The 115,343-nt window shown below is 69.8% G+C and carries 99 protein-coding genes and 2 pseudogenes (1 of these 101 only partly in view); 50 read left to right on the top strand and 51 right to left on the bottom strand.

Going from position 1 to position 115,343, the window contains the following annotated elements:
• The 7 genes from pntB to KYX17_RS10110 all read right to left on the bottom strand — a co-directional run.
• Positions 1-538, bottom strand: the start of a protein-coding gene (gene pntB, locus KYX17_RS10140; RefSeq protein WP_243226865.1) for a Re/Si-specific NAD(P)(+) transhydrogenase subunit beta. It extends 863 nt beyond the left edge of the window; the window shows 538 of its 1,401 coding nt (coding positions 1-538); its start codon is at positions 536-538; its stop codon lies off the left edge, out of view.
• Positions 535-2,073, bottom strand: a complete 1,539-nt coding sequence (locus tag KYX17_RS10135; RefSeq protein WP_243226864.1) for a Re/Si-specific NAD(P)(+) transhydrogenase subunit alpha — start codon at positions 2,071-2,073, stop codon at positions 535-537. Before KYX17_RS10135 ends, pntB begins: the two co-directional genes overlap by 4 nt.
• Before the next feature lie 114 nt (positions 2,074-2,187).
• Positions 2,188-3,153 carry an arsenic resistance protein gene (locus KYX17_RS10130; protein WP_243226863.1) on the bottom strand — a complete coding sequence of 322 codons (966 nt, stop codon included), beginning with the start codon at positions 3,151-3,153 and terminating at the stop codon, positions 2,188-2,190.
• Positions 3,154-3,220: 67 nt separating this feature from the next.
• A complete protein-coding gene (locus KYX17_RS10125; protein WP_243226862.1) occupies positions 3,221-6,322 on the bottom strand; it encodes a lamin tail domain-containing protein in 3,102 nt (1,033 codons plus the stop codon).
• Positions 6,323-6,441: 119 nt separating this feature from the next.
• The gene (locus KYX17_RS10120) at positions 6,442-7,485 is read right to left on the bottom strand and encodes an ABC transporter permease (RefSeq protein ID WP_243226861.1); all 1,044 of its coding nucleotides are present in this window, start codon (positions 7,483-7,485) and stop codon (positions 6,442-6,444) included.
• Positions 7,482-8,429, bottom strand: coding sequence for an ABC transporter ATP-binding protein (locus KYX17_RS10115; protein WP_243226860.1), 948 nt, complete (start codon positions 8,427-8,429; stop codon positions 7,482-7,484). The genes KYX17_RS10120 and KYX17_RS10115 overlap by 4 nt, the downstream gene beginning before the upstream one ends.
• 40 nt (positions 8,430-8,469) lie before the next feature.
• Complete coding sequence (locus tag KYX17_RS10110) at positions 8,470-9,456, bottom strand: glycerophosphodiester phosphodiesterase family protein (protein WP_243226859.1); 987 nt, start codon at positions 9,454-9,456, stop codon at positions 8,470-8,472.
• 167 nt (positions 9,457-9,623) lie between these two features.
• Between KYX17_RS10110 and KYX17_RS10105 the strand changes: the two genes are divergently transcribed.
• The gene (locus KYX17_RS10105; protein WP_243226858.1) at positions 9,624-10,535 is read left to right on the top strand and encodes a Bax inhibitor-1/YccA family protein; all 912 of its coding nucleotides are present in this window, start codon (positions 9,624-9,626) and stop codon (positions 10,533-10,535) included.
• A gap of 295 nt (positions 10,536-10,830) precedes the next feature.
• On the opposite strand, the gene KYX17_RS32270 is transcribed toward KYX17_RS10105, so the two are convergent.
• The 10 genes from KYX17_RS32270 to guaB form a co-directional block, all read right to left on the bottom strand.
• Positions 10,831-12,165, bottom strand: coding sequence for a glycosyltransferase (locus KYX17_RS32270; RefSeq protein WP_243226857.1), 1,335 nt, complete (start codon positions 12,163-12,165; stop codon positions 10,831-10,833).
• 127 nt (positions 12,166-12,292) lie between these two features.
• Positions 12,293-13,873 (bottom strand): glutamine-hydrolyzing GMP synthase, encoded by a 1,581-nt coding sequence (guaA, locus tag KYX17_RS10095; protein WP_243226856.1) that lies wholly within the window; start codon positions 13,871-13,873, stop codon positions 12,293-12,295.
• A complete protein-coding gene (locus KYX17_RS10090; protein ID WP_243226855.1) occupies positions 13,870-14,355 on the bottom strand; it encodes a DUF3817 domain-containing protein in 486 nt (161 codons plus the stop codon). The genes guaA and KYX17_RS10090 overlap by 4 nt, the downstream gene beginning before the upstream one ends.
• A 93-nt stretch (positions 14,356-14,448) precedes the next feature.
• Positions 14,449-19,467: a metallophosphoesterase gene (locus KYX17_RS10085; RefSeq protein ID WP_243226854.1), complete on the bottom strand. Its 5,019-nt coding sequence runs from the start codon at positions 19,465-19,467 to the stop codon at positions 14,449-14,451.
• Position 19,468: 1 nt separating this feature from the next.
• On the bottom strand, positions 19,469-21,460 hold the full coding sequence (locus KYX17_RS10080; RefSeq protein WP_243226853.1) for a metallophosphoesterase family protein: 1,992 nt from the start codon (positions 21,458-21,460) through the stop codon (positions 19,469-19,471).
• A 255-nt stretch (positions 21,461-21,715) separates the two neighbouring features.
• Positions 21,716-22,474, bottom strand: coding sequence for an SURF1 family protein (locus tag KYX17_RS10075; protein WP_243227290.1), 759 nt, complete (start codon positions 22,472-22,474; stop codon positions 21,716-21,718).
• Positions 22,475-22,550: 76 nt separating this feature from the next.
• On the bottom strand, positions 22,551-23,666 hold the full coding sequence (locus KYX17_RS10070; RefSeq protein ID WP_243227289.1) for a GuaB3 family IMP dehydrogenase-related protein: 1,116 nt from the start codon (positions 23,664-23,666) through the stop codon (positions 22,551-22,553).
• Between the two features lie 34 nt (positions 23,667-23,700).
• Positions 23,701-23,823 carry a hypothetical protein gene (locus KYX17_RS32020; protein WP_283818113.1) on the bottom strand — a complete coding sequence of 41 codons (123 nt, stop codon included), beginning with the start codon at positions 23,821-23,823 and terminating at the stop codon, positions 23,701-23,703.
• Between the two features lie 229 nt (positions 23,824-24,052).
• On the bottom strand, positions 24,053-24,718 hold the full coding sequence (locus tag KYX17_RS10065; protein WP_243226852.1) for a TMEM175 family protein: 666 nt from the start codon (positions 24,716-24,718) through the stop codon (positions 24,053-24,055).
• Between the two features lie 70 nt (positions 24,719-24,788).
• Positions 24,789-26,291 carry an IMP dehydrogenase gene (gene guaB, locus KYX17_RS10060; protein ID WP_137416236.1) on the bottom strand — a complete coding sequence of 501 codons (1,503 nt, stop codon included), beginning with the start codon at positions 26,289-26,291 and terminating at the stop codon, positions 24,789-24,791.
• 396 nt (positions 26,292-26,687) lie between these two features.
• On the opposite strand from guaB, the gene KYX17_RS10055 reads away from it, so the two are divergent.
• The 4 genes and pseudogenes from KYX17_RS10055 to KYX17_RS10040 form a co-directional block, all read left to right on the top strand.
• Entirely contained in the window at positions 26,688-28,049 is a 1,362-nt protein-coding gene (locus tag KYX17_RS10055) for a branched-chain amino acid ABC transporter permease (protein WP_243226851.1), read from the top strand.
• Positions 28,050-28,052: 3 nt separating this feature from the next.
• Positions 28,053-29,036, top strand: a complete 984-nt coding sequence (locus KYX17_RS10050; protein ID WP_243226850.1) for a branched-chain amino acid ABC transporter permease — start codon at positions 28,053-28,055, stop codon at positions 29,034-29,036.
• Positions 29,029-30,039 carry an ABC transporter ATP-binding protein gene (locus KYX17_RS10045; RefSeq protein WP_243226849.1) on the top strand — a complete coding sequence of 337 codons (1,011 nt, stop codon included), beginning with the start codon at positions 29,029-29,031 and terminating at the stop codon, positions 30,037-30,039. The genes KYX17_RS10050 and KYX17_RS10045 overlap by 8 nt, the downstream gene beginning before the upstream one ends.
• Positions 30,036-30,785 (top strand): annotated as a pseudogene (locus KYX17_RS10040) (ABC transporter ATP-binding protein); the annotation flags it as partial. The gene KYX17_RS10045 and the pseudogene KYX17_RS10040, both read left to right, overlap by 4 nt.
• Positions 30,786-31,542: 757 nt before the next feature.
• Here the strand turns inward: KYX17_RS10040 and KYX17_RS10035 are convergent.
• From KYX17_RS10035 to groES, 3 genes are all read right to left on the bottom strand, one after another.
• A complete protein-coding gene (locus tag KYX17_RS10035) occupies positions 31,543-32,856 on the bottom strand; it encodes an ABC transporter substrate-binding protein (protein WP_243226848.1) in 1,314 nt (437 codons plus the stop codon).
• Between the two features lie 159 nt (positions 32,857-33,015).
• Complete coding sequence (gene rarD, locus KYX17_RS10030) at positions 33,016-33,969, bottom strand: EamA family transporter RarD (RefSeq protein WP_243226847.1); 954 nt, start codon at positions 33,967-33,969, stop codon at positions 33,016-33,018.
• A 91-nt stretch (positions 33,970-34,060) separates the two neighbouring features.
• Positions 34,061-34,357 (bottom strand): co-chaperone GroES, encoded by a 297-nt coding sequence (groES, locus tag KYX17_RS10025; RefSeq protein ID WP_047543013.1) that lies wholly within the window; start codon positions 34,355-34,357, stop codon positions 34,061-34,063.
• Positions 34,358-34,498: 141 nt separating this feature from the next.
• Here groES and KYX17_RS10020 point away from each other — a divergent pair, with 141 nt between their 5' ends.
• Positions 34,499-35,686: a class I SAM-dependent methyltransferase gene (locus KYX17_RS10020; protein WP_243226846.1), complete on the top strand. Its 1,188-nt coding sequence runs from the start codon at positions 34,499-34,501 to the stop codon at positions 35,684-35,686.
• Here KYX17_RS10020 and KYX17_RS10015 read toward each other — a convergent pair whose 3' ends face one another.
• The 11 genes from KYX17_RS10015 to coaA all read right to left on the bottom strand — a co-directional run bounded on the left by KYX17_RS10015 (position 35,687) and on the right by coaA (position 44,698).
• Positions 35,687-35,920 carry a hypothetical protein gene (locus KYX17_RS10015; protein ID WP_243226845.1) on the bottom strand — a complete coding sequence of 78 codons (234 nt, stop codon included), beginning with the start codon at positions 35,918-35,920 and terminating at the stop codon, positions 35,687-35,689.
• 57 nt (positions 35,921-35,977) lie between these two features.
• A complete protein-coding gene (locus KYX17_RS10010) occupies positions 35,978-36,556 on the bottom strand; it encodes a hypothetical protein (protein WP_243226844.1) in 579 nt (192 codons plus the stop codon).
• Entirely contained in the window at positions 36,553-37,611 is a 1,059-nt protein-coding gene (tsaD, locus tag KYX17_RS10005) for a tRNA (adenosine(37)-N6)-threonylcarbamoyltransferase complex transferase subunit TsaD (protein WP_243226843.1), read from the bottom strand. Before tsaD ends, KYX17_RS10010 begins: the two co-directional genes overlap by 4 nt.
• Positions 37,599-38,105: a ribosomal protein S18-alanine N-acetyltransferase gene (gene rimI / locus KYX17_RS10000; RefSeq protein WP_308220864.1), complete on the bottom strand. Its 507-nt coding sequence runs from the start codon at positions 38,103-38,105 to the stop codon at positions 37,599-37,601. Before rimI ends, tsaD begins: the two co-directional genes overlap by 13 nt.
• A complete protein-coding gene (tsaB, locus tag KYX17_RS09995; protein ID WP_243226842.1) occupies positions 38,102-38,782 on the bottom strand; it encodes a tRNA (adenosine(37)-N6)-threonylcarbamoyltransferase complex dimerization subunit type 1 TsaB in 681 nt (226 codons plus the stop codon). The genes rimI and tsaB overlap by 4 nt, the downstream gene beginning before the upstream one ends.
• Before the next feature lie 32 nt (positions 38,783-38,814).
• Positions 38,815-39,312, bottom strand: a complete 498-nt coding sequence (gene tsaE, locus KYX17_RS09990; protein WP_243227287.1) for a tRNA (adenosine(37)-N6)-threonylcarbamoyltransferase complex ATPase subunit type 1 TsaE — start codon at positions 39,310-39,312, stop codon at positions 38,815-38,817.
• Between the two features lie 65 nt (positions 39,313-39,377).
• Positions 39,378-40,502, bottom strand: coding sequence for an alanine racemase (gene alr, locus KYX17_RS09985; protein ID WP_243226841.1), 1,125 nt, complete (start codon positions 40,500-40,502; stop codon positions 39,378-39,380).
• Between the two features lie 46 nt (positions 40,503-40,548).
• Positions 40,549-41,118, bottom strand: coding sequence for a TIGR00730 family Rossman fold protein (locus KYX17_RS09980; protein ID WP_243226840.1), 570 nt, complete (start codon positions 41,116-41,118; stop codon positions 40,549-40,551).
• On the bottom strand, positions 41,115-41,474 hold the full coding sequence (locus KYX17_RS09975) for a holo-ACP synthase (protein ID WP_243226839.1): 360 nt from the start codon (positions 41,472-41,474) through the stop codon (positions 41,115-41,117). The genes KYX17_RS09980 and KYX17_RS09975 overlap by 4 nt, the downstream gene beginning before the upstream one ends.
• Before the next feature lie 146 nt (positions 41,475-41,620).
• Positions 41,621-43,471 carry a glutamine--fructose-6-phosphate transaminase (isomerizing) gene (gene glmS, locus KYX17_RS09970; RefSeq protein ID WP_243226838.1) on the bottom strand — a complete coding sequence of 617 codons (1,851 nt, stop codon included), beginning with the start codon at positions 43,469-43,471 and terminating at the stop codon, positions 41,621-41,623.
• Between the two features lie 273 nt (positions 43,472-43,744).
• Positions 43,745-44,698, bottom strand: coding sequence for a type I pantothenate kinase (gene coaA / locus KYX17_RS09965; protein WP_243226837.1), 954 nt, complete (start codon positions 44,696-44,698; stop codon positions 43,745-43,747).
• Positions 44,699-44,780: 82 nt separating this feature from the next.
• On the opposite strand from coaA, the gene KYX17_RS09960 reads away from it, so the two are divergent.
• From KYX17_RS09960 to KYX17_RS09940, 5 genes and pseudogenes are all read left to right on the top strand, one after another.
• Positions 44,781-45,713 (top strand): Ppx/GppA phosphatase family protein, encoded by a 933-nt coding sequence (locus KYX17_RS09960; protein ID WP_243226836.1) that lies wholly within the window; start codon positions 44,781-44,783, stop codon positions 45,711-45,713.
• A gap of 158 nt (positions 45,714-45,871) precedes the next feature.
• On the top strand, positions 45,872-46,714 hold the full coding sequence (locus KYX17_RS09955; protein WP_243226835.1) for a TetR family transcriptional regulator: 843 nt from the start codon (positions 45,872-45,874) through the stop codon (positions 46,712-46,714).
• A gap of 87 nt (positions 46,715-46,801) precedes the next feature.
• Positions 46,802-47,443: a LuxR C-terminal-related transcriptional regulator gene (locus tag KYX17_RS09950; protein WP_243226834.1), complete on the top strand. Its 642-nt coding sequence runs from the start codon at positions 46,802-46,804 to the stop codon at positions 47,441-47,443.
• Positions 47,440-48,552 carry a sensor histidine kinase gene (locus tag KYX17_RS09945; RefSeq protein ID WP_243226833.1) on the top strand — a complete coding sequence of 371 codons (1,113 nt, stop codon included), beginning with the start codon at positions 47,440-47,442 and terminating at the stop codon, positions 48,550-48,552. The genes KYX17_RS09950 and KYX17_RS09945 overlap by 4 nt, the downstream gene beginning before the upstream one ends.
• An 80-nt stretch (positions 48,553-48,632) precedes the next feature.
• A pseudogene (locus KYX17_RS09940) lies at positions 48,633-49,066 on the top strand (Ppx/GppA phosphatase family protein); the annotation flags it as partial.
• A gap of 214 nt (positions 49,067-49,280) precedes the next feature.
• Here KYX17_RS09940 and KYX17_RS09935 read toward each other — a convergent pair.
• Positions 49,281-49,472 carry a hypothetical protein gene (locus KYX17_RS09935; protein WP_243226832.1) on the bottom strand — a complete coding sequence of 64 codons (192 nt, stop codon included), beginning with the start codon at positions 49,470-49,472 and terminating at the stop codon, positions 49,281-49,283.
• Between the two features lie 176 nt (positions 49,473-49,648).
• Here KYX17_RS09935 and KYX17_RS09930 point away from each other — a divergent pair, with 176 nt between their 5' ends.
• From KYX17_RS09930 to KYX17_RS09905, 6 genes are all read left to right on the top strand, one after another.
• Positions 49,649-50,281 (top strand): helix-turn-helix domain-containing protein, encoded by a 633-nt coding sequence (locus tag KYX17_RS09930; protein ID WP_243226831.1) that lies wholly within the window; start codon positions 49,649-49,651, stop codon positions 50,279-50,281.
• A 145-nt stretch (positions 50,282-50,426) separates the two neighbouring features.
• Positions 50,427-51,128, top strand: coding sequence for an ABC transporter ATP-binding protein (locus KYX17_RS09925; RefSeq protein ID WP_243226830.1), 702 nt, complete (start codon positions 50,427-50,429; stop codon positions 51,126-51,128).
• On the top strand, positions 51,125-51,952 hold the full coding sequence (locus tag KYX17_RS09920) for an ABC transporter permease (protein ID WP_243226829.1): 828 nt from the start codon (positions 51,125-51,127) through the stop codon (positions 51,950-51,952). Before KYX17_RS09925 ends, KYX17_RS09920 begins: the two co-directional genes overlap by 4 nt.
• 88 nt (positions 51,953-52,040) lie before the next feature.
• On the top strand, positions 52,041-53,198 hold the full coding sequence (locus KYX17_RS09915) for a hypothetical protein (RefSeq protein ID WP_243226828.1): 1,158 nt from the start codon (positions 52,041-52,043) through the stop codon (positions 53,196-53,198).
• Positions 53,195-54,328, top strand: coding sequence for a mandelate racemase/muconate lactonizing enzyme family protein (locus KYX17_RS09910; RefSeq protein ID WP_243226827.1), 1,134 nt, complete (start codon positions 53,195-53,197; stop codon positions 54,326-54,328). The genes KYX17_RS09915 and KYX17_RS09910 overlap by 4 nt, the downstream gene beginning before the upstream one ends.
• On the top strand, positions 54,316-55,215 hold the full coding sequence (locus tag KYX17_RS09905; RefSeq protein ID WP_243226826.1) for an NAD(P)-dependent oxidoreductase: 900 nt from the start codon (positions 54,316-54,318) through the stop codon (positions 55,213-55,215). The genes KYX17_RS09910 and KYX17_RS09905 overlap by 13 nt, the downstream gene beginning before the upstream one ends.
• A gap of 3 nt (positions 55,216-55,218) precedes the next feature.
• Here the strand turns inward: KYX17_RS09905 and KYX17_RS09900 are convergent, their stop codons facing one another.
• The 4 genes from KYX17_RS09900 to rplM all read right to left on the bottom strand — a co-directional run bounded on the left by KYX17_RS09900 (position 55,219) and on the right by rplM (position 58,563).
• Positions 55,219-56,094 carry an NAD(P)-dependent oxidoreductase gene (locus tag KYX17_RS09900; protein WP_243226825.1) on the bottom strand — a complete coding sequence of 292 codons (876 nt, stop codon included), beginning with the start codon at positions 56,092-56,094 and terminating at the stop codon, positions 55,219-55,221.
• Between the two features lie 158 nt (positions 56,095-56,252).
• A complete protein-coding gene (glmM, locus tag KYX17_RS09895) occupies positions 56,253-57,608 on the bottom strand; it encodes a phosphoglucosamine mutase (protein WP_243226824.1) in 1,356 nt (451 codons plus the stop codon).
• 8 nt (positions 57,609-57,616) lie between these two features.
• Positions 57,617-58,090, bottom strand: a complete 474-nt coding sequence (gene rpsI / locus KYX17_RS09890) for a 30S ribosomal protein S9 (RefSeq protein ID WP_274287389.1) — start codon at positions 58,088-58,090, stop codon at positions 57,617-57,619.
• 26 nt (positions 58,091-58,116) lie between these two features.
• On the bottom strand, positions 58,117-58,563 hold the full coding sequence (rplM, locus tag KYX17_RS09885) for a 50S ribosomal protein L13 (RefSeq protein WP_243226823.1): 447 nt from the start codon (positions 58,561-58,563) through the stop codon (positions 58,117-58,119).
• 238 nt (positions 58,564-58,801) lie between these two features.
• Here rplM and KYX17_RS09880 point away from each other — a divergent pair, with 238 nt between their 5' ends.
• Together KYX17_RS09880 and KYX17_RS09875 are read left to right on the top strand one after the other, a co-directional pair.
• Positions 58,802-59,380, top strand: coding sequence for a helix-turn-helix transcriptional regulator (locus tag KYX17_RS09880; RefSeq protein ID WP_243226822.1), 579 nt, complete (start codon positions 58,802-58,804; stop codon positions 59,378-59,380).
• Positions 59,377-60,609: an MFS transporter gene (locus KYX17_RS09875; protein WP_243226821.1), complete on the top strand. Its 1,233-nt coding sequence runs from the start codon at positions 59,377-59,379 to the stop codon at positions 60,607-60,609. Before KYX17_RS09880 ends, KYX17_RS09875 begins: the two co-directional genes overlap by 4 nt.
• 39 nt (positions 60,610-60,648) lie before the next feature.
• Here KYX17_RS09875 and KYX17_RS32265 read toward each other — a convergent pair whose 3' ends face one another.
• Entirely contained in the window at positions 60,649-61,596 is a 948-nt protein-coding gene (locus KYX17_RS32265) for a CPBP family intramembrane glutamic endopeptidase (RefSeq protein WP_243226820.1), read from the bottom strand.
• A 47-nt stretch (positions 61,597-61,643) separates the two neighbouring features.
• Here KYX17_RS32265 and KYX17_RS09865 point away from each other — a divergent pair, with 47 nt between their 5' ends.
• Both KYX17_RS09865 and KYX17_RS09860 read left to right on the top strand, forming a co-directional pair.
• Positions 61,644-62,240, top strand: a complete 597-nt coding sequence (locus KYX17_RS09865; protein ID WP_243226819.1) for a low molecular weight phosphatase family protein — start codon at positions 61,644-61,646, stop codon at positions 62,238-62,240.
• Between the two features lie 104 nt (positions 62,241-62,344).
• Positions 62,345-62,605, top strand: coding sequence for a hypothetical protein (locus KYX17_RS09860; RefSeq protein ID WP_243226818.1), 261 nt, complete (start codon positions 62,345-62,347; stop codon positions 62,603-62,605).
• Positions 62,606-63,043: 438 nt separating this feature from the next.
• On the opposite strand, the gene KYX17_RS09855 is transcribed toward KYX17_RS09860, so the two are convergent.
• Together KYX17_RS09855 and KYX17_RS09850 are read right to left on the bottom strand one after the other, a co-directional pair.
• Positions 63,044-63,598, bottom strand: coding sequence for a flavin reductase family protein (locus KYX17_RS09855; RefSeq protein ID WP_243226817.1), 555 nt, complete (start codon positions 63,596-63,598; stop codon positions 63,044-63,046).
• Positions 63,599-63,727: 129 nt separating this feature from the next.
• Positions 63,728-65,047: a PAS domain-containing sensor histidine kinase gene (locus KYX17_RS09850; protein WP_243226816.1), complete on the bottom strand. Its 1,320-nt coding sequence runs from the start codon at positions 65,045-65,047 to the stop codon at positions 63,728-63,730.
• Between the two features lie 136 nt (positions 65,048-65,183).
• Here KYX17_RS09850 and KYX17_RS09845 point away from each other — a divergent pair, with 136 nt between their 5' ends.
• Entirely contained in the window at positions 65,184-65,648 is a 465-nt protein-coding gene (locus tag KYX17_RS09845; RefSeq protein WP_243226815.1) for a pyridoxamine 5'-phosphate oxidase family protein, read from the top strand.
• 36 nt (positions 65,649-65,684) lie between these two features.
• Here KYX17_RS09845 and KYX17_RS09840 read toward each other — a convergent pair whose 3' ends face one another.
• The 9 genes from KYX17_RS09840 to KYX17_RS32010 all read right to left on the bottom strand — a co-directional run bounded on the left by KYX17_RS09840 (position 65,685) and on the right by KYX17_RS32010 (position 74,740).
• Positions 65,685-66,983, bottom strand: a complete 1,299-nt coding sequence (locus tag KYX17_RS09840; protein WP_243226814.1) for an amidohydrolase family protein — start codon at positions 66,981-66,983, stop codon at positions 65,685-65,687.
• On the bottom strand, positions 66,980-67,555 hold the full coding sequence (locus tag KYX17_RS09835; RefSeq protein ID WP_243226813.1) for a phosphoribosyltransferase family protein: 576 nt from the start codon (positions 67,553-67,555) through the stop codon (positions 66,980-66,982). The genes KYX17_RS09840 and KYX17_RS09835 overlap by 4 nt, the downstream gene beginning before the upstream one ends.
• A 330-nt stretch (positions 67,556-67,885) precedes the next feature.
• A complete protein-coding gene (locus KYX17_RS09830) occupies positions 67,886-68,692 on the bottom strand; it encodes a hypothetical protein (RefSeq protein WP_243226812.1) in 807 nt (268 codons plus the stop codon).
• Positions 68,689-69,972, bottom strand: coding sequence for an ABC transporter permease (locus KYX17_RS09825; RefSeq protein WP_243226811.1), 1,284 nt, complete (start codon positions 69,970-69,972; stop codon positions 68,689-68,691). The genes KYX17_RS09830 and KYX17_RS09825 overlap by 4 nt, the downstream gene beginning before the upstream one ends.
• Positions 69,969-70,694 (bottom strand): ABC transporter ATP-binding protein, encoded by a 726-nt coding sequence (locus KYX17_RS09820; protein ID WP_243226810.1) that lies wholly within the window; start codon positions 70,692-70,694, stop codon positions 69,969-69,971. Before KYX17_RS09820 ends, KYX17_RS09825 begins: the two co-directional genes overlap by 4 nt.
• A complete protein-coding gene (locus KYX17_RS09815) occupies positions 70,691-72,319 on the bottom strand; it encodes a hypothetical protein (protein WP_243226809.1) in 1,629 nt (542 codons plus the stop codon). The genes KYX17_RS09820 and KYX17_RS09815 overlap by 4 nt, the downstream gene beginning before the upstream one ends.
• A gap of 5 nt (positions 72,320-72,324) precedes the next feature.
• Positions 72,325-73,296, bottom strand: a complete 972-nt coding sequence (locus tag KYX17_RS09810; protein WP_243226808.1) for a hypothetical protein — start codon at positions 73,294-73,296, stop codon at positions 72,325-72,327.
• Positions 73,297-73,424: 128 nt separating this feature from the next.
• Positions 73,425-74,609 (bottom strand): sensor histidine kinase, encoded by a 1,185-nt coding sequence (locus KYX17_RS09805; RefSeq protein ID WP_243226807.1) that lies wholly within the window; start codon positions 74,607-74,609, stop codon positions 73,425-73,427.
• Positions 74,606-74,740 carry a hypothetical protein gene (locus KYX17_RS32010; protein ID WP_283818112.1) on the bottom strand — a complete coding sequence of 45 codons (135 nt, stop codon included), beginning with the start codon at positions 74,738-74,740 and terminating at the stop codon, positions 74,606-74,608. The genes KYX17_RS09805 and KYX17_RS32010 overlap by 4 nt, the downstream gene beginning before the upstream one ends.
• 203 nt (positions 74,741-74,943) lie before the next feature.
• On the opposite strand from KYX17_RS32010, the gene KYX17_RS09800 reads away from it, so the two are divergent.
• Entirely contained in the window at positions 74,944-76,395 is a 1,452-nt protein-coding gene (locus KYX17_RS09800; protein WP_243226806.1) for a polysaccharide biosynthesis tyrosine autokinase, read from the top strand.
• Between the two features lie 176 nt (positions 76,396-76,571).
• Complete coding sequence (locus KYX17_RS09795; RefSeq protein WP_243226805.1) at positions 76,572-76,769, top strand: hypothetical protein; 198 nt, start codon at positions 76,572-76,574, stop codon at positions 76,767-76,769.
• A gap of 58 nt (positions 76,770-76,827) precedes the next feature.
• Here KYX17_RS09795 and KYX17_RS09790 read toward each other — a convergent pair whose 3' ends face one another.
• Entirely contained in the window at positions 76,828-82,737 is a 5,910-nt protein-coding gene (locus KYX17_RS09790) for a fibronectin type III domain-containing protein (RefSeq protein WP_243226804.1), read from the bottom strand.
• A 269-nt stretch (positions 82,738-83,006) separates the two neighbouring features.
• Between KYX17_RS09790 and KYX17_RS09785 the strand changes: the two genes are divergently transcribed.
• Entirely contained in the window at positions 83,007-83,843 is an 837-nt protein-coding gene (locus tag KYX17_RS09785; protein WP_243227305.1) for a hypothetical protein, read from the top strand.
• Between the two features lie 85 nt (positions 83,844-83,928).
• On the opposite strand, the gene KYX17_RS09780 is transcribed toward KYX17_RS09785, so the two are convergent.
• Positions 83,929-84,711 (bottom strand): acetoin reductase, encoded by a 783-nt coding sequence (locus KYX17_RS09780; protein WP_243226803.1) that lies wholly within the window; start codon positions 84,709-84,711, stop codon positions 83,929-83,931.
• Positions 84,712-84,898: 187 nt separating this feature from the next.
• On the opposite strand from KYX17_RS09780, the gene KYX17_RS09775 reads away from it, so the two are divergent.
• The 9 genes from KYX17_RS09775 to KYX17_RS09735 all read left to right on the top strand — a co-directional run bounded on the left by KYX17_RS09775 (position 84,899) and on the right by KYX17_RS09735 (position 95,238).
• On the top strand, positions 84,899-85,270 hold the full coding sequence (locus KYX17_RS09775) for an SdpI family protein (RefSeq protein ID WP_243226802.1): 372 nt from the start codon (positions 84,899-84,901) through the stop codon (positions 85,268-85,270).
• Between the two features lie 555 nt (positions 85,271-85,825).
• Positions 85,826-86,944: an ABC transporter permease gene (locus tag KYX17_RS09770; protein WP_243226801.1), complete on the top strand. Its 1,119-nt coding sequence runs from the start codon at positions 85,826-85,828 to the stop codon at positions 86,942-86,944.
• Positions 86,941-87,990, top strand: a complete 1,050-nt coding sequence (locus KYX17_RS09765; RefSeq protein ID WP_243226800.1) for an ABC transporter permease — start codon at positions 86,941-86,943, stop codon at positions 87,988-87,990. The genes KYX17_RS09770 and KYX17_RS09765 overlap by 4 nt, the downstream gene beginning before the upstream one ends.
• A gap of 44 nt (positions 87,991-88,034) precedes the next feature.
• Positions 88,035-89,129: a BMP family ABC transporter substrate-binding protein gene (locus KYX17_RS09760; protein WP_243226799.1), complete on the top strand. Its 1,095-nt coding sequence runs from the start codon at positions 88,035-88,037 to the stop codon at positions 89,127-89,129.
• 25 nt (positions 89,130-89,154) lie between these two features.
• Positions 89,155-90,741 carry an ABC transporter ATP-binding protein gene (locus KYX17_RS09755; RefSeq protein WP_243226798.1) on the top strand — a complete coding sequence of 529 codons (1,587 nt, stop codon included), beginning with the start codon at positions 89,155-89,157 and terminating at the stop codon, positions 90,739-90,741.
• Positions 90,738-92,090 (top strand): amidohydrolase family protein, encoded by a 1,353-nt coding sequence (locus KYX17_RS09750; RefSeq protein ID WP_243226797.1) that lies wholly within the window; start codon positions 90,738-90,740, stop codon positions 92,088-92,090. Before KYX17_RS09755 ends, KYX17_RS09750 begins: the two co-directional genes overlap by 4 nt.
• Positions 92,081-92,869 carry a DeoR/GlpR family DNA-binding transcription regulator gene (locus tag KYX17_RS09745; RefSeq protein ID WP_243226796.1) on the top strand — a complete coding sequence of 263 codons (789 nt, stop codon included), beginning with the start codon at positions 92,081-92,083 and terminating at the stop codon, positions 92,867-92,869. Before KYX17_RS09750 ends, KYX17_RS09745 begins: the two co-directional genes overlap by 10 nt.
• A 53-nt stretch (positions 92,870-92,922) precedes the next feature.
• Positions 92,923-93,726 (top strand): BtpA/SgcQ family protein, encoded by an 804-nt coding sequence (locus KYX17_RS09740; RefSeq protein WP_243226795.1) that lies wholly within the window; start codon positions 92,923-92,925, stop codon positions 93,724-93,726.
• Between the two features lie 39 nt (positions 93,727-93,765).
• Entirely contained in the window at positions 93,766-95,238 is a 1,473-nt protein-coding gene (locus tag KYX17_RS09735) for an FGGY family carbohydrate kinase (protein WP_243226794.1), read from the top strand.
• Positions 95,239-95,348: 110 nt separating this feature from the next.
• Here KYX17_RS09735 and KYX17_RS09730 read toward each other — a convergent pair whose 3' ends face one another.
• Entirely contained in the window at positions 95,349-96,395 is a 1,047-nt protein-coding gene (locus tag KYX17_RS09730) for a LacI family DNA-binding transcriptional regulator (protein ID WP_243226793.1), read from the bottom strand.
• A 184-nt stretch (positions 96,396-96,579) separates the two neighbouring features.
• Between KYX17_RS09730 and KYX17_RS09725 the strand changes: the two genes are divergently transcribed.
• The 16 genes from KYX17_RS09725 (at position 96,580) to KYX17_RS09650 (ending at position 115,317) form a co-directional block, all read left to right on the top strand.
• Positions 96,580-97,488 (top strand): nucleoside hydrolase, encoded by a 909-nt coding sequence (locus KYX17_RS09725; RefSeq protein WP_243226792.1) that lies wholly within the window; start codon positions 96,580-96,582, stop codon positions 97,486-97,488.
• 85 nt (positions 97,489-97,573) lie between these two features.
• Positions 97,574-98,608 carry an ABC transporter substrate-binding protein gene (locus KYX17_RS09720; protein ID WP_243226791.1) on the top strand — a complete coding sequence of 345 codons (1,035 nt, stop codon included), beginning with the start codon at positions 97,574-97,576 and terminating at the stop codon, positions 98,606-98,608.
• A complete protein-coding gene (locus KYX17_RS09715) occupies positions 98,605-99,381 on the top strand; it encodes an ABC transporter ATP-binding protein (RefSeq protein ID WP_243226790.1) in 777 nt (258 codons plus the stop codon). The genes KYX17_RS09720 and KYX17_RS09715 overlap by 4 nt, the downstream gene beginning before the upstream one ends.
• Positions 99,378-100,997, top strand: a complete 1,620-nt coding sequence (locus KYX17_RS09710; protein WP_243226789.1) for an ABC transporter permease — start codon at positions 99,378-99,380, stop codon at positions 100,995-100,997. The genes KYX17_RS09715 and KYX17_RS09710 overlap by 4 nt, the downstream gene beginning before the upstream one ends.
• Positions 100,998-101,030: 33 nt before the next feature.
• Positions 101,031-102,407, top strand: coding sequence for an amidohydrolase family protein (locus KYX17_RS09705; RefSeq protein WP_243226788.1), 1,377 nt, complete (start codon positions 101,031-101,033; stop codon positions 102,405-102,407).
• A gap of 91 nt (positions 102,408-102,498) precedes the next feature.
• Positions 102,499-103,065 carry a TetR family transcriptional regulator gene (locus tag KYX17_RS09700; RefSeq protein WP_243226787.1) on the top strand — a complete coding sequence of 189 codons (567 nt, stop codon included), beginning with the start codon at positions 102,499-102,501 and terminating at the stop codon, positions 103,063-103,065.
• A 449-nt stretch (positions 103,066-103,514) separates the two neighbouring features.
• Positions 103,515-104,969 (top strand): sugar transferase, encoded by a 1,455-nt coding sequence (locus KYX17_RS09695; protein ID WP_243227285.1) that lies wholly within the window; start codon positions 103,515-103,517, stop codon positions 104,967-104,969.
• 24 nt (positions 104,970-104,993) lie between these two features.
• Complete coding sequence (locus KYX17_RS09690; RefSeq protein ID WP_243226786.1) at positions 104,994-106,346, top strand: UDP-glucose/GDP-mannose dehydrogenase family protein; 1,353 nt, start codon at positions 104,994-104,996, stop codon at positions 106,344-106,346.
• The gene (locus KYX17_RS09685; RefSeq protein WP_243226785.1) at positions 106,343-107,347 is read left to right on the top strand and encodes an NAD-dependent epimerase/dehydratase family protein; all 1,005 of its coding nucleotides are present in this window, start codon (positions 106,343-106,345) and stop codon (positions 107,345-107,347) included. Before KYX17_RS09690 ends, KYX17_RS09685 begins: the two co-directional genes overlap by 4 nt.
• Positions 107,348-107,543: 196 nt before the next feature.
• On the top strand, positions 107,544-108,155 hold the full coding sequence (locus KYX17_RS09680; protein WP_243226784.1) for a WecB/TagA/CpsF family glycosyltransferase: 612 nt from the start codon (positions 107,544-107,546) through the stop codon (positions 108,153-108,155).
• 10 nt (positions 108,156-108,165) lie between these two features.
• Positions 108,166-109,467 (top strand): UDP-N-acetylglucosamine 1-carboxyvinyltransferase, encoded by a 1,302-nt coding sequence (locus tag KYX17_RS09675; RefSeq protein ID WP_243226783.1) that lies wholly within the window; start codon positions 108,166-108,168, stop codon positions 109,465-109,467.
• Positions 109,464-110,486, top strand: coding sequence for a UDP-N-acetylmuramate dehydrogenase (gene murB / locus KYX17_RS09670; RefSeq protein WP_243226782.1), 1,023 nt, complete (start codon positions 109,464-109,466; stop codon positions 110,484-110,486). Before KYX17_RS09675 ends, murB begins: the two co-directional genes overlap by 4 nt.
• Positions 110,487-110,599: 113 nt before the next feature.
• The gene (locus tag KYX17_RS09665) at positions 110,600-111,565 is read left to right on the top strand and encodes a hypothetical protein (protein WP_243226781.1); all 966 of its coding nucleotides are present in this window, start codon (positions 110,600-110,602) and stop codon (positions 111,563-111,565) included.
• Positions 111,566-111,615: 50 nt separating this feature from the next.
• Positions 111,616-112,839, top strand: a complete 1,224-nt coding sequence (locus KYX17_RS09660; protein WP_243226780.1) for a polysaccharide pyruvyl transferase family protein — start codon at positions 111,616-111,618, stop codon at positions 112,837-112,839.
• Complete coding sequence (locus KYX17_RS09655) at positions 112,836-114,320, top strand: lipopolysaccharide biosynthesis protein (protein ID WP_249223385.1); 1,485 nt, start codon at positions 112,836-112,838, stop codon at positions 114,318-114,320. The genes KYX17_RS09660 and KYX17_RS09655 overlap by 4 nt, the downstream gene beginning before the upstream one ends.
• 10 nt (positions 114,321-114,330) lie before the next feature.
• Positions 114,331-115,317, top strand: coding sequence for a glycosyltransferase (locus KYX17_RS09650; RefSeq protein ID WP_243226778.1), 987 nt, complete (start codon positions 114,331-114,333; stop codon positions 115,315-115,317).
• The last annotated feature ends 26 nt before the right edge of the window (positions 115,318-115,343 follow it).

The following is a 115,343-nucleotide window of genomic DNA, read 5'->3' as shown; positions in this document are numbered from 1 at the left end:
ACACGAGCAGCGCGCCGAGGTTGAGCGCGTTGCGGCCCGGCAGCATGAGCGGCTTCGACGGCATCCGGCCCGAGAGCTTGAGGTACGCGACGAGCGACCCGGTGAAGGTCACCCCGCCGATGAACACCCCGACGAACACCTCGCCGTGGTGGATGTCGCGGAGTGCTCCCGTGAGCCCGCCGTCGTGCAGGTGCCCGTTCCAGCCCACGAGCACGGCGGCGAGACCGACGAAGCTGTGCAGCAGCGCGATGAGCTCGGGCATGCCGGTCATCTCCACCGACCGGGCCCGCCAGAGTCCGATCGCCGCTCCCACCGCGACCGCTGCCACCAGCAGGGGAAGCCCGAGGGCTGCGGCGCCGGACGAGAACGCACCCGTGACGGTGACGACGACGGTCGCCACCAGGGCGATCGCCATGCCGGCGATGCCGGATGCGGCGCCGGCGCGCGCGGTCTCGTGCCGGCTCAGCCCCGCCAGGCTGAGGATGAACAGGAGCGCCGCGACGAGGTAGGCGGCGCCGGCGACGGCGGCAGCGGTCATCGGTTCGTCCCCTTCGAGAACATCGCGAGCATGCGACGGGTGACAGCGAAGCCGCCGAAGACGTTGATGCTGGCCAGCAGCACGGCGGCAGCCGCGAGGACCTGCACGACCGGCTCGGGCACCGTGAGCTGCGTGAGCGCGCCGACGACGATGATTCCCGAGATGGCGTTGGTCACGCTCATGAGCGGGGTGTGCAGGGCGTGGTGCACCTTGCCGATCACGTAGTAGCCGACGACGATCGACAGCGCGAGCACGGTCATGTGCTGCGGCAGCGGCGCCGGCGCGAACGTCACGATCGCGAACAGGGCGAGGGCTGCGAGCGCGAGCAGCAGGAGCTTGCGCCCGCGCCGCGGCGGCGGAGGTTCGGCGACGGATGCGGCGGGCGCCGGAGGCGCGGAGGGTGCTGCGGAGACGGCGACAGGCGGCGGCGGCCAGAGCACATCGCCTCCCGCGGCGACGGTCACCGAACGCTGCACGACGTCGTCCAGGTCGAGGACGAGAGCGCCGTCCTTGCCGGGCGTGAGCAGACGCAGCAGGTTGAGCACGTTCGTGCCGTAGAGCTGCGACGACTGCGCGGGCAGGCGCCCCGCCAGGTCGGTGTAACCGAGGATCACGACGCCGTTCTCGGTCACGACGCGCTCGTCGGCGACCGAGCCCTCGACGTTGCCACCGTGGCCCGCCGCCATGTCGACGATCACGCTGCCGGGCCGCATCCCGGCCACATCCGCGGCCGTGATGAGCCGCGGCGCGGCGCGCCCGGGGATGAGCGCCGTGGTGATGACGATGTCCACCTCGGCCGTCTGCGCGCTGTACAGCTCCGCCGCGGCGCGGTCGTACTCTTCGCTCGTCGCTCGCGCGTAGCCGTCGCTCGACACGGTCTCGCTGCTCACTGTCACGGGAAGGTACTCGCCACCGATGGAGCGCACCTGATCGGCGACCTCGGGGCGCGGGTCGGTCGCGCGCACGATGGCGCCGAGGCTGGATGCGGTCCCGATGGCCGCGAGGCCCGCGACACCCGCGCCGGCGACGAGCACTTTGGCCGGCGGCACCTTGCCCGCGGCGGTCACCTGACCGGTGAAGAAGCGACCGAACTCGTTCGCCGCCTCGACCACCGCCCGGTAGCCGGAGATGTTGGCCATAGAGCTGAGCACGTCCATCGACTGGGCCCGCGAGATGCGCGGGATCGCGTCCATCGCGAGCGCCGTCACGCCCTGCGCCGCCAACCGGTCGACCAGGTCGAGGTTCAGCGCGGGGGCGAGCTGGCTGATGAGCACCGCGCCCGAGCGCAGCCTCGCGATCTCGTCCTCTCGGGGCGCGTCGACGCCGAGCACGATATCCGCACCCCAGGCGGCGTCCTCATCCACGATCGCCGCTCCGGCGTCGCGGTAGGCGGCATCCGGGAACGCTGCGCGCGAGCCGGCGTCCGCTTCGACGACGACCTCGTATCCGAGAGCGATCAGCTTGCCGACGGTCTGCGGGGTGGCAGCGACGCGGTTCTCACCGTCGCCCTCCGAGACGATGCCGATGCGGGTCATGGGGCGACTCCTCGTGCGGGGCGGGGCGGTGGGGACGCGGCGGGCCGCTGCTCTCATCCGAGCATGCCGACCCCGGTTCGCACCAGCACGACGACCGTGCGAAATCCGCCGCGGTCAGCGTGTGCGACCCGCGCGCGGTCGGAACAGCGCGACGAGCACGACCATCACGACGAGCTCCACGAGGGTCTGCGTCACGACGACGAGCGGGGCGGGCGAGAGGGATGCGGGCAGCGCCAATGCGAGGGGAAGGACCACGAGGGAGTTGCGGGTCACCCCGCTGAACACCGTCGCGATCCGTTCGGGGCGCCGCATCCGAGCGGCCCTCGCCACGAGCAGCCCCAACACGGCGGCGACCGCGGCGAATGCGGCGAACAGGGGCACGAGGACGGCGAGGCCGGCGAGGCGCTCGCCGACGGCGTGAACCTGCGAGCCCACGACGACCGCGAGCACGAGCATCATCAGCGGCACCATCGCCCCGAGCACCCCGGTCTCGAGGACGCGGACGGGGCGGAGGGTGCGCGCGAGCAGCTGGGTGACGGCGGCGAGCGCGAGCGGCAGGACGATGAGCAGCCCGAACGCCTCGACGAACGGACCGGGGTCGATGGCGTCGACCAGCTCGGGTCCCGCCATGATCCAGAGATAGCCCGGCAGCAGCACGAGCTGGGCGAGCATGAGCAGCGGCGTCGCCGCGAGCAGGCGTTCCCGCGCACCGCCGGCCAGGTGGGCGAACACGATGACGTAGTCGACGCACGGGGTCAGCAGCACGAGCAACACCCCCGCGAGCAGGGCCGCATCGTGCGCGACGACGCGCGACAGAGGGAACACGACGATCGGCACGAGCACGAAGTTCAGGACGAGGACCGCCGCGAGAAAACGTCCGTCGCGCAACGCCTGCCCGATGCGGGCGAAGGGCACCGCGAGGAACGTGGCGTACAGGAGCACCGCGAGGGTGGGAGTGATCGCCGCTTCGAGCACCGGCGCGCTCGCGGGCGCCGTCAGCCCGACGACGACGCCGAGCGCGATCGCCGCGAGATAGAGCACGACCTGGTGCCGTTCCCCCCACGCCCGGACCGTCGCCATCCCCCTAGCCTGCCGCACGCCGACGGTCGCCCCGCTCCCCGATCCACCGGGGCGACCGTGCCGAGACTCAGCTCACGCGGCGACGGGGGCGCGCCAGAACTGCTCCCGCACCCAGCAGCGTGAGCAGCATCCCGGCGGCGAGCGCGCCGTACGGCATCTCGGTTCCGGTGACGGCGAGCGTGTTCTCGGCCACGACGCGCACGGGAGCCCAGCCGATGAGCGTCCCGTCTGCCGCGTACACGACGATCCGGTGATCGCCCAGCGGCGCGTCGGCGGGGATGCGCGCACGCACGGCGCCCGCCGCATCCACCGTGCCCGCGGCGATCCGCTGCGGCGTGGAGTACAGCCAGACCTCGACCGCAGCGCCCGCATGCTGAGTGCCCACCGACACGGTCACCATCGCGCCGCGCTCGACGCGCTCGGGGGCGCTCACGCCGCCACGGTTGGCGGGCGAAAGCGCGTCGCCGGGGAGAGGCGTGACGCCGACGCTCGGCGAGCCGCCACCCGTTCCCGGCAGACCCGGCTGCGTGCCCGCGCCGCCCGGCTCGGTCGGTTCGGTACCACCCGGGAGCGAACCCATGCGCAGCGCCTCGGCCGCGAATCCGTCGGCGAACCAGTACGCCGGACGCATGCCGCCTACGGTGAGCGATGCCGGGGCGGTCGCGAAGCCCTCGTTGTTCAGGTCGGGCATGCCGGCCGGCCGAGCCACGTGCGCCACCTGCGGCGACGCGGTCCCGTTGAGCGTGATCTGCGCGGCGGTGCCGCCGCATCCGTTGTCGCAGACGGCCCACAGCGCGCCGAGCACGGTGTCGTAGTCGAGCGCCATGACACCGGGCAGGCCGGGGTCGATCGTCGCCACGAGGCGGGCTTCACCCCCGGGCAGCAGCGCGAGCGCGTGCACGAGCCCGGTGTCCTCGACCGCCACGAAGAAGAGCCCGTCGCCGTGGCCCGGGTAGAGAGCGGGGTCGTAGGCGGCACCTGTCGTGCTGACCAGCGCACCCACGAGCTCCTCGTCCGACACCCACTCCACGGCCTCGAGCCCGACGTTCGCGGCCACGGCGGCCAGGCCCGGCACCACGTCGTTCAGTTCCCACTGCGCGGTCGCGACCACATCCGGCCCGGGAGAGGCCGGATCGACCTCGAGGATCGTGTTGCGGTTCACGCCCTTGGCGGCGTTGTCGCGCTCGGAGGCGAGGAAGACCCGCCCCGACCCGTCGACCGTGATGCCCTCGGCATCGGGTCCTGCCTTCTCGGGCGAGCCTGCGTCCGCGATGAATCGCGCCCGCTTGCCGCGCTCCCAGCCGGGAGCGAACGACGTGGTGCCGTCGGCCGCGATCGCGAGCTTCCAGAACGTGCCGGTGCCGTTGTCGACGGCCCAGAGGTACGCGCCGTCCGGAGTGTCCTGGACGTCCAGGCCGGAGCTGTCCTCGAGGAAGGTCGGTTCGGGATCCAGCACGCGGACCTCGGCGGAGCCGGGCCATGCCCCGACAGGGAGCGCACCCGGGCAGAGGTTCGCCGCACCCTTCGTGGCCTCGGATGTGGTCGCGAAGGCACCCGTCGCATCGGGGCAGCGTCCCCAGGTCGTCGCGGCGTGCCCTGCTCCCCAGCTCGTCTCGTCGATGAGCGCTGCGCCGTCGAACAGGCGCACCCGGTCGCCGCTGCCCAGGCCGAAGCCGAGCTGATCGCGGTCGATCACCAGATAGCCGCCCGGGGCGATCGTGCTCCCTCCGGGCAGAGCGTAGGCGTGCGCGTCATCGTCGTCCTTCACGACGATCCCGCTCACGTCGAGCGTCGCGCCCGTCGGGTTGACGAGCTCGATCCAGTCGTCGGGTGCGCCGCCGTCCGACTCGACCTCGTTGATGCGCACGGGGTTGCCGCACGCGTTGGGCAGGCCCTTCGTGGAGGTTGCGACGTCGGTGAAGTCGCCGGTGGCCTCGGGGCAGCGGGCGAGCACACCGTCCGCGTGCGCGGCGTAGACGTGCTCGTCGACGGTGAGCCCGGCCGCGTCGCGCAGCGTCACCGTGTCGCCGTTGCCGAGTCCGAAGACGAAGTCACGACCGCCGTCGAAGACGAACCGTGCGCCCGCGGCGAGCACCGTCCCCGCCGGCAGCGGCGTCGCCTCACCGGCGTGACCCACGGGGTCGTTGTCCATGACGCTCCAGCCCGAGATGTCGACCGGCGTCTGCGCGTGGTTGATGACCTCGACCCAGTCGGTCGCGTCACCGTTCGACTCGATCTCGTTGATGGCGACATCCGGCATGACGCAGGAGTTGGCCGCACCTCGGGTCGGGTGCGCGAGCACGAAGTCGGCGTCACCGCCGGCGCAGCGAGCGAGGGTCGCATCCGCCTCCGAGCCGTTCAGTGCCGCGTGGCCCTGCCAGGCGCCGGTGCGGTCGATGAGTGAGCCGGCGGGGTCGAACAGGCGGATCTCGTCGGTGCTGCCGATCCCGATCGCTGCGGCGAAGGCCGCGGCGACGCCGCCCACCACACCGACGGTGTCTGCATCCACCACGACGAACTGTCCGGCCGCGATCACGGTTCCGGGCGCGAAACGCCAGCTGTGATCGTCGGAGTTGTCACGCAGCTCATACCCCGAGATGTCGAGGGCCGTCTCCCCGGGGTTGACGAGCTCCACCCAGTCGGCGGGCGAGGAGTCCACCTCGCTCAGTCGCACAGAGCCGGGGGTCACCGGCACCTCGACGTCGTTGGCGGCGCCCTTCGTCGGCTGCGCCGTGACGCCCCACCCCGACGAGAGGACACCGTAGGTGGTGGGCGCGTGGCTCGTCCATGCGCGTTCGTCGACGAGAGCACCCGTCGCGTCGAACAGACGCACGGCGTCGTCCTTTCCGAGTCCGAAGTCGAACTGGCCGGCACCTCCCTTGAGCTCGTCGATGACGAGGAACCCTCCCGGCGCGAGGCTCGTCCCCGCCGGGACCACCCAGACGTTCTCGTCCTTGTTGTCCTTCACGCTCCAGCCGTCGAGCTGGACGGCCGTCGAGCCGGCGTTGAAGAACTCGATCCAGTCGCCCGGCGTTCCGCCGTCGGACTCGACCTCGTTGATGCGGATGCCGGCGTCAGCTGCGAGGGCGGCGGACGGCGCGGCGATCAGGGCGGTCGCGGCGAGCGCGCAGACCGCGGCGACGGCGAGGGGCGGGGACAGGCGGGACATGGCTCTCCTGGGGCAGGGTGCGGGTCACCCCAGGTCATCGAGAGCGGATGGCGCCGGGGCGCACGGTCGGCGACGGGCCGGTGAACGCAGGGTGTCCACTTGCCCCTCACCCGCGCCGCTCAGGCGACGCGGGTGCCAGGCGGTAGCGACCGCGCCGGCGTCCGCGTGCGGCGATAGCCACCCCAGAACAGCAGACCGGCGACCACCAGCTGCACGCCGAGTCCGACGAACCAGCTGGGCGCGAGTCCCGCCGTCTGCTCCTCGGTGCTCGGATAGGGCTGCTCCGGGTTCTCGCATCCGTCGGTGCGCACCTCGGTCTCCGGCGCAATCTGCGCCAGTCGCACACCCGAGGCGATCTGGCCGAAGAGGTCCTGCGGGTAGCCGTTGCGGTCGTACACCGTCGGGGTGGCGTCGGCGATCACGACGAAGGGGTTGGCGGCGAGAGCCCACCACACCCGGTCGAAGCGCGGCACCTCGGTCGTGTAGGTCTCCCACGGACTGCATGAGACGACCCCGCCGCTCGTGTCGTAGCCCATCCCCCACCGCGTCGAGTGGGTCACCCCGGTGCGGGTGGCGATACCGCCGAGACCGAACACGATGAGCGTGCCGACCACGAAGGCGGCCATGACGAGGTAGGTCGACGCGACCGAGAACAGGGGGCGAGCCAGCAAGGCGCTCAGCCCCACGCCGATCGCGGCGAAGATGCCGATCTCCAGGATGAGCACCAGCAGCGAGACCATGAGCGAGACCGGTGCGACACCGCCGGCGACCGTCGCCGCGATCAGGAACGGGACGGCAACGGCCAGGAACGCGAGACCGGTGATCCACGCGGCGAGGAGCTTTCCGAACACGATCTCGGCCGTCGTGGCCCGCGTCACCTGGACGGCCGCGAGGGTCGCCGATTCCCGGTCGCCGTTCACCGCGTTGCCCGCCACGGTCGGCGCGACCAGCAGCACCAGGAGCAGCACCATGTAGACGATGACCGAGTAGATCGCCCCTCCGGGCCCCTCGCTACCCGACCACATCCCGAAGGCCAGGAAGGAGAGCACCGTCACGCCCAGCAGGATGACGGCGAAGACACCGAGCAGCACGTACCAGGCCACCGAACGGACGCGCTGGGTCAGCTCCAGGACGGTGATCGTCCACAGTCTCGACGCGTTCATGCGCCCTCCTCCTCGGATGCGGGGCGAGCGCTCGCCGGATCGGAGAGATCCATGAAGGCCTGCTCGAGACGACCGACGGCCGGGGCGAACTCGGTCACGGCGATTCCGGCATCCAGGATCGCCCGAAGCCCCTGGGCGGCGTCCTCCTCACCGGCGAAGCCGAGGACGAACGCCTCCCGATCCCGGCCGACGTCCTGCGGGCGGCGACCGAGGGCCGCGGCGAATGCGACGGGCGTCGGCGGCTCGCCCCAGACGCGCAGGCGCCAGGGACGCACCGCCGCCGATGCGCTCGGTGCGGAGACGGAGGTGCCGTCGCGGAGGAAGACGGCATCGTCGACCAGTTCCTCGAGTTCGGCGAGCACATGGCTGGAGACGAGGACGGTGCGCCCCGCCGCGGCGAAACCGCGCAGCAGTCGGCGCAGGTCGATGCGCGCCTGCGGATCGAGACCGGATGCCGGCTCGTCCAGGAGCAGCACCTGCGGGTCGTGCACGAGGGCGCGAGCCAGCCCCAGCCGCTGCTTCTGTCCGCGTGAGAGCACCCGTGCCGGCGAGCCCGCGAGCGGCCCGAGTCCGACATGGTCCAGGAGCGCGTCGGCGCGCGCGGCCGCATCCGTCTTCGCCATCCCGTAGAGCCGCCCGGTCATGACGAGCGTCTCCCGCGCCGTCAGTGCACCCCACGCCCCGAGGGCGTCCGGCATCCAGCCGAGGACGCTGCGCGCCGCGGCAGGATCCTCGATGGGATCGATGCCATGGATGCTGATCGTGCCGGAATCGGGGCGCAGCAGCGAGGCGAGCATGAGCAGCAGCGTGGTCTTGCCGGCGCCGTTGGGCCCGACGAGCCCGGTCACGCGTCCCGGCTCGGCGACGAACGTCGCACCCCTCACCGCCTGCACCGAGCCGAAGGAACGGGTGACGTCGCTCGCGACGATGCCGGTCGAGGTCATGCTCCGACACTAGGGGCGGGCTGCGCCGCACGCACGCGTGTCAGCGAAAGAAGGCGACTCCGAGATCGGCGTGATCGACGAAGACCCCGTCCAGCCCCGCTTGGCGCAGCAACTCCCACTCGCCCTCGTAGTCGCCGAAACGCGCCGGTTCGCTGCCGAGGCGGAACTGCCGCGACAGGAACCGGTTCTCCGGTCGGGCGGTCCACGTGAAGACCAGGAGGCCGCGCTGCTGCGCCTCGGCGACCACCGGCGCAGGTCGCGTGATGCGCCCCAGGGCGCCCGGCACGAGAATCAGCTTCTTGTCGAGGCTGATGCCGTCGAACCTGCCGACGAGCGCGTCGAGTCCTCGCGGCGAGACGATGTCGCGGTAGGTCGGCGCGTCCGCGCCGCGGGAGACGAGCAGGTCGACGGGTGAGCCCTCGGCCTCGATGAGATGGATATAGGTGCCGGGCACACCTCGTTCGCGCAGCGTCGTCAGCACCGTCGGCTCGAAGGACTCGAAGGTCAGGGGTGAGCCCGCATCCAGCCACCCCGCCTGCTTCAGGTCGGCTTCGAGCAGCGGAACGAGATCGAGCCCGATCGCCTGGAAGTAGGCGGCGTGCTTGATCTCGAGCACGAGACCGATCGGACGGGATGCGGCGCCGATGATCTCGAGCAGATCGACCAGTCGCAGGATCGGTTCCGTATCGTCGTGCGTCGCGCTCTGGGTTCGGATGCGGGGCAGTCGCTCCCGGCAGCGCAGGGTGGACAGCTCGTCCCACGTGAAGTCCTCGGTGAACCAACCGGTCATCGAGTGGCCCGCGAACTGCTTCGTGCGCTTCAGGTGGGCGAACTCGGCTCGATCGGCGACGTCGGTGGTGTCGGAGATCTCGTTCTCGTGGCGGATCACCAGCACGCCGTCCCGCGTCGCGACCACGTCCGGCTCGAGCGCGTCGACCCCCTGGGCGATGGCGAGTTCATAGGACGAACGGGTGTGCTCGGGCAGATAGCCGGGTGCACCACGGTGGCCGATCACGAGAGGAGGCATCGCACCCAGGCTAACCGCATCCGCTCGCCTCGTCTGCCGACACCGACACGCTCGTGCCCGGCTCAAAGTTCACTCACAGCGATACCCTCCCCACCCGCGGAAACACTGGGATATCGTGGGTCGTGCGGCACCGTGCCGCCACCTGACACTGGAGTGTGACCCTGCCGATGGCTTCGTCCAACCCCGCGTTCAACAACCCTGCATTCCAGGACCCGCGAGCCGTGAAGAGCTACCCCGGTGGCTCCAACGCGGCGGGGATCGGTCTGACCCCGCCCCCCGCGTCGACGGTGACGCCCGGTCAGCAGGCCGGCCTCGAGGGCGCGTTCGCCGCCCCGCCGGCAGGCGCCGCCGACACCGGCCGCATGACGGTCGAGGACACCGTCCACAAGACGGGGGCCCTGTTCGCCGTGCTCCTGATCGGCGCCGTCGCCGGCTGGTTCGTGACCCTGGGCGGCACGCTGCTGCCGCGTGAGGCCACGACACTCGTCGTCGCACCGATGATCCTCGGCGCGCTCGTCGGTTTCGTGCTCTCGCTCGTGATCATCTTCACGTCGCGCAAGAAGGTGCGCCCCGCGCTCATCTTCGCGTACGCCGCGTTCGAGGGTATCTTCGTCGGCAGCATCTCGGCGTTCTTCGAGGTGCAGTGGGCCGGCATCGTCATCCAGGCGACGCTCGCGACCGTCGCCGTCGTCGGCGTGACCCTGGCCCTCTTCGCGAGCGGCAAGATCCGCGCCTCCAAGCGCGCCACGAAGATCTTCCTCATCGCGATGGTCGGCTACCTGGTGTTCAGCCTGCTGAATGTCGTGCTGATGCTCTTCGGCGTCTTCCCCGCCGGCCAGATGTTCGGCCTGCGCAGCCAGGAGGTCTTCGGCGTCCCGCTCGGCCTGATCCTGGGTGTGTTCGTCGTGATCCTCGCCGCCTACTCGCTGGTGCTCGACTTCGACTCGATCCAGCAGGGCGTGCGCAACGGCGCTCCCCGCCAGTTCGCCTGGATGGGCGGCTTCGGCATCATGGTGACCGTCGTCTGGCTGTACCTCGAGATCCTGCGGATGATCGCGATCCTCCGAGGCAACAACTAGCGCTGCTGCGCTTCGAAGGGCCGCCCCTCGGGGCGGCCCTTCGTCGTTGCGGGCCGGCTTCGCCGCCCGTCCCGAAACCTTCGCCTGTCACAGATCGCGCCATCCGCGTCGATCTGTGACAGGCGAGCGGGTGATGACCCGGTTCGCCTGTCGTAGATCGCGTCTCCCGGATCGATCTGTGACAGGCGAGCGGGTGGCGCGACCGGGCCACAGGCCGCCGCCTACGAGCCACGCCGCAACGCACACGGCACCCGCCGAGGCGACCCCGGGCGCCGCTCAGCGCGTCCTGGGCGGCTCAGCGCGGGGCGAGGATACGGCGCACGAGGGCCGTGAGGCCGTCGCGGATGCGGGAGGGCGCGAAGTCGGCGGCGCGCTGGAGCGCGAGCCGCGCCGCGCGCTCGCGGCGCGCGGCATCGTGCAGCAGCTCGATGACCGCATCCGCGAACGCGTCCTCGTCGCCGTCCGGCACGAGAACGCCGCCGCCGGTGCCGAGCTGGTCGCGGGGCCCGTACCGCACGTCGTACGACACCACCGGAACGCCCCGACTCATGGCTTCGAGCGCCGCGAGTCCCTGACCTTCGAACGCCGTCGTCTGCACCATGAGCGCCGCGCCGTCGAACAGCGCCGGACCCGCATCGCTGCGTCCTTCGAGCGTGACGGATGCGGCGAGCCCGCGCTCATCGATCAGGCGCTGCAGATCGTCGCGCAGCGCACCGTCTCCCCAGATCTCGAGCCGCGCGTCGGGCACGGCGGCCACCACGCGACTCCACGCCCGGATCGCGTGATCGATGCGCTTGCCCGGTGCGAGGCGCCCGAGCATCACGACGCGACGCGGGTCGATCGGTGCCGGCTCGTCGACGGCGACGGGCGCAGCGTTCGGCAGCACCGTCGCTCCCGGATGCGCGCCGAACCGCCGCTCGGCGTCCGCGCGCTGCTGCGCGGTCGGCCAGAGCACGGCGTCGAAGCGGTCTGCGATGGCGAACCACCGTCGCCAGAGATCGTTGACCGGCGCGTCGGGACCATAGGGGGCGGAGAGATGCGTCGTGTGGATCGTGTGCACGATCTTCACCCCGCGCGGCGGGTCCGTAGCGAGCAGCTCGCCGAGCTGCCGCGACTCGCAGAAGAGCACGACCGGCTGCGGGAGATCGGCGACGACGTGATCGAGCCAGGCGCGGTACAGGCCGCCGAATCCGGGCAGGATACGATCACCGTCCGATGCGTGCACGACGACTGCGGCCTTCGTCAGGTGCCAGTCGGGGTCGCCGGAGATCACCGGCAGCGCGAGCAGAGGCCGGCCCGCCGCATCCGGGATCTCGCGGTACGCAATACCGGGCGTGGCCACACCCGGCGTCGCGGCGGCGATCAGCCAACGAGGATCGGCCGCGGCTTCGTCGAAGAGGTTGCGGAACGCGTCGACGGATGCGGCGGCGCCGTCGGCGACGAAGGCCGCGCGGTGCGCGGCGTGGTCGCTCGGCGTGCCGGGGTCGACGCTCAGCAGGCGAACCCGGGCCCCCGCATCGGTGAGCAGGCGCGCCCGCTGGAGCGTCGCGACCGTGTAGCCGCCGTCGACTCCCGGGATGAGCCGCGACGTGAGCACGAGCGCCGTCACGCCCTCGAGCCCGCCGCTCACGAGGCGATCATCTCTCTCCACGCCCCTGAACGGAGAGCGAAGGGGTGTCCCTTCTCGGGCAATCGGGGTGCAGGGGTCCCCGCTCTTGCCGGAGAAGGGACACCCCTGAGCTCGGTGTCCTCCGAGCTCACTCCCACTCGATGGTCCCCGGGGGCTTCGACGTGACGTCGAGAACCACGCGGTTCACGTCGCGCACCTCGTTCGTGATCCGGTTCGAGATCTTCGACAGGACGTCGTACGGCAGACGGGTCCAGTCCGCGGTCATGGCGTCCTCGCTGGAGACGGGACGCAGCACGATCGGATGCCCGTAGGTGCGCCCGTCGCCCTGTACGCCGACCGAGCGCACGTCCGCGAGCAGCACGACCGGGCACTGCCAGATCTCGCCGTCGAGGCCCGCCTTGGTCAGCTCCGCACGCGCGATGGCGTCGGCGTCCCGCAGAATCTCGAGGCGGTCAGCGGTGACCTCACCCACGATGCGGATGCCGAGGCCGGGGCCCGGAAAGGGCTGGCGTGCCACGATCGCCTCCGGGAGGCCGAGGTCGCGGCCGATCTGGCGCACCTCGTCCTTGAAGAGGGTGCGCAGCGGCTCGATGAGCTCGAACTGCAGGTCTTCCGGCAGGCCGCCCACGTTGTGGTGGCTCTTGATGTTCGCCGTGCCCGCGCCGCCGCCCGACTCGACCACGTCGGGGTAGAGCGTGCCCTGCACGAGGAAGCGGATGGGCTCGCCGTCAGCGGCCGCCTCGGCGACGAGATCGCGCTCCGCGGCCTCGAAGGCACGGATGAACTCGCGTCCGATGATCTTCCGCTTCTGCTCGGGGTCGCTCACGCCCTCGAGCGCGGAGAGGAACTGCTCGCGCGCATCGATCGTGATCAGACGCACGCCCGTCGAGGCGACGTAGTCGTTCTCGACCTGCTCCCGCTCGCCCTTACGCAGCAGCCCGTGGTCTACGAAGATCGCCGTGAGCTTGTCGCCCACGGCCTTGTGCACGAGCGCCGTCGACACGGCGGAGTCGACGCCGCCGGACAGCGCCGAGATGACGCGGCCATCGCCGACCTGCGCGCGGATCTTCTCGACCTGCTCGGCGATGACGTTGCCGCTGTTCCAATCGGCGCCCAGGCCTGCGGCCTTGTGGAGGAAGTTCTCGAGCACGGTCTGGCCGTAGTCGGAGTGCTTGACCTCGGGGTGCCACTGCACGCCGTAGAAGCGGCGCGTGTCGTTGGCGAAGGCCGCGACCGGCGTCGCCGCGGTGCGCGCGAGCACGTCGAAGCCCTCGGGGGCGCGGGAGACCTGGTCGCCGTGGCTCATCCACACGTTCTGCTCGGCCGGGGTGCCCCCGAGCAGTGTGCCCTCGGTCACGATCGTCGCGTCGGTGGCGCCGTACTCGCGCAGGCCCGTGTTCGCGACCTCGCCACCGAGCGCCTGCGCCATGACCTGGAAGCCGTAGCAGATACCGAGGGTCGGCACACCGAGGTCGAAGACCTCCGTGTCGAGCGCGGGCGCGCCGTCCTCATACACCGACGACGGGCCGCCGGAGAGGATGATGCCCACCGGGTTCTTCGCCGCGATGTCGGCGGCAGATGCGGTGTGCGGCACGATCTCGCTGTAGACGCCGGCTTCGCGCACGCGTCGGGCGATCAACTGCGCGTACTGGGCGCCGAAGTCGACGACCAGGACGGGGCGCTGGGAGGTATCGGTCTGCTCGGTCAACGGCTGCTCTCTGTCGCGTCGGCGGATGCGGGAGGGGCCTCGGCGGCCTCACGGGCCGCGAGGTAGCGCTTGACGTCACGGGCGACGATCGCCTCCATGACGAAGGAGAGGAAGGGAATGACACCGCCCGCGGCCAGCAGCAGCAGACGCCACAGCGGCCACCGCATGAGGCTCCAGACGCGGAAGCAGGCGATGAGGTAGACGACGTAGAACCAGCCGTGCACGATCAGGATGCCGAGCGAGAGGTTGACGCCGTCTCCCGTGGAGACGAGCTCGCCCTCGGGGCCCGGCACCACGGGCGCGAACCACAGGAATCCGCCCGATCCGCCCAGGAACAGCTCGACCGCGAGCGAGGGCGTGTACTTCAGGATCATCTCGGTGACCAGCAGTAGCAGGCCGACACCGGTGATCACGGAGCAGATCTGGTAGAACCGCAGCGCCTTGCGGATCGCCGGGAAGGTGGCGAGTTTCGGGGCGGGCATGCGCCCAGTCTAGTCGCGCCGATCACGGACGCCGGATGCGGCGATGCCGCCCTCCCCCGGTGTGGGAGAGAGCGGCATCGACTGTGTGGCGGGTCAGCCCTTCGGCAGGGTCACCTGGATGACCCCGGCGGGGAACCGCTCGCGGGCCGAGACGTACAGCAGGTCGCGCTCGGCGTCGATCGAGACGCCGTACACCTTGTTGCCGAACTCGTGCACCGACAGCCGCTTCACGAGCGACAGGTCGGCGGCACCCCACACCGTGACGCCCGACTGCTGGAACAGATCGGTCTGGTTGCCCACGACCACGAGACCGTCGGCCACGGCGATCGAGCGGTAGTCGGCGCGCTCCACCTGCTGGCGCTGCACCAGGGTGTCGTCCGACATCCGGTAGACCCGGATGCCCTCGGTGGACCCCTCGGCGTCGCTGTTGCTGACGTAGAGCAGGCCGGCGGCCGAATCGACGGCGATGCCGTGCGAGCGCCAGGCGCCGCCGTCGGCGGGTCCGGCGACCGTGCGCAGCAGCTCACCCGTCTCGGCGCTCGCCACGTCATAGCCGCCGCCGCGCACGCCGCCGTAGACGAGGCCCGTGGTGAGGTCGACGTCGATGCCGCGCACGCCGCCCGAGAAGGCGAAGGGTCCGCGCACGCGCTCGCCCGTCTCCGCATCCATGACGACCCAGTTGTTGCCGAACGCGACGTACAGCCAGCCGTTCGCCGCGTCGTACGCGATGTCGCGCAGACCGTCCTGCACCGGGTCGGTCGTGGGAGCGCTCATGGTGCGCACGACCGTGTCGGTGGCCGGGTCGATCACGTGGACGCGCGCCGGGCGCATCTCGTCCGCGAGGTACAGGTATCCCGTGGCGGGATCGACCGCGGATCCGACGGGTCGGACCTCGGGGTCGGTCGCCTCGGTCGGAACCGCACCGAGCGCACGCGCCTGGTAGGGCTCCGCCGGCTCGACCTGCGCCTCGACGGGCAGGTTCACCCGAAGGATGCCGGCCGGGTAACGGTCACGTGCCGAGACGTACAGCGCGTGACGCTGGGCGTCGATGGACACTCCGTACACCTTGTTGCCGAACTTGTGCGCCGACAGCCGTTCGATGAGCGAGAGCCCACCGGTGTACACCGAGACGCCCGACTGGTCGAAGAGCGTGCTCTGGTGTCCGACGACGACCACGTTGGTGGCCGGGTCGACCGAGATCGAACGGAAGTCGGAGCTCGTGTAGGCGAGGCGATCGACGATCGAGTAGTCCGTGCCGTCGTAGACGCGGATGCCCTCGGTCGAACCGGCGCTGTCGCTGTTGCTCACGTAGAGACGGTTGTGGGCAGCGTCGAACGCGATGCCGTGGGTGCGCCACGATCCCGCATCCGTCGGTCCCTGCACCGTCTGCAGCAGCTCACCGGTCATCGCATCGGCCACGTCGAAGCCGGTGCCCCGCACGCCGCCGTAGACGATGCCGCGCTCGACGTCGACGTCCATGCCGCGCACGCCGCCCGAGAAGGCGAACGGTCCGCGGACGACGGCGCCGGTGGCCGGATCGAGCACGACCCAGTTGCTGCCGTAGGCCACGTACAGCACCTTGTTCGTCCCGTCGTACGCGATGTCACGCAGGCCGTCGGGCGTGAGCGTCGTGGGCAGGTCGATGGTCCGCTCGATCTTGTCGGCGACGGGGTCGACGACGTGGATGCGGGCGGGGCGCATCTCGTTGGCCACGAACAGCTTGCCGGTGGCGGGGTCGACCACGGTGCCCACCGGAAGGATCTCCGGGTCGGTCGGCTCGGTCGGGATGGCCGCGAGCGCGGTCACCTCGTACGGGACGGCCGGCGGGTCGGTCGGATCGGTCGGGTCCGTCGGGTCCGTCGGATCCGTGGGATCGGTCGGATCCGTGGGGTCCGTCGGGTCCTCGTCGGTGACGCGGATGCTGACCGTCACGGCCTTGGGCTCGAGCTCCTCGCCCGGAGGGTTGAGGCGGAAGTCGCGGTTGGCGACGAACACGCGCTGGTGCTCCTCGTCGACCCCGATGCCGTAGCCGTCCTTGCCGTAGGCGGGGCCCACCTTGTCGGCGAGTTCGGCACCCGTGGCGAGGGCGTGCACCGAGAAGCCACCGCGGTCGGCGGCCGTTCCGGTGTAGCCGACGTAGAGGAGACCGCGCTCGCTGTCGATGTCGACCTGGCGGGCACCGGCACGCACTTCCTTCTCCCAGAGGAGTCGGAAGCCGTCGACGGCGGAGAACGCCTGGAGGTCCGGGGTACCGACGACGCTCTGGAACTTGGTCGTGACGACGGTTCCGGTGGCCGGGTCGGCCGCGACGTAGTACGCGTCGGCCGTGCCGTTGACGACACCGAGCGACTCACCCGTCGAGGCGCGGAACACCTCGACACCGCGAGCGGGGACCGCGACGTAGACGTAGTCGTTCACGGGGTCGACGTCGATCGAGCGCTGCGACTCGATGATCGGGTACGGACCGCGCTTGACCTGACCGAAGTCCGCGTCGGCGATGGACACGACCACCCAGTTGCGGTTCTGCTGACCGACGTAGAGAAGCTGGTTCTCCTCGTCGATGCCCAGGTCGCGGATGTTCTCCGGGAGCTGGAACTCGCGCAGCACCGTGTCGGTGTCGGGATCGATCTCGAAGATCGTGCGGCTGTTCTGGTCGCCCAGGTACAGCACGTCCCGCTTCTGGTCGTACACGACCCCGGCCGGAAGGGCCGCCGTGTGGTCGCCACCGACGCTGTTCGGCATGACCGAGTCGAGGTGACCGGCCTGGTCGTACTCGTACGTCTCGACCGGATCCTGTGCGATGCGCGTCGACTCGGTGATCGCGAACGGCACGAGCTCCTCACCCGGAGGGTTGAGGCGGAAGTCGCGGTTGCTCACGTAGACCCGCTCGTTCTCCTCGTCCACGGCGATGCCGTAGCCGTCCTTGCCGAACTCCGGTCCGACCTTGTCGACCTGCAGCGTGCCGGTCGCGAGGCTGTGCACCGAGAAGCCGCCCTGGGTCGCACCGGTGCCGGTGTACCCGATGTAGAGCAGGCCGCGCTCGCTGTCGATGTCGAGCTGACGCGCGTTCGGACGCACGGCCTGCTCCCACTTCGTCACGAAGCCGTCGGTCGCGTCGAACGCCTGGATGCCGATGTTGCCTTCGACGTCCGTGAACGAGGTCGTGACGACCCAGCCCGTGGCAGGGTCGGCCGCGACGTAGTACGCGTCGGCCGTGCCGTTGACGACACCGAGCGACTCACCCGTCGAGGCGCGGAACACCTCGACACCGCGGGCGGGGACCGCCGCGTAGACGTAGTCGTTCACGGGGTCGACGTCGATCGAGCGGTTGGACTCGATGATCGGGTAGGGACCGCGCTTGACCTGACCGTAGTCGGCGTCGGCGATCGAGACCACGACCCAGTTGCGGTTCTGCTGGCCGACGTAGAGAAGCTGGTTCTCCTCGTCGATGCCCAGGTCGCGTACGTTCTCGGGAACCTGGAACTCGCGCAGCACCGTGTCGGTGTCGGGGTCGATCTCGAAGATCTTGCGGCTGTTCTGGTCACCCAGGTACAGCACGTCCCGCTTCTGGTCGTAGACGACGCCGGCCGGGAGGGCCGCCGTGTGCTCGCCGCCGATGCTGTTCGGCATCACGGCGTCCAGCTGAGCGGTCTGTTCGTAGTCGAAGTCGCCGACCGGATCGGTGGGATCGGTCGGGTCTCCCGGACCCGGGTCCGGGTTCGGGTTGCAACCGAGGCACGGCGCCGGCGTTCCCGGGTCGATCTCCTGCGGCTCCACCCCGTCGACGACGAGCTTCGCGTCGCCCTCCTTGGTGATCGTGAAGCCGTCGAAGAACTCGCCGTCGGCCGTGCGCGACTCGAAGCGCAGGGTGCCGCCGTTGACGTCGATCAGCTGGTAGGTCTGCATCCCGGCCTCGAGGCGGCGCAGGTGCCCGGCGTTCTCGTTCCAGTGACGCGGGCCCGCCTCGTAGAACTTCGAGCCGACGCTCGAGGTGACGTAGACCGGTCCGGTCGAGCTGAGCTCGGGGTCCGCACCCTCGGGCAGGTTCTGCTCGTTGGCGAGCAGGTTGCCGCGGCCGTAGGCGTGGTCGTGCCCGGTGAGCACGAGGTCGACGTTGTGCGACTCGAAGATCGGGCCCCACGACTGACGGATGCCGAGGTTGTTGCGGCCCTCGTCCAGCGAGTAGACGGGGTGGTGGAAGTACACCACGGTCCACTGGTTCGGGTTCTCGGTCAGCACGTTCTCGAGCCACTCGGCCTGCACGCGCAGACCCTCGGTGTCGACCATGTTGCTGTTGAGCGAGATGAAACGCACGCCCTGGTGGTCGGTGTAGTACACCGTGCCGTCGAGGCTGTCGTACAGCGCACCCTCACCCTGCGGGCCGTTGTCGGGGTAGCTGTACATGCTGTCCCACTGCGGCGACAGCACGCCCTCGTACTCGTGGTTGCCCGGCGTCGTCAGCAGCTGCTGAGTGCCCAGGCCGTACGAGAACGCCTCGTAGAGCTCGCCCCACTGCTGATCTGATGCCGCGTCGTCGACCAGGTCGCCGATCTGCAGCACCAGGTCGGCGTTGGGCCGGTCGCGGAACGCGTTGCGGATGACCCGCGAAGCATCGCTCAGGATGCCGTTCTGCACGTCGCCGAAGTACACGAACGAGAAGCGGTCGGCCTCGACCGACGCCGTCTCGAAGTCCTGCCATTCGCTGAAGTTCGTGCCGTCACCGACGCGGTACATGTACGAGACTCCGGGCTTGAGGCCCGAGATCGTCGCCGTGTGGATGGTGTTGGTGTAGCCGAGGTCGGCGACCTGCTCGACGCGCTGCTGCGCGGTGAGCGACTGGACGCCGCCCGGGTAGGACGCCGGGGTCATCGTGCGGTACTCGACGATGCCTGCGGTGACCGCCGTCGACGAGCGCCACGACACGACCTGCTGGGTCGTCGGGTCTGATGCGGGGATCAGGGTGATCCGGTCGGGCACCCGCGACGGCGCGTAGCGCTCCGCCGCGGGGAGGGATGCGGCCGTAGCCGGAGCCGCCGCGACGACTCCGCCCGCGGCGATCACCCCGAAGGCCAGTCCCGCGGCGATCGCGCGGGAGGTACGGAAGCGGGCCATCTCAGGAGGCCTTTCGGTTGCGCAGGGCGGTGCGGGCGACGACGATGCCGCCGCCGATCGTGAGCACCCCGCCGGCGAGGAGGAGAGTGATCGGCAGCTCAGCACCGGTCGCGGGCAGGAGCCCCGCCGGTGCACTGCCGGGAGTACGCGTGACGATGATGTCGACGCGCGCGGTGCGCCCCGAGTCGAGACCGGTCAGCACGATGGAGTGCTCACCGGGCTCGGCGTCGGCGGGGATCGTGACCGTCGCGGACACCTCACCGTCGGCGCGGGCCGTGGTCAGCGCCAGCGTCACCGGGGTCGAGTGCAGCTCGATAGCCACGCGCTCACCCGGGGTGAAGCCGGTTCCCGAAACGTCCAGCGTCCCACCGAGGGCGACGGACCGTCCCGCGACGTTCGCCGTCGCCGCGGGCGTGGCGCCCGGGGTGGGCGACGTACCAGGCGTCGGCTCAGTCGTCGGCTGCACCGTCGGCTCGGTCGTCGGCTCTACGGTCGGCTCGGTCGTCGGCGTGACCGTGGGGGTCGGCGTCGGCTCGGGAGTGGGCTCGGTCGTCGGCTCCGGGTCGGGGGTTTCGCCCGGGTTCGGAACGACGGGAGCAGCCACACCCTCGCGGGTCGAGCCGGGGCCGCCCGTCCACGCTTCGGCATTCGTGACGAGCTTCTCGCCCGCCGCGTCCTTGGTGATCGTGAAGGCGTCGAAGAGCGCGCCGTCGACGGTGCGCGCCTCGACGTGCATGCGGCCGTCGTCGGTCACATCGACCGTCTGGAACAGCTGGACGTCACGACCGACCACACGCAGGTGCGCGTCGTTGGCCGTCCAGTTGTTCGCGTTCTCGGGGTCCGGAACGTACATCTTCGGGCCCGCGACGCTGACGAGGTAGACCGGGCCGGTGTGGCTCGTGGCCGCATCCGCGCCCTCGGGAAGCCCCTGCTCGTTCGCGTTGAGGTTGCCGCGTCCGTACGCGTGGTCGTGGCCCTGGACGACGAGGTCGACGTCGTACTTCTCGAACAGCGGCAGCCAGGCGTTGCGCAGGCTCGCGTTGTCGCGACCACTCGTCACCGAGAAGATCGGGTGGTGGAACGTCACGACGGTCCACTGGTTGGGGTTGTCGGCGAGCACGCCGTCCAGCCACGCCGTCTGAGCCGCGAGCGTCGAGCCCATCGCCTGCGTCGAGTCGAGCGTGATGAATCGGACGCCCTGGTAGTCGACGTAGTACACGGTCTCGTTGAGCGTCGGCTGGTCGGCCGGGCCGTTCAGCGGGTACTCGAACTGCGCACCCCAGTAGCGGGACAGGTCCGGACCCGGGTAGTACTCGTGGTTGCCGGTCGCAGCGATGACGTTGAGGTACTGGTTGGAGAAGGCAGCGGCTTCGTGCCATTCGCCCCACTCCGCATCGCTCGTCTCGGTGTCAATGAGATCGCCGGCGTGCACGACGGCGCTCGCGTACGGGCGCGCCTCGAATGCGGCGCGGAACGAGCGGGACGTGTACGACTTGTTGTCGTTCTGCGCGTCGCCCTGCACGAGGAAGCTGAAGCCGCCGACGGTGTCCTCCGCTGTGCGGAACTCGAGCCACTCGCTCCAGGTCTCGCCGTCACCGACGCGGTAGACGTAGGTCGAACCGGCCGTGAGTCCCTCGATGGTCGCGGTGTGGTGCGCCACGGGGTAGCCCAGCGTGGTGTCGAACTCGACGTTCGTCGCGGCCGCGACGGTCTGCTGTCCCGAGACCACCGAGGGGCCGCTGACCGCCCACTGCACCTGCGCGGCGGTGACCGCGTTCGACGTACGCCAGGTGACCGATTGGCTCGTCGTCGGCGTCGCGGTCGGGGTCAGGATGACGCGATCGGGCACGGCCGTCGGCCGGTGCACGGATGCGGGATTGACCGCGGGCGGGGCGAGACCGCCGCCGGCTGCGACGGCGACACCCCCGCCGAACATGCTGAGGCCCACGGCGACGGCAAGGCAGCCCGCCGTGAGCAGGGTGGGTCGGGTCATTCGTGGCACGGCTGTGTCACCCTCTCGACGCGCCGGCTTCGGGTGCCGGCTGAATGGTGCGCGCATGGCGCAGGCCTACCCCTGGTGGCCCTCGCCGAGTCTTTCGGTTCGTGCACCCGCGACCGGGCGAAGTCGGCGACCGTTCCCCCGCCGTTCACCGGGCGATGAGTGGTTTCACCCGTGGGGCGAACGCTCCTCCACCGGGCGGACCGACCTTGTACGAGGCCCGCTCACCTCTTGTTCACCCGGTGCGCGTCACGCGCCTTCGGCGGCATCTTCGAGCTCTTCGAGCTCCTTCTCCCACGCATCCTTCGCGAGGCGGTACCAGAGGTAGAACGCGAAGCCGGCGAAGATCACCCATTCGGCCGCGTAGAAGATGTTGAGCCAGTTGACGGAGGATCCCGCATCCGGCGCGGGCGAATCGATGTCGGTCAGGCCGCCCATCGGGTCGTCCGCCACGACGAACTGGCGGTAGACGTCGGTGTCACCGATGTCCTGCCAACGGCTCAGCAACGCGGCGGGCGACATCCGCGTGATCTCCCACGGATCGCTCTTGGGCGGCGGCACAGGGCCCTCGTCGGCGACGATGCGTCCGGTGAGCGTGACGACCTCGTTCGGGTCGGTGCTCTTCGCCAGCGCGTCAGCGGCCGCGTCCGCGTCGTCTCTCGTGGCCGCCCAGCCGACGGCCACCGCGAGCGATGCATCCGGGTCGACCGCGCGCAGGTGGGCGGTGACCCAGTACCCCTCGACGCCGCCGTTGTACCGGGAGGCGACGACGATGAAGTCGCTCGGCACGAACGTGCCGCTGACCTCCACACGCTGACCGATGAGCGGATCGGTCAGGTACTCCCCCGGCACCGCGACATCGGCGATCGGCATGACCTGCTCGGTCGCGCCCTCTTCGCGCGGCGCCGTGTCGATCGCTCGCGCGAGCTGCCACTGCCCGAGCCACGCGAACACCGCCGCGACGGCCAGGCACAGCAAGAGCATCGCAATCCACCGACCGCGCAGCATGACCTCGCGCAGGGTCGGGGGGAAGACCTCGGGAAGGTCGTCGGATGCGGGGGAAGTCACGAGGGAACGGCCGAGCTCAACGCCCGTAGGGGGCGACGACGACCTCGACGCGCTGGAACTCCTTGAGGTCGGAGTACCCCGTGGTGGCCATCGACTTGCGGAGGGCCCCGATGAGGTTCGCGGTGCCGTCGGCGACCGGAGCCGGCCCGTACAGCACCTCTTCGAGCGAGGCCACCTGGTCGACCTTCACGCGGTTGCCGCGCGGGAGCTTCGGGTGGTGGGCCTCGGGCCCCCAGTGGAAGCCCTGGCCCGGCGCATCGGTCGCCCGCGCGAGCGCGACGCCGAGCATGACGGCGTCGGCGCCCATCGCGAGCGCCTTGACGATGTCGCCCGACGTGCCCACGCCGCCGTCGGCGATCACGTGCACGTAGCGCCCGCCGGACTCGTCCAGGTAGTCGCGGCGCGCGCCGGCGACGTCGGAGACCGCGGTGGCCATCGGCGCGTGGATGCCGAGCGTCGCGCGCGTGGTCGAGGCCGCTCCCCCGCCGAACCCGACCAGCACGCCGGCCGCGCCCGTGCGCATGAGGTGCAGCGCCGCGGTGTATGTGGCCGCTCCTCCGACGATGACAGGGACGTCAAGGTCGTAGATGAACTTCTTGAGGTTCAGCGGCTGGTCCACGGACGACACGTGCTCGGCCGAGACGGTCGTGCCGCGGATGACGAAGAGGTCGACGCCGGCGGCGACAACGGTCTCGTAGAGATCCTGCGTGCGCTGCGGCGTCAGGGATCCGGCCACCGTCACGCCCGCGGCACGGATCTCCGCGAGGCGGTCGCGCACGAGCTCGGGCTTGATCGGCTCGGCGTACAGTTCCTGCATCCGCCTGGTCGCATCGACGGAGGAGAGCGTCGCGATCTCGGCCAGCAGCGGGTCCGGGTCGTCGTAGCGCGTCCACAGACCCTCGAGGTCGAGCACGCCCAGCCCGCCGAGCTGACCGAGCATGATCGCGGTGCGGGGGCTCACCACCGAATCCATGGGGGCGCCGAGCACCGGGATGTCGAAGGAGAAGGCGTCGATCGTCCACGAGGTCGAGACGTCCTCGGGGTTGCGCGTGCGACGCGAGGGGACCACGGCGATGTCGTCGAAGGTGAATGCGCGCCGGGCCCGCTTCGCGCGGCCGATCTCGATGTCCATGCTCACCCCTCCAGCCTAGCCGCCGGATCGGGAGTCACCACGGCTCGTCCACGCGCGGGGCGAGCGCGAGCACGATCGCCCGCTCCGTGGGGAAGCACGCCGCGAACAGATCGGTGATGCGGGGGTCGCCGGCCAGCACCTCGGGCTCGTCGACCACGCGAAGGCGTCCGGGGTGAACTCTGGTCCTCGCCGCGGTCGCGGCACTGCGGCTGCCGGCCGGCCGGTCGGCGCGCGGAGGCACCGAGACACCCGCCGCGTCCGAGTCCGCATCCGCACCCGAGGAAGTCGGCGTCGGCGCCTGAACGCGGACCGAACTCCTGCAGAACGCACCCTTCCGGCTTCCGGCCCCGGGAATCGGGCGTTACTGCAGGAGTTCGGTCGCGCCGCTAGCCGGCTGATACGTCCGGTGAGGGCGCGTCGGGCGTCGCCGTCGCGCGCGGCCGCGAGAGCAGGCGGGTCAGCGGCCCGTCGACGAGGAACAGCAGGAAGGCGAGCGAGCCGGCCAGCGGGCTGAGGGCGACGACACCCGCGGAGATGATGAGGGCGCTGAGCGCTCCGCCGCCCTGGATGCGGGCCTCGGCGAGCGGGAAGTCGGGCATCGACCGATCGTGGGTGCGCACGGCCCATGCCCACTGTGCCCAGCTGCATCCGATCGCCAGCAGAAAGTTGATCGGCAGGAGCATGCGCCCGAGCACCAGGTCGGCGAACTCGTTGTTGATCGTGGAGGTGAAGGGCACGAGCACGATGAAGAACAGCCGCGCCGAGTTGATCCACGTGCCGAGGGTGTCGATGCGGGAGATGTGCTCGAACTGCTCGACGTGCGCCCGCCACATCAGGCTCAGGATGAGGAAGCTGACCAAGAAGGTGAAGAACGGCTGCGACATGCCCACGAGCGCCGCCCAGAGGTCCGCGTCGGAGCGCACCCCGTCGAAGGTTCGCGCCGTCAGATCCAGCACCAGCAGCGTCGCCGCGATCGCGAACACGCCGTCGGTGTAGGCCTCGAGCCGCCGCGTCGAGACGGTGGCCTCGGGATGCTGACGTCGCCGGATCACGAGCGTCAGCGTAGCCCCGGGAAGCGAAACGCCGCACCCCGACGGGATGCGGCGTTTCGAACGCTCTCGATCAGCGCTTGTAGTTGGGCGCCTCCACCACGATCTGCACGTCGTGCGGGTGCGACTCCTTGAGCCCTGCCGGGGTGATCCGCACGAAGCGGCCCTTGGCCTTGAGCTCCTCGACGGTGCGCGCCCCGACGTAGAACATCGACTGCCGCAGGCCTCCCACGAGCTGGTACGCCACGGCGGACAGCGGCCCGCGGTAGGCGACCTGGCCCTCGATCCCCTCGGGGATCAGCTTGTCGTCGTTGGGGACGTCGGCCTGGAAGTAGCGGTCCTTGGAGTAGGAGGTCTTCTTGCCGCGCGTCTGCAGCGCGCCCAGCGAGCCCATGCCGCGGTACAGCTTGAACTGCTTGCCGCCCTGGAAGACGATCTCGCCCGGCGACTCGTCGGTGCCGGCGAGGAGCGAGCCCAGCATCACGGTGTCGGCGCCGGCGACGAGCGCCTTGGCGATGTCGCCCGAGTACTGCAGGCCGCCGTCCGCGATCACCGGTACACCGGCCTCGCGAGCGGCCTGGAACGCCTCCCAGATCGCCGTCACCTGCGGCACGCCGACACCAGCGACGATGCGGGTCGTGCAGATCGAGCCCGGCCCGACCCCGACCTTGACCGCATCCACGCCGGCGTCGATGAGCGCCTGCGCGCCCTCGCGGGTCGCCACGTTGCCGCCGATCACGTCGATGTCCGCGAAGGACGGGTCGGCCTTGATGCGACGCACCATGTCGATGACGCCCGCCGACTGACCGTTGGCGGTGTCGACGACGAGCACGTCGACACCGGCGTCGCGCAGCGCCTCGGCGCGCTCCCACGCATCGCCGAAGAAGCCGATGGCGGCGCCGACGCGCAGGCGCCCCTGGTCGTCCTTCGTGGCGAGCGGATACTTCTCGCTCTTGTCGAAGTCCTTGATGGTGATGAGGCCGGCGAGCTTGCCCTCCTCGTCGATGAGGGGCAGCTTCTCGACACGATGCTTCGCGAACGCCGCGATCACATCACCGGCGCTGACACCGACGGGAGCGGTGATGAGGTTCTCGCTCGTCATGACGTCGCGGACGTAGGTCGTACGGCGCTCGAAGCCGGAGACGAAGCGCATGTCGCGGTTCGTGATGATCCCGACGAGGTGCCCCTCCTCGTCGACGACGGGCAGGCCCGAGATGCGGTACTGGGCGCACAGCGCGTCGACCTCCTCGACCGTGGCGTCCGGAGTGGTGGTGACGGGGTCGGAGATCATGCCCGACTCGCTGCGCTTGACGCGATCGACCATCGCGGCCTGATCGGCGATGGAGGCGTTGCGGTGCAGGATGCCGAGGCCGCCCTCACGGGCGATCGCGATCGCCATGCGCGCCTCGGTGACCGTATCCATCGCGGCCGAGATCAGCGGCGTCGCCACCGTGATGCGTCGGGTCACGCGCGACGAGGTGTCGGCTTCGCTGGGGATGACATCCGTGTGCCCGGGAAGCAGCAGGATGTCGTCGTAGGTCAGTCCGACGAAGCCGAACGGGTCGTGGTTTTCCATCGCGCTCTCCTCCCCCGCCGGCACTCGCGGATGCGGCGGGTCGCCTTAGACGTCAGACGCGGGGGCAGGCCTCGAACGCCGGCCGATCACGGCCCGGGCGAGGGTTTCCCGTCGTCTGTCGATTGTAAGCGGCCGCGGCTGTCGTTTTGTTCCCGCATCCGTTATCGCGCGCGCACGTCCGCGAGCTCCGGCGTGTCCACAGGCGCGAGCGGGCGGGCGATGCCCGATTGCGGATTACGTAGGCTCGAACGGCATCCGGTGACGGAATCCGTCGACGAGGCGATCGTGGCCGGGGCGTGTCCTCGCTGAAACACGACGGACACAATACGCTCGTAGCGTCGTCGTCATTGCCGATGCCGACCGCATCCTGGGTGCGTGTCCCCGACTGGAGGTTCCGTGGTTTCCACCACTGCGACCGAGAGACGATCCCTACCCGGGATTCTTCTCCTCTTCGCCGCGCTCATCGTCGCGCTACTGACCTTTATCCCCACTGCGGCTCACGCCGAGACCACCGATGAGAGCGCCAAGCAGACCGAGGTCTGCGCACCCAGCGCCACCGTCGGCTGCCTTTCCGGCACGCTGCGCGACGCCGGAGCGGGAGTCGTGGTCTCGGCCACCGGCCCGGGCGGCACCGTCTCCACCGAGACCGACGACGACGGCCGCTGGTCGCTGAGCGTCGAGCAGCCCGGTGAGTACTCGGTGACGGTCGACCCCGACACGCTGCCCGACGGCGTCACCCTGAGAAGCGACGAGCCGCAGGTGCGGACCGTGACGCTCGGCGCGAACACCGCCGCGCTGTTCTCGCTCGAATCGGCCGGCGGCAGCGGCGACGGCGGCACCACGAGCGGCGGCACCACGACGGCCGGCTCCGGATTCAACTGGGACCGCCTCGCCCAGCAGGCGGCATCCGGCCTGCGGCTCGGACTGCTCCTGGCACTCGCCGCCGTCGGACTCTCCCTGATCTACGGCACGACCGGCATCTCGAACTTCGCCCACGGCGAGCTCGTGACCCTCGGCGGCCTCCTCGCCTTCGTCTTCGCGAACCTGCTGGGACTGAACATCTGGCTCGCCGGCCTCATCGTCATCATCCTGTGCGCGGCGTTCGGCTACACGCAGGACCTCGCGATCTGGAAACCGCTGCGCAAGAAGCGACTGTCGCTGACGCAGCTCATGATCGTCACGATCGGAATGTCGCTGGCACTGCAGTACGTGTTCCAGTTCTTCATCGGCGCATCGACCGTGCGCATCGTCATGGCCAACCCGAAGCCCGTGCAGATCGGCCCGGTCTCGCTCAGTCAGGACTCGCTGATCGCCATGGGCATCGCGGTCGTCGTCCTCGTCGCGGTCGGTCTCTTCCTGGTCAAGACCCGCGTCGGACGCGCGACCCGCGCCGTGAGCGACAACCCGGCGCTCGCCGCCGCATCCGGCATCAACGTCGACGGCGTGATCCGCCTGATCTGGACCGCATCCGCCGCGCTCGCGGGCCTCGCGGGCATCCTGCTCGGTCTCGTGCTCAACGGCATCAACTGGATGACGGGCATGCAGCTGCTGCTCCTGCTCTTCTCCGCGGTGACCCTCGGCGGCCTCGGAACCGCCTTCGGCGCCCTCTTCGGCGCCCTCATCATCGGTATGACGGTCGAGCTGACGAACATCTGGCTGCCGGGCGACTTCAAGTACGCGACCGCCCTGCTGCTGCTGATCCTGCTGCTGCTGGTGCGACCGCAGGGTCTGTTCGGGCGCAAGGAACGGGTGGGCTGACACATGGAATTCCTGAACCTGCTCACCCAGATGGCGGCAAGCGCCATCTCGCCGGCTACGGCCGCCTTCGCCATCGCCGCGATCGGCCTCAACATCCACTTCGGCTACACGGGCCTGCTCAACATGGGCCAGGCGGGCTTCATGCTGCTCGGCGCCTACGGCTTCGCCGTGTCGATCGGCGCGGGCCTGGGATTCTGGCCGTCGCTGCTGATCGCGATCATCGCGGTCATCATCTTCAGCCTCATCCTCGGTATCCCGACCCTGAAGCTGCGCGGAGACTACCTCGCGATCGTCACGATCTCGGCCGCCGAGATCGTGCGCATGGTCGGACGCTCCTCGATCATGGGCCCCATCACCGGCGGCTCGAACGGTCTTCCCGGCGCGACCTACCGTGATCCGTTCAACGAGCTGTCGTTCCTGCCGGACGGCTCCACCACCATCCTCTGGTTCACGTATGAGAACAACGGCGTGAGCGGATGGTGGATCCGCATCGTGGCCTGGGCGCTCGTGGCGGTCTTCCTCGTGCTGGTGTGGCTGCTCATGCGCAGCCCGTGGGGTCGTGTGCTCAAGGGCATCCGCGAGGACGAGGATGCGGTGCGCAGCCTCGGCAAGAGCGCCTACTCCTACAAGATGCAGGCCCTGGTGCTCGGCGGTGTGCTCGGCGCGTTCGCGGGCATCATCTACGTCCTCCCGTCCTCCGTCCAGCCGGACGCGCTGGGACGCTCGACGACGTTCTTCATCTGGACCGCGCTCCTGCTGGGCGGCGCCGCGACCATCTTCGGACCCGTGCTGGGCTCGATCCTGTTCTTCGCGGTGCGCATCTTCATCCAGGGCATCACCGACATCGTCGTGCCCGACTCGATCATGTCCACCCAGCAGACCGATCAGTTCTCGTGGATCGTGATCGGCATCGCGCTGATGCTCCTGGTCATCTTCCGACCACAGGGCATCCTCGGCAGCAAGAAGGAGCTGAGCTTCAATGTCTGAGCCGATCACGGCGGCCCAGGCGGCCGCACAGGAGAGCCTGTCGCACGTCGCTCAGACGCCCGGCGCGCCGAAGCCCGACCCCATCCTCGTCGTCGACAACATCATCCGCCGCTTCGGCGGCATGACCGCCGTCGACGTCGACCACCTCGAGGTCCAGCGCGGCGCCATCACGGCCCTCATCGGCCCCAACGGCGCCGGCAAGACGACCTTCTTCAACCTCATCACCGGCTTCGACAAGCCGACGAGCGCGAAGCGAGCCTTCGGCGGCCCGCCCGCCGACAAGGCGGCTAGATGGTCGTTCGACGGGCGCACGCTCGGCAGCACGGCCGCATCCAAGGTCGCCCGCAGCGGCATGGTGCGCACCTTCCAGCTCACGAAGGCGCTCTCGCGCATGACGGTGCTCGACAACATGCTGCTCGGCGCGCGAGACCAGCCCGGCGAGAACATGGCCGTGGCTCTGATCCCCGCGCTCTGGCGCAAGCGGGAGAAGGAGATCACCGAGAAGGCGATGGATCTCCTGCAGCGCTTCAAGCTGTACGAGAAGCGCGAAGACCTCGCGGGCTCCCTCTCGGGCGGGCAGAAGAAGCTGCTCGAGATGGCGCGTGCGCTCATGAGCGACCCGAAGATGATCATGCTCGACGAGCCCATGGCGGGTGTGAACCCGGCGCTCACGCAGTCGCTGCTCGGACACATCCAGGCCCTGCGCGACGACGGCACCACGGTCCTGTTCGTCGAGCACGACATGCACATGGTGCGCCACATCTCCGACTGGGTGGTCGTGATGGCGCAGGGCGCGATCGTCGCCGAAGGCCCCGCCGGCGAGGTCATGAACCAGCAGGCGGTCGTGGACGCGTACCTCGGTGCGCACCACGACACCGACCTCGGTGACGACTCGCTGCTCGACACCTCGGTCATCCAACAGCTCGAGGCCGAGGCGGAGGCCGCCGACGCGGCCGCCGAGCGGCAGATCGACGAGGCGCTCGGAAAGGAGCACCGTTCATGACGAACGCGACCGAACCGGTCCTCGTCGCGAAGGACCTGCACGCCGGCTACCTGCCGGGGGTCAACATCCTCAACGGCGTGAACATCGTCGCCCACCCGGGCGAGCTCATCGGCATCATCGGCCCGAACGGCGCCGGCAAGTCGACGTTCCTGAAGGCGGTGTTCGGCCAGGTGTCGATCCGCGGCGGCTCCGTCACGCTCAAGGGCACCGACATCACCGGCTGGAAGCCGAACAAGCTCGTCTCCACCGGCGTGGGCTTCGTGCCGCAGACGAACAACGTGTTCCCCTCGCTGACGATCGAGGAGAACCTGCAGATGGGCATCTACCAGAAGCCGCGCAAGTTCCGCGAGCAGCTCGACAAGATCTTCGAGATCTTCCCGGTGCTCGCCGACCGTCGCGATCAGCGCGCCGGTTCCCTCTCGGGCGGTGAGCGTCAGTCCGTCGCGATGGCGCGCGCTCTCATGATGGACCCGTCCGTGCTGCTGCTCGACGAGCCTTCAGCGGGCCTGTCACCGGTCCGTCAGGATGAGACCTTCATCCGCACCCGTCGCATCAACAAGGCGGGCGTGAGCGTGATCATGGTCGAGCAGAACGCGCGCCGCTGCCTGCAGATCTGCGATCGCGCGTACGTGCTCGACCAGGGACGGGACGCCTACACGGGAACGGGGCGTGAGCTCGCCAACGACCCGAAGGTCATCCAGCTCTACCTCGGCACGCTCGCGGCAGACGTGGACGCGGACAAGTCCGCCCCCGCATCCGCTGCCGCTCCGGTCGCCTCCGCGACGGCGGAGCCGACTCCCGCGGGCACGGTGACCCCCGACGAGCAGGTGCCGACGTCGGTGACGGCGGGCGCCAGCGCGGCGGAGGACCTCCCGCCGGGAGCGGAGCCCATGTCGGACCCGGGCGTCGAGCCCGACGCCGGCAAGGCCTGAGATCCGCGCGGCGCCACACGCCGCCTGAGCGCTCCGTAGGGGGCGGATGCACCCGCATCCGCCCCCTTCCCCCTTTGGACGCGCCGCGCGTCCCCTTCGCTCCCCCGCGGCGCCGCGTCGCCCCTGTGCTCGCCTGTCACAGATCGAGCCGACGGCGTCGATCTGTGACAGGCGAGCATGGGGGGGGCTGGCCCCCGGTACAGGCCCGCATCCCACGTGTTCAAAAGACCCGAAACGCGACCCCAACGCCCCCGGAGCAACAACACGCGTCCCCCCAACACGCACCCCACACGCTCGAGAGCCCCCACACGCGACCCAACGCCGCCGGAGCAACAACACGCGTCCCCCCAACACCGAACCCATCGGTTCAAGGGACCCAACGCGCGGCCCCACAGCCCAGACGCGACAACGCGCGTCCCTCGAACACAGGCGCCATGCCGCTCGGGGGGCGGGGCGGGGCAAGGACGGGACGGGAGGTGTACGGGACGGGGGCACTCTCACGCGCACCGACCCGGAACGCACGAACGCCCCCGGGCGAACCCGGGGGCGTTCGTGCGCGTGAGCAGTCAGATCAAGACTTGCCCTCGACAGCGCTCTGCCAGACGGGCTTGTTGTCACCGTCGAACTTGTAGATGCCGATGAAGGCGCTCGAGGGGTCGTTCTTGTCGTTGAACGGCCCCGTGCCGGCGACACCCGTGTAGTGGATGTCCTTGCCGCCGGCGATGAGCTCCTTGCAGTCCGCGTACGTGGAGCACTCCTCGCCACCCGTCGCACCCGACACAGCGGCCAGGTTCGCCTGGATGGTGGCGGGGTCGGTCGCGCCGCCCTTCAGGGCCGCGAGGGCCGAGAGGATGACGGCGTCGTACGACTCAGCCGAGTAGGAGTAGTCGTCCAGGGCCGAACCCTCGACCGACTCGTGCCACGCGGATGCACGCTCCTTGAAGTCCTCGGCGGGGTTCGCACCGGGGATCGTGCCCTGAGCGCCCTCGAGCGTTCCGGGCTCGAAGTCCTTCGAGAAGTCCGACGTGTTGCCGTCCGTGTAGTAGGTGCGGGACATGTCCCAGCCCTGCGACACGAGCTCGGGGATGATCGCCTTGGTCTCGTCGAAGGCGATGATCACGATCGCGTCCGGGTTGGTGGCCAGAGCCGCCGTCACCTCGGACGAGAAGGTGGTCTGACCGGGAGGGAACTCCTGGCCCGCGCCCTTGGCGCCGTAGGTGACCGATCCGCCCGCACCGGTGACGGTCTCCTCGATCACGTCGCGCAGGCCCGTGCCGTACGCGTCGTTGAAGACGAGGAACGCGATGTTCGCGTTGCCGTCGCTCGTGATGAGCTGGCCCAGCGCGGAGCCCTGCACCGTGTCCGGCGGAGCGGTGCGGAAGTAGAAGGGCGAGTAGCCCGAGAGCGACGCCGCCGTGTTCGCGGGCGAGATCTGCACGATCGGGCTCGCGCTCTTGGTGAGCTTGTCGACGACGTTCAGCGACACCGAGGAGGATGCGGCGCCGATCACGATCGAGACCTTCGCGTTGATGAGCTCGTCGGCCGAGGCGGACGAGACCGTCATGTCGTTGCTGTCACCGGAGTCGGTCCAGAACGTACATGCGTCGTCGCCCGCGGCGACGATGTCGTCGACAGCCAGGCCGACACCGGCGATCTCGGGCGGGCCGAGGAACGCCAGGGTTCCGGTGGTCGGCAGCAGGGTGCCGACCTTCAGGATGTCAGCGCTCGTGGTGCCGTCGGCGCAGTTCTGCGCCGTGTAGTCGCCACCTGCGTCTGAGCTGCCGGAGGGCGCTGCTTCGCCCCCGCCGGCACACCCGACGAGCGCAAGCGCCGAGACGCCCGCGAGGGCGGTCGCGGCAAACCACGCCTTCTTGGAGTGAACCATCTGGTTCCGTCCTTTCACTCTTCAATGCGCGACCTGGACGCCGCGTTGCGCCAGAAGCTAGCCGCGCATTGTTACGAGTGTGTTGTAGGCGCGCGTCGCGCACAGTCTCCGCACCCTTTCGCGACGAAATCGTTATGAATCGCGCCGCTATTCGACGCATTACGTCAATTCGGCCACGTCGGACGGAGCGTTCTGCAATCCTGCGCCCTTGCGCGCGCGGCGCGAGGCGATGATCGAATCCGCGCTCAACAGGATGAGCGCGGCCCACACGAGCGCGAACCCCGCCCACCGTCCGGCCGTCATCGGCTCGCCCAGCACCCACCATCCGATGAGGAACTGCAGAACCGGAGCGACGAACTGGATGATGCCGAGCAGCGTCAGTGGCGCTCGGCGCGCACCCGCAGCGAACAGCAGCAGCGGGACGGCCGTCACGACGCCCGCCAGGGCGAGGGCCACCGTGGTGCCGACCCCGGCGGAGGCGAAGCCCAGCCCCGTCGTCAGACCCACCACGACGAGCTGCACGAGGGCGAGAGGGGTGAGCCAGAGCGATTCCAGCGTGAGCCCGCTGACCGCGTCCACGGACGGACCGATCTTCTTCTTCACGAGTCCGTAGAAGCCGAACGAGAACGCGAGGATGAGGGCGATCCAGGGCATGGCGCCGTAGCCGACCACGATCACCACGACCGCGGCGGTGGCGAGCCCGATCGCCACCCACTGGGTAGGGCGCAGTCGCTCTCGCAGCACCAGCACGCCCAGCAGGACCGTGACGATCGGATTGATGAAGTAGCCGAGGCTCGTCTCGATGACGTGACCGCTCAGGGTGCCGATGAGATAGGTCTGCCAGTTGACGTAGATCAGGATGCCGGCGATCACGGTGAGAGCAACGAGTCGACCCTGGCGAAGGATGGCGGCGAGGCGCCGCCACGAGCGCGTCACCGCGATCAGGAGTGCGCAGAAGACCAGCGACAGCAGGATGCGCCACGCGACGATCTCGAACGCGCCCACCGGCGCCAGCAGCAGGAAGTACAGCGGCAGCACGCCCCACAAGAGATATGCGGAGAAGGCGTACAGGCCGCCGGCGAGGCCCTGCTCGGGGGAAGTGCGTGGGTTCACCGATCCAGCCTAGGACCGCGGTCGCTGCCGGAGCGCGCCCGCAACGAACGAAGCCCCCGGCCGAGTGGACGGGGGCTTCGAGCAGTCGATGTCAGCGAACGACCACCGCGAGCACGTCGCGCGCGGAGAGCACGAGGTACTCGTCGGCGCCGAACTTGACCTCGGTGCCGCCGTACTTGCTGTAGATCACGCGGTCGCCGACGGCGACGTCGAGCGGAACACGGTTGCCGTTGTCGTCGATGCGGCCGGGGCCCACGGCCACGACCTCGCCCTCCTGGGGCTTCTCCTTGGCGGTGTCGGGGATGACCAGGCCACTAGCGGTGGTCTGCTCGGCCTCGACCTGCTGGATGACGATGCGGTCCTCGAGCGGCTTGATGGAAACCGACACGGTCTACCTCTTCTTTCTCGCTTCGTGAAACGGAAGACTCAGTTAGCACCCTCACACCGAGAGTGCTAATGGCAAGTCTAGAGGCGTCCTGGCACTCGTGCAACGCGAGTGCCAACACAAGCTCGCGCCTAGGCTGAAGCGATGGAGATGAGCGAGCTGCGCGCCCTTCTCACCCCCGAAGGACTGCGCCTGCTGGATGAGACGGGGCCGATCGAGTCGACGGCCGCGGCCGCTGCGGCCGTGAGCAGGCTGCGCGCTGCGGGACACGGGCCCGACCTCGTCTCGGCCGTCGTCGGTCAGGCGCGACTGCGCGCCCGCGCGGCGGCGAAGTTCGGACCGTTCGCCGGCCGGATGCTCTTCACCGCGGCGGGGCTCGAGCAGGCCACCCGCCTGAGTGTGGCCGCCCGCCATGCCGGCCGGTTCCGCGACGCGGGACGCCGTCGCATCGCCGATCTCGGATGCGGCATCGGCGGCGATGCCCTGGGGTTCGCAGCCCTCGGGCTCGAGGTCGCCGCCGTGGACGCCGATGAGGCGACCGCGGCCGTCGCCGCCTACAATCTGGCGCCGTTCGGCGACACCGTCACGGTCTCGCACGCCCGCGCGGAGGAGGTGGATCTCCGTGACAGGGATGCGGTGTGGCTCGACCCGGCGCGTCGCCCGGTGGGCGGCTCCCACAGCGACCGCCTGCGCGCCGACGAGTACAGCCCGGCGCTCGGCTGGGCGTTCGAGCTCGCCGAACGCCTGCCGACCGGCATCAAGCTCGGTCCCGGCTTCGATCGCGACAGCATCCCCGACGGGGTCGAAGCGCAGTGGATCAGTGTGGACGGTTCGACCATCGAGCTCGTCCTCTTCTCCCGGGAGCTGGCTCGCGACGGGGTGCGGCGTGCAGCGCTCGTCGTCCGCGGCGACCAGGTGCACGAGCTCACATCCGCTCAGGACGCCGAAGACGTCGCCCCTCTCCCGCTCGGCGCGTTCCTCCACGAACCGGACGGCGCCGTGATCCGCGCCCGCCTGATAGGCGACGTGGCCCGATCGTTGGATGCGGGCACCCTCGACGAACGCATCGCCTACCTCACCTCGGACGAGGCGGTGACGAGCCCGTTCGTGCAGAGCTTCCGCGTGCGGGAGCAGTTCCCGGCCGACGAGAAGAAGCTCTCCCGTGCCCTTCGCGAGCGCGGTATCGGCACGCTCGAGATCAAGAAACGCGGCGTCGACGTGGACCCGGCGCAGCTGCGCACCCGGCTCAAGCTCAAGGGAGAGGCCTCGGCGACGCTGCTGCTGACGCGGATCGGCGACAAACGGACGGCGATCCTGGCGGATCGCGTCTGATCAGCCCTCGCCGACGGCCCTGCGTCGTCGGAACATCGCCCCCGCGTACACGAATGCCGCGGCGGCTCCGATCACCATCCCGCCTGCCGCAACGACCGCCGCCGCCCCCAGCAGCGCGTTGTCGTCGAGAAACGCCGACACGGCGATGAACACCACGCTCGGCACCAGCATGCAGGCCAGAATCCCGGCAGTGACCACGATGACAGGGCTGATTCGTCCCCACTCGATCCCCATGCTTGCGAACCTATCAAGCGCAGCCGACGCGCACAGCACGCTCCGAGGGAAGAAACGTCAGCCGATCCACCCCGACTGGATGCCCGCGTACATGAGCCATCCCGCGCTGTAGATCAACGAGAGCGCACCGAGCGCGACACCCCACGCCGCGATCGGGCGGCTCTCCACCCGCCCGCGCAAGGACATGAGCCCGAGCACGACGGCGCCCACGCCGATCGGGAAGCCCCAGCCGACCACGATGGCGACGATGAGGGCCACCACGGCGAAGCCGAGGGAGAGCGTCGCGAAGTTGGCGGGCGCGCCCGCATCCGTCGTCGGCAGGGTCGCGGTCGTCGCGGGGAGCTCCTCATGCTCGGCCACCTGCTCCCGCACGTCCACGGGCGCGGTCGGCGGGCGGGTGAAGCCGCCGCGGTGCGTGCCCGGGAGCTCGGCGGCCTGCGTCGGGACGATGACATCGTCGGAGGGCGACTCGACGCGGGCGACGACCGGCAGTGCGCCGACGGGCTGCTCGGGCGGCGAGGGATCCAGAGCCGCGGCCGCCGCCAGCAGGGGCTGCGCGGCCGCGTCGTCCGGTCCGTACCCCGATGCCAGCGACGCCGGGTCTTCCGGCGCGTCGTGTCCCTGTTGGCGGTTCACCGCTGCTCCGCCACCTGGATCTCGGTGACCGGCAGCGTGGAGTCGGCGCCGAAGCGGAGCGTCGACGGAGCACGCCCTGCAGAGATGAGCTCGGCGGCCAGCGCCGCGATCATCGCCCCGTTGTCGGTGCACAGGCTCAGCGGCGGGATGCGGACCGCGACACCGGCCGCGGTACCGCGCTCGAGAGCCACGTCGCGCAGCCTGCGGTTGGCGATCACGCCGCCGCCCAGCAGCAGGCGCGGCACGCCGTAGCGCGCGCAGGCATCCAGCGCCTTCGTCACCAGCACGTCCACGACCGCCTCGCGGAAGGATGCGGCGACGTCGGGCACGGAGGCGTCCGGCGTCTGCTCGAGGTAGCGGGCCACGGCCGTCTTCAGGCCCGAGAACGAGAAGTCGTAGCGGTGCTCCGCCATGTCGGAGGCGCGGGAGAGCCCACGGGGGAACCGGATGGCGGTGGGATCGCCCTCGGCGGCGGCGCGGTCGATCTGCGGGCCTCCCGGGTAGGGCAGACCCAGGATGCGGGCGACCTTGTCGAACGCCTCCCCCGCGGCGTCGTCGACCGTCTCACCCAGCAACTCCACATCGCTCGTGAGATCGCGCACGAGCAGCAGCGATGTGTGGCCGCCGCTGACGAGCAGGGCGACCGTCGGGTACTCGAGGGGGGCCGCATCCGCATCGAGGATGTCGGCCGCGATATGACCGACGAGGTGGTTGACGGCGTAGAGCGGCTTGCCGAGCCCCACGGCGAGCGCCTTCGCGGCGCCCACTCCCACCATGAGCGCACCGGCGAGCCCCGGGCCCGACGTGACCGCGACAGCGTCCAGGTCGTGCAGGCCGACCCCGGCCTCGGCGAGCGCCGCGTGGATCGCGGGCTGCAGCGCCTCGAGGTGCGCGCGCGCGGCGACCTCGGGCACGACGCCGCCGTAGCGGGCGTGCTCGTCCATGGAACTGGCGATCGTGTTCGTCAGCAGCTCGCGGCCACGGACGATGCCGATGCCGGTCTCGTCGCAACTTGTCTCGATGCCGAGCACGAGAGGTCCGCTCACGAGCACCATCCTCCGTTCACACCGGATGCCACCGCATCCTCGCCGCGGGCCGCCGCCCACGCCGGCACGTCCACGCGCATGACGATCGCGTCGACGTCGTCGGGCTGGTAGTAGCGCGGACGCCGGCCGGCCTCGACGAAACCCTCGGAGGCGTACAAGCCGCGGGCGACGGGGTTGTCGTCGCGCACCTCGAGGAACACGTCGCGCACGCGACGTTCGTGGGCTTTCGAGAGGAGCGTCCGCAACAGCGCCCGCCCGAAGCCTCGTCCGCGCGCCGTCTCGTCCAGAGCGATCGTCTGGATGTCGCCGTCGCGCGCTCCCGCGGGCGCCCGCAAGCCTGCGTAGCCGATCAGCCGACCGCCCTGCTCGAGAGCGATGTAGTGCCCGTGCGGCGAGGCGAGCTCTTCACGCATCATGGCGTCGCTCCACGCATCCGTGGGAAAGCTCGCCCGCTCCAGACGCATGATGGCGTCGAGATCGGCGGGCGTCGCCGTACGGATCACGACCCCACCCGCTTGGGCGCGTGCGGACTCGTGACATCGGGGGATCGCAGATACAGCGGTTCGTCCGCGGCGATCGTGCGGCCGGCGGCGACGGCACGGGCACCGCACAGCGCGAGGACCGTCGCGGGGATCGCACTCGCGTCCATGCGCGCAGCGCCGAGCGCCGCGAGGCGGTCGTCCAGCTCGTCGCGCGGGCTCAGGGCGGGGCCGGTGATCCGCTCGGGCAGGCCGTCATCGTCGAGTCCGCGGTACACGGTGTAGGCGAACTCCCGACGCCGCGCGTCGGTGACGACGGCGAACGTGCCGGCGTCCGCATCCTCCATCGCCGACGCGAGCAGCACGCCCAGCGCGACCGCATCGTGGCTGGCGACGGGCACGACGGGCACACCGCGGGCGAGCGCGAACGCACGCGCGGCGGCGATCCCGATGCGCAGCCCGGTGAAGGGACCGGGGCCCATGCCCGCGACGACGTGCGTGATGCGGGCGTCGTCGTCGGCCCCCAGTCCCGAGCCGTGCGCGGCCGTGGTGCGCGCGGCCTCCGTCACGGTGAGAAGCAGATCGCCGATGACCTCCGCGTGCCCGAGAGGGTTGTCGCTGGAGACCTCGGCGCGCACGACGCCGTCGGGGTCGATGACGGCGAGCGCCGTTCCGAGCGAGGTGTCGATGCCGAGGAACACCCCTCCAGGGTAATGCGGCGCCGCCGCGGCGCTCAGACGGCGTGGTGCGTGATCGTCACCAGACGCGGCGTCTCGGCATCGAGGTCGTCGTTGTGGCGCTGATACGTCCCGCAGGCGCTGTCGACCCCGCGACCGTCCCACTCGCGATCGAGCTCGACCTCCCACCAGGAGTCCGCGATCGCCTCGATGAGTCCGTGGCCCCATTCCACGACGACCACCGAGCCCGGCAGGTCGATGTCGAGGTCATCGAGCTCCGCCGCCGAACCCAACCGGTAGGCGTCGACGTGGACCAGCGGCGCTCCGCCGGTGAGCGAGGGATGCGTGCGGGCGATCACGAACGTGGGGCTCTGGATCGGCCCGCGCACGCCGAGACCGGCGGCGATCCCGCGCGTCAACGTGGTCTTGCCCGCCCCGAGCGCCCCCGTCAGCACCACGATGTCGCCCGCATGCAGGCGCTCTCCGATCTGCCGACCCAGCTGCTCCATCTCCTGCGGCGAGACGATCTCCCGCTCGCCGAGCAACTCGTTCATCGCCAGCTCACCGACCCCGTTCGTCATGTCGTGCGCAACATCGGCGGCGCCGGATTCATGCCCGCTCATCGCTCGATGTCGCGCCGAGGAACGCGCGCGCCGATCCGCGTGACGATCTCGTAGTTGATGGTGCCGGCAGCATCCGCCCAGTCGGTCGCCGACGGCACGCCGAGGGTCGGATCGCCGAAGAGGACGACCTCGTCTCCCACGTGCACCTCGGCATCGCCGACATCGACGACGAACTGATCCATCGCGATGCGCCCGGCCACCGAGTGACGCCCGCCAGCGATGCGCACCGGTCCCGCGCCGGAGGCGTGCCGCGGCACCCCATCGGCGTACCCCAGCGGCACGAGCGCCAACGTCGTGTCGACGTTCGTGCGGTAGTCGTAGCCGTACGAGACGCCCTGTCCCGCCCCGACGCGCCTGACGGCCGCGACGGCGGCGCGCAGCGTCATCGCCGGGCGCAGGCCCAGATCCGCGGACGAACGGTCGTCGAAGGGCGACAGGCCGTAGATGCCGATCCCGATCCGCACGCAGTTCAGCCGGGTCTGCGGCAGGGCGATCGCGGCGTGGGTGGCGGCGATGTGGCGCAGGCGCGGCGTCAGGCCGGCGGCGGATGCGGCGGCGACCGCATCCTCGAAGCGCGCGAGCGCCGCCAGGTCGTCCTGGGCGGAGGCGTTGGAGAGGTGGCTGAAGATGCCGATCACACGCACCCGTCCTAGCCGCTCCCACCGGGCCGCCTCCGCGAACAGTGCGGCGTAGTCGGCGGGCGAGGCGCCGTTGCGCCCCAGTCCGGTCTCGAGCTTGAGGTGCAGCACGGCGGGACTGTCGCCGCTTCCGGCGGCGGCTGCCGCGTTCAGCTGATCCAGGTTGGACACGCCCAACTCGATGCCGCGCTCGACCGCCTCGCCGAAGGAGGCGCCGGGAGCGTGCAACCACGCCAGGATGGGCGCGTCGATCCCGGCGCGCCGCAGGGCCAGCGCCTCGGCGATGTCGGCGACACCGATGCGCGTCGCACCGCCGGCGAGCGCCGCCGCGGCGGACCGGGCGGCTCCGTGCCCGTAGCCGTCGGCCTTGACGACGGCGATGACCTCGACGCCCGTCAATCGGCGCAGCTGACGCACGTTGTCGGCGATCGCCTCGACGTCGATGATCGCTTCGCGCATGACCCCGGCCGGCAGCGTACTCATGGGACCTCCCGTCGCCGCATCCACGGTACCCGCTGACGCAGGGCGCTCAGCGCCGCCACTTGGGCGCGGGCGGCTCCCATGCCGCGAATCCCGCGAGCAGCGCCGCCGGGTCGGCGGCGACGCCGAGGGTGTCGCGGAAGGCCCCGGTCAGGAACCCGGCCTCGACCATGCCGTCCAGCATCGTTCCCAAAGGTGCCCAGAAGCCGTCGACGTCGTAGAGCGAGACGGGCTTGCGGTGCAGACCCAGCTGCAGCCAGGTCCACGCCTCGAAGAGCTCCTCGAGCGTTCCGGCCCCGCCGGGCAGTGCCACGAACGCATCGGCGAGCTCCGCCATCCGCATCTTGCGCTCGTGCATGTCGGCCACGATCTCGAGCCGGGTGAGGCCGGGGTGGGCGAGCTCCGCATCCACCAGGGCCTGCGGGATCACGCCGTGCACCTCGCCGCCGGCGGCGAGGGCGGCATCCGCCACGACACCCATGAGTCCGGCACGCCCACCGCCGTACACGAGCCCGATGCCGGATACGGCGAGCGCCTGGCCCACCGCGGCCGCGGCCTGCGCGTAGGCCGGCGAGGTGCCGAGGGCGGAGCCCGTGTAGACGGCGACGCGCGCGATCATGCGGGTGCCGCCTCGGCGACGACGTACGCCGTCGCAAGGTCTGCATCGTGGCTCATCGACAGGTGCAGGGCCACGATGCCGCGTGCCGCGACGACCTCGGCCGTGGAGCCGGTGAGAGAGAAGATCGGTCGTCCCGACGGCTCCGACGCCACCTCGATCTCGACCCAGTGCACGCCGTGCGAACCGCCGAGCGCCTTGATCAGCGCCTCCTTGGCCGCGTAGCGCGCGGCGAGCGAGCGCGGCTTCAGCACGCGCTCGGCGGGTGAGAAGAGGCGGGTCAGCAGGCCCGGAGTGCGCGCGAGCGTGCGCGCGAACCGCGGCACGTCGACCAGGTCGACGCCGATTCCGACGATCATGTGCCCTCCCGGATGCGGCGGCTCGCCGCATCCGCCACCCTATCCGCGCCCCGGGGTGCCCGAGTTGCGTCGCGTATGCGCACCTGCCACAGGAATGCGCATACGCGCCTGTTCATCACAGGCGCGTATGCGCAGAAGTGTGGCCCTTACTCGACCGTGACCGACTTGGCCAGGTTGCGCGGCTGGTCCACATCCAGGCCCTTGGCCGTGGCGAGGCCCATCGCGAAGATGTGCAGCGGGACGACCGCGAGCAGCGCCTCGAACAGAGGGCCCGCGAGCGGGATGTGCAGCACCTCGTCGGAGAACGGCAGGACGCTCGCGTCGCCCTCCTCCGCGATCACGATGACCCGGGCACCGCGCGCCCGGATCTCCTGGATGTTGGAGACCACCTTGTCGTGCAGCACCGAGGACTCGCGCGGCGACGGCACGATCACGAACACCGGCTGACCGGGCTCGATCAGCGCGATGGGTCCGTGCTTGAGCTCGCCGGCGGCGAAGCCCTCGGCGTGGATGTAGGAGATCTCCTTGAGTTTGAGAGCCCCCTCCAGTGCGATCGGGTAGCCGACGTGTCGGCCGAGGAACAGCACCGACCGGGTGTCGGCCATCCAGTGCGCGAGCTGCGTGATGCGCTCCTGCTGCGTCTCGAGGATGGTGCTGATCTTGCCGGGCACCGACTCGAGCTCGCGCACGTGGTCGGCGATCTCGGCTGCCGTCAGTGACCCGCGCACACGCGCGATGTGCAGCGCGAGCAGGTAGATCGCGGTGATCTGCGCGACGAAGGCCTTGGTCGAGGCCACGGCGACCTCGGGTCCGGCGTGCGTGTAGACGATCGCATCCGACTCGCGCGGGATGGTGGCGCCCTGCGTGTTGCAGATGGAAAGCGTGCGCGCGCCGCGCTCACGCGCGTACTTGACGGCCATGAGGGTGTCCATGGTCTCGCCGGACTGGCTGATCGAGACGACGAGCGTGCGCGGACCGATCACCGGGTCGCGGTAGCGGAACTCGTGCGCGAGCTCGACGTCGACCGGGATGCGGGTCCACAGCTCCAGCGCGTACTTGCCGGTCTGCCCGGCGTAGGCCGCGGTGCCCGCCGCGATGATGACGACACGATCGATGTCGGCGAAGAGCTCGTCGAGTCCGTCGAGCTCCGGGACCACGACGGCACCGTCACGGATGCGGCCGCGGATCGTGTTGGCGACAGCCTCGGGCTCCTCCGAGACCTCCTTCGCCATGAACGAGGACCATCCGCCCTTCTCGGCGGCGGCAGCATCCCAGGTCACTTCGAACGGCTCGGGCTCCACGACGTTGCCGTCGAAGTCCGTGACCTCCACGCCGTCGGGGGTGATGGCGACGATCTCGTCCTGGCCGATCGCGAGCGCGTTGCGGGTGTGCTCGACGAACGCCGCCACGTCGGACCCGAGGAAGTTCTCGCCCTCGCCGAGGCCGATCACCAGCGGCGAGTTGCGGCGTGCGGCGACCACGAGCCCCGGGTGGTCCTTGTGCATGGCCAGCAGCGTGTAGGCGCCCTCGAAGCGGCCCACGGTCGCGCGGAAGGCGGCGATCAGGTCGCCGGACGCGGCGTACTCGCGGCCGATCAGAACAGCGGCCACCTCGGTGTCGGTCTCGCTGCGGAACGTGTAGCCCTCGCTGACCAGCTCGGCCTTGAGGGCTGCGAAGTTCTCGATGATGCCGTTGTGGATGACGGCGAGCTTGTCATCGTCGGCCAGATGCGGGTGCGCGTTCGCATCCGTCGGACCGCCGTGGGTCGCCCACCGCGTGTGGCCGATTCCGGTCGTGCCGTCCGCGAGAGGGACGCGCGCGAGGTCGTCGCGCAGCACGCTGAGCTTGCCCGCGCGCTTGCGCATCCCGAGGCCGCCGTCGGCGTCGATCACAGCGATGCCGGCCGAGTCATATCCGCGGTACTCGAGACGGGCCAGACCCGAGATCAGGATGTCCTGGCTCGGCCGAGGGCCGACATATCCGACGATTCCACACATGCGATCCATCGTAGTTGGGCGCAGCCGTGAACCCGCCCGGCGTCGCGCCGTGCAATCCGTCGGGCCAGTCGGGGCCGCGCGCGCCGGGCCGGTGGTGCCGGACGCGTGCCGGGTCGGTGGTGCCGTGTCGGTGGCGCCGGGCGCGTTCTTCTCGTAGGGGCGACAGTTTCCCGCATCCGCACCAGTGAATGACTGTGGCGGATGCGGAAAGGTGTGGCATCTGCGCAACTGCGACGCAACTCGGGCAGCGGAGGGTTGCCCGGGGCGGGGACGTCAGAGCTTGCGCAGGAGCACCGTCTCGACGGCGTGGGAGGCGCCCTTGCGCAGCACGAGCGAGGCGCGGTGACGCGTGGGCAGCACGTTCTCGATGAGGTTCGGCAGGTTGATGCTGTTCCAGTAGTACGCGGCCCGCTCGCGCGCTTCCTCGTCCGAGATGTCCGCGAGCACCCGGAAGAACGAGTTCGGATTGCTGAACGCGGCATCGCGCAGCGCCAGGAACCGGTCGGTGTACCAACCCTGGATGTGCTCGGGTTCGGCATCCACGTAGATCGAGAAGTCGAACAGGTCGCTCACCGCGACGTCGTGCGGGACGGGCGGCGGCTGCAGCACGTTGAGGCCTTCGACGATCACCACGTCGGGCCGGTGCACGCTCGTGTGCGCGTCGGGCACGATGTCGTACCGCATGTGCGAGTAATACGGCGCGTGCACCTCGGCGGCACCCGACTTCACCGCCGTGAGGAAGGCGATCAGCGCGCGGCGGTCGTAGGACTCGGGGAAGCCCTTGCGGTCCATCAGCCCGCGCCGCTCCAGCTCCGCATTCGGGTAGAGGAAGCCGTCGGTCGTGACAAGCTCCACGCGGGGCGTGCCCGGCCAGCGACTCAGGAGCTCGCGCAGCAGCCGGGCGATCGTCGACTTGCCGACCGCGACGGAGCCGGCCACGCCGATCACGAACGGCGTGGTCTCGTCGGGTTCGCCCAGGAACGTGCTCTCCTCCGCGCCGAGCCGCTTCGTGGCGGATGCGCGCAGAGACAGCAGCCGGCTCAGCGGAACGTAGACCTCGCGCACCTCGGTGACATCGAGCATGTCGCCCAGCCCGCGCAGCTGTACGACCTCGGCCTCGGTCAGCGGTTGATCCATGCCGCGGGCCAATCGGGCCCAGTCGGCGCGGTCGATCTCGCGGTACAGCGACTCGGCTGACGCCGCCGGCAGGGTGGTCTCCTCTGGCACCCGCCCATCGTAGTGGCGCCGCACCGGCGTGGCGTTCTCCCCTCGCAGCGCGCGGAAAGGTGTGCGCCGCTACTCTCATCGGGTGCGGCTCGGAGTTCTCGACATCGGTTCCAACACCGTGCATCTGCTCGTGGCGGATGCACACCCCGGCGGAAGGCCGCTCGCGACGACGAGTCACCGCACCGTGCTGCGCCTCATGCGCTACCTCACGCCGACGGGCGCCATCGACGAAGAGGGCATCCGCGCACTCGAGGATGCGGTCGCCGAGGCACGTGAGACGGCCAGGCGCGAGGGTGTCGCCGAGCTGCTCGCGACGGCGACCTCCGCGGTACGCGACGCCACCAACGGGGAGCTCGTGATCGCCCGGATCGAGGAGGCGCTGGGCCAGCCGCTCCAGGTCCTCGGCGGGGAGGACGAGGCGCGCTTCACCTTTCTCGCGGTCCGGCGCTGGCTCGGCTGGTCGGCCGGCCAGATCCTGCTCTTCGACATCGGCGGCGGCTCGCTGGAGATCGCCGCGGGCGCGGACGAGCTGCCCCAGCTCGCCGCATCCGTCCCCCTCGGTGCCGGCCGGATGACAGTGGGCTATCTCCCCGAGGATCCTCCCGGGGAGGATGCGGTCGAGCGCCTGCGCGCACACGCCGAGGAGGTGCTCGCCCCCGCGGCAGCCGGGTTCGCGGCGTTGGCCCGGCCCGACCACGTGGCCGGCTCCTCGAAGGCCATCCGCTCGCTCGCTCGCCTCGCCGGCTACCCCGTGCCGGGATGGTCTGGCAGCGAGCGGCTGCTACTGCCGCGACAGGCGCTCGGCTCGTGGATCCCACGTCTGGCGCGACTTCCCGCCAACGCCCGGCAGGAGCTGCCCGGGATCACCCCCGACCGCACCTTCCAGATCGTGGCGGGGGCAGTCGTGCTGCACACCGCGATGCGCGCACTCGACATCGACGAGCTCGAGGTGAGCCCGTGGGCGCTGCGCGAGGGCGTTCTGCTGCGCTACATCGAGGCGATGGCCTGGGGCTGACGACCCATGGCACCCACGGGCGGGGCGAACATAGACTGACCGCCGTGATCCGCGGGGGGTCGATCTGCACCCGACCCGCGGATCACGGTACCGACGTCCCCCCATTGGCGGCCGCCGCCATCTCGAGAGCAGGACCTTCCGTCGGTAGGAACGAAAATATGCCACCTCAGGACGAACAACAAGACTCTGGACGCGGAGTCCATAACGATTCGTCACAGACGGGCCGCGCCAAGCGCATCCCCCGTGACGAGCTGCGCCGTCGCGTCCTGGATGCGGCGGCCGACCTCCTCGCGGACGGCGCCGTGAGCGTGGGGCTGCACCAGCTCAACATGGAGGAGCTCATCCGGCGCGTCGGCGTGCCCCGAAGCTCCGCGTTCGCGGCGTTCGGGGGCAAAGACCAACTGCTCTCCGCCCTCATGCTGCGTCTGCTCGAGCCGCACGGCCCCCATCCGATCGGGTATTCCGCCGCCACCATCCAGATCGCGGCCGCGGTCTTCGAGCAGTACTCGGAGCATCTGGTCGACGCGGACGGCGCGCCCGACCCCGTGGGCATCGAGCGGGTGCTGCAAGAGTCCGTGCGCCGAGCCATCGGGCAGAACGTGCTCGACACGATGGGCTCCACCGAGTGGAAGAACTACATGGCGCTCTCTGTGTCGGTGAGCTCGCTCCCCGACGACCAGCAGGCGGAGGTGCGTCGCGCGCTGGCGGCGAGCGAGACCCGGTTCCTGACCGAGATCGCCGACATCTACCACCGCGTTCTCGCCAGAGTCGAGCGCGAGCCGGTCCCCGGCGTCACCTGGCTGCAGATCGCCGCGGCCGGAGCCTCGCTCATCGAGGGCATGGCCAGCAAGCGCCTCGTCGGCATCGAAGGCATCGACGACGTGGTACTGCGCGAGGGCATCGACGGCGAGGAGGTCCCCTGGGAGTTGCCGGCCCTGGCGTTCTGGTCGCTGCTCATGGGCCTGACCCGCCCCGCTGGAGAACCCCGTCACACAGCCTGAGCCCGCCCGGGCGAGCCGATAGAATACGGGGGCGCCCATCCCCCACCCGCCGGGCGCGCAATCCACCCTGTCTGCGAAGGAATCCCTGTGGCGAGACTGCGCATCGCACTCGTCGAGGATCAACCTCTCTACCGCGACATGCTCGTGGGCCTGCTGCGCGCCGTCCCCGATTTCGAGGTCGTCATCGCCGTGAGCTCCGCCGCGGAGACCACGGGCTTCCCTCGCGATCTCGACGTCGCACTCCTGGACATCACTCTCCCCGACGGCGACGGGATCGAGGTAGGTCGGCGCCTGCAGGAGCGACAGAGCTCGCTGTCGATCGTGCTGCTGTCGGCCGTGGACCGGCTGAACACCCTGCTGGATGTGCCGGAGGAGCAACGCCGTCGGTGGAGCTACCTCTCCAAGACCTCCGCGCTGTCGGCACCGTCGCTGGTCTCGGCCCTGCGCGCCAGCGCGAGCGGACGCAGCGTGCTCGATCGCGAACTCGTCGAGCGTCGCCGGGCACGCCCGAGAGGCCGACTGGCCGCCCTCAGCGCCCGCCAGTTCGAGGTGCTGACGCTGCTGGCGGAGGGGCTGACGAACACCGCCATCGCCCGCAGGCTCAACCTCGCCGACCGCTCCGTCGACAACCACGTCAACGCCGTCTACAGCTCACTCGGACTCGGCGGCGATGCGGAGCGGAATCCGCGCGTGAGCGCCGTGCGCATCTTCCTCGAGGAGAGCGCGTGAGCGCAGATCCCGTGAGCGACATCGCTCTTGTGGATCGCGCCGCCGATCAGCGGCAGTTCTCCTTCGTCGCCCTGAGCCTGGGCGGCACCCTCTCACTGGCCATCAGCGCTCAGGCCGTGCTCCTGCTCGGAGTCAACGCGGTGTCGCTGCGCGGCACCGACGCATCGCCGTTCGTCGATCTCGTCATCCGGGTGGCGATCAACCTCTGCGGCGTCGCGATCGCGACGCTCCTCGCGACCCGCGCGCGCCTCATCTGCCGCACGGGGATCGTTCGCATCGCGATGGTCGTCGGCTGCGCGGGTCTCGCGGCGGCGTGCCGTGCCGCCGCGCAGATCCTCGTCGGAATCTATCCTTCCGTGATGCTCGCGCTCGCGGATGCGGCCATCGCGACGCTGCTCATGTCGGTGACCTTCGTGTTCGCCCTGCAGAGCGTCGGATCGCGGCGCCGCGCCCGGGAGTCCGAACGCGCGCGACTCGCCCAGGCCGCGCAGGCGACGGCCGCCTTGGCCGCCCTGCAGGACGAAGAGCTGCACATGCGACGGGAGATCGCGGACACCCTCCACGGCACCCTGCAGGGACGCGTCGTCATGCTGCAGGCCGACCTGCGCGCGTTGGCCCGCGGACTCGACGGACCCGAGCGCACCCGAATCGATCGGATCGGACAGGAGCTCGATGCCCTGCGCGAGAACGAGCTGCGTACCGTGAGCGCCACCCTCTACCCGGAGGGCATCGATCGAGGACTCGTCGCCGCACTCAGGGCGCTGGTCTCGCGCATCCCGGCCGCGATCGACGCATCCTTCGTCGTGGTCCCCTCCGGCGCCGAGCCCGAGCTCGACCTGGCTCGCCGCCTCGCGCTCGTACGCGTCGCGGAGGAGGGCGTGTCGAACGCGCTGCGGCACGGGCTCGCCGCGCGAATCGACGCCGTGCTGCACGTCGGGATCGACGAGCTCACCCTCAGCGTGCGTGACGACGGCATCGGGGTGGACCCGAGCGCCGTGCTCAGCGGACTGCGCCGCCTCACCGACCGATTGGGCGGGCTGGGCGGACGCCTCGAGCTCCTCCCGACGGAGTCGGGGGCAGAGCTCGTCGCGCGTGTGCCGCGGAAGTGAGGCGCTCAGAGCGCGAGACGCTCGCGCACGGCGGCTGCCAGTCGCTGCGCGATCCGCTCGGCCTGTTCGGCGTCCTCCGCCTCGACCATGTCGCCGAGGCGCGGGCGACGGCGCGGCACGAGGGCGTCGCAGAGCGGCGCGCGACCGCGACCTCCGCGGTCGCGACGCCACCAACGGCGAGCTCGTCGTCGCTCGGATCGAGGAGGCGCTGGGCCAGCCGCTCCAGGTGCTCGGCGGGGAGGACGAGGCGCGCTTCACATTCCTCGCAGTCGGACGCTGGCTCGGCTGGTCGGCGGGCCAGATTCTGTTGTTCGACATCGGCGGCCGCCTGCCCGCCAGCGCCCGCCAGGAACTCCCCGGAATCACTCCCGATCGCACGTTCCAGATCGTCGCGGGGGCGGTCGTGCTCCACACCGCGATGCGCACGCTAGACATCGACGAGCTCGAGGTGAGCCCGTGGGCGCTGCGCGAGGGCGTTCTGCTGCGCGACATCGAGGCCATGGCCTGGGGCTGATCGCCCACAGCCCGCATGGCCGGAACGACCATGGACTGACCGCCGTGATCCACGGGAGGGGCATCTGCACCCGGCCCGCGTATCACGGCACCGACGTCCCCCCACCTTGGCGGCCGGCGTCAACTCGAGAGCACGACCTTCCGTCGGTAGCAACGAAAATATGCCAACTCAGGAGGGACAACAAGACTCTGGGCGCAGAGTCCATGACGATTCGTCACAGACGGGTCACGCGCGACGCATCCCTCGTGACGAGCTTCGCCGTCGCGTCCCCGACGGCGACGGCATCGAGGTGGGTCGTCGGCTGCAGGAGCGCCAGAGGGATGCTGCAGGCCGATCTGCGGGATGTGGCCGCCGCCCTGCGGGCGCTGGTGTCCCGAATCCCGGCCGCGATCGACGCGTCCTCCAAGATGGTGCCCTCGGGGGCCGAACCCGACCCCCGACCTCGGCCGTCGTCTCGCGCTCGTGCGCGTCGCGGAAGAGGGTGTCGCGAACGCGCTGCGGCACGGGCTGGCCGCACAGTGCCGCCGATTCCCCCCGCACCGCTCGATGGGCGGCCGTGCACTGCACGGATATCGTGGGATCATGGCCGAAATCAATCCGCAGGCCGCCGACGCCGACATGATGGCCGAGCTAGGGCGCAAGATCAGCGCGCGGCGCAAGGAGCAGGGACTCACTCTCGTCAGGCTCGCGAGCCTGACCGGGCTCTCGCAGCCGTTTCTCAGTCAGATCGAGCGCGGCCGCGCTCGCCCCAGCATGTCCTCACTGCACCGCATCGCCCAGTCCCTGGACACTGCCACTCCGGTGCTGCTCTCTTCGGCAGCCGGCTCCACCGATGAGACTCGTCACGCCGAGATCGAGTCCGACTGTGTGAGCCTGGTCCGCGCCGACGAGGGCGCGATGGTCAGTCAAGACACCGGGCAGGCCAAAGCACTGGTCGCGGGCGCCCGGGCAATGTATCCGATGGAGTTCATCACCCGGCTCCCCCAGTTCGAAGAGTATTACGAGCATCCCAATCCGGAATTCATCTACGTGATCGCCGGCTCGATCGAGGTCGATCTGGCCCAGGAGGGGGTGCACGTGCTCGGACCAGCCGACACGCTCTACTTCGCCGGCGGGGTGAGGCACCGCTGGCGGGTCAAGGGCCTGTGGCCCGCGCGATTGTTGGTCACCCAGGCGGGCTCGTCACCCGACCCGCACCGCGAGACACCCACTTGATCCGTCTCGAAGGGTTTTGACGCGGGCACTATTTCTTCTCAGTCGCGAAACAGCTGAGTAACACGGGTCCTTCAGAGTATTGAGCACATCAATATTCACCGGAGGTCCCGTGCCCCACCCACTTGTCACTTTCGACGACGTCTCCATGACGTTCCCGAACGGGACCGTTGCTCTGAGCGACGTCGACATCACGATCGATCGCGGCGAGTTCATCGCCCTCCTGGGCCCGTCGGGCTGCGGGAAATCCACCCTCCTGCGCCTCGCATCGGGCCTGGAAGCCTCGACCGGCGGTCGCACCGTGGTGAGCACCCGCCAGGTCGGATACGTATTCCAGGATGCGACGCTGCTGCCGTGGCGGACGGTGCGCAAGAACGTGTCGCTGTTTGCCGAACTCGACCGCCTCGGCGCGGAGGAGACGCGCGCGCGGGTGGACCACGCACTGGGCGTCGTGGGGCTCGCGGACTTCCAAGACCATCGTCCACACCAGCTCTCGGGCGGAATGAGGATGCGGGTCTCGCTGGCGCGCGCACTGGTCAACCGGCCCGAGCTGTTCCTCTTCGACGAGCCTTTCGGGGCCCTCGACGAGTTCACTCGTGAACGGCTCAACGACGACGTGCGTGACCTCTTTGTGCGGGAGCGGTTCACCGGCGTCTTCGTCACTCATTCCATCCCCGAGGCCGTATACATGGCAACCCGGGTGATCGTCATGGGCGCCCGCCCCGGCCGGGTGATCGGCGAGTTCGCGGTGCCTTTCGGCGACGAGCGCGGCGAGGAGGTGCGGTACTCGAGCGCTTTCGCCGAGCTGGCCGCCGAGATCTCCCACTGTCTCAAGGGGGCGATGGCATGACCGCGGGAATCGGGACCCCGGCGCCGCGCCGCCCGCGCACCGGCCGCCGGTCGCTCACGGTCGTTCTGCCGCTCGCGTTCGCTCTCGCGTTCATCGGCCTCTGGTACATCACGAGCGCCTTCCTGCTCTCGCCGTCGAGGCGGTTCATCCTGCCGATGCCGCACGAGGTGCTGAGGGAGGCCTTCCTCACCCCCAAGAACCTGCTGGCACTTCTCGGCCCACTGTGGACCTCGACCGTGATCGCGATGGTCGGGCTGTCTATCGCGGCGGCGATCGGCGTGGTCACGGCGGTGCTGATGAGTCAGGCCAAGTGGGTGGAGACCACGCTCTTCCCCTACGCGGTGGCACTGCAGAGCATCCCGGTCCTGGCCATCGTGCCGCTGATCGCGTTCGCGTTCGGCTACGGCTACGAGTCGCGGATCCTCGTGGTCGTGCTCATCAGCCTGTTCCCCATCATCACGAACACGCTGTTCGGCCTGCAGTCGACGAGCCCGCAAATGCGCGAGTTGTTCACGCTCAAGAGGGCGAGCCGTTGGACGGTCATGACGAAGCTGCAATTCCCCGCCGCGCTGCCCGCCCTGTTCACCGGCCTGCGGATCTCGGCCGGCATGGCCGTGGTCGGCTCCATCGTGGCGGACTTCTTCTTCCGCAAGGGTGACTCCGGCATCGGCCTCGCGATCGACACCTACCGTAACCAGCTGAACGGCGAGATGCTCTACGGCGCCATCATCCTGGCGTCGCTGCTCGGCCTCGTCGCCTTCTGGATGTTCGGACTGTTGGGGCGCCTGTTCGTCGGCTCCTGGTACCGACCGGATCGCCGCTAGAGGCGCCGCACCGCGTCGACGCGAACTCCCCGCATCATTCCCTGCGCACCACCACCCATGATTCCGACACCCTCCGAGGAGACCACCCATGCCCACCCGCACCCTTGTCCGCGCGACGGCCGTCGCCGCCGCAGCCGCCTCCGCCCTGCTGTTCTCGGCCTGTAGCAGCTCCGCCCCGACGGCGCAGGACGCAGAGGCCGCTGGCGGAGATGGCGCACTCAACGCCTGTCCCGCCACCGTCGTACTGCAGACCAACTGGTTCCCCGAGCCCGAACATTCCGCCGCGTACGCCCTGATCGACCCGGCCACGGCCACCATCGACGCCGACGCGGGCATCTACTCCGGCCCCGCCATCGCCGATCCGAACGTCACGATCGAGGTACGCGCCGGCGGACCGTTCATCGGCTTCCAGCAGTCGACCGCGTTGCTGTACTCGGACGATGCCATCATGCTCGCCATGATCGATACCGACGAATCGGTCAAGTTGTCGAAAGATCAACCCACCAAGGCCGTCTACACCCCGCTCCAGAAGAACCCGCAAATTCTGCTGTGGGATCCGACCAAGTACGACTTCAATGACCTCGCCGCCATCGGGCAGAGCGACGCCACAGTCCTGTACTTCCAGGGCGCGACGTACATGGATTACCTCATCGCCCAAGGCGATGTCCGGGCCGATCAGACCGACGGCTCGTTCGACGGCTCCGTCACGCGCCTTGTCGCCGGCGAGCCGGTCGTCCTGCAGGGCTACATCACGCAGGAGCCCTACCGCCTGATGCACGAGTTCACCGACTACGGCCGCGAGGTGGGCTCCCTGCTGATCGCCGACTCCGGCTACGACATCTACCCCGCCGCCTGGTCGGGCAAGCCCGACGTCATCGCGGCCCAGTCCGACTGCCTCGCTCAGCTCGTACCCGCCATGCAGAGGGCGCAGATCGATTACATGGAGTCGCCTGACGCCGTGAACCAGGCTCTCTCCGACTACCTCGTCCAGATCGACCAGTTCTTCCAGATCACGCCCGCGGCCGCCGCCTATGTCCACGACGTGATGCAGAACGAAGGTCTCGTCACCGACGGCACCGACGGTGTCTTCGGCTCCTTCGACGCCGAGCGGATGACCCGGATGACGGAGACACTCGAGGGCATCTATGCCGGGACCGACGTGGAGGTGGCCGAGGACCTCAGCGCCGAGGACATCTACACCAACGAGTTCCTCGACCCCTCGATCAGCTACACAGAAGGCAAGTGACGACCGTGCGCATCACCTCCCTCACCTCCCTCCCGCTCCGGATGACGACTGACTACTCGTCGATGTCGTACTTCGTGGTGCGGATTGAGACCGACAACGGCTTGGTGGGATGGGGCGAGAGTTGCGACTGCTTCGGCATCTCGCACCCCTCGATTCTCAGAGCCATCGTCGATGAGATCTACGCGCCAGCGGTGCTCGGCAAAGAGGTCGGTGAGGCGGTGAGCGCACTCGACGAGATGCACTGGGCGACCCGGCGCACCCTGGGCGACCAGTTCAGCGCCGCGCAGTCCCGCAGCGCGATCGATATCGCGCTGCGGGACCTCGAGGGACGTGCTCGGGGTCTCTCGATCTCGGAGATGCTCGGCCGCGTCAAAGACTCGGTGCGGGTGTACGCCGGCAACAGTCACTTCCTCGACTCCCGAGAGGCGAAAGATCACCTCTCTCTGCTCTCGCCGCTGCTGGCCCGCGGCGTCTCGATCGTCAAGATGCGCATCGGTGCAGACTGGCGGAACTCCCTTCGGGTGCTGCGAGAGCTGCGACGCGAACTCGATCGCATCGACGAGACGATCGAGATCACCGTCGACGGCAGCGAGCTCTTCACTGTCGCCGAGTCGATCGAGATCGCCGCGCGGCTCGGCGACCTGCGGGTGGGGTGGTTCGAGGAGCCCGTGCAGAGCTACCGGCTGGGCGCCATCGCCCAAGTTGTGCGTTCCTCTCCCGTCCCGGTCGCCTACGGCGAGCATTTCTTCGGCGCCGAGTACGCGCTCGACGCAATGGATCTCACCGGAATCTCGGTGGTCCAGCCCGACGCCTCGATCTGCGGCGGGATCGCCGAGGCTCACCTGCTCGCCCGCACCGCTCGACTCAAGGGCGCGCGTGTGGTGATGCACCTGCACGGCGGCCCGATCTCCTTCGCCGCGAACCTGCACGTCGCGGCATCGGTCTCCGGCGTCGAGGTGATCGAGTACCCGTTCCACCTCTCGCCGGTCATGAACCGCGTAGCGTCCGAGGCAGGCTTCGGCATCGACGCGATCGTCGACGGCCGCATCGCGGTGCCGTCGGGGCCCGGTCTGGGTATCGAGGTCGACGAGAGCGTCATCGAGGAGGCGCACCGCGCATGGCAGGTCTGAAAGTTCTGGTGACAGGAGCCCGCGGCAAGGTCGGACGGGCGGCGGTCGCCGCGCTCGTAGCGGCCGGACACGAGGTCCGGGCGACCGACGTGCTGCGCCCCGTGTACGACGCGGACGAGTCGAACGCCGTGCCCTACGTGCAGGCAGATCTCACGAACGGCGCCGATGCGTTCGCCGTCACCCGCGGCATGGATGTGCTCGTGCATGCCGCCGGCATCCCGGAGCCGTCGAAGAACACGCCCCACGCGGTCTTCCTCACCAACGTGACCGCGACGTTCAACCTGATCGAGGCGGCAGAACACTCCGGCCTGCGCAGATTTGTCAACCTCTCGAGCGACTCCGTGTCGGGGATGACCTGGGCGACCCGACGCTTCACCGGGCTCACCTGTCCGCTCGACGAATCGCATCCGGATCTCGCGCACGACGCCTACGGGCTCTCGAAGCGGGTGTCGGAAATGCTGTGCGAGGCTCTTGTCGCGCGCTCGGACGCCACGGCGGTGTCAATCCGGCCCACGTGGGTGCTCACCCCGTCGAGCTACGAGGACAACCTACGCCCGTTCTTTGACGACCCGGACCTGCCGACGGCGGTGTTTTGGGCATACATCGACGTGGCCGACCTCGCGGACCTCATCGTCCTCGCGGTCGAGGTCGACACGCCCGGACACGAGGTGGTCTACGCGGCCGCCGCCGACAACATCGGCGGGCGTGACCTCGCAGCGGCGATGGCTCGACTGCACCCGGAGGTTCCCGTGGGTCGGCTCGATCGCGTCGACGCCTCGGGAATCAGCTCGCAGAAGGCACGCCAGCTGTTCGGGTGGGTGCCCACGAGGTCGTGGCGTGATTACCTCGACGAGGACGGACGGGCACTCCCATCGGCGCGTCGCTGACGCTCAGACGCCGCGCAGCGCCTCATACACCGCGGAGACGTCCTGCGTGGCCAGCGACTCCTCGGCTGCAGCCTCGGCCCACAGCGACGCGATGAGCTGCGAGACGGGCAGGGAGAGCCCGGTGCCGGCCTCGACCGCGAGCCGTGCGTCCTTGGCCCCGAGGCTCAACGCCATCTCCGTCGAGTAGTCGCCGGCATCGATCTTGCGGAGCTTCGCGGTGGCGTAGGGGGTGTCGAGCGGGCCGCCGCTGAGGGTGTCGGCGATGGCCCGAGGATCGATGCCGAATTTGTCGGCGAGCAGTGCGGTCTCGGCGATCCCCTGCATCACATGGACGAGCCAGGTGTTGACGACGATCTTCATCGCGCTGCCCGCCCCCGTGGGCCCGAACCAGACGGTGCGCCGCCCGATCGCCTCAAACACGGGCGCGAGCCGGGCGCGCAGGGACTCGTCGTCGGCATCGCTCGAGGCGAGGATCGTGACGCGACCCTGCTCCGCCGGCCCCTTGCTCCCGGAGACGGGCGCATCGACGAAGACGATGTCAGGCCGAGCGTCGGCCAGGGAGCGCGCGAGCTCGCCGATCTCCGCGACACCGATGGTGGCCATGTTCACGACCACCGCCCCCGGAGCCAGGGCGTCGAGTGTGTCGCCCGCGAGCAGAACGGCGGTGGTGGCCGCCGCATCCGTGAGCATCGAGAGCACGATGCCAGCGCCCTCGACAGCGGACGCAGCAGGGGAGACGATGGTGAACTCGAGCCCCTTGAGCTCATCGCGCGCGGTGCGATTGAACCCCGTTACGGCGATGCCCGCCGCCGCCACGTTGACCGCAAACGCGCGTCCCATCGCACCCAGCCCCAGTACGGCAACCGACTCGCTACTCATGCGCATCCTCCCGGGATATAGACCAGATCAATATAGCTGTTCTGGTCCTCCCGCGCGGATGGGGGGAATGACGCCGCGGGCGGCAATGGGCGACAGCACTGACCCCGACGAAACCCGGAGTCGAACTCGCCGCCCGTGTGCCGCGAGGCTGATCCGCCTCAGAGCGCGAGACGCTCGCGCACGACCTGCGCCAGCTGCTCCGCGATCCGCTGGGCCTGCTCGGCGTCCTCCGCCTCGACCATGACGCGCACGAGCTGTTCCGTGCCGGACGCGCGCAGAAGCACCCGTCCGCTCGATCCGAGCTCGGCCTCCGCCTCGGAGACGGCCTCGGCGACGCCCGCATCGGCGACGCGTGTGCGGTCGACGTCCTTGACGTTGATGAGCACCTGCGGGAACACCGTCATCACCGAGGCGAGCTCGGCCAGCGAGCGCCCCTGACGCGCCATCTCGGACATCAGGTGCAGTCCCGTCAGCAACCCGTCGCCGGTCGTCGCGAAGTCGCTCATGATCACATGACCCGACTGCTCGCCGCCCAGGGTGTATCCGCCGGCGTTCATCTCCTCCAGCACGTAGCGGTCGCCGACGGCGGTCTGCAGAACGCGGATGCCGTTGGCGGCCATCGCCCGGTGGAGCCCGAGGTTGCTCATCACGGTGGCGACCAGGGTGTCGTCGCGCAGCACACCGCGATCGCGCATCGACACGGCCAGGATCGCCATGATCTGGTCGCCGTCGATCACGCGCCCGGCCGCATCCACGGCGAGGCAACGGTCGGCGTCGCCGTCGTGCGCGATGCCGAGGTCGGCTCCCACGCGCAGCACCTCGGCCGCCAGATGATCGAGATGCGTCGAGCCGACGCCGTCGTTGATGTTGAGCCCGTCGGGGTCGGCACCGATCACGGTCACGCGCGCACCCGCGTCCCGGAACGTCTCGGGAGAGACGCCCGCAGCCGCGCCGTGGGCGCAGTCGAGCACCACGTGCAGACCGTCGAGGCGGTGCGGCAGCGACTGCAGCAGGTGGACGACGTAGCGGTCCTCCGCGTCGGCGAAGCGACGGATGCGGCCGACGTCGGCGCCCGTGGGCTGGAGCTTGGGACCGGCGAGCGCGAACTCGATGCGCTGCTCGACGACGTCGGGCAGCTTGACGCCGCCGCGCGCGAAGATCTTAATCCCGTTATCGGGAGCGGGGTTGTGCGACGCGGAGACCATCACTCCGAAATCGGCGTCGATGTCACCGATGAGGAAGGCGGCCGCGGGTGTGGGCAGCACGCCGGCATCCAGGACGTCGACTCCCGAGGAGGCGAGGCCCGCGGCGACGGCAGCCGCCAGGAACTCCCCCGAGATCCGCGGGTCGCGTGCGACGACCGCGGTGGGCCGCTTGCCCGCCGCGCGGCGGGCTTCTGCGGAACGGCCCTGGCCCAGGACGACAGCGGTCGCCTGGGCCAGGGAAAGCGCCAGATCGGCGGTGAGGGGGCCGTTGGCCAGCCCCCGCACGCCGTCCGTACCGAACAACGCCATCCGGCGTGTCAGCGCTTCGAGTACTGAGGAGCCTTGCGGGCCTTCTTGAGACCAGCCTTCTTGCGCTCCTTCACACGAGCGTCGCGAGAGAGGAAGCCGGCCTTCTTGAGGGTCGGGCGGTTGTTCTCGACGTCGATCTCGTTCAGCGCGCGGGCGATGCCCAGGCGCAGCGCACCGGCCTGGCCCGAGGGGCCGCCACCGTGGATGCGCGCGATGACGTCGTACGCGTCGGTGAGGTTGAGGAGCGTGAAGGGGTCGGTCACGAGCTGCTGGTGCAGCTTGTTCGGGAAGTAGTCCTCGAACGTGCGGCCGTTGATGGTGATCGTTCCCGAGCCCGGAACCAGACGCACGCGGGCGATGGCCTGCTTGCGACGGCCGACGGCTGCGCCGGGGACCGAGAGCACGGGGCGCTCGGCGACGACGGCTGCGACGTCCGTGGGGGTCTCGGTGGAGTAGTTGGAGGTTTCTTCGGTGTTCGCCACGAGAGTGTCCTTAGTCTGAGCGGCGCTTACTGGGCGACCTGGTCGAAGGCGTAAGCCGTGGGCTGCTGCGCGGCGTGGGGGTGCTCCGCACCGCGGTAGACCTTCAGCTTCGAGAGCTGCTGGCGACCCAGGCTGTTCTTGGGGAGCATGCCGCGAACGGCCTTCTCCACTGCGCGGACGGGGTTCTTCTCGAGCAGCTCCGAGTAGGTGACGGACTTGAGGCCGCCCGGGTAACCGGAGTGGCGGTAAGCCTTCTTCTGCTCGAGCTTCTGCCCGGTGAGGGCCACCTTGTCGGCGTTGATGACGATGACGAAGTCACCGGTGTCGACGTGGTTGGCGAAGGTGGGCTTGTGCTTGCCGCGGAGAAGGGTGGCCGCGTGCGAGGCGAGGCGTCCGAGGACGACGTCGGTCGCGTCGATGACCAGCCACTCGCGCTGGATCTCGCCAGCCTTGGGGGTGAAAGTGCGCGTCACGTTAGTGCTGCTTTCTTGATCGAACGGAGAGGTTCGTGAATCCCGCTCCGGGGTGCTTCTCGCGAGAGAAGACGCCAGTGGAGGGCTCACGTTCGTGGCACCGACCAGCAGGGATGCGGCACCAAACGAGAAGCTTAGCACGCCGGGCCCCCGCGCCCCGCATCCGCTTCCCGAGATCGACCGCCTCAATGATGCAGAGAACTTGTGCATAGAAACTGTGTATGTCTAGAGTCGCGGTATGGAAGAGCCCCGCCGCGACAGCACCATCCGCCTCGACAGCCGGGCCGTGCGCGCACTCGCCCACCCGCTGCGCTCGCGCATCCTCAGCCGCCTGCGCACCCACGGCCCGGCGACCGCGACCGAGCTCGCTGCCGCGCTGGGCACCAACTCGGGCGCGACGAGCTACCACCTGCGCGCCCTCGGCGACGTGGGACTCGTGACCGACACCGGCGAGGGCGAGGGGCGCCGACGCGAGTGGCGTGCGGCGAGCGAGCGCCACTCGTGGGTCGATTCCGACTTCGCCGGCGACGAGGACGCCCGGACCGCTCTGGCGTGGCTGAGTCGCGACTACGTGCGTCAGTTCGCGGCGGGCGCCGAGCGCTGGCTGGATGCGGCCGAGCACTGGCCCGCGGAATGGGTCGACGTCCTGGGCCTGTCCGACGGCTTGCTGACCGTGACACCCGAGCAGACCGCCGCCTTCTCCGCCGAGCTCGCCGAGCTCATGGCGCGCTACCGCGATGCGGGCGCGGCAGACCCGCGGGCACGCCGCATCCATGTCAGCGCCTTCGCGAGGCCCCTCGATCTGGACGACGAGTGATCACCGCGGCCGCCGCCGAGCGCCGGCTGCTCTGGCTGACCGCGTTGCGCTGGCTGCCGGTCGGCGTCACCTTCGGACTCACCGCGCTCCTGCCGCTGGAGCGTGGGCTCAGCCTCGTCGAGGTCGGCGCCATCCTTTCGGTGCAGGGGATCGTCGCGCTCGTGCTGGAGCTGCCCACGGGAGGTCTGGCGGACGCTCTGGGGCGCCGCCCCGTGCTGCTGATCGCGGCCGTGATCGGTCTCGCGTCGACCGTGCTGTTCGTGCTCGCACAGGATGTGGCCGCGTTCGCCGTCGCGATGCTCCTGCAGGGCGTGTTCCGCACGCTCGACTCCGGCCCGCTCGAGGCGTGGTACGTCGACGCGGCCCACGCCGACGACCCCGCCGCCCCCGTGGAGCAGGGACTCGCCCGCGCCGCCACCGTGCTCGGCGTCTCGATCGCGGCGGGAGCGCTCGGGGGCGGCCTTCTCGTGGCGTGGGCACCGTTGGCGGACACCTCGGCACTGGTCCTGCCGTTCCTCGTGAGCCTCACGCTGTCGGCGGTGGGCGTCGTGATCACGGCGATCCTGGTCGTCGAGCCGGCACGCGCACGCCGAGGGACGGGCGCTTCCGCCACCGGCGCGTCGGGGCTGCGCGGCGCACTGCGCCTGGTCCGCCGTTCCCCGATTCTCAGGGCGCTGCTGGCGGTGGAGGTCTTCTGGGCCGTCGCCATGGTCGCGTTCGAGACGCTCACGCCGGTGCGGCTGGCGGAGCTCGCCGGCGGCGAGGATGCGGCGGGCGCACTGTTCGGTCCCGCATCCGCCGCCGCCTGGGGACTCTTCGCGCTCGGCTCGCTCCTCGCGGGGCGCGCGGCCAGACGGTGGGGCGTGGCGGTCACGGCGGCGCTCGCCCGCATCCTGAACGGGGCGTTCGTCGCGGTCATGGGTCTCGTCGCCGGCCCCGTGGGCCTGCTCGCCGCCTACGGCGCCGCGTACATGTCGCACGGCGCCGCCGGACCCATGCACAACACGCTGCTGCACCGGCAGGCCGACGCGGGCACGCGCGCCAGCGTGCTCTCCGCCAATGCGATGGTCTCCGGCGGCGTGTACAGCGCGGGTCTGCTCGCCCTGACCGCACTGGCGGAGCACACCGGCACCGGCGTCGCCTTCGCCGTGGCGGGCGGCTTCAGCGTGTTCGGCGCACTCTGCTACCTCCCCGCCTGGCGGGCGGAGCGTGCTGCCGGGCGGGCGTGAGCGCCCCGTCGTGGATTCTCCGTCCACAGAACGGCCTGTTCAGGCCGCGACGATCCCTCCGTTGAGGCCCGCGAGGGTTCCGACGACGGCGAGCGCCACATACGAGCCGTTGAAGACGATGTGGGCGATGAGCGCCGCCCAGAACCGCCCCGTGACCAGCACGAGCACCGCTGTGGCGAGTCCGAACAGCGCGATGGATGCGGCTCCCGCCGCGCCGTCGGCCAGCGAGCCGGTGAACTGGTGGAGCAGCAGGAAGATGCCCGTGCTGATCAGCGCAGCCCCCGCGCCGGCGACCGACGGCGATCGTGTGAGGCGCCGGAACACGGTGAACAGCGCGACGAGCAGGAACCCGCGGAAGAAGAACTCCTCCACGACGGGCGAGACGACGACGGGCACGACCGCATCTGCGAGCCAATCCACGCCGGTGAGGCCGCCGTCCGTCGAGGCCAACGCGGGCCAGAACGCGGCGCCCCGCTCCGCCTGTTCGAGCAGGCCGCTGACGACGCGCAGGCCGAGTCCGAGGAAGAGACCGAAGAGCAGGTCCGTCGCTCGGAACCGCAGGAGGCCGCGCGGCACCGAACGCGCGTAGGCGAACACGACGGGGACGATCATCGAAGCCCACAGCACGAGGCTGCCGATCCACCCGCCCAGTGTTCCACCGATCAGTGCCGACGCCGCCGTCGCGATCAACAGACCGGCGCCGAGGCCCATGAGCGCCCCGCCCACCAGAAACCAGTTCCACCGCTGCGTCGTGCTGCCGCCCTGCAGCCAGACGCGCGGCGCGCGCGGCCGCCGGCGTCGGGATCGACGCTCGGGCTCCGGTCGCTCGTCGATCTCCGCCTCGACGAGGCCGAGGTTCTCGAAGCGTTCCGCGAGGGCCGCCGTGTCCTGCCGGCGAGCGGTCCAGGCTCCGTCCTCGGAGCGCTCGAAGCGCGAGGAACGATGGGCGCCGGACTCGCCGCTGCCGGGCTCGGTAGACTCGCTCACAGGGGCCAGGTTACCGGGCAGGGCCCGGCGGACAGGAGACACCGGCGATGCTCGAGGTTCTGACGGTGTGCACCGGCAACATCTGCCGCTCGCCGTTCGCCGAGGTGATCCTCCGAGACGAACTCGGCCGGAAGGGCGTCACGGCGGCGAGCGCCGGGGTGAAGGCACTCGTCGACCAGCCGATGACGCCCGAGGCGGCGGCGCTCGCCCACGCCTACGGCGTTCCGGAGGATCTGATCGGCGCGCACCGCGCACGATGGCTCGACGAGAGCCATCTGCGCACGCCCGCGCTCGTGCTGGCGATGACGCGCGAGCACCGCCGCGCGGTCGTCGAGCTCGCACCCGCGGCGACACGGCGCACCTTCACCGTGCGCGAGCTGGCCCGCCTGGCCGGCCACGTGCCGGACGACGATGCCCGATCGGTGGCCGACGCGGCGGGCTCTGATCCGCGCGCCCGGCTGGACGCGTTGCTGGCGCACCTCGTCTCGGTGCGCGGCGAGATCGAGGCTCCGGTCGATCCCTCGCTCGACGACGTGGTCGACCCGTACCGCCGGGAATGGGATGTGTACGAGCAGATGGCGTCCGAGCTGATGCCCGCGCTGGGTGAGACGGTACGGCTGCTCGCCGTCGCCGTGCGTCCGTGACGCTCTATTAGAGTTTTCAACCGTTTGCGTCAAGAGCTCTGCGCTCACTCCCAGACTTCTGCCAGAGTGGTGCGGTCAACCCGTCTCGAGCAAAAGGACTCCTCATGACTCAGCAGCCCGCTCCCGGCGTCGACTACCCGGGCAAGACTCTCGGGGTCGTCGGCCTGGTCGTCGCGATCTTCTTCAACGTCATCGGACTGATCATCTCCGCCATCGCCTTCAACCAGTCGAAGAAGGCCGGCTACAAGAACACGCCCGCCCTCGTCGGCATCATCATCGGGGCCGTGCTGTTCGCGCTCGGCCTGATCCTCTCGATCCTCGCCATCGCCGGTGGGATCGCAGCGGTGAGCGTCAACAGCTACTGACGTCGTCCGAGGCGAGGGGCCGCATCCGTTCGGATGCGGCCCCTCGTCGTTCGCGCCCGGCGGCAGAGAATGGCCGCATCCGTCGTGTGTTATTCACGGTCTCGGGCGCGGATCTCCGCGTCGAAAGGGAGTTGAGTAAGCACGTGGACGCAGAGAGTGCGACACGGGTGCCGGCGGAGACAGACCCCTGCGGTGGGTTGGCGGTCTCTCTCCCCGACACGTCTTCCGTGTCGTGAGGTGATCGTCGGTTCCCGCACAAGCGCAGACGTCGGGACCGGCCACCATCTGCGGCCGCACTCGGACCGCTGCGCCGTGTTTCGACGCTGACGCAGCGGTCCGAGTGGTTCGACGTCGAGCCGGTCGTGTCGCGGTGGGGCGGGCGGGGCTCGGGATGCCGATCGCCCCCCTCACCGCGAGACGGCCGGCTCGCATGCCACCTCAGGATGCGGCCAGGCTCCCCACCCCGCCGTCGTGGTAGATCAGCGGAGCCGTGCCGCGATGACTCGATCCGCCGAGCACCTCCAGCACGACCAGACGATGATCGCCGAGCGGCTCGTCGCTGTGCACCCGGCACTCGAGCCACATGCGCGCGCCGTCGATGAGGATGGCGCCCCCGTCGGTCTGCGCGGTGACGAGGCCTGCGAACCGGTCCGCCGAGCGCGACGCGAGCGTACGCACCGCCGCCGCGTTCTCCTCCCCGAGCACCGAGACGCCGATGCGTGAGGCGCCGGCGATCAGAGGCCACGTGCGAGACGACTGCTGCGCCGAGAAGAGCACGAGCGGCGGGGCGAACGAGATGCCGAGCGCGAACGAGGTCGCCACCATCGCCTGCGGCCCCTCCGGCGTGAGCGCGCAGATCGCCGCGATGCCGGTGGGATGCTGCGCGAACATGTCGCGCACCGCATCCGCATCCGTCGGAGCGGCGGGCAGCACGGTACGGGCGATTCCGTCGGGTCCGGGGACGATCTCGGCCCACGGGTGGTTCCAGGTCATTGCGGCTCTCCTTCGCACCCGTCAGCGCAGTCCGCGGGTGCACCGCCACGCTACGAAGCCGGTGTTACGCGGGCTTTACGCGGGAGTGAAGATGCCTGACGGCAATCATTCGATTACCGACGGCTATCGTCATGCGGCGGGACGCGTCACGCAGTCGCGCACGGCGCCACCGTCGGGGGCACGCCGGTCGCCGGCTGCGCGGATGTCGCGTACGGCCGAGGTAGATGCATCGTCCGACGCGAGAGGGCCGTCGTCGTCGACCGGGAGCGTGATCGTCACGGTCGTTCCCTTGCCCACCGTGCTGGACAGCAGCACCTCGCCGCCCTGTCGTTCGATGAGCGCCTTCGTGCTCGCCAACCCGATTCCGGTTCCGCCGTCGTGCGGGTTCGACAGCCGTCCTCGCTCGAGGGGATCGAAGATGCGCTCGAGGTCCTCGGGCGCGATGCCGCGACCGCGGTCGGAGATCGCGATGCGCGCCTGGGCGCCGTCGACCTCCACCGAGATCTCGATGGGCCCCTCGCTGTACTTCGCCGCGTTGTCGACGAGATTCGCGATCGCCCGCCGCAGGGCCACCGGGTCCGACTGCACCGCGACCGAACGCGGTGAGCGATAGTGGATGCGCCCGTACGCGTCGCCGGGGAGCACGAGCTCGGCGGCCTCCCGCACCGTGGCGGAGGCATCCGCCCGGCTCCGCGTCTGGCGCGCGCGGGTGGGCACGAGGCGCGCGGAGAGGTCCTGGATCATCGTGGCGAGGTGATCGGTGACGGCGGAGATGCGTTCGATGGCGGCGGTCGTGTTGCCGCCGGGCTCTGCCATCAGGTCGACATAGCCGCGCAGCGCCGTGATGGGCGAGAGGAAGTCGTGGGCGAAGGCGCGCAGGAAGTCGAGCTCCGCATCCTCCCGCTGCTTGGAGGCGGTGAGGTCCGAGACGATCTTCACGAACCCGGAGACCTCGCCGGCGTCGTCGCGCAACGCCGTGATGATCACGTGCGCCCAGAACAACGAACCGTCGGCGCGCACCCGCCACCCGTTGTCCTCGACCGACCCTCGCGTCGCGGCGATCGCGAGCAGACGCAGCGGCAGACCACGCAGCCGGTCCTCCTCCCGGTAGAAGCGTGTGAACGAGGAGCCGAGGATCTCGTCGGCGGTGTACCCCTTCAGCTTCGCGGCGCCGGGGTTCCACCCCACGACCCGACCCTCGATGTCGAGGTGCACGATGGCCACCGAGGTCACCTGCGCCGTCCAATCCTGAACGAGCGCGCCCGTCGGGGCGTCGGCCGGGACGGCGCCGACGGGAATCGGCAGTCCGACGCCGGATGCGGGCGCGGCGGCGACCGGCGTCTCGTCGGACGACGGCGCGGCGGAGGAATCGGGCTCGGAGATGTCGGCTCCCATCGGGACGTCGATCAGTTCATCGCTCGTGGGTTCGATGCGTCGGGTACGCGTCATCTGGATTCTGCCGCATACGCGCCGCCGCCGCATCCGCTCATGTGTGTAGCACATCCGCGTGACGGAAGGGGGGTGCTCGACCCGGCTCTGCGGCAGGGCGACGATGGCGACACGCATCCGCAGAGGAGGAACGGACATGTCCGAGAACGCACACGAAGAGCTCGCCGGTCTGATCAAGAAGTTCCGGTTCGCCATGGTCACCACCGTCGAGACGGACGGGAAGCTCGTCGCGCACCCGCTCACCGTGCAGGAGGCGGAGTTCGACGGCGACCTGTGGTTCATCGTCGGCACGGGGACCTCCGCTGCCGTCAACGTCGCGCGCGAACCCCGTGTGAACGTGTCGCTCAGCAGCGACGACACCTGGGTGTCGTTGTCGGGGACGGCGACGATGGTCGACGACCACGCCAAGCTCGAGCAGCTGTGGAGCCCCGCCGTCGACGCCTGGTTCGAGGGCGGCCCCGAGGACCCCGCCGCGGGCCTGCTGCGTTTCCACGCCGACAGCGCGGAGTACTGGACCGCGCCCGGCGGCAAGATCGTCCGCGCCGTCGCCGCCCTCACCGGTCACCGCGTCGAGGGCGAGAACGAGACCGTCGAGCTCTGATGCCTCGCGCCCGGGCCTTCGCCGGTCCGGGCGCGATCATCGGGTTAAGACGGGCTCCCCGTCCACGAGCACCAGCTGCACGTCGTCAGGACGAGAAGCCAGCACGATCTGCGCCTCCGGCGGCATCGACCGAGAGTCCGATGCGGCCCGGAGCACCAGATCGGCGCGCTTGCCGGGCTCGAGGGAGCCGACGAGCTCCGCCATCCCCACCACCCCCGCCGCGTCGATCGTGGCGTGCGCCAGCAGATCGGATGCGGTCACCCGCCGCGCCCCGGTGCCGACAGCACGATCGAAGGCGAGCGCGTGGCGCATCTCGGCGACCATGTCCGCGGGGGTGTTCAGACTGCGGTTGTCGAGGCCGAGGCCGATGCCGATGCCGGACTCGCGCAGCTCCCCGAGGGCGCTGCGGCCAGAGCCGGCATACATCGACGACGCCGCGCAGTGCACCCCGCCGCATCCGTGGGACGCGAGCCGCTCCCTGTCGTCCGCGTCGGTGGCGCTCAGATGCGCGCCCACCAGGCGCGGGCCGAGGACTCCGAGCCGTTCCAGACGGGCGACAGCCCGCTCGCCACGCCCGTCCGGCCCGAGGATGCCGGCAGCCCCGGCGTCGGAGGCGCACAGGTGGGTCGTCACTCCGGGCGCATCGAGGCCCGCGAGTCCGCTCAAGAGCTCGTCCGACGCCATCTCGGGAAGCTCCGTGCAGGCGAACACCGACAGCCGGCCCGCCGCGGCGTCCAGGGCAGACGCGGCGAAGCGCAGAGCGGTCTCGGTGGGGGCGACGAGCGCCTCGCGGCGGAAGCCGCCCGCGCGTTCCGCCGCCCGCAGCCACGGGTCCCACTGTTCGGGCAGACGATCGGACACCATCGGCGCGAGGATCCACCGGATCCCGGACGTCCGCGCGGCCGCCGCGCTCGCGGCGAAGGCCGCGTCGGCGCGACGCGTGCCGACGTCGCCGACTCCCCAGCAGTCGAGCACCGTCGTGATGCCGGCACGAGCCGCATCCGCCGCGAGACGATGCACCGCCTGCGCGGCATCCGCGGGAGTGAGGGCGAGCACGGTGCGGTAGTACGTGCCGAACAGCCAGTCGAAGAACGGTGCGGACACATCCAGCGAGCCGGCGGCGGCCGCATCCATGGAGTGGGTGTGCGCGCTGACGAATCCCGGATGCACGATGCCGCCGCGCGCGTCGATCCGCTCGTTCGCTGCGGGCGCGGGCCCCTCACCCACGGCCGCAACGGCGCCGTCGCGGATCGCGATCCATCCCCGCGCGACACGACGCGCCGCATCCATCGTGACGACGACGGCGTCGTCGATGACGAGGTCGATGACGCTCACGCGCGCGGGAACACCGGGATGCGCCCCAGCACCGCGACGCGATCGACGTACGGCGCGAGCGCCTCCGGCCACCCCTCCCCCTCGGCCAGAAGCGCACCGATGCCGACGATGTCGGCGCCGGCCCTCTCGAGCAGGCGCAGCGCGGCGCCGGACGACGAGCCGCTGGAGATCACGTCGTCGACGAACAGCACGCGCTTGCCCGCGACCGCCGACAGACGCGCCCGGTCCAGCAGCAGAGCGGCGCCCGTGGTGCTGGTGATCGCGTGCACGGATTCCTCCAGCGCATCCCCGAGGTGCACCTTGCGGGTCTTCTGCAGGATCACATAGTCGTCGAGGCCGAGGGCGCGAGTGACCTCGATCGCGACGGGGATGCCGAGCGTCGCCGGCGCCACGACGACATCGACGCCCGCATCCGCGAACTGCTCCGCGAGTTCGCGCCCGGCCGTCTCGGCGAAGCGCACCCCGTGATCGATCACCATCATCAGCGCGATCGACAGGTCGTCGGAGACGGGAATGATCGGCAGCGTGATCTGCTGGCTGCCGACCTGAGCGAGGTAGGTATCTGCGGGCATGTCCGGAGGCTACGCCGCGCGTGTGTCGCCCCGGTTTCGCGCCCCGCCCTGTGACACAACTCCTGCAAAACCGCAGTCCGCCGCATCCGACCCCGAATCGCCGATTCTGCAGGAGTTCAGGCACGCGGGGCCGGGGACGACACCCCGGCAGGCCCCACGCCCGCACCCCACGCCCGCACCCGTTTCCCCGCACCGCCCGCAGCCCGTTCTCCCACGCCGCACCGCCCGCAGCCCCAACTCCTGCAGAACCGCAGTCCGCCGCGGCATCCACCCCCCGAATCGCCGATTCTGCAGGAGTTCGGGCCCGACGGATGCCGGACCACAGCCCCGTCAGGGGATGGCGCAGGCGCTCTCGACGGACACGCGGATGGGGTCGGCGGCCCGCACGATGAGGCGTTCCACCGGCAGGGTTTCGCTGTAGCGGATGTCCTGCTGCATCGCCCGGTCGGGGGCGTAGCCCGCGTCGTCCCAGATCCGCAGCAGTCGTGCCACGGCGGCGTCGGGATCGTCGGCGCGGATCGAGAACTGTGCGCTCAACCGCGTGCCGGTGTCTGCGCAGGGCGCCGCATCGAACGGGATGTCGGATGCGGCGAGCTCCGCGCCGCCGACACCCAGGGGTGTTCCGCCCGCCGCCGCAACGCTGCGTTCGATGAGCGACCGCATCTCGGCGCGAGCCGCGTCTGCGGTGAGCGGCGGCGGCACCGTGGGATCGGGCGACGGCGTGGGCTCGGCCACCACGCCCACGGGCCTCCCCTCGGCGAGCCGCGCAGCGTCATCGGCCGCCTGCTCGATCGCCGCGGGCATCACCACGAGCTCGGCGATGAGGGCGAGAGAGAAGAGGGTGCCGCAGATGATCGACGTCGCCCGCCACCGACGGGACCGGCGGCGCACGAACGCGAAGAGGAGGAGCGATGCCGCCAGCGCGGTCCCCAGGACGAGCACCGCGGTCTGAAGTGCCTGCGCGCTCCGCTGTGCGCGCGATGCTGATGCGACCACCGTCGGGGCGCCGTACGAGCCCGCGACGACCGCGCCGACGCTGTCGAGGAGCACGAGGAGAATCGCGCAGACGCCGGCGCCGACCGCGGCCACCGCAGCCACCGCGCTGGCCGCGCGCCCCACACCGGCCGCCCGGCTCATCCCCGCAGCGCGGCGATGGGTTCGATGCGAGCGGCGCGCCGCGCGGGCAGCCACCCGGCGGCGAGTCCCACGACCGCGCCGAGGAACGCTCCTCCCACGGCGACGAGCGGGTTGATCACCGGGCTCCACCCCGCGATCACCGACACGAGAACGACCGAGAGCACCGCCACCGCCGAGCCCATGATCCCGCCGAGCATCCCGATGATCGCCGACTCCGCGATGAACTGGCCCGCGATCTGCCGCGGTGTCGCCCCGAGCGCCCGGCGCAGGCCGATCTCGGGCGTGCGCTCCATCACCGAGAGCAGGGTGACGTTGGCGATGCCGAGTCCTCCCGCCAGCAGCACGATCACACCGAGCGCGATGAACACGACGTTGACGTCGGCTTGCACGTTCTGGCTCACGTCGCTGCGTCCGCTGGGAGCGGCCACCTTGATCTGATCCGGAGCATCGGGCGCCAGCGCGAGAGGAGCCTGCTCGCCGATCTGCGGCCCCGCCCCCACGTCGACGCGCGCCTGGATGCTGCCGGGAGCGGCCAGGGCGAAGTCGGCGCGCGCGGTGCCCACCGGGATGATGACCGCGTCCTGCAGGTCGGCGCGTCTCTCGAACGAGTCGACGATGCCGATCACCGCATACGCGAGTCCGTCGATGAAGATCGAGGGCTGACTGTCGACGCGGTTGATGGCGAGCCGATCGGCCTCGCGGGCTCCGAGCACCGCCACGCGGTCGCCGCGCGCGTCGTGCCCGGCATCGAACATCCGCCCCTGGGTCACCCGTCCGCCGAGCGCGTCGAGCAGACCCTCGGATGCGGCCACGACCGGAGCGGGAGCGGCGGATGCGGCCGACGGGTCGTACACGGGCACCGCGGTGATCGCAGCGCCTGCGGGCAGCGTCACCTCGGCGAGGGTCGCCGCGGCGACCACGCCCGCAAGGCGTTCCACCCGTTCCGCGCCGTCCCAGGGCAGACGCGCCGTGGCGACGGAGGTGCCGGACTGCGTGCGCGCCTCGGCCGGCGTGATCTCCACCCGCGTGGCCGCCGCCTGGTCGAACTGGCGGGCGATCTGGCCCGCGGCCGTCTGCGCGAATCCGAGGGTCGCGACGAGCGCGCCGATGCCGAGCACGGTACCGGCGATGGTCATGATCAGCCGCGCGGGCCGCGAGCCGATGTCGGCGGTCGCCTCGGCGACGAGGTCCTGCGAGGTGAACCGGTCGGCGCGGCGAGTCGGCGGCACCAGCGCGCCGAGGTCCACGCGCTCGCGGGCGGCGGCGCGGCGGCGTCTCATGCCACCTCGCTCAGGCGGCCGTCGGCGATCCGCACGCGGCGACTCGCCCTGGCGGCGACGGCATCGTCATGCGTGATGACGATGAGAGTGAGCCCGTCGGCGCGCAGTTCGTCGAAGAGGTCCATGACCTCGTCCGAGGTGCGTCGGTCGAGGTTCCCCGTGGGCTCGTCGGCCAGCAGCAGGCTCGGCCGGCTGACGACCGCGCGCGCCACGGCGACGCGCTGGCGCTCACCGCCCGAGAGAAGCCCCGGCAGGAAGCCGGTGCGCCCGCCGAGCCCCACGCGTTCGAGCGCCGCGCGGGCACGATCCTCGCGCTCGGCGCGCGGCACGCCGCTGTAGAGCATCGGCATCAGCACATTGTCGAGCACGGTGCGTCGCGACATGAGGTGGAAGGCCTGGAACACGAACCCGATACGGCGTGCCCGGACGGCGGCCCTGCTGTCCTCGTCGAGGGATGAGGTGAGCACGCCGTCGAGGTGATACTCCCCGACGCTCGGTCGGTCGAGGAGCCCCAGGATGCTCAGCATCGTGGACTTGCCGGAACCGCTGGGACCGACGATGGAGACGTAGTCGCCCCGCTCGACCGTGAGGTTGATCCCCTTGAGCGCCTGCACCTCGGGAGGTCCGGGGAAGGATCGGGTGACATCGCGCAGCTGCACGAGCGGCGCCGCGGGCGCCGCATCGATCCCGGCCGCATCCGCCACGGCCGCGGTCCGAGTCATCGTCCGACCACGACGAGGTCGCCCTCGTCGACGGCGCCTTCGAGCGGAGTGATCTCCACCGCGCCGCTGGCGGCGAGTCCCGTCTTCACCGTGACCAGGCGGGTCTTCGCGTCGGGGTCGCGGGGATCTCCCTCGACGACCTCGACCCGCGCCTCGCCGCCCGGACCCGCGGTGAGCGCGGCGACGGGGACCGAGAGCACCTCTCCCTGGGTCGCACCCACGGGGATGGCGACACGCACGTTGGAGCCCTGCATCTGCTGGATCTGCTCGGGTGTCAGCGGGTCGGGCTCCAGCTCGATCGACCACCGTCCCGTCGAGTCCTTGCTCGTGCTGGGAGCGAGAGCGGTGATGACGGCGCGATGGGGCGTGCCGTCGGGCAGCTCGAAACTCGCCTCGCCGCCCACCTGCAGCAGGGCCGCGTCCGCTTCGCCCGCCGATCCGGTCAGACGCACGCTGGCTCCGGACACGGTCATGGCGGCGCCCTGCAGCACCGCACCGCGAGTGACGTTGACGGCGTCGACGCGACGCGGCAGGCCCATCAGGTACAGCACCTCGGATGAGGGCAGGAACGCCAGGGACCCTTCCCGGGCACGCTGCAGGTCCTGCTGCGCCTGCTGCACCTGCGCGTTCGCAGCGTCGACGGCCGCGCGCTGCGCGGAGGTGTCGGCGGGCGCATCCAGCTGCTGACGCTCGAGCTGGCGTAGCGCGAGCGTGTCCTGCAGATCGGCGATCTCGGATGCGGACTTGTGCGCCGCGATCGCGTCGTTCACCGCACGCTGGGCTGCTGCGACCGCGTTGTCGGCGGTCTTGACGGCGACGACGTCGGCACCGGAGCGCGCCTTGGCCAGGTCGGCCTGGGCCGCGGCGACCGCCTGCTGGGCCGAGCGCACCCCCGCCTCGGCGGCGCTCACGGCCTGGGCGGCCCCCTCGTCCCCGGAGGGCGCGGGGTAGCCGACGGCGGCGTAGAGCGCCGTGATCCCCGCAGCCGTCTGGGCGTCGAACACGTTCGAGGCCGGGTCTCCCCCGTCGATGCCGACGCTGCGCAGCGCGTTCTTGAGCTGCACCACATCCGGCCCCGAGACGCCGAAGCGCAGGCTCCGGTACGCGGGCAGATCTCCCGGCAGCACGATCACCGGGCGTCCGGCGACCTCCAGCGCGATCGACAGCGTGTTCAGCTCGGCGCCCACCTCGGGCACCTGCCCGGTGACCACAGCCGGCCCCGACAGGGTGGCCGTGTCGATGGTCACCTCGACCGCGTCTGCGTAACCGACATCGGCGCGGATGGTCACGTCGTTGCTGAGCTCACCGAACTCCACCGGAACCGTGATGAGTCCCGGCTCCGGCGCGTCGGCGCGGGACGCCGCCTCCACCGGCGAGACGACGAACGTCCCCACGAGCAGTCCGATCACGAGGCTCGCCACCGCGACCGCGGCGGTGATCCACAGCGGGCGGTTGCCGCGGAACACGCGCCCCCACCCGCGCAGGGCGGCGAAGCGTCCGCGGGGAGCTCCGGCATCCTCGGCCTCGACGGCGGATGCGGCCGCATCCTCGCCGAGCAGCTCGCGCGTCAGCGCGGAATCGTCAGCGGCGTCGTCGGGGACGGGATCGACACTCGTCGGGGCCACCTCGGTCAGCTCGCCTGCTCGGCGGCCGCCTTGAGGGCGTCGAGGTCGGCCTTGTTGTCGGCGATGAACTGCTCCTCGAGCGCGAACTGCACCTTCTCGTACTGGTCGCGGTAGTTCGTCTTCTCACGGCAATCCAGGTCGGCGATCGCCAGCGCGATCTCCTCCTCGCCGAGCTCCTTGAGCTTCGGGTCGTCCTCGACGAAGGCCGTCTGCGCGCTGTAGTACTCGTTCAGCTTGTCGGACATGCTCGTCTGCGCATCGGCCTGCTTGGCGAAGCCGGAGTGGCCCGCATCCGCCATGCACGACGCCCACTCCGCATCGATCTTCGAGAAGCCCGGGTCGTCCGCGATCTTCGTGTAGAAGTCGTTGATCGCGTCGTTGATGGCCTCGAACTCCTCGTCCATCATCGGGTTGGCGCCGGACTCGTGCTGCGCCCAGCCCTGGCAGCCGGCCTTCGTCCAGTCGTACTCGTACGAGCCGTCCTCGCTCAGCTCCTCCTCGGAGGGGGAGGGACCGTACAGGGCCTCGTAGAACGCCGCCTGCTCCGACTCCGACAGGCTCGAGACGTAGTCCTGGTTGGGGTCGACGTACTCCTCCTGGTCGGTGGGCGTCTCGTCGCGGCCGGGGTAGTTGACCATGCCGTAGCCGTACTGGGTCACCCAGTCGCGGTCGTCCGGCTTCCATTCGACGTCTTCGCCGCTGCTGAAGGAGACCGACTGGATGTTGGGCGTGTAGTCGAAGCCTTCCTCCGACATGCACTGCGCCACGAGCTCCTCGGACTTCTTCTGCTGCTCGGTGAAGCGCGCCTCCTGCTCTTCGGGAGACAGATCACCGCCCCAGATCGAGGACAGGTAGGCCGACAGCGGCGACTCGGGGCGGTCATCACCCTTGTCGCCGTCGGCGGGTGAGCAGGCGGCCAGAGCGAGCGCCGCGACGACGCCGAGCGGCGCGATGGCGAGCAGGCGTGAACGAACCATGATTCCCCCATAGGTCACCGGCGCCGATGCGACGACGCACATGCTCAGCTTAGGGATCGCATAACGTCTTCCCATCTGGGAAGACGCCGCGCATCCGCCCCATCCGATCGGATAAGGTGTCGCGCCGCTCAGATCAGCGGCAGTCGCGCGCGCAGCACCGCACCGCCTGTGGCGCCCGCCGTGAGCTCGAGGGTTCCCCCGACGACATCGAGCTGCTGGCGCAGGCGAGCCAGTCCCGACATCCGCGCGTCCGCGGCGGGTGAGACACCGTCGCTGACGACCTCGAGCAGCAGCACGCCACGGGTCATGCGCGCGGCGAGTCGGATGCGGCGCGCGCCGCCGTGGCGCAGCGCGTTCGTCTGCCCCTCCTCCAACACTCGCACCACGACGATCCGCATCCGCTTGTCGATGCGCGCACCGAGCACCGCGAGCAGCGGCGACGCCTCGTCGACGATCTCGACGTGCGCAGGAGTGCGGGCCGCGAGCGCCCGCACCGCGGGCGCCAGCCCCCGGTCGAGATCGACGGGGTACAGCCGCTCGCTCAGAGCGCGCAGCTCATGCTCGCGCAGGCGGGCGAGCGTGTCGGCCACTTCGGTGATGCGCTGCGGCGTCGGGATCCCCGCGGCGATGTCGCGCAGCTCCGCCTCGAGCACGACGAACGTCCCCTGCACCGCGCCGTGGATCGTGGCGGCCACGTCCTTGCGCACTCGCAGCTCTTCCGCGCGCACATCGTCCATGAGGGTCAGCGCTCTCTCCTGCGCCTCGATACGGGTCAGATCCGCCTCGCGCGCGCGACGCCAGAGGTCGGCGAACTGGAGTCCGCTGCCGAGAGCGAGCAGCGCCAGGAGGAAGCTCATCGCCGTCTCCAGGCCGACCACGCGCATCGCGCCCGCCGAGCCCGCATCCACCACCCCGCTGAGCACCTGCAAGACGGATCGGATGACGGCGGCCGTGACGGCGAGCGAGAGCACGACGGCGACCCGGGCGCGCGTCCCCCGCCGCTCGGGGCGCAGCAGCGACGCGCCGCCGACCACGATCGCGACGGCGGTGAAGTTGTACGCCCATCGCAGCATGACCTCGGAGAGCGGGTCCGGAGCGAGCTGGCGCATGTCGTCGGAGACGACGCCGAGTACGAGCACGGCTTGCACGCTGGCGAGCACCGCGCCCAGCGCCGAGACGAGCGCGGTCGCGCCGACCATGATGCGCGAGAGCGCGCGTTCCTCGGATGCGGCCGCCCGCGCGAGCGGGGAGACGGTGATCGATCCGGCGCGACGGGCACGGCGGATCGATCGGGCGGGGACGGGCGCGGTCACTCTCGTTCGCGACGCCCGCGCACGACGATGGTCACCAGGGTCGCGAATCCCACCACGCCCAGCGCACCCCAGACCCACGGCAGACCCTGCGTCGCCGCAGCCGCCCATGCGGCAGCACTCGCGAGAGACATCGCACGCCCTTCCCCAGAAGATGCGGCTCCCCCAGGAGGCCGCAATGAAAAATGTAGACCCCGTCCACGTTCCGGCCGCGCGCAGCTGAGTATTTCCCCTTGCGCCGGCCACGGCCGGGGTGTCCGATGAGCGTCATCGTTCACCGGCCCGAAATAAGGTCTGTGGCAGGATGGTGCCCGATACTCCCGATCTGAGAGGCACCATGGAACTCAGCGACTACATCCGGGTTCTGCGGAAGAACTGGCTGATCATCGTCGTCGCAACTCTCGTCGGGCTGGGGGCGGCCGCCGGATATTCGCTGACCCGCACGCCCCTCTATGAGTCGCAGGCCTCGGTGGTCGTCTCGACCCAGTCCAGCGGCAGCGTGCAGGAGATCTCGCAGGGATCGACGTTCACTCAGCAGCGTGTTGCGACGTACGTCAACGTCGCCACGACGCCTCTCGTGCTCGATCCCGTCATTCGCGATCTCGGACTCGACGTGACCGCCGGCACTCTGGCGAAGAGCGTCAACGTCAGCAGCACCCTCAACACCACCTTCATCACGATCGCCGTGACCGATCCCGACCCCGTCCAGGCCGCCGACATCGCCAACGCCGTGGCGGCCCAGCTGCCGCTCGCGGTCGAGGAGATCGAACCGTCCACCGGCGGCGAGAGCCCGGTGCGCCTCACGACGGCGAGCACGGCAATCCCCACGAACGTCCCGGTCAGCCCGAACGTCCCCCTGAACCTCGCACTCGGGGCGCTCATCGGCCTCGCCGTCGGCATCGGCATCGCGGTGCTGCGGACCGTCCTCGACTCCCGCATCCGCACCATCCGCGACGTCAACCAGATCACCGACCGCCCGATCCTCGGTGCGATCCCGTACGACCCGAAGGCGGCGGAGCGGCCCATCATCATCCAGGCCGATCCGTACAACACCCGGTCGGAGTCGTTCCGTGCCCTGCGCACGAACCTGCAGTTCATCGAGATGGACGGCGGTCACTCCTTCGTGGTCACCTCCTCCATCCCGAGCGAGGGCAAGTCCACCACGACCGTGAACCTCGCGATCGCGCTGGCGGATGCGGGAAAGCGCGTCGCCCTCATCGACACCGACCTGCGAAAGCCCAAGGTGGCCGAGTATCTCGGCATCGAGGGCGGAGCGGGTCTCACGGATGTGCTGATCGGCCGCGCGAAGGTCGGCGACGTGATGCTCCCCTGGGGCAAGCGTCCGCTGTTCGTCCTGCCGGCCGGCAAGGTGCCGCCGAACCCCAGCGAGCTGCTCGGCTCGCGTCAGATGGCGCAGCTGCTCGAGGCGATCAGCCGCGACTTCGACGTGGTGCTGCTCGATGCTCCGCCGCTGCTGCCGGTGACGGATGCGGCGATCCTCTCGCGTGAGACCACCGCCGCCATCCTCGTCGTGGCCGCCGGTCGCACGACGACGGGTCAGCTCACCGCGGCCCTCACGGCTCTCGAGACGGTCGACGCGAAGGTGGGCGGCATCGTCATGAGCATGGTTCCGACCCGCGGGCCGGATGCCTACGGGTACGGCTATGGCTACGGGTACGGCGGCTACGGCACGTACGGCACCCCGCCGGAGCCGGCGCCGAAGAAGAACTCACGCAAGCGGGCGCCGGAGGATGACGCCAGCCTCGACGAGCTCGTGAAGGGCTCCTGAGCAGAGAGGCGTTCGTGCGATGTCCTCACGTCGTCGCCCGATTCATCGCTCCACCCCCGTCAGACGCGCGCTGACGGGGGTTCTCGTTTCCGTCCTGGCGGTGGCCGCCATCGCGCTCGCGGTGTTCGCGCTGAACCCGCGCACCCCGCCCGACCCTGGACAGTGAGCCGCGGCTCGTGCCGAGCACCCACGGGTTGATCGGCGAGTTCGGCATCGTGGCGGCGAAGTCGGGGCACACGGATGCCGCCGGCTACAACCTGGCGTTCCGCAGCGACGCCGGGGACGCCCCGGTCGTCGGCGTCATCCTCGGCGCACCGTCGGTGGCGCAGCGCGACCTCGACGCCGGACGCCTCATCAGCGGCATCGCGCGCTGACCGCACGCGACCGAGGGGCCGGACCCGCAGGCCCGACCCCTCGGTGTGTGCTCGCTCGTCAGACGAGGCGCCGCCGTGCGGCGATCACGCACGCCAGACCGAACAGCAGGAGCATCCCGCCGCCCACCGCCAGCCCGATCGGCGCGTCCGCACCGGTCGCGGGCAGGCCGGTCACGGTCAGCGTCCGCCAGGCAACGACCGTGCCGGACGAGGTGACGACGACGGTGTGGGTGCCAGCTGCCAGGCTCGCCGGCACCTTCACGACGATCTTCCCCTGCGCGTCGGCGGTGTGGGAGCCGGCGTATGTCGGTGTGGAGAAGAACCACACGTCGTACTGCTGCCCCGGCACGAGCCCCGAGAGGGTGAGCGTGCCGCCCGCCGGAACGCGGCTCAGGTCGAGACCGAGGTCACCGCGGTTGGCGTCGTTCAGGCCGGACTCGCTCGGTGCGACCGGGGCGCCGCCGGTCGGCGCGAGAACCACCGGCCCCTGCCCGGCGCCGGAGCCATCGCCCGAGCCCGAGCCCGGCTCCTCGCCCGAACCGGGCTCCTGCCCGCCGGCGTCGACCCCCGGGAGCGGGATGCTGACGCCCACCGACTCCTCGGAGGAACCGACGGCGTTCACCGCGGCGACCGTGAAGGTGTACGCCTTGCCGGGCTCGAGCCCGCCCATGGTCGCCATCGTGCCGGTCGTGGTGTACGAGAGCGGCGAGCCCTCGGCCGGGTACGCCCGCACGACGTAGGACGTGATCGGCGAACCGCCGTCCGAGAGCGGCGCGGTCCACACCAGATTCACTGCGCCGGGCACGAGCGGGTAGCCCGCCGCCGAGACCGGCCCGGGCACGCCGGGGACGGTCGCGACTGGTGCCGCGTCGTTCGTCGTGACGGTGACCGGGACGGATGCGGCACCCGCACCGGCCTTGTTGCGCGCCGTGACGGTGACCGCGTACTCGGTGCTGGCGTCGAGCCCGTCGACCGTGGCGGTGGTCTCCGTGGCGGTCACGCTGCGCACGAGGTCGCCGCCCTTGCGCACGTCGACCTGGTAGCTCACCGGTGCGCCGCCGTCGTCCTCGGGGGCTGTCCAGGCGACCGTGATCTCCGAGTCGGAGATGGCGGCCGCATCGACCCCCGTGGGCGTGCCGGGCACGGTGACCGGGGGCGCCTCGGTGGTGAACGGCAGCGGCTCGGATGCCGCGCTCGTGCCGGCCTCGTTGACCGCCTTGACGGTCACGGCGTAGGCCGTGGACGGGTCGAGGTCGGCGATGAGCGCGGTGCGCCCGTCGACCACGACCGCCGCGTCGGCGGGCCGGTCGCCGACCGTGACGGTGACGAGGTACGAGGTCACCGGCGAACCGCCGTCGTCCTCGGGCGCGTTCCACACGATGGTCGCCGTCGTCGAGGTCACCGAGGTGGTGCGCAGACCGGCCGGTGCGGAGGGCACGGTGATCACCGGGGGCTGCACGTCGGTGCGGCCGGAGATGATCGTGGGTGCGCCCTCGCCGACGGCGTTGACCGCGCGCACGGTGAGCTCGTACAGCGTGTCGGCGTCGAGCTCGTCGATGACGATGCCGGTCGCGTTCGCTGCCGCGATCTTGCTGAACGGGTCGCCGCCCGCGGGCTTCACGGTGACCCGGAATCCCGTGATGGGGCTGTTGCCGTCGTCGGTCGGCGCCGTCCAGCTGAGCGCGAGGGAGTCGGGCGTGGTGGCCGTCACCTTCACGTCCGTCGGGGCCCCCGGCACGGTGAGCGCCTTCGTCCCGAACGGGGTACGGGCGGATGCTGCGCCGGTGCCGAGCACGTTGCGTGCGGCGACCGTGACCTCGTACCCGGTGCCGGGCTCGAGTCCGCCGATCTTCTGCGTGGTCACGGCACCGACGGGGATGGTGCGCAGCGGGTTGTCCTCCCCCGCCTCGTAGAGCACGATCTCGTACCCGGTGATGGGTGAGCCACCGTTCGCCGGGGCGGTCCAGGTGACGGTCGCCTCGGTGGTGGTGGGGTCGCTCACCGTCGGGGCGGCCGGGGCCTTCGGCGCGGTGGGCGCTGCGGTGACGGTGAGGGTCGCCGCATCCGTCTCGATGGTGTCGGTGCCCTGCGTGAACACGGCACGGAACTGCGCCCCGTCGTCGTCGAGGCCGGCCGCGTCGAGCCACAGCGTTGGCGACTGCGCGCCCTCGATCGGGGTCCAGGTGTCGCTGCCGGCGTCGCGGCGCTCCCACTGGACCGTGGGCACCGGGATGCCAGAGGCGATCGCCTCGAACGAGACCTCCGCGCCCTCGGTGACGGTCGCGCTCTGCGGGCCGGCGACGAGCTGGAACGTCTCGCTGAGCGACTGCTCGGGCGTGAGCGGGGTCGCACCCTCCGGCAGTTCCGGCACCTCCACCTCGGGGAGCTGGACGCGCGCACCACCGGAGATGTGGATGATGTCGGCGGTCTCCCGCGTCGGCTTGTCGTCGTACCAGACGGTGCCGAGTTCGGGGTGGTACACGTACAGCGTGTAGTCGCCCGGCGGCAGCGGCGGCAGCTGGAAGTCGCCGTTCTCGTCGGTGGTCACCTCGATGTCGAGGATCGGGCTGGTCGGCGCGGCGCCGGTCACGAACGCGGCGAACGCGCCGAACATGCGGGCGAAGACGTTCGTCTCCGGCGCGGTCGCCACGCCGACGGTCGCGGCCGACAGCGGCGCCCCGTCGGGACCGAGGATGCGGCCGCTCACGGTGCCGCCGAGCGACATCCGCACGTCGAGGTTCGTGATGTCGCGGTCGACGATCTCGATGACCTGCGCGTCGTCGAACTCGTCGGCACCGTCGTACCACTGCGTCACGTACAGGCCGGACCAGTTCGAGAACTCGACCTTGTACCGGCCCGGGCGCAGCGCCTGGGTCGCGAAACCGCCGTCGGAGTTGGAGCTGTACGACCAGTTCGTGTTGCTCCACCGGTCGTCGGCGTCGTAGGCGTAGACCGAGACGCCCGAGAGTGCGGCGCCGTTGTTGGCCGCGGAGACCGTGCCGGTGATGCGGTAGCCGCGTTCCAGTGCGATCTCGAGACCGGTGAGGCCGTCTGCCGGGACGGTGATGGTCGTCTCGGTCGCGACGTGCGTCGAGGACGCCCCGATACTGAGGGCATACTCACCGGCTGCGGGCACGTAGAAGGTGAAGGCTCCGGTCGCGGAGGTGGATACCGAGGAACGGTCCTCGAGATGCACCGAGGCGTCCCTGACCGGACTGCGGTCGACGGAGTCGACGAGGCGCCCCGTGACGATGACGCCGGCCGGGAGGGTCATGTCAGCGGTGACCGGTGCGCCGCCGACGACGATCGTTTCGGCGTCTTCGCGGGTTGCGGCGTCGCGCCACCACCGTTCGGTGGCGTTCGTGCTCGCGTACCAGGGCTGGAAGTGCAAGTACACCGTTGCACCGTCGGGGATCCCGGACAGCTGGTACGCGCCGGTGCTGGAGTCCGAATACGTGGACCTGGAGTTGGACCAGCTGGAGTCCTCGTTCCCTTCGGTCCATTCCGCGCGCACCTGTGCGTAGATCGGCGTCCCGTCGGCGGCACGCACGGTGCCGGAGATCTGCGGCGGGACGACCTCGAGCACGATGCCGTCGGTGACGGCGCCCGCGGTCACGGTGATCGTCCCAGCGGCGCGGACCTGCGCCGAGCCGATCGACCCGTTCACGGAGTAGTCACCCGGGGCCAGGCCGAAGACGGACCAGGTGCCCTCGTCGTCGAGGAACGACGACAGGCTCGTGTAGACCGACCTGTAGGCGCGGTAGTCGCCGTCGGTGGGCGACAGCGAGAGCGACACCCAGGCGGTCGTCTCGAACGACGACGCCTCGGGGAACGTGCCGGACACCCCGCCACCGAGCGTCATCGCGATGTCGGCGGTGTCGTAGGTCTCGTCGGCATCGAGAGAGATCGCGGACGCGTCCTGCTGCGTCCCGTCGCCGCCGAACCACCGGTCGATGTAGAGGGTCGCCCCGCCGACCGCTTTCAGCGCGAAGTTGTTCACGCCGAGACGGTTGAAGGCGTAGCGGCCGTCCCGGTCGGTCACGGTCGACGCGATCGGGGACGAGGTGTTCGTGTTGTCGGCGCGGTAGAGCTGCAGCGTGACACCCTCGACAGGCTCGCCGTCCGCCGCATCCGTGATCTCGCCGCTGATCGTGCCCGTACCCCCGCTGATGAGGATGCTGACCGGCTCGTCGGCGACGGTGACCACAGTGGCAGCGGCGAGGCTGTTCGCGCCGTCGTAGTACACGGTCGTGCCGGTCGAGGAGTCGGAGTACCGCACGATGTAGTCACCGGCCGGCACGTCGAACACGGCCTGCGTCGTCGACGGGCTCAACCAACGCGTGGCGATCTCCCCCGACGTGGCCGGGTCGATGAGTGCGACCGTCGGGTAGCCCTCCGTGGCCATGTCGATCGTGACGGTCAGCTTCGTGGTGGTGGCCGCCGGCATACCGGCGAGGTCGAGGGTGACCGTCTCCCCCGCGGTGACCGTGAACGGGTCCCCCCACACGGTGCGCACGTCGCCGGCGGAGTAGGCGAACCGGTAGGTGCCGGGCGGCACGTCGAAGAAGGTGAACGCAGCACCGTCGCGGGTGGCCCATGCGGCGCTGATGTTCGTGTTCGATGCCTCGACCAGGTACAGCGACGTGATGCCGGTGCCGCCGCCGGGCAGCGTACCGGTGACGGCGCCACCCCGCTCCACGGTGACGTCGATGCCGGTCAGCGACGCGCCTGCCACCACCTGGAGGAGCGTCGCGGTGTCGTAGGTCTCGCCGCCGTAGTAGGTGTGCAGGCCGTCGCCCTGCTTGGGGCTGACGTCGATCCGGTACGGCGCGGCGATGAGGTTGCCGAGCACGTAGCGGCCCTGGCTGTCGGTCTTGGCCCGCGAGTAGCTCCAGCTGCCGTTCTGGGCGGATGCCGCGACGGTGGCCCCCTCGAGCGGGCGGCCGGCGGTGTCGCGCACGACGCCGGAGATCCTCGTGTCGCCGTAGCTGAGCACCGCGTCGAGGCCGGCGACGGTCTCGCCCACCGTGACGGTGATGGGGGTGGCCGACGCTTCGGTCGCAGCTCCGTTCCACCATGCCTCCCGGAACGACGAGCCGTCCGAGAGCTTCACGCGGTACGTGCCGGCCGGCACGACGGTCTGCCAGGTGGTCTGCACCCCGGGGGTGACGATGCCGTTCCAGCCGCTGGAGACGTCGTCGGAGACGGCGGCGACGTGGTGCCAGAACGGTCCGGTGGCGGCAGCGGGCGCGGTGAGCACGCCGGTGAGCAGCGCCCCCTTCGCGACACCGAGGTCACCGAGGTCGTAGGCGTAGCCGAGCGTCAGGTCCTCCAGCGAGCCGAACCCGCGCAGGTACTTCGTCTCGTATGCGGGGCCGACGTTGACGCCGTACCACTGGTCTGTCAGCAGCGTGAGCGTGAACCGGCCGTCGGCGGTGGTGTAGACGGCGTCGTCGGGGATGACGCCGTCTCCGGCGAACTCCGCCCAGACGGGCACCTGCGCAGCCGGGGCGCCGGAGCCGGCGTCGACGACGCGGCCGGTGAGGGTGACGACGCCGGGGGTTCCTTCGGTGCCGTCGATGCTCCGCGGGTCCTCGGTCTCGTAGGTGAAGGATGCTGCCTGCACCGCCGCGGCACCGACGAGCTCCTCGGGCGCACCGCTCCGCGCGACCGAGCCGTTCTCGGGTGCGGTGGGCGCGGCATCCGGGGCTTCGGGCTCGGCCGGCGCGATCGGCGCTTCCACGGGTGTGCTGGGCGCAGGGGCCTCGGGGGCCGCCGGCTCCTCGGGAGCAGGCTCGGGCGCGACCGTCTCGACCGGCGTCGAGGTGACGGTCGGCGTCGGCTCCGGCACGGTGTCGTCGGCGACGGCGACGGCGCCGGTCGCGCCGGTGACGACGAGTGCGATGGTGGCCGCGAAGGCCGCGAATGACGTGAACAGGCGCGAGCGCGCGCCATGGCGTGATGCCATGAGTTCCCCCAAGTAGCGCCGCGAAGCGGCTTCCCCCATGGAAGCCGCTTCGCGACTTCCAGATCGCACTCCGCCCCGCGGTGTGCTCTCCGGGCAGACGCTAGCGGACACGCGTCTGGACTCGCAATCCAGAGTCTCGTCGTGCACCGTTCCCGGACGATCCCGGACACCCGTCACACCTTGCTGCCGAGACGCGAACGGCGCCGGCCGGAATGCACGCGCTACCGTAGTCGGCAACGGCATCCCCCACCGAACTCGGAGTCGCACGCATGGTCAGGCACCGGTCCACGTCGCGTTCGTTCTCGATCACCGCGCGTTGGTTGGCCGGTGTCGGTGTGGCGGTGGTCGCGGTCGTCGTGGTGGTGCTGGTGGTGCTCGCGCTGCAGCACGCGCGCGGGGGCGATGCGGCCGATTCGACGCCGCGGCCGGTGCCCACGTTCACCGATCCGACGCCGGCCGAGACGCCGACACCGACCCCGACGACGCCGCCGGTCCCCGCCCCGCCGGGCGCCGACGAGCGCTTCCTCGCGGTCGGCGACGGTGCGATGTGGCGCGGCACCGCCGGCCAGTGCGACGGCCCGGCGCCGGTGATCGAGCGTTCGACCGACGACGGCGAGACGTGGGAAGACGTCACCCCCACCTATCGCGGCATCACGCAGTTGCTCTCGCTCGAGCCGCTCGCTGGCGATCAGGCCGAGATCATCGCGCGGGTGGGCCCAAGCTGCGAGATGCAGGCGCTGCGCACCTTCACCTACGGCCAGTTCTGGGAGCCCTACCCCGATGTGCTCGCCGCCTCGACCTACATCGACCCGACGAACCCCGGCTCGGTCATCCGCCCCACCGGCGCGGTCGACGCCCCCTGCGCCTCGGCATGGGGGCTCCGCTCTGCAGGCGACACAGTTGGCCTGATCTGTGACGGGACGGCGTATCAACTCGTAGACGGCGCGTGGCAGGCCGTGGGCACGGATGCGGTCGCCATCGCGATCGTGGACGGGGAGGTTGTGATGGTCACGAGCGCCGAGGCGCAGGCGCCGGCGGCCACAGCCGCGACGCCGGAAGGCCTCCTGGCATGGTCCGGCGACACCATGACCACACTGATCCGCTGATGTGGGTGAGCCGGTCGTAGATCCCGGCGGCGAGGAGGGTGGGCACCGGGGCAGCCGCCGCGCCGGCGGCCGCCCCGGGAACGGCTCAGTTGTAGAGCATGCCGCCGTCGACCAGCAGCACCTGACCGGTGACGTAGTCGGCGTTCGGCCCCGCGAAGAACGACACCACACCGGCGACGTCCTCGGGCGTCTCGATGCGGCCGAGCATGATGCTGTCGACGTTCTCCTTCAGGTTCTGCCCGCGCGGCTTCCCGTTGATCTCGGACAGCTTCTCGTCGATCAGATCCCACATTCCCGTGCCGACGATGCCGGGAGCGTAGGCGTTCACGGTGATCCCCTGCGGAGCGAGCTCCTGGGCGGCGACCTGGGTGATGCCGCGGACGGCGAACTTCGAGGCCGAGTACGCGCCCAAGATCGGGAACCCCTTGATCGAGGCGATCGACGCCGCCGAGATGATCCGGCCCTTCACCCCGAGCTCGGTGAACTTCGCGGCGGCGGCCTGGATGCCGAAGACGACGCTGTTGACGTTGATCGCGAAGATCGTGTTCAGCTCTTCCTCGGTGATCTCCGTGATCGGCTTCACCTGAGCGATGCCGGCGTTGTTGACGATGACGTCGAACCCGCCCAGCTGGGAGGCGGCGGCGTCGACCGCGGCCTCGATGTCGGCCTTCTTCGAGACGTCTGCCGCCACGAAGATGGCCTTGCGGCCCATCGCCTCGATCTCCGCGACGACGGCGCGTGCCTTCTCCTCCTGGAACGGGAGGTCGGCCACCGCGATGTCGAATCCGTCACCGGCGAGCTTGAGAGCGATGCCTCGGCCGATGCCCTGACCCGCACCGGTGACCAGCGCGACCTTGTTCTCTGTCATGAAGTGACTCCTGTTCGTTCTGCTGGATACGCCGCTGTTCGCGGAGTATCCGTTCTGCTGGGTGTGCCGCGGTCGGCGGTGCACCCTTCTTCCTTCTTACTCTTGTTGCGGGCTGCCGTGCCGCGCGGATGATGTTGCGGGCGGGATCGCCGACGGCCGCGCTCGGGGCTCTCGGTACGGTGGAGTGATGGGTGAGGACCTGGCCGTACGGATCGTGCTGTTGGTGCTCATGGTGGGAGCGGGAATCCTCATCATCTGGATGGCCCGAGCGACTGCGTCCGGGCGCCTCATGCGCAACGCCGTCGCGGGGATCCGGGTGCCGAGCACGATGGCCAGCGAAGAAGCATGGCTGGCAGCTCATATCCGCGCGAAGCGGCCGACCACGTTCGGGGGAGTCGCGTCGATAGCGAGCGGACTCGTCGCCCTTCTCCCCGTGCCCGAGACGATGCTCGCGGCGTCGGTGCTCGTGGGATGCGGCGTCATGCTGGCGTTCGTGCTCTACGGCGCGCGCGTGGGCAGCCGAGCCGCGGCAGAGGTCTCGGCGAGCTCAGACCGCTGAGCTCCGCCGGCGAACGCTCATGGCGTCAGGGCGATACGCGGATCAGCGCGCCGCTTCCACCGACTTCAATCGCGCCGGGGTCCGGAGAACGGCGCCCGACAGCATAGGACCGGTCGCCATGACCGAGCGCAGCGCGCGCCGGGCGACATCTGATCGCAGGGCAGGCACCCTAAACCCCCTCCCGCAGGAGGGGAGTGCTCACCCTGACGGGGAGGCGGGCCGGCTCAGTATTCTCCTGCCAACTCGCAACGACGCGGGCCACAGCACTGCGGAACGGGGATCTCTCAAAGGAACATGCCGATGCCGAGTCCGGCGCCCATGCAGTCGTTCATGGTTCCCCCTGAATCGGTGAGCGACTGAATCGGTGAGCGACGCTTCGGAGCATATCGGTGGGAGGTCGAGCAGAAGTCTCGCCCCTAGGACCGATTCGGCGCGCTGGCACGCAGTGGATGTGAATCTGTTACATCCGAGAAACGCAAACAGTGTGATTCTGTTACACCGTCACGTCATTCTTCTACGTGCCCGCTCCTGCGGGCCGGAGGGAGAGGAAGTGCCGTGACGCGAGAAGGTGTCGAGCAGGCCGCGCTTCGCGCCGCCCTGCCGGTCGCTGCCGTCGTCCTGGCGTTGCTCGTCGGAGGGCTGCTGATCTCGACCCTCGGTGTGCCGCCACTGGATGCCGCCGCCACGGTCGTGCAGGCGGGCTTCGGTTGCGACCCGGGCTATTGCAACGTGGGCGGTACTCTCGCGCTGGCCGGTCCGATCATCTTCTGCGCCCTCGGCGCCGTCGTCAGCCTGCGAAGCGGCCTGTTCAGCATCGGCCAGGAGGGGCAGTACGCGCTGGGCGGCCTCGCTGCCGCGGTCGTCGGGTTCGCTGTCCCAGCACCGGCCGCTATCCACCCCGTGCTGTGCATCGCGGCAGCCGCCGCGGTCGGCGCCGGCTGGGGTCTCATCCCCGCGGCGCTGAAGGTGTACCTGGGGGTGAACGAACTCATCATCACGATCGTCCTCAATGCGATCGCGGGGTTGCTCGTCGACTTCCTCGTCAACTATCCGCTGCGGGCGGAGGCCTCCACCGTGGGGTACACGCCCGCGATCGCGGACACGGCGAAGCTGCCCGTTTTCGACGCGTCGACGAAGTCGGGACTGGCCTTCGTGCTGGCTGCGATCGCCTGCGTCGCGGTCTGGTTCTACCTCTCGCGCACGACCCGTGGATACGAGCAACGCATGAGCGGCGAGGCCACGATGTTCGCCCGCTACGCGGGGATGTCCGCGACATCCAGCGTGCTGCGTGCCGGGGTGATCGGCGGTGCCCTCGCCGGGATCGGCGGAGCCGTGCAGGTGCTCGGTGCCAACTACCGGGTGATCGAGGGCTTCAGCGACGGCACCGGGTTGACCGGCCTGACCGCCGCCATCCTCGGGGGCACCACGGCGATCGGTGCGGGGATCGTCGGCTTCCTCTATGCCGGCATCACGGTGGGGGCGGTCAACGGACTGCAGATCGTGCTCGGCGTCCCCCGGGAGATCGGATCGACCGTGCTGGCGTTGATGATCGTCTTCGTCGCCGTGCAGGCACCCCTCACGACCCGCATCGAACGCGCCCGAGAACGGCGGCGGGCCAACCGGCTCATCGACCGGAACCTCGCTGTTCCACCCCGGATCGGAGCATCCGCATGATCGTCGTCCTGGCCGACTTCCTGAACTCCGGCATCCGCTTGACCACGCCGATCCTGTTCGCGGCGATCGCCTCGATGCTCTCCGCACGGGCGGGGATCCTCAATCTCGCGATCGAGTCGAAGGTTCTCATCGGCGCCTTCGTCGGCATCCTCGTCGCTGCCGGCACCGGCAACACCCTCCTCGGCGTCGTGGCCGCGGCTGCCGCCGGCGCCGCAATCGGTGCGGTGATGGCCGCGGCGCACCGACTCGGTGTCGACCTCGTCGTGCTGGCGATCGGTCTGAACATCCTCGTGCTGCAGCTCACGGTGTTCCTGATGCGTTCCTTCCTCGGCGGTGTCGGAACCTACAAGCCCGACATCGACCCGATCGCGGCCGTGAGCGTCCCCGTGCTCAGCGACCTGCCGGTGGCCGGCAATCTGCTCTCCCGCCTGAACTGGCTCGTCTACCTCGCGTACCTGCTGGTGCCGGCGATCGCGCTGTGGTTCCGCACCCGGGCAGGTCGTCATCTGCTCGCGGTCGGCGAGGCGCCGCTTGCTGCGGCGAGCGCGGGCCTGAAGGTCGGCCGGTCCCAGGTGCTGACGCTGATCGTCGCCGGCGCGATCGCGGGTCTGGGCGGCGCGTTCCTCTCGGTGGGCGATCTCGGGCTCTTCACCCGCAACATGAGCGCCGATCGCGGATGGATCGGGATCACCGCCGCACTGCTCGCGCTCAACAAGCCGGCGTTCCTCATCCCGGCCGCCGGGGTGTTCGGGCTCGCGAGCGCCGCCAGCATCCGCCTGCAGCAGTTCGACGTCCCCGCCAACCTCACTCAGTTCATCCCTCAGGGAGCGGCCTTCGTCGCCCTTGTGCTGGTGGGACTGCGCTCGACCTCGCGCGGCCAGGTTCTTCGCCTCTGGTCGAACAGTTCCCGTATCTCGCTGGCACTGCCTCGACGCAGGCGCACGGATGCCGTCGCTCCGCGATCGGATGCCGGCGTCGATCCTTCCGACCCCCCGGCCGACGACACCGCGCCGGACGCCCCCAGACGCTCCACCCTGCACCACTGATCCCGTCGACGCGGCTCGCGTCGATCTCATCTCCAGGAGGAACCATGTCCCGCATCCACAAAACCGGCGGTCTCGCGCTCGCCGTCGGTGTCGTCTCCGCGCTGGCTCTGACCGGCTGTTCGGGCGCGAGCACGGCCGCATCCAGCGGCTCGGCCGACGGAGCGTTCACCTACGCGCTCGTCACCCCCGGTGCTGCCGGCGACGGCGGCTACATCGACTCCTCGATCGCCGGCGCGAAGCTGGCGGAGGAACAGCTGGGCGTCACCGGTCGCGTCGTGGAGGCCGAGTCGGTGTCGCAGCAGGAGAGCGTGCTGCGCTCGACCGTGGCGACCCACCCGGACATCATCCTCGCCCCGGGCCTGGACCCCGACTCGCTGCTCGCGGTGGCGGAGGAGAATCCCGACCAGCTGTTTGGCGTCCCCAGCGACATCTTCGTCGACGAGCTGCCCGACAACGTTCAGGCGTACTCGATCAACGTCAACGAGTCGAGCTTCCTCGGCGGGTACGTCGCGGGCGCGATGACCACGACCAAGAAGGTCGGCGCCGTCCTCGGCGGTGACAACCCGGGCATCAACCAGTTCTTCTACGGATTCAAACAGGGCGTGCTCGCCGCGTGCGCGGACTGTGTGGTCACCCCGAGCTACCTCAACAACGAGTACTCCGACCCCTCGGTCGGGCAGGAGGCCGCGCTCGCGCTCTACCAGGACGGGAATGACATCGTCTACGCCGTGGCGGGGCTGTCGGGCCAGGGCGTCTTCACCGCCGCGGAGCAGGAGGGCGAGTACGCGATCGGTGTCGACTCGAACCAGGATGGCGATGCCCCGGGCACGGTCATCACGTCGGTGATGAAGCGCGTCGACATGACGACCTTCAACCTCATCAAGTCCGCGATGGACGGCGAGTTCCAGTCCGGTTTCGTCGCGGCCGGCATGGCCGACGGCGTGAGCGGGCTGTCGTGGGATGACGGGTCGACCGTCTTCGCCGACAACGGCCCCGCCGACATGGTCGCGCTGCTGCCCGACGTGCAGGCCAAGGTCGCAGAGCTGTCGCAGCAGATCCTCGACGGCCAGATCGAGGTGTGCGACGCGCTGAACGACCCGACGTCCGACCAGTGCACCGCCCTCGGGCTCAGCAGCTGACCGACGCCGGACACAGGAGATGATCATGGGCCAGACCTCGGTGCCCGCGCCGCGACTCGAATTGCGGGGCCTTCGCAAGTACTTCGCCTCGACCGGAGTGCTCGCCGTCGCGGATGTCTCACTCGAGGTCTGGCCCGGCGAGGTCGTCGCGATCATCGGCGAGAACGGCACCGGCAAGAGCACGCTGATGAACCTGCTGTTCGGGGTGCACAGCGCCGATGCCGGCGAGATCCTCGTCGACGGACGCGTGCGACACATCCGCACCACCCAGGATGCGATCGACGCGGGACTGGGCATGGTGCATCAGCACTTCGAGCTGGTGCCGAGCTTTTCCGTCGCGCAGAACGTGCTGCTCGGTCACGAGCCGGTTCGCTCCGGGCTGTACGACGACCGGGCGGCCCGTGATCGGGTCGCCCGGGTCGCCGCCGAGAGCGGGCTGTCGATCGATCCCGCGGCGAAGGTGGGCGAGCTGTCCATCGGCTCGCAGCAGCGTGTGGAGATCCTCAAGGCGCTCGCCGCCGATGCGCAGACCCTCATCTTCGATGAGCCGACGGCGGTGCTGACCCCGGCGGAGGCCGACGAGCTCGTCACGATGATCCGAGGGCTCGCCTCCGGGGGCCGGTCGGTGTTGTTCATCTCTCACAAGCTCCCGGAGGTACAGGCCGTGGCCGACCGCATCGTCGTGATGCGGCGGGGGCGCGTGGTCGCGACCCTCGCGCGCGGCGATGCCGACGACGCGGAACTGGCCCGTCTCATGGTGGGGCGCGACGTCCACGCGGCCTCGGCGACCCGCGGCCTCCAGGAGGGCGAGGTCGTCCTGAGCCTGGAGGGGGTGCGGCTGGGCGGCCACGGCGGCCACGGCGACCACCACGGCGACCACCGCGACCACGACCACCGCCGCGACGGCGACCACGGCGCCGGGTCGACCCTCGGCCTGCGGCGCGGCGAGGTGGTCGGCATCGCCGGTGTCAGCGGTAACGGCCAGGACGAGCTGGTCGAGGCGATCGCCGGACTCACCCCGGTCGCGGGCGGTCTCATCCGGCTGGCCGATCGAGACATCACGGCGTCCTCGCCTGCGCAGCGGCGTGCCGCCGGAATCGCACACATCGCCGCCGACCGCATGCGCGTCGGCTTGAACCTGGATGCGACGCTGGAGGAGAACGCCGCGGCGACGGCATTCCGATCGCGGCGGTTCAGTCGTTTCGGGCTCATCCGCCGACGTGCCCGGCGCCGGTTCGCGCAGAAGCTGATCGCCGACTACGAGGTGCGCGGCGCCGCGGCGGGCCGTGCGGTGAGGTCGCTCTCCGGTGGCAACCTGCAGAAGATCGTGATCGGTCGTGAACTGGCGGGCGAGCCGGCGGTCGTGTTGGCGAATCAGCCGACGCGCGGTCTCGATGTCGGCTCGATCGAGTTCGTCCATCGCGCCCTGCTGGACGCGTGCTCGGCCGGGGCCGGCGTCGTGCTGGTGTCGACGGAGCTCGATGAGGTCCTCGCGCTGTCGCATCGCGTCGCGGTGATGTACCGCGGTGAGCTCGTGGGTCCCTTCGATCGGGCGGATGTCGATCGGGAACGCATCGGCCGCATCATGGCGGCGGGAAAGGACGCAGTATGACCGAGCACGCGGATCCCCGCCTGATCGTGGCGGATGTGGTGTGGAGCCCTCCCGGCATCACCTACTCCCCGGGCGTCGTGGAGATCGACGGCGGCCGGGTGGTGTCCGTCGGGCCGGTGCGCGACAGTCGGCCGAGTGGTCCGGGCGTCGTGGACCTCGGAGAGGTGCTCGTGATGCCGGGCCTGGTGAACACCCACGCCCACACCCCGATGTCGCTCATGCGGGGCGTCGCGGAGGGGCATTCGCTGCTGACGATGGAGGGTTTCCTGCAGGTGCTCCGCACCCGGGAGGCGCACCTGACGCCCGACCTCGTGCCCGCATCCGTTTCGGTGAGCTGCGCCGACTTCATCCGGCACGGCGTGACGACCTTCGCAGACCAGTACTTCTATGCCGACCGCATCGCCCCGGCGGTGATCGAGTCGGGCCTTCGCGCCGCGCTGGCGTGGGGCATCGTCGAGCTCGGCGACGACGAGGCCCGGGCGCGCGAGATCGCCGCAGCGACGGCGTTCGCGGAGTCGATGCAGGGCGTCTCGGACGTCGTGCGCGGCTGGCTTGGGCCGCACGCCTTCTTCGTCGACAACCGGCCCGACGCGATGCTCGCCGAGCGCGAGGCGGCGGCCCGGCTCGGGGTCGGACTTCATGTGCACTTCTCCACCTCCGGTGAGGAGGATGAGTACTGCCGGTCGGCGTACGGCACGTCGGCGCTGGAGCAGCTGAGCCGCATGGACATGCTCTCGGTGCCGACCATCCTTGCCCACTGCAACACGGTGCCGGTCGATGAGCTGCCTCTGCTAGCGGGCACGTCGGCCGCCATGGCGGTGATCCCGTCGGTCGCGATGCAGTCGGGAGTGCCGGCGGCGCCCGTGCGGGCGGCACTGGATGCGGGGGTCACCGTGACCCTCGGCACCGACAACGTCTGCAACAACACCAACGTCGATCTCTTCGAGGAGATGCGCCTGCTCGGCAAGCTGGCGGCCTTCACCTCGCAGGTGCCGAACCAGGTGATGCCGCGGGAGATCCTGGGTATCGCCACGGTCAACGGTCACCGTGCGCTCGGCGGTGCGCCGCAGGACGGTCGGATCGAGCCCGGCGCCGTTGCGGATCTGCTCGCGATCCCGCTGGCCGAGATCGCTCGCGGACCGGTGGGGGCGCAGAGCCTGGAGGCGGCGCTCGTCTACGGCACGAGCGGGGCCTCGGTGCGCGACTCGATGGTCGCCGGGCGGTGGCTGATGCGCGACCGGGAGGTGCTCTCTGTGGATGTCGCGGCCGCGCTCGCCCAGCAGCAGCGGGATTACGACATCCTGGTGTCGAGGATCGCACGGGGTGACAGGGGATCATCATGGACGTGACGGAGCGGCGGAGCACGATCGAGGACCGTGTGATCCGCAACGGCGAGGTGCAATTCGCGGAGCTCGCGCAGGAGTTCGGCGTCAGCGAGATGACGATCCGGCGCGACATCGAGGCGCTGCAGACGGCCGGTGTCGTGCGCCGGATCGCGGGCGGCGCGATCGCCGTCGGCGGCACGGCGTTCGAGCCCTCTTACGGGTCGCGCGCAGGTCGTGCGGTCGATTCGAAGGCGCATATCGCCCGGGCCATCGCCGATCTGCTGTCGCCCGGTGAGACCGTCATCCTCGACAGCGGCTCGACGGTCGCCTCGGTGGCGCGGGCGCTGTGCGGTCGAGGCCTGGGGCTCACGGTCGTCACCCCGTCGTTGACGGTCGCGGCGACGCTGGCCGACGAACCCGACACCACCGTCATCCTCGCCGGCGGGGTCGTCAGGCCGGGGGAGCTCAGCGTGATCGGCTCCGAGGCCGAGCGGGTGATCGCCGCGTACAACTGCGACACGTATGTGGCGGGCGTCGCCGGAGTGGACGCCGAGCGGGGCCTCACGGAGTACCACCCGCAGGAGGCCTCCGTGAAGTGCGCCGCCGTCGCCGCCGCACGGCGTGTGGTGGTGGGGGCGGATGCGGCCAAGCTCGGGCGCGTGCACCTGGTGAACATCGCACCGCTCGCGGCCGTGGAGGTGCTGGTCACCGACGCCGAGGCGTCGCATCCGACCGTGCTGGAGGCCCAGGCCGCGGGCACCGAGGTCGTGTTCGTGCCGGCGCCGGTGCCGCGTCCCGTGTAGGCGTGGGCGTCCCGCGCCGCTGACCTTTCCTTTCAATCGAGTGATGGAGCATCATGACCTCTCTGTTTCGCGCCCTTTTTCCGCACACCGACACGCCGCTGGTCGCGATGGCGCACGTTCCGGCGCTGCCGGGCACCCCGCTGTACGACGCCGAGGGCGGCGTCGATGCGCTCGTCGAGCACGTCAGGCGTGATGTCGACGTGCTCGTCGATGCCGGCTTCGACGCGGTCATGTTCTGCAACGAGAACGACCGTCCGTATCAGCTGCACGCGGGGCCGGAGGCAGCCGCGGTGATGGCGCGGGTCGTCACCGAGTGCCGGCCGACGTCGATCCCGTTCGGCGTCGACTATCTCTGGGACCCGCGGATCGCCCTGGCCACGGCGGTGGCTACGGGGGCGTCCTTCCTCCGTGAGGTCGTCACGGGCGTCTGGGAGTCGGACATGGGGCTGTGGAACACGGATGCGGCCGAGACGCTGCGGGAGCGGCGTCGCCTCGACGCGACCGAGGTCGCGGTCCTGATGAACATCTCTCCGGAGTTCGCGTCGCCGATCGGGTCGCGGTCGTTCGCGCAGATCGCGAAGTCGACCGTGGTCTCGTCGCTGTCGGATGCGATCCTGGTCTCGGGCCCGATGGCAGGTGCCGGGCCTGACACCTCGGTGCTGCGAGAGGTGCGTGAGGCGGTTCCCGCGGAGGTGCCTGTGCTGCTGAACACGGGGGCGCGGGCCGAGACGATCGCGCAGATGCTGACCATCGCCGACGGCTGCATCGTGGGGTCGTCGCTGAAGGTCGACGGCTACACCTGGAACCCGGTGGATGCCGACCGCGCGCGTCGGTTCGTCGACGCCGCTCACGCGTAGAGTGCGGCGGAACGCGCAGCGGACGGAACGGGAGAACGCATGACGGAGCGCCTGCTCGTCGGGATCGACATCGGCACCACCGGGGTGAAGGTGGTGCTGGTCGACCCCGGCGTGGGGGTGGTCGCGCAGGCCACGCGGGCGAACAGGCTCGGCTCGCCCCATCCGGGGTGGGCGGAGGCGGACCCGGCCCAGTGGCGCGAGAACGTGCTGTCCGCGTTGACGGAGGTGGTGTCTCGCGCCGGCGGGCGTGCGGTCGGCGCGATCGCGACGACCGGGATGGTGCCGGCCCTCGTCTTCGTCGACGAGAGCGGGCAGCCGGTGCGTCCGGCGATCCTGCAGAACGACGCGCGCGCGAGGGACGAGGTGCGGATGCTGGCGGTCGAGACCGCGGATGCGGGCGCGCTGGCGTCGACCGGGTCCGTTCCGAGCCAGCAGTCGGTGGCGCCGAAGGCGATGTGGGTCGCGGCGAACGAGCCGGACTCGTGGTGTCGTACCCGTGCACTCGTCGGCTCGTACGACTGGGTGCTGATGCAGCTCGGTGCTGCGCGGCACGTGGAGGCGAACTGGGCGCTCGAGTCGGGGCTGTTCGATCTCGACGGCGGGGTGTTCGCTCCGATGGCTGAGGCGGTGCCGGGGCTCGCTGATCGGCTCGCGCCGGTGCGAGCCTCTGGTGAGGTCGTGGGAGGGCTGAGTGCGACGGTCGCCGACAGGGTCGGGCTGCCGGCGGGCGTCCCGCTGGTGGTGGGCGGGGCGGACCACGTGCTCTCGGCGTACAGTGCGGGACTCGCCGCGGCGGGGGACTGGCTGGTGAAGCTCGGCGGCGCGGGAGACATCCTCGCCGTCACGGATGCGCCGGTGGTCGATGAGCGGTTCTTCCTTGATGCGCATACTGTGCCGGGGCTGTGGCTGCCGAACGGGTGCATGGCGACGAGCGGCAGCCTGGTGCGGTGGGTGCAGTCGGTGTTGCGCATCGACGATCTGCGGTCGATGGATGCGGTAGCAGCCGAGCGGCAGGCCGCGGAGATCCTCTGCCTGCCGTATTTCCTCGGCGAGAAGAGCCCGCTGAATGATCCGGATGTGCGGGGTGTGTTCGCGGGCCTGCATCTCGGCCACGATGCGGCGGACGTGTATCGGAGCGCGCTGGAGGGCATCGCCTTCGGCTTCCGTCACAACGCCGAGGTGCTGCGTTCGCGCGGGGTGTCGCTGACATCGGCGACAGTGACCAACGGTGGTGCGACCTCGCTGTTGTGGAAGCAGATTCACGCTTCGGTGCTGGCGACGCCGCTGCGCACGGTGCGCGACCATCCGGGTGCATCGCTCGGCGCCGCCTTCGCGGCCGGGATGGGAGCGGGGTCGTTCGCGGCCTGGCCGGAGGCGCTCGAGGTGGTGCGCGCGGGCGACACGATCGATCCGGTGCCCTCTCTCGTCGAGCGTTACGACGAGGCCTACGGCATGTGGCGGGACCTCGCCGGCGCGACGGCCCTGACGATGCGGGCGCTCGCGCGGCGGTGAGCGGAGGGGCACCGCGAGTGTGACGGTGACGGTGCCGTCCCACGCGATGTCGGCCCGACCCCCGCACGGCGCGCCGATATGCTGACGACGCGGCCCGAGCGCGCGCCGAACTAACCCAGGGAGACCACCGGGCCCGACGATGCACCGGCGCGGGTGGATCCGCGCACGATGACCCGGGGTGCGGGCGCCGTACGGCGGGGCACCGGCGCGTCGTCCAGCAGCGCGACCAGCATCGCCACGGCGATCCGGCCCATCTCCGGCAGGTCGAGGTCGAGGGTCGTCAGCTGTGGGATGCACGCGGCGGCACGGGGCCCGTCGTAGTTGGTGGCGATGCGCACGTCGTCCGGCACGCGGCGCCCGGAGGCCGTCACCGCCTGCATCGCCCCCACGGCGAACGCGTCGAGCGGGGCGTACACGGCGTCCAGGCCGGGCTCGCGGGCGAGCAACTCAGCGGTGACGCGGGCTCCCGCATCCGTCCCGTCCGAGGCTCGCGCCCGCGCGAGGATGATCTCGGCGTCGCCGCGACGCCATCCCCACGCCGCGAAGGCGTCGGGCAGAAGGGCCGACAGGGCGTGCTGCTCCTCGGAGACGATGACGCCGATACGTCGGGCGCCCTCGGCAACAAGGTGGTCGATCATCGTCTCGGCACCGGCGAGCCCGCGCTCGAGCACGCCGTCGGGAACGACGCCGCGGGCTTCTCCGATCGTCACCACGGTGATCCCCCGCGCCGACAGCGCCGCCCAGTTCGGGTCGTCCTCGCGCGGGTCGAGCACGATGGCGCCGTCGATGTCCAGTCCGTCGAGGTGCTCGGGCGGGGCGCCCGGGGGCACGAGCAGCATGGCGTACCCGTGCGCGAGGCATGCTCGCGCGGCGGGGACGGCGAGGTCGATGAGGAATCCCATCTCGGAGTTCTCGCCGACGATCGACGGCGGCAGGGCCGACAGGATGGCGACCGTCTTCGAGCGCCCACCGCGCAGCCGCTGCGCGCGGACGTTCGGACGATAGCCCAACCTCTCGGCGGCATCCGAGACCCGCGCGCGGGTTGCGGGGTCGACACGACCCTTGCCGGTCAGCGCGTGCGAGACGGTGGTGCGCGAGACGCCCGCTTCGCGCGCGACGTCGGCGATCGTGACCGAGCCGCGTGCCGATGTGCTCATCCGGGCGCCCTCCCTCGCTCATGCTAATCAGCCCCGGCCGCCGACGCCCGCGCCACGTGACGGTCGGATTCCCGCCGTGTAACAGTCTCGTTTCCGCGGCGGTCGGTCGCCCAGCGGCGGCGTAGGTTGATGCCAAATCGATTTGGCTTATGCCATCATCTCATGACCGACCCGCAGGAGTCCCGTGTACATCATCGATACCGACCCCGGCCTCGACGACGCCCATGCCCTGGCGATGGCGTGCCGGATGCTGCCGCCCGAGCAGCTGGTCATCACCACCGTCGCGGGCAACGTCGGCCTCGGGGCCGTCACCGAGAACGCGGCCTGGCTGCTCGAGCAGTGGGCTCCCGAGGTGGCGCTGTACGCCGGAGCCGCGCTCCCGCTCTCGGGCGCTCCGGTCGACGCCGCGCACATCCACGGTGACGACGGGCTCGCGGGATTCCCGCGCGAACGCGCGACGCGCCGGCCGCACTCCGAGCACGCGGCGGTCGCCATCGCGAAGCTCGCCCGACAGCATCCGGGCACCCTGCGGATCATCGCTCTCGGTCCGCTCACGAACCTCGCCCTGGCCCTCGCGCTCGAGCCCGGGCTTCCCGACCTGGTCGCCGACCTCACGATCATGGGCGGCAGTCCCGCGCAGCACGGGAACGCCTCGCTCAACGCGGAGTTCAACATCTTCGCCGATCCGGTCGCCGCCGAGGTCGTGTTCGCCCGGATGCGTCACATCACCCTGCTGACCTGGGATGCGTCGCTGGCGCACCGCTTCTCACGGGCCGAGCTCGAGGGATTCTGGGCGGGCGACAGTGCGCCCGCGCGCACCCTGCGCGCGCTGCACGAGCACCGCATCTCGAACGATCCCGGGTACGCGGCGAACACGGACTTCGGCCGCCCCGACCCCCTCGCGATGGCCGCCGCCCTGGCGCCCGGGTGCATCGCATCCGCGCGCGAACACCGTGTGCGCGTCGTCCACGACGGCGGGCTCGCCCACGGCGTCACGGTGGTCGACGAGCGCGATGCCACCTCGGACCGCGCACCGGTGCGACTGATCGACGCGTTCCACGCCGACGCGCTCCGAGCGGCGCTCACCGTGTGACCGCTCCGGCCTCCGGATCCCCCGAGGCCGGCCACAGACCCCCATCCGCTCCACCCGAGACCGCACCCACACCATCGGAGGAACCATGCCTGTCCCCTTCATCCGCCCCGCCCATCGCACGGCTCTCGCCGCCGGCGCCCTGCTCGCCGTGGCCGGCGTCGCCCTCGCCGGTTGCGCCGGCGGGACCACCACCGACGACGGCTCCGCGCAGACCCTCACGCCCGTCTCGATCCAGCTGGGCTGGACGCCGAACGTCGAGAACATGGCCACCATCGTCGCCGCCGAGAAGGGCTACTTCGCCGACGAGGGCATCGACATCACCCTGTTGCCCGGCGGCCCTGACGTGACGGCCGATGCGCAGGTCGCGGGCGGCAACGCCCTCATGGGCGTGCTGTCGGCGGAGGCTCTCGCACGGTCCGCGGCCGCGGGATCGGGCCTGGTCGGTCTCGCAGCGACCTACCAGACGACCTCCTCGGCGATCGTCACACTCGCGGACTCCGGGATCACCGAGCCGAGCGACCTCGTGGGCCACACGCTCGGCATGTCGCAGACCGACCAGCCGGTGTACGACCCCTTCTTCCGGCTCGTGGGCGTCGACCCGGACCAGATCGAGCGGGTGATGGTCGGCTCCGACCCGGCAGCTCTCGCCTCGGGTGAGGTCGACGCGATCACCGGCACCCTCGCCAACCAGCCCGTCGCGCTCGAGCAGCAGGGTCTCGACGTGGTCAGCATCCCGCTGGCCGACTACGGCTACGACCGCTGGAGCGGCGTCTTCGTGTCGCGCGCGTCGTCGCTGCAGGACGATGAGGAGCGCTCGCTGATCACCTCGATGCTGCGGGCCGTGCGTCACGGCGCCGAAGACGCGGCCGCCGACCCCGAGGCCGCCGGCCAGATCGTGTACGACACGTACGGCGCCGACCTCGGTCTGGACCTCGACGCGCAGATCGCGGGAGCGAAGATCTGGGCGGAGCTCTCGCAGGAGAACATCGGCGAGAACGGCCTGCTGTATGTCGACGAGGCGGGACTCGCGCGGCTCCAGACGTTCTTCGACACCGTCGGCATCGACTCGGACACGTCCGAGCTGTTCGACCTGTCGGTCGAGGACGAGGCGTTCGAGTGACCACCGGCCTGAACGCCGCGCACGTCGGAAAGCAGTTCCGCACGCGCACGGGCACGGTCGAGGCGCTCAGTGACGTCTCGCTCAGCACGGCGGCCGGCTCCTTCACGGCGCTGATCGGGCCGTCCGGATGCGGCAAGTCGACGCTGCTGCGCATGTTCGCCGGACTCGAGTCCCCGACCGGCGGCTCGCTGAGCGTGCTCGGCATCTCACCCGAGCGCGTGCAGGCGCAGCACGAGATCGGCGTCGCCTTCCAGGACTCCGCTCTCCTGCCCTGGCGGTCGGTGGAGGCGAACATCGCCCTGCCGCTGCAGGTGGCCGGGCGGCGCACGGACAAGAAGGCGATCGCCGACCTCATCGCGCTGACGGGACTGGGTGGCTTCGAGCACGCTCGACCCTCGCAGCTGTCGGGCGGGATGCGGCAGCGGGTGGCGATCGCGCGATCGCTCGTGCTCGAACCCAAGGTGCTCCTGCTCGACGAACCGTTCGGCGCGCTCGACGACATGACACGGCAGAGCATGAACCTGGAACTGCAGCGCATCTGGACCGAGCGCCCGACCACCACACTGCTGGTCACCCACTCGCTGGACGAGGCGGTCATGCTCTCGGACCGCGTGTTCGTGATGGCCGCCCGGCCCGGTCGCATCGTCGAAGAGGTGCCGATCGACCTGGACCGGCCGCGATCGGCGGCGCAGCAGCGGAGCCCGGAGTTCCACTCCCTGCGCGACCGCCTGTCGGATCTCCTGTTCGCCGCGCGGTCGGGAGCGGCCGCGTGAGCGTCGCCCTCCCCCGCGGCCGGCGCGGCGGGGGCGCGACCGGCGGCACGCTGCGCAGCCTCGCGCTCGGCACCGCGGTGGTGCTCGTCATCCTGGCCGTGTGGTGCGCCGTGGCGTTCGCGTTCTCCTCGTCGGGGATCGTGCCGTACCCGACGACGCTCGTCGCCCAGCTGATCGCCGATGCCGACCTCCTCCTGCGGGGAGCGTCGGTCACGCTGCAGGTGGCCGGCAGCGGTCTGCTCGCCGCGGTCGCGGTCATGGTGCCGCTCGCCGCGCTGTGTCTGCTGCTTCCGGTGAGCGAACCGGTCGTGATGCGGGTCGCGATCGTGATCCACGCCATCCCCTTCGTCGCGATCGCGCCGATCCTGATCGTCGCGCTCGCGCCCGACACCTCCCGCATCGTGATCACGGCCCTGCAGGTGTACTTCCCGCTGCTGGTCGGCCTGCTGCTGGGACTGCGGTCCACGGATTCCGCGGCGCTGGATGTGGTGACCGCCAGCGGCGGACGCAACCTCGCCCGGCTTCGCTTCGTTCGCGCGGCGAGCGCCGTCCCCCAGCTCGTCGCCGGACTGCAGATCGCCGTGCCGGCGGCGGTGCTCGGAGCGGTGATCAGCGAGTTCTTCGGGGCCGACAAGGGGCTCGGCGCGATCATCGTGAACTCGCAGCAGGCGTTCCTCACCGACCGCACCTGGGCGGTCGCGGTGTTCATCGGCGCGATCGCGGCGCTCGGCTACGGCGTCATCGCACTCCTGGCGCGCGTCCTGCTGCCGTGGGCCGGCCGCGGCGCCGGGGTCGGCACGGGCGTGGCCGGTTCCGAGACGTCCCGCCTGCCGCGCTGGCAGGCCCTCATCGCGGCGGCAGTGTCGCTCGTGCTTCTCGTCGGGTTCTGGCAGGCGCTGCGGTCGGTGTTCGATCTGCCGGCGTTCTTCACCAAGACGCCGGGCGAGATCGTGGAATTCCTCGTCGCAGGCAATCCGCTCACCGGTGAGCCGGCGTCGGCGTTCTGGGGCGCGTTCGGCGGCGGACTGGGACAGACGCTCCTCGATGCCGTCGTCGGGTTCGCCGTGGGCACCGTCCTGGCGGTCGCTGCGGCCGTGCTGTTCGCCGCCCTCCCGGCGCTCGGGCGCACGCTCATGCCCTTCGCCATCGTGCTTCGCTCCATTCCGCTGCTCGCCCTCACGCCGCTGCTCATGGTGGTGTTCGGGCGGGGCCTGCTGGGCGTGACGGTGCTGGTCACCCTCGTGACGTTCTTCCCGACGCTCGTCACGGTGTCGGCCGGACTGCGCTCGGCGCCCGACGGTGCGCTGGATGTCATCCGCGCGTCGGGTGGCTCGTCGTCACGGGCCGCCGTGCTGGTGCGCATCCCGTACGCACTCCCCTCGATCACCGCCTCGGCGCGCATCGCCGTGCCCGCGGCGATCAGCGGCGCGACGCTGGCTGAGTGGCTGGCCACCGGCAAGGGCCTCGGCCAGTTGCTGACCCAGTCATCCATCAGCGCGGACTATTTCGCGCTGTGGGCGGCGGGCGTGCTGCTGGTCGTCGTCGCCCTGGTCGCCTACGCCGCCATCGGCTGGCTCGATCGGGTCGTGACCGCCCGGCTCGGCATCGCCGCCTGATCCTCCCCCGTCCTCCCGAACCTCAGGAGTCCCATGTCCACGCCCCGTTCCATCGATCTGCTCCTCGAGCACGCGTTCGTCGTGACCTTCGACGACGACCGCACCGTCCACCGCGACGGAGCGCTCGCCGTGCATGACGGAGCCATCGTCGCGATCGGCGACACCGCCGACCTGCGCGCCCGGTTCTCACCCGCCGCACGCCGCGATCTGCAGGGGCGCATCGTCATGCCGGGCCTGGTCGACGCGCACCTGCACACGGCGCAGACCATGATGCGGGGACTCATCTCGACCCTGCGCCGATCGCGGGCGCTGCGGGTGCCGACCTGGCGGGAGTACCTGGTGCCGTTCGAGGCGGCTCTCAGCGAAGACGACGTCGAGCTGTCGGGGCTGCTGGCGTACTCCGCGATGCTCGCAACCGGGACGACGACGTTCTTCGAGGCCGGTGGCCCGCATCCGGAGGCGATGGCGCGCGCCGCCTGGCGCACCGGCATCCGTGGATCCGTGTCGGTGAGCACGATGGACGGCGGCGGGCGCATCCCGGGTTCGATGCAACAGACGACCGAGCGGGCGCTGCAGCAGAACATCGATGTCGTCGAGGCGCTGCCGTCGGCGGCGGACGGATCGATCCGGGTGACGGGCGGGATGTCGCTGCGGCAGATCATCGCGTGCTCGACGCCGCTCGTCGTCGACGTGCATCGCGAGGCACGCGAGCGGGGCGTCAAGGTGCACACGCACCTCGTCGAGGGCACGTACGAGATCGACTACGCGCTGGAGAATTTCGGCCACCGACCGGTGGAGTACCTGGAATCCATCGGGGTCTTCACGCCCGCGCTCCACGGTGCCCACTCGGTCCTCGTCGGCGACGACGACATCACGGCGTTCGCGCGCGCGGGCGTCTCGGCGGCGCACTGCGCGAAGGGCAACTTTGGCATCGGCCCGGCTCCGGCGGTACGGATGTGGCGGCGCGGCGTCGACATCGGCCTGGGCACCGACGGCGTGGCGTCGCTCGGTACCCTCGACCTGTTCCGCGTCGCGATGATCGCGCGGGTCGGTCAGCAGCTCGTCGAGGGCGTGCACCGGCACAACCGCAACGAGATCGATCCCGCGGAGCCGCTCGAGATGGCGGTGCGCGGCGGGGCGCAGGCCATGGGCCTCGGCGCGGTGATCGGGTCGCTCGAGACCGGCAAGCGCGCGGACCTCGTCGTGATCTCGATGGACAGCCCGGATGCTGCCGGCTACGACTCGGAGGAGTCGTTCCTGTACGAGTGCGCCAGCGGGCGTGACGTCGTGGAGGTCTATGTCGAGGGCGCGCAGGTCGTCTCCGATGGCCGCGTGACGACGGTGGATGCTGCCGACATCAGTGCACGGGCCCGTCGCCGTCAGCGCGAGCTCGCCGACGTGATCGCCTGACCCGCGCGCTTCCCTTCCGCGGGGCTGCCACGCGCCTGCGCTACGTCAACCCGATCGCGCGATCCGGTCCGGCCTTCCCGCGCCGTCATCGGTGTATCTGCTGATCCGCGACGGCTACGCGGCGACATCGATGAAGGCGATCGCCGCGGGGGCGGGCGTCTCGGCGCAGACCGTGCAGCTGCACGGACCCAAGCATGCGCTGCTCATCGCGGCGTTCGAGACGTCGTTCGCGGGCGACGAGGGGGCGCACTCGCTCACCGAGCGTCCCCTTGTCGCCGAGACCATGGCTGAGCCGGAGTTCGAGACCGCGCGCGCACGCTACGTCGCGTTCCTCACCGAGGCGAACCGGCGTTCGGCGGCGATCGTGCAGGCGATTGATGGCGGCGGCGGATGCGGATGCGGCGGCCCGCGCGGCCTACCTCGAGCTCGAGGAGCGGCGCCAGCGCGACATGCGGCTGAGCGCGGGATGGTTCGCGTCTCGCGGCCGCATCCCCGAAGGGTCGGTCGAGGTGGCGGCGGACGTGCTGGGGCACTGACGGGACCGGGCACCTATCTGCACTTCACGCACGCGCGCGGATGGTCCGACGAGCAGTACGGCGCCTGGGTCGCAACCCAGCTCACGCACCTCGCCGACGCCCTCCCACCCACCGGTCGTTGAGCGAGCGCAGCGAGACGAAACGCCCCGCAGAGCGCCCCGCAACGCAGAACTACTCATCCGGCGCGGATCGCAACACATCCCCATTCCGCGCAGGATCAGGACAGTATGTGCTTGTCCCCCATTCGGTGGACTGTGTCCACCAAACGGGGGCAGTAGCATCGCACGCAGAGACGCGCCCCATGAATCCAGATGAATCACCTGACACATCACCGTCACATTCACCTGGTAACGTGCGGCCCGTCAGCAATGCACGACTGGCGAAGGGGGAGAGTGTGTCGACCGATTTTGAGGTCGATGCGACGACGGAGTCGCGGAAAGCGAAGAACGCGTCACCGTCTCTTCCCGACCATTTCCTGCGCCCCAAGACTCCGGCGACCTCGCCGCAGCCCATCATTTCGGATGCGGCCCGTCAGGCCCTGACGACCGGCCCCGTCCAAACGACCGACCGGATGCCGAAGAACTGGCGCCGTGGTTATCAGCGCCGCCTGTGGATCAGCGACCTGCTCGCAGTCATCTGGGTTGTCTACGGCACTCAGATCGCGTGGTTCGGCCTCGGCAACGCCCAGCTCACCATCGCGCACGACGCCCGGTGGACCGATCTCTCTTACTGGGTGTTCTCCGCCATCCTCGTGATCACCTGGATGGGCGCTCTATCGTGGAGCGACTCCCGCAGCCCGCGCGTGTTCGGCACGGGCTCGGCCGAGTACGTGCGCGTCGCGGATTCGAGTCTGCGCCTGTTCGGCGCGGTCGCGATCGTGGCCTTCCTCTTCCAGATCGACCTGGCGCGCGGGTTCCTGCTCATCAGCCTGCCGCTCGGCGTCCTCGTGCTGCTCACTGTTCGCTGGCTCTGGCGGCAGTGGCTGATCGCACAGCGGTCTGTGGGCGAGTACGCGGCCCGGGTGCTGCTGGTCGGCTCTGTCGAGTCGGTGGCGAACATCGCTCGCGAGCTCGCCCGCACGCCGAGCGCCGGCTACAAGGTGGTCGGTGCGTGCACCCCCACAGGCAAGGTCGGCGCTCTCGTCCCGGGAACCGAGATCCCGATGATGGGCAGCGTCAACGCGGTCGATCGTGCAATGGAGCGCGCCGGCGCCGACACGGTCGCCGTCACGAGCACTGACGAACTCCCGCCCACGAAAGTCAAAGAGATCTCCTGGGGGCTGCAAGCCGGCCGCCAGCACCTGGTGCTCGCGCCGAGCATCGTCGATATCGCAGGCCCGCGCCTGCACACCCGCCCCGTCGCCGGACTCCCCCTGATCCACGTCGAGACGCCGCGCTTCAGCAAGGGGCAACTCTTCCTGAAGCGCACGGTCGACATCTTCGCGAGCACGATCGGCGTGGTCCTGCTCAGTCCTGTTCTCGTGTTCCTCGCCATGAGCATCCGTCTGTCCTCGGAGGGCCCTGTGCTCTTCCGTCAGACGCGCATCGGACGCGGCGGTCGCGAGTTCACGATGCTCAAGTTCCGTTCGATGGTCACCAACGCCGAGGAGCTGCTCGAGAACCTGCAGCGCCAGCGGCGCGAGGAGGGCATCGATTCGGGCAACGAGGTGCTGTTCAAGATGAAGAACGACCCGCGTGTCACGCCCATCGGGCGCATCATGCGCAAGTTCAGCCTCGATGAACTGCCGCAGCTGTTCAACGTGATCGGCGGCTCGATGTCGCTGGTCGGCCCGCGCCCGCCGCTGCCGAACGAGGTCGAGCAGTACTCCACGCACGTGCACCGCCGCTTCCTCGTGAAGCCCGGCATCACCGGCCTCTGGCAGGTGAGCGGCCGCTCCAGCCTCTCGTGGGAAGAGACGGTGCGTCTCGACCTCTCCTACGTCGAGAACTGGTCGCTGCTCGGCGACTTCGTCATCCTCACCAAGACCGCCAAAGCCGCACTCGCCCCTGGCGAGACGGCGCACTGATCCCTGCGAGAGAGCGAATCCACTATGTCCCTCAAAATTGTGATGATCGGCTCGGGATACGTCGGCCTGGTCAGCGGCGCCTGTTTCGCCGATTTCGGCCACTCCGTGATCTGTGTCGACGTAGACGAAAACAAAGTCGCGCGACTCAATGATGGCGAGATTCCGATCTTCGAGCCCGGACTCGAAGATCTCGTTCGGACGAACCACCTGGCGGGCCGGATCGAGTTCACCACCGATCTCACTGCAGCTGTCGCGCAGGCTGATGTCGTGTTCATCGCGGTCGGAACCCCGTCCCGCCGCGGTGACGGTCACGCCGACCTCTCCTACGTCTACGCGGCCACGAAGTCGATCGCAGCGGCACTGACCGGCTACACGGTCATCATCACCAAGTCGACGGTGCCCGTCGGGACGGGCGACGAGGTCGAGCGCATCGTGCGCGAGACCAACCCGGGCGCCGACTTCTCCGTCGTCTCCAACCCTGAGTTCCTGCGCGAGGGCGCAGCCATCGACGACTTCCGGCGTCCCGACCGCGTGGTGATCGGCACGGAAGACGACCGTGCGATCGCTGTGATGGAAGAGGTTTATCGCCCGCTCTCGCTCAACACGGCACCGCTGATGTTCACCGGCCGGCGCACGGCCGAGCTCATCAAGTACGCGGGCAACGCGTTCCTCGCGATGAAGATCACCTTCATCAACGAGGTGGCAGACCTCTGCGAGAAGGTCGGCGCCGACGTTCAGGCCGTCGCCCGAGGGATCGGCCTCGACAACCGGATCGGCAAGAAGTTCCTGAACGCTGGGCCTGGCTACGGGGGTTCTTGCTTCCCGAAAGACACCCTTGCCCTCGTCAAGACAGGCCAGGACAACGACGCTCCGCTTCGCCTGATCGAGACGACAGTCGCGGTGAACGATCAGCGCAAGCGGGCAATGGCGCGCCGAGTCATCGCCGCGTGCGGGGGCAATGTCCGCGGACGGACAATCGGCCTTCTGGGTCTGACCTTCAAGCCGAACACCGACGACATGCGCGATGCGCCGGCCATCGCGATCGCGCAGGGCCTCCTGGATGGTGGAGCACACGTTCGCGCCTACGACCCTGAGGGGATGGCCCAGGCGAGCAAGGTGATCGAGGGGATTGAGTTCGCCTCCGATGCCTATGACGTCGCGGAGGGCGCGGACTGCGTCGTTCTCGTGACGGAGTGGAACGAGTTCCGCACGCTGGACCTCGACCGCCTGAAGTCGGCGATGACCGGACACGGATTTGTCGACCTGCGCAACGTCTATCGACGCGAGGAACTCGAGGCTGCTGGCTTCACCTACAGCAGCATCGGCCGCGGCGATGAGAACCGCGGCGTCCTCACGGCGCCGGAGGTCACGGCTTGACGGTCCTGGTCACGGGCTCCGCCGGGTTCATCGGCTTCCATGTCGCATCTCGATTGCTCGAGCGCGGAGAGACGGTTGTCGGATTCGATGGGTTCACTCCGTACTACGACGTCCAGTTGAAACGTGACCGAGCCGCACTGCTCGCTTCCGACGACCGCTTCGTCTCCGTGGAGGCGATGCTCGAAGACGAGGGGGCATTGCTCGAGGTCATGGAGGAGCACCGCCCCACGACGGTCATTCATCTCGCAGCACAGGCCGGGGTGCGATACAGCCTGGAGAACCCCGGCGCGTACATCCAGTCCAACCTCGCCGGCACTTTCAACGTCCTCGAAGCAGTTCGGGCCCACCGCCCGCAGCACTTTATGTTCGCGTCCACTTCTTCGATCTACGGCGGGAACGAGAAGCAGCCTTTCACTGAGACGGACCGGACCGACTACCCGGTGTCGCTCTACGCCGCGACGAAGCGTGGCTGCGAGTCGATGACGCACTCCTATGCGCACCTGCACGGGATCCCGACAACGTGCTTCCGCTTCTTCACCGTGTACGGCCCCTGGGGAAGACCCGACATGGCACTGTTCAGATTCGTCGAGCGGATCCAGCGCGACGAGCCCATTCAGGTCTACGGCTTCGGCGAGATGGAACGGGACTTCACGTACATCGACGATCTCGTCGAGGCGATCATTCGACTCCGCGATGTCCCTCCTCGTATCGGCGAGCCCGTCTCTCAGCACGACTCGCTTTCACCGATCGCCCCCTGGCGCACGGTGAACCTGGCCGGAGGCAATCCGATTGCCCTTGAAACGTTCATCGAAACGGTGGAAACGGCGATGGGCACGAAAGCCGCACGTGAGATGCTCCCGATGCAACAGGGCGACGTGAGGTCTACTCACGCGGATCCGACACTCCTGAGCGAGTTGACCGGCTACGTCCCGACGACCTCGGTCGAGCGCGGCGTGCACGAGTTCGTCGACTGGTACAAGGAGTACTTCGCACATGTCTGAGATATCCCCCGTCTCCGAGCTCCCCACCATCCGCATCGGCGGATTCGACACCGTCAGCGTGAGCCGAGCCGCTCTGGCAGAACGCATGGTCGAGGACTGTCGCACCGCCCGGGCGGCCGGGTCAAGCTGGACACCCAAGCTCGTCTTCTCGTCCAATGGCCAGGGGATCGCACTAGCGGGCCAGGACGCTGCGTTCATGGAGACGATGGAGAACGCTGACGTCATCCATGCCGACGGCATGCCCGTCGTGCTTGCTTCTCGCCTGACCCGGCGCAGACTTCCGGACCGAATCGCGACGACCGACTTCTTCCACGATGCGGCGCTGGCAGCCTCGCGGGAGGGCTTGAGGTTTTTCTTCCTCGGCGCTTCGGAAGAACAGAACGCTGCGGCCGTCGCCCGTGTACGAGAGATGTACCCGGACTTGGATATCGTCGGTCGCCACCACGGGTACTTCGGTCCTGACGAGTCAGACAGTGTGCTCGCAGAGATCCTCGAGGCGAAGGCTGATGTGGTCTGGGTCGCTCTGGGCAAGCCTCGGCAGGAGCATTGGTGCGTCGAGGTCCGCGATCGGCTCCCCGGCGTCGGCTGGCTGAAGACCTGCGGGGGGCTGTATGCCTTCTTGGCCGGCGATGCGCCCCGCGCCCCCCGATGGATGCAGGCTGTCGGCCTCGAGTGGCTCTACCGCACGCTCGACGATCCGAAGCGTCTGATCTGGCGCTATGCCACGACCAACCCGTACGCGTTCTACCGGATCGCGCGGCACACCGACTGGCGACGCCCGCGTCGAGCCCGACACGACGAGCTCTAGGAGACATTTCATGTATGCACTGATCAACGGCGGCATCCCCCCGGTCGGCCGCGTGCGAGTGAGCGGGGCGAAGAACTCCGCCACTCGCCTGCTGGCCGCTAGCCTCCTTTCGGATGACCCGGTGGAACTCGCGAACTTCCCGACGAAGCTGGTCGACGTAGGCCACAAGATCCGATTCTGCGAGTACCTGGGCGCTCGAATCGATGTCGACCCCGTCGCCGAGACGCTCCGCATCGATGCCTCAGGCCTTTCAGCCCCCCTGCTCACGCGCGACCAATATGACCTGCCGATTCGGACGACGTACCTCCTCGCCGCAGGTCAGATCCTGCGTGCGGGCGTCGCACGCATCCCTTATCCCGGCGGATGCCCGATAGGCCCCGGCGACGCCGGGAGCAGAGGTTACGACCTGCACATCTTGGTGTGGGAGGCGCTCGGCTGCAAGGTCACCGAACTCGCCGATCACATCCTGATCGAGGGTCCGACCGGCCTACAGGGCGGCTCCATCGACTTCCCCATCACCACGGTCGGCGGAACCGAGAACGCTCTGATCAGCGCCAGTGTCGCCACCGGTCAGACGATCATCCAGAACGCCTACATCACCCCCGAGGTCCATGACCTGATCGAGCTTCTGCGACGCATGGGGGCTCGAATCACCGTCACCGGGACCAGCCACGTCGTGATCGACGGTGCCGGGGGGCCGCTGTCGGGTGCCCACATGGCTGTCATGAGCGACCGCATCGAAGCGCTCACCTGGATCGTCTATGCGGCGATCTCCGGCGGGGCCCTCACAATCGACGACGTACCGTTCGACGCGATGGAGGTTCCTCTGATCCATCTCGAACAGTCCGGCATCGACCTCTTCCGTAACTCGCGGTCGGTGCACGTCACGACCGAATGCTTGCGGTCCGGGGCGATCCAGCCGTTCGAGCTCGCCTGCGGGTCGCACCCGGGAGTGATCTCGGACATGCAAGCGTTCTACGTCATGCTCGGGCTCCGGGCCGAGGGCACTTCTCGAATCTTCGACTACCGGTACCCCGAGCGAATCGCTTTCGCGGCGGAGCTCGCCAAGTTGATCCCCGCAGATCATATCGATGCCGAGCGGGGAAAGATCACGACACGAGGCCCGGTCTCCTTCCGCGCCGGAATAGCGAACTCTACCGACCTTCGCGGGTCGATGGCCGTCGTCCTGGCCGGCCTGTGCGCGGAGGGCCCGACGCGCATAAACAACGTCCAGATGGCGCTGCGCGGCTACAACAACCTCGAGAACAAGCTGAGGGCTCTTGGTGCGGACATTTCGATCCACGAGGGATGACGATGCCTGAACTTCGGCAGAGCGCCTTGCGGCCAGAGCTGAGACTCGCCCTGGCGGAGATCACCGCCGGGAGCGTTCGATTTGACGAGCCGCTCGACGCTCTCACGCGTTGGCGGATCGGCGGCCCCGCTGCTGCGTACGTCGTCGCGCACACGAGCGGAGAAGTTGCCGCAGTGCTGTCGCTGATGCGAGACCGCACTGAACCGCTCATCATCATCGGCGAGACCTCCAACCTCCTCTTCGACAGCGCGGGATTCTCGGGCGTCGTCCTCCGCCTCGGCGGGGAGATGCGCGATTTCACAATCAGCGGCACGACGATCACCGCCGGCGCAGCAACAAGCGTTCCTGACCTCGCTTCAGCGGCGGGAGCCGCCGGGCTCACCGGCGTTGAACATGTCGTCGGGATTCCGGGAACCCTCGGTGGACTCATCGCGATGAATGGCGGCACACAGCGCCGCGGAATCGGAGAGAACGTCACCACGGTGTCGATCGTCGATTCCGCTGGGCGCGAGCGCACCATCGAAGGGCGTGATGCGGGGTTTGCTTATCGCCGCTCGATCTTTCAGGACGACGACAGCGTCATCGTCGGCGCCACGCTTCAACTCGAACGCGGGGACCGCGAGCTCATCGAGAATGAAATGGCTTCGATCCGCGCCGAGCGCGCACGCAAGTTCCCATCGGACGAGCCCAACTGCGGCTCGACCTTCCTGTCTGACCCGAAGATGTACGCCGTCGTCGGCCCACCCGGCCGCGCGATCGAAGAGGCTGGCCTGAAGGGTCTGCGTCACGGCGGCGCCGTCGTTTCGACGCAGCACGCCAACTTCATCAACAACATTGGCGGTGCGACCTCAGACGACGTCCTCTGGCTGATCGAGACTGTTCGCACGACGGTCGAACGCAAGACAGGATTCGACATGCCATGCGAGGTTCGACACGTCGGGGTCGACGGACGAGTGCGTCCCGCTCACATCAGCGCGGCCGAGCGATGGGCCGAAGACAAACGCGAGGAATCCAATTGATGCGCTCCCCCTCCCTCAGCTCCGCCCGGCCAGTCCGGGTGTTCGAGTCCGTCAAGGGTCCGGGCCCGGTAATCAAGTACGTTGATCAGTTCGTCAGATATGCACCCGATGACGTGGCTTACTCGTACTTCTCGTGGCGCCACGCGCTCGTCGGCTCGTTCGATATCTTCCACGTGCACTTTCCTGAGGGCCTGATCCGCGGTGGCACTCCAACGAAAGCCCGCATCAAGAGAATCCTCTTTCGCTTCTTCCTCCTGCGGCTGCGGCTGACGAGGCGCCCGGTCGTACGGACTGTGCACAATGCAGCCCCTCACGACTCCGGCGATGGCCGGGAAGTGAAGCTCCTCGATGCGCTTGACCGACTCGTCTCGATGCGCGTCGTACTCAACGACTGCACGCAGCAGAGCTGGCAGGGACCGACCGTCCTCATTCCGCACGGTGACTACCGCGAGCAGTTGGAGTCCCTGCCCCGGGGCGAGATGGAACCGGCCCGCATCTTGCTGTTCGGCCGCATCCGCCCGTATAAGGGCGCCCTCGAGCTGATCCGAGCGGGGCTCCAAGAGGACGCTGCTGGCCTCCACATTCGAGTAGTGGGAAGTCCGACACCGGAGCTGCGACGCGAGATCGAGCAGACGTTGGAAAGCCGCCAGCCGGGCGGCGCACGAATCACCACCGAACTGAGGACGGTCTCAGACGAGGAAATGGTGCAGGAGTTCTCTGAGGCCGAGATCGCGGTGGTGCCCAATGCCGATCTCGCGCAATCGAACTCCGGTGTCGCTCTGATGTCACTTTCATTGGACCGTCCCGTCGCGATCCGGAGAGTTTGCCTGACCGAGTCACTCGCCACAGAGGCTGGCCGCGGGTGGGTTACGTTCCTTGATGACGGTCTCACGGGAGAGAGTCTGTGGAGATCGATCCGGGAGATCCGTCAGGAGCGTCAGTCGACGTCACCCAACCTGCAGGGTAGGGACTGGCCGTCGATCGCGAGCGCTTACGCCGGCATCTTCCGCGACCTTCTCCGACCAGCGTCCGCCGAACCCTCACTCACGCAACCGACCTCGAAGGACAGCCCCCAGTGAACTCCGACTCTCCTTTCCAAAAGAGCAGCCGCATCTCTCCCCGCAGGCTGATGCGCACGCTGCGCCGCAACGTCGTCGTGCGCATCGAGGAGCTGGGTGAGCGCGTGGTCATCGCCCGGCACGAGCGCACACCGCGGCATGTCGCTGTGCACGAGCGCGCTGGCGCCATCGTGATCACGGCGGCGGGAGGTGGCAGCGTCGGCGACGAAGCGATGTATCAGGCATTCACGCGACACGCCCCGAAACCAGTACGGGTTCTTCACCGGGGAGACGACGATTTGCTCGTCCCCGCCAAGGACCTTGGCGCTGAAGGCGTCGTCCTCAAGGACTTGGTGTACGGTCGCGGCATCCGGTCGCATCTGCGGGCGGTGAGCGAGTTTGCGCGGCTCGTTGATGTGGTCGCTGCCTGCGGAATCGTGGGCGCCGACATGATGGACGGCATCTACAACGATCGGGCCGCGGCACGACGGTTCCGGCTCGCGGAGATCGCCGCGCGTCTCGGTGCAGACAGTCGCGTGTTGGGCTTCAGCTGGGTCGACAAGCCGAGCCCTATCGCCAAACGCGCGTTGCGCCGTACGAGTGCGCAGGTCTCACTACTCGCCCGCGATCCTGTCTCTGCTTCACGCCTGCGCCGCGACGGGGGAAAAAACGTTCACGAGGTTGCGGATCTCGCCTTCTTGACTGAAGTGAATGAGGAACCAGCCGATTCGTCGGCGCAACAGTGGATCGAGGCACAGCATGGGGCGGGCAGAGAGGTGGTCCTCGTGAACGCCAACCCCCGTATCGCCGTCAAGTATCCCGGCCAGGACGAGGCCTACAAGAAGCTGGTGAGCACTCTGGTCTCGGCCGGTTACTCCTGTCTTGCTCTCCCGCACGATTCGCGCCACGGCGCGAACAGCGAGACGGCCTACTTGCAGAAGCTGCTCGAGGATTGGAGCGATAGCGAGCACGTGTTCATCGCCGGCGACGTCGTGCTGCCCGGAGAGGTGTCACGGCTGGCAGCGCAGTGTGCGCTCGCCGTCTCCGGTCGCATGCACCTGGTGATTCTCGCTGCGGTTGGCGGTACACCGTCAGTCGGACTGGAGTACCAAGACAAGTTCGAGGGCCTCTACGAGTACCTGGGTTTCGATCTGCGGGTCAAGGCGGGCGATGTGCGGACGGAGCTGTTGGAAGCAACACTCTCAGCGCTCAGCACGAGGGAAGAGCTCCGCGCCCAGCTGCAGTCAGCGCTGCCGCGCGTAAAACAGTTCGCGGGCAGGAACATCCCGGAATGAGTCAGGAACCTTCCCACAACTCCTTGGGCCGTTCCGCGGCTCGTGGAGTATTGGTGACGAGTTCGGGGCAAGCTGCTCGGCTGCTGTTGCAGCTCCTCGGCGTGATCATCCTGTCGAGGATGCTGAGCCCCGGGGATTTCGGCCTCCTCGCCATGATCACCGCGATCGTGACCGTGGGCCAGTCGATCCGCGACTTCGGATTATCGAACGCGTCTATTCAGACCAAAGACCTGTCGAGCCAGCAACGGACGAACTTGTTCTGGCTCAACACCCTCCTGGGCGTAGCGACGGGGGTGATCCTGTTCGCTTGCGCTCCGCTCATCTCCAGCTTCTACTCGTCACCCGAGTTGATTCCGGTCACACAGGCCATGGCGCTGACGTTCCTCCTCAATGGAGTCATGACTCAATCTCGTGCACACCTGGCGCGCAAGCTCCAGTTCACGAGCCTCATGCTCACCGACGTCGTTCCCGCGGCTATCGGACTCGGGGCGGCGATCGGCTTTGCGGCGGCCGGAGCAGGGGCGTGGGCTCTCGTCGCGCAGCAGATTGCCATAGCCTTCTTCGGTCTCGTCCTGTCAGTTGCGTTCGACCGCTGGATTCCAGGGCTTCCCCGCCGCGCACCGGGAATGACGTACTTCCTCAAGTACGGCGCCTTCTTGACCCTGTCCCAGATCGTCGCCACATTGAGCAGGAACGCTGACTACGTCATCCTCGGATACCGATTCGGCCCGACACCCACAGGCTTCTACAACCGAGCATTCGAGTTGGTCATCAATCCCTTGAATCAGGTGAACGCTCCTTCGAGCAAGGTGGCGGTTCCCGTTCTTTCGCGGCTACAGGACCAGACGGACAAGTTCAATGAGTTCCTGCTCGCCGGGCAGAAGGCGATGCTCGTCGTCCTATTGCCCGTCCTCTCCGCCGTCGCGGCGGTAGCCTCGCCGCTCGTCCTCCTCGTGCTCGGTGAAAGGTGGGCGCCGAGCATCGTTCTCCTGCAGATCCTGATCATTGCGGGCATCTGCCGGGTTGCGAGCTATGCCTCGTACTGGATCGCTCTTTCGCGCGGAGCGACCGCGGTCAGTCTTTGGGTCAATCTGGTATCTGCACCTGTCCTGATTGCATGTATCGCGCTGGGGTCGATCTGGGGCGTCGTGGGCGTCGCGGCTGGATTCGCCGTCGGAACAGCGCTCTCATGGTTCATCGGCTTGGCCTGGTACGGCCGCGCCGCACAGGCCCCAGCGTGGCGGATGTTCACAAGCGCCCTCGTTGTCATCGCCGCGAATGTCCTCCCCACGATCTGCGCGGCCGGCGTGGTCCTCCTGCTCGCATCCACCCATGAAATTGTCCAGATCGCAGGCGGTATCGCGAGCTATGTGATCGTCTGGGCGGCGCAGACCTGGGCGGTCCCAGCGTTCCGTCGAGACCTCGGCACGGTCGTTCGCATGGCGAAACTTGTTCGATCAGCTCGTCCCAGGTCTTCCTGAAGGAGTGAACGTGGCGAAAGTAACTGTCATCACCGGGTTCTACAACCGGGGAGAGCTTCTTCGACGCACAGTCGAGTCCATACTGAACCAGACCTATGCCGACTTTGAGCTCGTGGTCTTCGACGACGCCTCCCGCGACGACACAGCTGCACGCCTTGCTGAGCTCGCCGCCGAATACAACGACCCCCGGTTCCGCTACACCGTCAACGAGATCAACCGCGGATTCGTCGGAAGCCTGATCGAGACGATCGGGCACACCACGAGCGAGTACGTCGCGATTCAGGGCTCCGGTGACGCCTCTCTCCCTCGGCGCCTGGGGCAGCAGGTAGCACTCCTCGATGGAGATAGCAGCATCGGCGCCGTCGGCGGTTGGTACTACAACGTTCTGCCCGATGACCAAGGTCGTCGATTGCGTACGCCGGACGCATCGTCTACGACATTCAGCTCGCTACTCACCGGCAACGTCTTCTCGCACGGAGAAGTGATGTTCCGGAGAGAAACGTATGAGCGGGCTGGCGGCTACCGGCAGCAGTTCAAGTTCGCCCAGGACTACGACCTCTGGTTGCGAATGTCAAAGATCTCGCGTTTCGCGAGCGTGCTCGAGCCGATCTACGAGCGCTACGTGCAGTTCGACGGTGTCTCTTATCACCCTGAGAAGGTCATCGTCCAAAGCCGCTACTCGATCGCCGCACGCAAACTCGCACAGCTGAGTCCTGACGAAGAAGCGAAAGCGCTCGCAGCCGTCACGGCCGGGGGCCCTGAGGCTATTGTCCCGTTGAGCGATCCAGGTGTTCAGAAGAAGGTACGATCGGCCGTTCTTCGTTCAGCGCTTTTCGGTGCGAGCGACAACGCACGTCAGGTGGCCCGCACCAGTGTCACCAACCCGTTCAGTCGCTCGCTGCTCACCACCGCGGCCGCCCTCGCCGGAACCCCCGCATTAGGACCGCTCGTGGGAGTGGCTCGTCGTGCGCTTAAAATCGACCGGACCGGGACATGACCGCCGCCAGCACAAGCCTTCCAGCA

The sequence above is a fragment of the Microbacterium sp. CIAB417 genome (genome assembly GCF_022788845.1).
The sequence above is the reverse complement of the archived record's forward strand: the minus strand, read 5'-3'. Positions and strand labels throughout refer to the sequence as shown.

Bases quoted from the DNA above. Each gene is read 5' to 3' on its own strand.
- KYX17_RS09860 (WP_243226818.1), top strand. From the start codon at position 62,345: ATGACTCAGCAGCCCGCTCCCGGCGTCGACTACCCGGGCAAGACTCTC.
- KYX17_RS10105 (WP_243226858.1), top strand. From the start codon at position 9,624: ATGGCTTCGTCCAACCCCGCGTTCAACAACCCTGCATTCCAGGACCCG.
- KYX17_RS10035 (WP_243226848.1), bottom strand. From the start codon at position 32,856: ATGGTTCACTCCAAGAAGGCGTGGTTTGCCGCGACCGCCCTCGCGGGC.
- tsaD (WP_243226843.1), bottom strand. From the start codon at position 37,611: ATGGTGCTCGTGAGCGGACCTCTCGTGCTCGGCATCGAGACAAGTTGC.
- KYX17_RS09905 (WP_243226826.1), top strand. From the start codon at position 54,316: ATGGCAGGTCTGAAAGTTCTGGTGACAGGAGCCCGCGGCAAGGTCGGA.
- KYX17_RS10115 (WP_243226860.1), bottom strand. From the start codon at position 8,429: ATGACCTCGACCGGCATCGTCGCGAGCGACGTCACCCGTTCCTTCGGC.
- guaB (WP_137416236.1), bottom strand. From the start codon at position 26,291: ATGGAAAACCACGACCCGTTCGGCTTCGTCGGACTGACCTACGACGAC.
- KYX17_RS09800 (WP_243226806.1), top strand. From the start codon at position 74,944: ATGGAACTCAGCGACTACATCCGGGTTCTGCGGAAGAACTGGCTGATC.
- KYX17_RS10075 (WP_243227290.1), bottom strand. From the start codon at position 22,474: ATGCTGCGCGGTCGGTGGATTGCGATGCTCTTGCTGTGCCTGGCCGTC.
- KYX17_RS09975 (WP_243226839.1), bottom strand. From the start codon at position 41,474: ATGATCGTCGGAATCGGCGTCGACCTGGTCGACGTGCCGCGGTTCGCG.
- KYX17_RS10130 (WP_243226863.1), bottom strand. From the start codon at position 3,153: ATGGCGACGGTCCGGGCGTGGGGGGAACGGCACCAGGTCGTGCTCTAT.
- KYX17_RS09790 (WP_243226804.1), bottom strand. From the start codon at position 82,737: ATGGCATCACGCCATGGCGCGCGCTCGCGCCTGTTCACGTCATTCGCG.
- KYX17_RS09920 (WP_243226829.1), top strand. From the start codon at position 51,125: ATGACCGCGGGAATCGGGACCCCGGCGCCGCGCCGCCCGCGCACCGGC.
- KYX17_RS32010 (WP_283818112.1), bottom strand. From the start codon at position 74,740: ATGTCTCTCGCGAGTGCTGCCGCATGGGCGGCTGCGGCGACGCAGGGT.
- KYX17_RS09680 (WP_243226784.1), top strand. From the start codon at position 107,544: ATGGAGACGATGGAGAACGCTGACGTCATCCATGCCGACGGCATGCCC.
- KYX17_RS10080 (WP_243226853.1), bottom strand. From the start codon at position 21,460: ATGACCCGACCCACCCTGCTCACGGCGGGCTGCCTTGCCGTCGCCGTG.
- KYX17_RS09955 (WP_243226835.1), top strand. From the start codon at position 45,872: ATGCCACCTCAGGACGAACAACAAGACTCTGGACGCGGAGTCCATAAC.
- KYX17_RS09915 (WP_243226828.1), top strand. From the start codon at position 52,041: ATGCCCACCCGCACCCTTGTCCGCGCGACGGCCGTCGCCGCCGCAGCC.
- KYX17_RS09720 (WP_243226791.1), top strand. From the start codon at position 97,574: ATGCCTGTCCCCTTCATCCGCCCCGCCCATCGCACGGCTCTCGCCGCC.
- KYX17_RS10020 (WP_243226846.1), top strand. From the start codon at position 34,499: ATGGAGATGAGCGAGCTGCGCGCCCTTCTCACCCCCGAAGGACTGCGC.
- KYX17_RS09850 (WP_243226816.1), bottom strand. From the start codon at position 65,047: ATGACGCGTACCCGACGCATCGAACCCACGAGCGATGAACTGATCGAC.
- KYX17_RS09785 (WP_243227305.1), top strand. From the start codon at position 83,007: ATGGTCAGGCACCGGTCCACGTCGCGTTCGTTCTCGATCACCGCGCGT.
- KYX17_RS09765 (WP_243226800.1), top strand. From the start codon at position 86,941: ATGATCGTCGTCCTGGCCGACTTCCTGAACTCCGGCATCCGCTTGACC.
- tsaE (WP_243227287.1), bottom strand. From the start codon at position 39,312: ATGAACGAGTTGCTCGGCGAGCGGGAGATCGTCTCGCCGCAGGAGATG.
- KYX17_RS09925 (WP_243226830.1), top strand. From the start codon at position 50,427: ATGACGTTCCCGAACGGGACCGTTGCTCTGAGCGACGTCGACATCACG.
- KYX17_RS09745 (WP_243226796.1), top strand. From the start codon at position 92,081: ATGGACGTGACGGAGCGGCGGAGCACGATCGAGGACCGTGTGATCCGC.
- KYX17_RS10110 (WP_243226859.1), bottom strand. From the start codon at position 9,456: ATGCCTCCTCTCGTGATCGGCCACCGTGGTGCACCCGGCTATCTGCCC.
- KYX17_RS10125 (WP_243226862.1), bottom strand. From the start codon at position 6,322: ATGTCCCGCCTGTCCCCGCCCCTCGCCGTCGCCGCGGTCTGCGCGCTC.
- KYX17_RS09775 (WP_243226802.1), top strand. From the start codon at position 84,899: ATGGGTGAGGACCTGGCCGTACGGATCGTGCTGTTGGTGCTCATGGTG.
- KYX17_RS10050 (WP_243226850.1), top strand. From the start codon at position 28,053: ATGGAATTCCTGAACCTGCTCACCCAGATGGCGGCAAGCGCCATCTCG.
- murB (WP_243226782.1), top strand. From the start codon at position 109,464: ATGACGATGCCTGAACTTCGGCAGAGCGCCTTGCGGCCAGAGCTGAGA.
- KYX17_RS10085 (WP_243226854.1), bottom strand. From the start codon at position 19,467: ATGGCCCGCTTCCGTACCTCCCGCGCGATCGCCGCGGGACTGGCCTTC.
- KYX17_RS09865 (WP_243226819.1), top strand. From the start codon at position 61,644: ATGCTCGAGGTTCTGACGGTGTGCACCGGCAACATCTGCCGCTCGCCG.
- glmM (WP_243226824.1), bottom strand. From the start codon at position 57,608: ATGGCGTTGTTCGGTACGGACGGCGTGCGGGGGCTGGCCAACGGCCCC.
- KYX17_RS09730 (WP_243226793.1), bottom strand. From the start codon at position 96,395: ATGAGCACATCGGCACGCGGCTCGGTCACGATCGCCGACGTCGCGCGC.
- KYX17_RS09780 (WP_243226803.1), bottom strand. From the start codon at position 84,711: ATGACAGAGAACAAGGTCGCGCTGGTCACCGGTGCGGGTCAGGGCATC.
- KYX17_RS09980 (WP_243226840.1), bottom strand. From the start codon at position 41,118: ATGATCGCGCGCGTCGCCGTCTACACGGGCTCCGCCCTCGGCACCTCG.
- KYX17_RS10015 (WP_243226845.1), bottom strand. From the start codon at position 35,920: ATGGGGATCGAGTGGGGACGAATCAGCCCTGTCATCGTGGTCACTGCC.
- KYX17_RS09755 (WP_243226798.1), top strand. From the start codon at position 89,155: ATGGGCCAGACCTCGGTGCCCGCGCCGCGACTCGAATTGCGGGGCCTT.
- KYX17_RS09735 (WP_243226794.1), top strand. From the start codon at position 93,766: ATGACGGAGCGCCTGCTCGTCGGGATCGACATCGGCACCACCGGGGTG.
- KYX17_RS09855 (WP_243226817.1), bottom strand. From the start codon at position 63,598: ATGACCTGGAACCACCCGTGGGCCGAGATCGTCCCCGGACCCGACGGA.
- KYX17_RS09820 (WP_243226810.1), bottom strand. From the start codon at position 70,694: ATGACTCGGACCGCGGCCGTGGCGGATGCGGCCGGGATCGATGCGGCG.
- KYX17_RS09740 (WP_243226795.1), top strand. From the start codon at position 92,923: ATGACCTCTCTGTTTCGCGCCCTTTTTCCGCACACCGACACGCCGCTG.
- KYX17_RS09695 (WP_243227285.1), top strand. From the start codon at position 103,515: ATGCCGAAGAACTGGCGCCGTGGTTATCAGCGCCGCCTGTGGATCAGC.
- KYX17_RS09675 (WP_243226783.1), top strand. From the start codon at position 108,166: ATGTATGCACTGATCAACGGCGGCATCCCCCCGGTCGGCCGCGTGCGA.
- KYX17_RS09880 (WP_243226822.1), top strand. From the start codon at position 58,802: ATGGAAGAGCCCCGCCGCGACAGCACCATCCGCCTCGACAGCCGGGCC.
- glmS (WP_243226838.1), bottom strand. From the start codon at position 43,471: ATGTGTGGAATCGTCGGATATGTCGGCCCTCGGCCGAGCCAGGACATC.
- KYX17_RS09845 (WP_243226815.1), top strand. From the start codon at position 65,184: ATGTCCGAGAACGCACACGAAGAGCTCGCCGGTCTGATCAAGAAGTTC.
- KYX17_RS09760 (WP_243226799.1), top strand. From the start codon at position 88,035: ATGTCCCGCATCCACAAAACCGGCGGTCTCGCGCTCGCCGTCGGTGTC.
- KYX17_RS09900 (WP_243226825.1), bottom strand. From the start codon at position 56,094: ATGAGTAGCGAGTCGGTTGCCGTACTGGGGCTGGGTGCGATGGGACGC.
- KYX17_RS09825 (WP_243226811.1), bottom strand. From the start codon at position 69,972: ATGAGACGCCGCCGCGCCGCCGCCCGCGAGCGCGTGGACCTCGGCGCG.
- KYX17_RS09750 (WP_243226797.1), top strand. From the start codon at position 90,738: ATGACCGAGCACGCGGATCCCCGCCTGATCGTGGCGGATGTGGTGTGG.
- KYX17_RS10045 (WP_243226849.1), top strand. From the start codon at position 29,029: ATGTCTGAGCCGATCACGGCGGCCCAGGCGGCCGCACAGGAGAGCCTG.
- alr (WP_243226841.1), bottom strand. From the start codon at position 40,502: ATGAGTACGCTGCCGGCCGGGGTCATGCGCGAAGCGATCATCGACGTC.
- KYX17_RS09830 (WP_243226812.1), bottom strand. From the start codon at position 68,692: ATGAGCCGGGCGGCCGGTGTGGGGCGCGCGGCCAGCGCGGTGGCTGCG.
- KYX17_RS10090 (WP_243226855.1), bottom strand. From the start codon at position 14,355: ATGCCCGCCCCGAAACTCGCCACCTTCCCGGCGATCCGCAAGGCGCTG.
- KYX17_RS09660 (WP_243226780.1), top strand. From the start codon at position 111,616: ATGCGCACGCTGCGCCGCAACGTCGTCGTGCGCATCGAGGAGCTGGGT.
- KYX17_RS09655 (WP_249223385.1), top strand. From the start codon at position 112,836: ATGAGTCAGGAACCTTCCCACAACTCCTTGGGCCGTTCCGCGGCTCGT.
- KYX17_RS09705 (WP_243226788.1), top strand. From the start codon at position 101,031: ATGTCCACGCCCCGTTCCATCGATCTGCTCCTCGAGCACGCGTTCGTC.
- KYX17_RS09690 (WP_243226786.1), top strand. From the start codon at position 104,994: ATGTCCCTCAAAATTGTGATGATCGGCTCGGGATACGTCGGCCTGGTC.
- KYX17_RS09810 (WP_243226808.1), bottom strand. From the start codon at position 73,296: ATGGTTCGTTCACGCCTGCTCGCCATCGCGCCGCTCGGCGTCGTCGCG.
- KYX17_RS09835 (WP_243226813.1), bottom strand. From the start codon at position 67,555: ATGCCCGCAGATACCTACCTCGCTCAGGTCGGCAGCCAGCAGATCACG.
- KYX17_RS10120 (WP_243226861.1), bottom strand. From the start codon at position 7,485: ATGAACGCGTCGAGACTGTGGACGATCACCGTCCTGGAGCTGACCCAG.
- KYX17_RS10070 (WP_243227289.1), bottom strand. From the start codon at position 23,666: ATGGACATCGAGATCGGCCGCGCGAAGCGGGCCCGGCGCGCATTCACC.
- KYX17_RS10135 (WP_243226864.1), bottom strand. From the start codon at position 2,073: ATGACCCGCATCGGCATCGTCTCGGAGGGCGACGGTGAGAACCGCGTC.
- KYX17_RS09930 (WP_243226831.1), top strand. From the start codon at position 49,649: ATGGCCGAAATCAATCCGCAGGCCGCCGACGCCGACATGATGGCCGAG.